This window comes from Lysinibacillus sp. FSL H8-0500, from assembly GCF_038051955.1.
Taxonomy (GTDB): domain Bacteria; phylum Bacillota; class Bacilli; order Bacillales_A; family Planococcaceae; genus Lysinibacillus; species Lysinibacillus macroides.
In genome coordinates this window covers 1,232,574-1,347,916 of record NZ_CP150292.1, presented here as the reverse complement: position 1 = coordinate 1,347,916, position 115,343 = coordinate 1,232,574, and the positions used below count along the sequence as shown (strand labels likewise).

General features: G+C 38.5%; 107 protein-coding genes and 2 pseudogenes (2 of these 109 cut by a window edge). 3 read left to right on the top strand and 106 right to left on the bottom strand.

Translation table 11 applies throughout. The annotated features are described in order from the left end of the window. From mutS to MHB44_RS06025, 40 genes are all read right to left on the bottom strand, one after another. Positions 1-2,148 carry the 5' portion of a DNA mismatch repair protein MutS gene (gene mutS / locus MHB44_RS06220; protein ID WP_341301996.1) on the bottom strand. The gene continues 423 nt to the left of window position 1, outside the view, so 2,148 of the gene's 2,571 nt are visible here — the first part of the coding sequence; the start codon lies at positions 2,146-2,148; its stop codon lies beyond the left edge, outside the window. Positions 2,149-2,276: 128 nt separating this feature from the next. Beyond that, positions 2,277-2,930 (bottom strand): outer spore coat protein CotE, encoded by a 654-nt coding sequence (gene cotE / locus MHB44_RS06215; protein WP_235473325.1) that lies wholly within the window; start codon positions 2,928-2,930, stop codon positions 2,277-2,279. Positions 2,931-3,052: 122 nt separating this feature from the next. Continuing rightward, on the bottom strand, positions 3,053-3,490 hold the full coding sequence (locus MHB44_RS06210; protein ID WP_053994006.1) for a RicAFT regulatory complex protein RicA family protein: 438 nt from the start codon (positions 3,488-3,490) through the stop codon (positions 3,053-3,055). Further along, complete coding sequence (gene miaB, locus MHB44_RS06205; protein ID WP_341301995.1) at positions 3,491-5,035, bottom strand: tRNA (N6-isopentenyl adenosine(37)-C2)-methylthiotransferase MiaB; 1,545 nt, start codon at positions 5,033-5,035, stop codon at positions 3,491-3,493. 260 nt (positions 5,036-5,295) lie between these two features. Further along, positions 5,296-5,673, bottom strand: coding sequence for a 2-oxoglutarate ferredoxin oxidoreductase subunit beta (locus tag MHB44_RS06200; RefSeq protein WP_235473323.1), 378 nt, complete (start codon positions 5,671-5,673; stop codon positions 5,296-5,298). 173 nt (positions 5,674-5,846) lie between these two features. Further along, entirely contained in the window at positions 5,847-9,263 is a 3,417-nt protein-coding gene (locus tag MHB44_RS06195) for a cadherin-like beta sandwich domain-containing protein (protein ID WP_341301994.1), read from the bottom strand. A 213-nt stretch (positions 9,264-9,476) separates the two neighbouring features. Continuing rightward, complete coding sequence (locus MHB44_RS06190; RefSeq protein WP_341301993.1) at positions 9,477-9,656, bottom strand: hypothetical protein; 180 nt, start codon at positions 9,654-9,656, stop codon at positions 9,477-9,479. Positions 9,657-10,239: 583 nt separating this feature from the next. Next, positions 10,240-10,848, bottom strand: a complete 609-nt coding sequence (locus tag MHB44_RS06185; protein ID WP_341301992.1) for a TetR/AcrR family transcriptional regulator — start codon at positions 10,846-10,848, stop codon at positions 10,240-10,242. A gap of 168 nt (positions 10,849-11,016) precedes the next feature. Further along, a complete protein-coding gene (locus MHB44_RS06180) occupies positions 11,017-14,787 on the bottom strand; it encodes a cadherin-like beta sandwich domain-containing protein (protein WP_341301991.1) in 3,771 nt (1,256 codons plus the stop codon). A 56-nt stretch (positions 14,788-14,843) separates the two neighbouring features. Beyond that, positions 14,844-15,821 carry a hypothetical protein gene (locus tag MHB44_RS06175; RefSeq protein ID WP_341301990.1) on the bottom strand — a complete coding sequence of 326 codons (978 nt, stop codon included), beginning with the start codon at positions 15,819-15,821 and terminating at the stop codon, positions 14,844-14,846. 286 nt (positions 15,822-16,107) lie between these two features. Continuing rightward, the gene (locus MHB44_RS06170; protein ID WP_341301989.1) at positions 16,108-17,106 is read right to left on the bottom strand and encodes a 1-acyl-sn-glycerol-3-phosphate acyltransferase; all 999 of its coding nucleotides are present in this window, start codon (positions 17,104-17,106) and stop codon (positions 16,108-16,110) included. 336 nt (positions 17,107-17,442) lie between these two features. Beyond that, a complete protein-coding gene (locus MHB44_RS06165; protein ID WP_341301988.1) occupies positions 17,443-17,610 on the bottom strand; it encodes a hypothetical protein in 168 nt (55 codons plus the stop codon). Between the two features lie 704 nt (positions 17,611-18,314). Continuing rightward, the gene (locus MHB44_RS06160; RefSeq protein WP_341301987.1) at positions 18,315-18,560 is read right to left on the bottom strand and encodes a DUF4351 domain-containing protein; all 246 of its coding nucleotides are present in this window, start codon (positions 18,558-18,560) and stop codon (positions 18,315-18,317) included. 150 nt (positions 18,561-18,710) lie between these two features. Continuing rightward, complete coding sequence (locus tag MHB44_RS06155; protein WP_341301986.1) at positions 18,711-19,727, bottom strand: Rpn family recombination-promoting nuclease/putative transposase; 1,017 nt, start codon at positions 19,725-19,727, stop codon at positions 18,711-18,713. Between the two features lie 248 nt (positions 19,728-19,975). Further along, a complete protein-coding gene (locus MHB44_RS06150; protein WP_341301985.1) occupies positions 19,976-20,842 on the bottom strand; it encodes a 2-oxoacid:ferredoxin oxidoreductase subunit beta in 867 nt (288 codons plus the stop codon). After that, a complete protein-coding gene (locus tag MHB44_RS06145) occupies positions 20,842-22,581 on the bottom strand; it encodes a 2-oxoacid:acceptor oxidoreductase subunit alpha (protein WP_341301984.1) in 1,740 nt (579 codons plus the stop codon). Before MHB44_RS06145 ends, MHB44_RS06150 begins: the two co-directional genes overlap by 1 nt. A gap of 263 nt (positions 22,582-22,844) precedes the next feature. Continuing rightward, positions 22,845-23,111 (bottom strand): stage V sporulation protein S, encoded by a 267-nt coding sequence (locus MHB44_RS06140; RefSeq protein WP_004224903.1) that lies wholly within the window; start codon positions 23,109-23,111, stop codon positions 22,845-22,847. A 167-nt stretch (positions 23,112-23,278) separates the two neighbouring features. Then, positions 23,279-24,076, bottom strand: a complete 798-nt coding sequence (locus MHB44_RS06135) for a TIGR00282 family metallophosphoesterase (protein WP_341301983.1) — start codon at positions 24,074-24,076, stop codon at positions 23,279-23,281. Between the two features lie 205 nt (positions 24,077-24,281). Beyond that, entirely contained in the window at positions 24,282-25,841 is a 1,560-nt protein-coding gene (gene rny / locus MHB44_RS06130) for a ribonuclease Y (RefSeq protein ID WP_053993993.1), read from the bottom strand. 677 nt (positions 25,842-26,518) lie between these two features. Next, positions 26,519-27,580: a recombinase RecA gene (gene recA / locus MHB44_RS06125; protein WP_341301982.1), complete on the bottom strand. Its 1,062-nt coding sequence runs from the start codon at positions 27,578-27,580 to the stop codon at positions 26,519-26,521. A 161-nt stretch (positions 27,581-27,741) separates the two neighbouring features. Further along, complete coding sequence (locus MHB44_RS06120) at positions 27,742-29,001, bottom strand: competence/damage-inducible protein A (protein WP_341301981.1); 1,260 nt, start codon at positions 28,999-29,001, stop codon at positions 27,742-27,744. A gap of 17 nt (positions 29,002-29,018) precedes the next feature. Next, entirely contained in the window at positions 29,019-29,597 is a 579-nt protein-coding gene (gene pgsA / locus MHB44_RS06115; RefSeq protein WP_341301980.1) for a CDP-diacylglycerol--glycerol-3-phosphate 3-phosphatidyltransferase, read from the bottom strand. A gap of 47 nt (positions 29,598-29,644) precedes the next feature. Continuing rightward, a complete protein-coding gene (locus MHB44_RS06110; RefSeq protein ID WP_341301979.1) occupies positions 29,645-30,565 on the bottom strand; it encodes a RodZ domain-containing protein in 921 nt (306 codons plus the stop codon). 16 nt (positions 30,566-30,581) lie between these two features. After that, positions 30,582-31,367 (bottom strand): DUF3388 domain-containing protein, encoded by a 786-nt coding sequence (locus MHB44_RS06105; protein WP_053993989.1) that lies wholly within the window; start codon positions 31,365-31,367, stop codon positions 30,582-30,584. A gap of 217 nt (positions 31,368-31,584) precedes the next feature. After that, complete coding sequence (locus MHB44_RS06100; RefSeq protein WP_053993988.1) at positions 31,585-31,842, bottom strand: DUF3243 domain-containing protein; 258 nt, start codon at positions 31,840-31,842, stop codon at positions 31,585-31,587. Between the two features lie 44 nt (positions 31,843-31,886). Beyond that, entirely contained in the window at positions 31,887-32,615 is a 729-nt protein-coding gene (locus MHB44_RS06095) for an SDR family oxidoreductase (RefSeq protein ID WP_341301978.1), read from the bottom strand. Continuing rightward, positions 32,612-33,913: a pitrilysin family protein gene (locus tag MHB44_RS06090; protein WP_341301977.1), complete on the bottom strand. Its 1,302-nt coding sequence runs from the start codon at positions 33,911-33,913 to the stop codon at positions 32,612-32,614. The genes MHB44_RS06095 and MHB44_RS06090 overlap by 4 nt, the downstream gene beginning before the upstream one ends. After that, the gene (locus MHB44_RS06085) at positions 33,910-35,181 is read right to left on the bottom strand and encodes a pitrilysin family protein (protein ID WP_341301976.1); all 1,272 of its coding nucleotides are present in this window, start codon (positions 35,179-35,181) and stop codon (positions 33,910-33,912) included. Before MHB44_RS06085 ends, MHB44_RS06090 begins: the two co-directional genes overlap by 4 nt. A 186-nt stretch (positions 35,182-35,367) precedes the next feature. Continuing rightward, the gene (locus MHB44_RS06080; RefSeq protein WP_341301975.1) at positions 35,368-36,327 is read right to left on the bottom strand and encodes an ABC transporter permease; all 960 of its coding nucleotides are present in this window, start codon (positions 36,325-36,327) and stop codon (positions 35,368-35,370) included. Between the two features lies 1 nt (position 36,328). Further along, entirely contained in the window at positions 36,329-37,375 is a 1,047-nt protein-coding gene (locus tag MHB44_RS06075) for an ABC transporter permease (protein WP_341301974.1), read from the bottom strand. Then, positions 37,375-38,922, bottom strand: coding sequence for an ABC transporter ATP-binding protein (locus MHB44_RS06070; protein ID WP_341301973.1), 1,548 nt, complete (start codon positions 38,920-38,922; stop codon positions 37,375-37,377). The genes MHB44_RS06075 and MHB44_RS06070 overlap by 1 nt, the downstream gene beginning before the upstream one ends. Before the next feature lie 413 nt (positions 38,923-39,335). After that, positions 39,336-40,421 carry a BMP family protein gene (locus MHB44_RS06065; protein ID WP_341301972.1) on the bottom strand — a complete coding sequence of 362 codons (1,086 nt, stop codon included), beginning with the start codon at positions 40,419-40,421 and terminating at the stop codon, positions 39,336-39,338. 52 nt (positions 40,422-40,473) lie between these two features. Continuing rightward, positions 40,474-41,202, bottom strand: a complete 729-nt coding sequence (locus MHB44_RS06060) for a GntR family transcriptional regulator (RefSeq protein ID WP_341301971.1) — start codon at positions 41,200-41,202, stop codon at positions 40,474-40,476. A 197-nt stretch (positions 41,203-41,399) separates the two neighbouring features. Further along, positions 41,400-43,694: a DNA translocase FtsK gene (locus tag MHB44_RS06055; RefSeq protein ID WP_341301970.1), complete on the bottom strand. Its 2,295-nt coding sequence runs from the start codon at positions 43,692-43,694 to the stop codon at positions 41,400-41,402. Between the two features lie 284 nt (positions 43,695-43,978). Further along, positions 43,979-45,646, bottom strand: coding sequence for a ribonuclease J (locus MHB44_RS06050; protein WP_341301969.1), 1,668 nt, complete (start codon positions 45,644-45,646; stop codon positions 43,979-43,981). A 402-nt stretch (positions 45,647-46,048) separates the two neighbouring features. Next, on the bottom strand, positions 46,049-46,948 hold the full coding sequence (gene dapA, locus MHB44_RS06045) for a 4-hydroxy-tetrahydrodipicolinate synthase (RefSeq protein ID WP_341301968.1): 900 nt from the start codon (positions 46,946-46,948) through the stop codon (positions 46,049-46,051). A gap of 13 nt (positions 46,949-46,961) precedes the next feature. Next, positions 46,962-47,999, bottom strand: coding sequence for an aspartate-semialdehyde dehydrogenase (locus tag MHB44_RS06040; RefSeq protein ID WP_341301967.1), 1,038 nt, complete (start codon positions 47,997-47,999; stop codon positions 46,962-46,964). An 82-nt stretch (positions 48,000-48,081) separates the two neighbouring features. After that, positions 48,082-48,672 carry a dipicolinate synthase subunit B gene (locus MHB44_RS06035; RefSeq protein WP_341301966.1) on the bottom strand — a complete coding sequence of 197 codons (591 nt, stop codon included), beginning with the start codon at positions 48,670-48,672 and terminating at the stop codon, positions 48,082-48,084. Then, on the bottom strand, positions 48,666-49,445 hold the full coding sequence (locus tag MHB44_RS06030) for a dipicolinate synthase (RefSeq protein ID WP_341301965.1): 780 nt from the start codon (positions 49,443-49,445) through the stop codon (positions 48,666-48,668). The genes MHB44_RS06035 and MHB44_RS06030 overlap by 7 nt, the downstream gene beginning before the upstream one ends. Positions 49,446-49,454: 9 nt before the next feature. Beyond that, entirely contained in the window at positions 49,455-49,718 is a 264-nt protein-coding gene (locus tag MHB44_RS06025; protein WP_053993973.1) for a sporulation protein, YlmC/YmxH family, read from the bottom strand. Between the two features lie 141 nt (positions 49,719-49,859). Here MHB44_RS06025 and MHB44_RS06020 point away from each other — a divergent pair, with 141 nt between their 5' ends. Genes MHB44_RS06020 through MHB44_RS06010 form a run of 3 tightly spaced genes read left to right on the top strand, consistent with a single transcriptional unit; the run spans position 49,860 to position 51,709 of the window. Continuing rightward, positions 49,860-50,237, top strand: a complete 378-nt coding sequence (locus tag MHB44_RS06020) for a GntR family transcriptional regulator (protein WP_341301964.1) — start codon at positions 49,860-49,862, stop codon at positions 50,235-50,237. Then, positions 50,238-51,080, top strand: a complete 843-nt coding sequence (locus MHB44_RS06015; RefSeq protein WP_341301963.1) for an ABC transporter ATP-binding protein — start codon at positions 50,238-50,240, stop codon at positions 51,078-51,080. Positions 51,081-51,082: 2 nt separating this feature from the next. Then, complete coding sequence (locus MHB44_RS06010; RefSeq protein WP_341301962.1) at positions 51,083-51,709, top strand: ABC-2 transporter permease; 627 nt, start codon at positions 51,083-51,085, stop codon at positions 51,707-51,709. Between the two features lie 95 nt (positions 51,710-51,804). Here MHB44_RS06010 and MHB44_RS06005 read toward each other — a convergent pair whose 3' ends face one another. The 66 genes and pseudogenes from MHB44_RS06005 to xerC form a co-directional block, all read right to left on the bottom strand. Beyond that, the gene (locus MHB44_RS06005; protein WP_341301961.1) at positions 51,805-52,113 is read right to left on the bottom strand and encodes a hypothetical protein; all 309 of its coding nucleotides are present in this window, start codon (positions 52,111-52,113) and stop codon (positions 51,805-51,807) included. A gap of 339 nt (positions 52,114-52,452) precedes the next feature. Beyond that, positions 52,453-52,656 (bottom strand): pyridoxamine 5'-phosphate oxidase family protein, encoded by a 204-nt coding sequence (locus MHB44_RS06000; RefSeq protein WP_341301960.1) that lies wholly within the window; start codon positions 52,654-52,656, stop codon positions 52,453-52,455. A gap of 20 nt (positions 52,657-52,676) precedes the next feature. Next, a complete protein-coding gene (locus MHB44_RS05995) occupies positions 52,677-53,900 on the bottom strand; it encodes a pitrilysin family protein (protein ID WP_341301959.1) in 1,224 nt (407 codons plus the stop codon). Between the two features lie 104 nt (positions 53,901-54,004). Beyond that, positions 54,005-56,119: a polyribonucleotide nucleotidyltransferase gene (gene pnp / locus MHB44_RS05990; RefSeq protein WP_341301958.1), complete on the bottom strand. Its 2,115-nt coding sequence runs from the start codon at positions 56,117-56,119 to the stop codon at positions 54,005-54,007. 461 nt (positions 56,120-56,580) lie between these two features. Then, positions 56,581-57,111, bottom strand: a complete 531-nt coding sequence (locus MHB44_RS05985; protein ID WP_341301957.1) for a DoxX family protein — start codon at positions 57,109-57,111, stop codon at positions 56,581-56,583. A 244-nt stretch (positions 57,112-57,355) separates the two neighbouring features. Beyond that, positions 57,356-57,625, bottom strand: coding sequence for a 30S ribosomal protein S15 (gene rpsO, locus MHB44_RS05980; protein ID WP_008178982.1), 270 nt, complete (start codon positions 57,623-57,625; stop codon positions 57,356-57,358). A 146-nt stretch (positions 57,626-57,771) separates the two neighbouring features. Further along, positions 57,772-58,719 (bottom strand): riboflavin biosynthesis protein RibF, encoded by a 948-nt coding sequence (gene ribF, locus MHB44_RS05975; RefSeq protein ID WP_341301956.1) that lies wholly within the window; start codon positions 58,717-58,719, stop codon positions 57,772-57,774. Between the two features lie 12 nt (positions 58,720-58,731). Continuing rightward, positions 58,732-59,643 carry a tRNA pseudouridine(55) synthase TruB gene (gene truB, locus MHB44_RS05970; RefSeq protein WP_341301955.1) on the bottom strand — a complete coding sequence of 304 codons (912 nt, stop codon included), beginning with the start codon at positions 59,641-59,643 and terminating at the stop codon, positions 58,732-58,734. Between the two features lie 77 nt (positions 59,644-59,720). Then, positions 59,721-60,062 carry a 30S ribosome-binding factor RbfA gene (gene rbfA / locus MHB44_RS05965; RefSeq protein WP_341301954.1) on the bottom strand — a complete coding sequence of 114 codons (342 nt, stop codon included), beginning with the start codon at positions 60,060-60,062 and terminating at the stop codon, positions 59,721-59,723. A gap of 77 nt (positions 60,063-60,139) precedes the next feature. Further along, positions 60,140-60,418, bottom strand: a complete 279-nt coding sequence (locus MHB44_RS05960) for a DUF503 domain-containing protein (RefSeq protein ID WP_341301953.1) — start codon at positions 60,416-60,418, stop codon at positions 60,140-60,142. Continuing rightward, positions 60,418-62,679, bottom strand: coding sequence for a translation initiation factor IF-2 (gene infB / locus MHB44_RS05955; RefSeq protein WP_341301952.1), 2,262 nt, complete (start codon positions 62,677-62,679; stop codon positions 60,418-60,420). Before infB ends, MHB44_RS05960 begins: the two co-directional genes overlap by 1 nt. 14 nt (positions 62,680-62,693) lie before the next feature. Continuing rightward, positions 62,694-63,002 (bottom strand): YlxQ family RNA-binding protein, encoded by a 309-nt coding sequence (locus MHB44_RS05950; protein ID WP_053993961.1) that lies wholly within the window; start codon positions 63,000-63,002, stop codon positions 62,694-62,696. Then, the gene (locus tag MHB44_RS05945; protein ID WP_053993960.1) at positions 62,999-63,277 is read right to left on the bottom strand and encodes a YlxR family protein; all 279 of its coding nucleotides are present in this window, start codon (positions 63,275-63,277) and stop codon (positions 62,999-63,001) included. The genes MHB44_RS05950 and MHB44_RS05945 overlap by 4 nt, the downstream gene beginning before the upstream one ends. Before the next feature lie 136 nt (positions 63,278-63,413). Next, positions 63,414-64,553 carry a transcription termination factor NusA gene (nusA, locus tag MHB44_RS05940; protein ID WP_341301951.1) on the bottom strand — a complete coding sequence of 380 codons (1,140 nt, stop codon included), beginning with the start codon at positions 64,551-64,553 and terminating at the stop codon, positions 63,414-63,416. Positions 64,554-64,577: 24 nt separating this feature from the next. Next, positions 64,578-65,054, bottom strand: coding sequence for a ribosome maturation factor RimP (gene rimP, locus MHB44_RS05935; protein WP_341301950.1), 477 nt, complete (start codon positions 65,052-65,054; stop codon positions 64,578-64,580). 583 nt (positions 65,055-65,637) lie between these two features. After that, a pseudogene (locus MHB44_RS05930) lies at positions 65,638-67,041 on the bottom strand (PolC-type DNA polymerase III); the annotation flags it as partial. Between the two features lie 109 nt (positions 67,042-67,150). Continuing rightward, on the bottom strand, positions 67,151-68,977 hold the full coding sequence (gene ltrA / locus MHB44_RS05925) for a group II intron reverse transcriptase/maturase (protein WP_341301949.1): 1,827 nt from the start codon (positions 68,975-68,977) through the stop codon (positions 67,151-67,153). A 718-nt stretch (positions 68,978-69,695) separates the two neighbouring features. Beyond that, a pseudogene (locus MHB44_RS05920) lies at positions 69,696-72,623 on the bottom strand (PolC-type DNA polymerase III); the annotation flags it as partial. A 256-nt stretch (positions 72,624-72,879) separates the two neighbouring features. Then, positions 72,880-74,586 (bottom strand): proline--tRNA ligase, encoded by a 1,707-nt coding sequence (locus MHB44_RS05915; protein ID WP_341301948.1) that lies wholly within the window; start codon positions 74,584-74,586, stop codon positions 72,880-72,882. 139 nt (positions 74,587-74,725) lie between these two features. Then, entirely contained in the window at positions 74,726-75,988 is a 1,263-nt protein-coding gene (gene rseP / locus MHB44_RS05910; RefSeq protein ID WP_341301947.1) for an RIP metalloprotease RseP, read from the bottom strand. Positions 75,989-76,034: 46 nt separating this feature from the next. Next, on the bottom strand, positions 76,035-77,180 hold the full coding sequence (dxr, locus tag MHB44_RS05905; RefSeq protein WP_341301946.1) for a 1-deoxy-D-xylulose-5-phosphate reductoisomerase: 1,146 nt from the start codon (positions 77,178-77,180) through the stop codon (positions 76,035-76,037). Positions 77,181-77,243: 63 nt separating this feature from the next. Next, on the bottom strand, positions 77,244-78,044 hold the full coding sequence (locus MHB44_RS05900) for a phosphatidate cytidylyltransferase (RefSeq protein WP_341301945.1): 801 nt from the start codon (positions 78,042-78,044) through the stop codon (positions 77,244-77,246). After that, positions 78,041-78,835 carry an isoprenyl transferase gene (locus MHB44_RS05895; RefSeq protein ID WP_341301944.1) on the bottom strand — a complete coding sequence of 265 codons (795 nt, stop codon included), beginning with the start codon at positions 78,833-78,835 and terminating at the stop codon, positions 78,041-78,043. The genes MHB44_RS05900 and MHB44_RS05895 overlap by 4 nt, the downstream gene beginning before the upstream one ends. A gap of 348 nt (positions 78,836-79,183) precedes the next feature. Next, complete coding sequence (gene frr / locus MHB44_RS05890; RefSeq protein ID WP_341301943.1) at positions 79,184-79,741, bottom strand: ribosome recycling factor; 558 nt, start codon at positions 79,739-79,741, stop codon at positions 79,184-79,186. Then, positions 79,741-80,466 carry a UMP kinase gene (gene pyrH / locus MHB44_RS05885; RefSeq protein WP_053993951.1) on the bottom strand — a complete coding sequence of 242 codons (726 nt, stop codon included), beginning with the start codon at positions 80,464-80,466 and terminating at the stop codon, positions 79,741-79,743. The genes frr and pyrH overlap by 1 nt, the downstream gene beginning before the upstream one ends. 214 nt (positions 80,467-80,680) lie before the next feature. Next, on the bottom strand, positions 80,681-81,568 hold the full coding sequence (gene tsf, locus MHB44_RS05880) for a translation elongation factor Ts (RefSeq protein ID WP_341301942.1): 888 nt from the start codon (positions 81,566-81,568) through the stop codon (positions 80,681-80,683). 101 nt (positions 81,569-81,669) lie between these two features. Continuing rightward, positions 81,670-82,392, bottom strand: coding sequence for a 30S ribosomal protein S2 (gene rpsB, locus MHB44_RS05875; RefSeq protein WP_053993949.1), 723 nt, complete (start codon positions 82,390-82,392; stop codon positions 81,670-81,672). A gap of 157 nt (positions 82,393-82,549) precedes the next feature. Beyond that, the gene (locus tag MHB44_RS05870; RefSeq protein ID WP_341301941.1) at positions 82,550-83,125 is read right to left on the bottom strand and encodes a hypothetical protein; all 576 of its coding nucleotides are present in this window, start codon (positions 83,123-83,125) and stop codon (positions 82,550-82,552) included. Between the two features lie 15 nt (positions 83,126-83,140). Next, positions 83,141-83,443, bottom strand: coding sequence for an RNA polymerase subunit sigma (locus tag MHB44_RS05865; RefSeq protein WP_341301940.1), 303 nt, complete (start codon positions 83,441-83,443; stop codon positions 83,141-83,143). Between the two features lie 23 nt (positions 83,444-83,466). Continuing rightward, the gene (locus MHB44_RS05860; RefSeq protein ID WP_341301939.1) at positions 83,467-84,237 is read right to left on the bottom strand and encodes a FliA/WhiG family RNA polymerase sigma factor; all 771 of its coding nucleotides are present in this window, start codon (positions 84,235-84,237) and stop codon (positions 83,467-83,469) included. 545 nt (positions 84,238-84,782) lie between these two features. After that, positions 84,783-85,151: a hypothetical protein gene (locus tag MHB44_RS05855; protein ID WP_341301938.1), complete on the bottom strand. Its 369-nt coding sequence runs from the start codon at positions 85,149-85,151 to the stop codon at positions 84,783-84,785. Beyond that, complete coding sequence (locus MHB44_RS05850) at positions 85,151-85,654, bottom strand: chemotaxis protein CheD (RefSeq protein ID WP_341301937.1); 504 nt, start codon at positions 85,652-85,654, stop codon at positions 85,151-85,153. Before MHB44_RS05850 ends, MHB44_RS05855 begins: the two co-directional genes overlap by 1 nt. Continuing rightward, positions 85,654-86,286 (bottom strand): chemotaxis protein CheC, encoded by a 633-nt coding sequence (locus MHB44_RS05845; RefSeq protein WP_053993943.1) that lies wholly within the window; start codon positions 86,284-86,286, stop codon positions 85,654-85,656. Before MHB44_RS05845 ends, MHB44_RS05850 begins: the two co-directional genes overlap by 1 nt. Before the next feature lie 9 nt (positions 86,287-86,295). Then, a complete protein-coding gene (locus MHB44_RS05840; RefSeq protein ID WP_341301936.1) occupies positions 86,296-86,742 on the bottom strand; it encodes a chemotaxis protein CheW in 447 nt (148 codons plus the stop codon). A gap of 26 nt (positions 86,743-86,768) precedes the next feature. Beyond that, the gene (locus MHB44_RS05835) at positions 86,769-88,832 is read right to left on the bottom strand and encodes a chemotaxis protein CheA (protein WP_341301935.1); all 2,064 of its coding nucleotides are present in this window, start codon (positions 88,830-88,832) and stop codon (positions 86,769-86,771) included. A gap of 15 nt (positions 88,833-88,847) precedes the next feature. After that, on the bottom strand, positions 88,848-90,002 hold the full coding sequence (locus MHB44_RS05830; RefSeq protein ID WP_341301934.1) for a chemotaxis response regulator protein-glutamate methylesterase: 1,155 nt from the start codon (positions 90,000-90,002) through the stop codon (positions 88,848-88,850). Beyond that, positions 90,003-90,878 (bottom strand): MinD/ParA family protein, encoded by an 876-nt coding sequence (locus tag MHB44_RS05825; RefSeq protein WP_341301933.1) that lies wholly within the window; start codon positions 90,876-90,878, stop codon positions 90,003-90,005. It abuts the gene before it with no gap. Then, positions 90,875-92,062, bottom strand: coding sequence for a flagellar biosynthesis protein FlhF (gene flhF, locus MHB44_RS05820; protein WP_341301932.1), 1,188 nt, complete (start codon positions 92,060-92,062; stop codon positions 90,875-90,877). The genes MHB44_RS05825 and flhF overlap by 4 nt, the downstream gene beginning before the upstream one ends. Then, positions 92,059-94,092, bottom strand: a complete 2,034-nt coding sequence (gene flhA / locus MHB44_RS05815; RefSeq protein WP_341301931.1) for a flagellar biosynthesis protein FlhA — start codon at positions 94,090-94,092, stop codon at positions 92,059-92,061. Before flhA ends, flhF begins: the two co-directional genes overlap by 4 nt. A gap of 25 nt (positions 94,093-94,117) precedes the next feature. Beyond that, positions 94,118-95,206, bottom strand: a complete 1,089-nt coding sequence (gene flhB / locus MHB44_RS05810) for a flagellar biosynthesis protein FlhB (protein WP_341301930.1) — start codon at positions 95,204-95,206, stop codon at positions 94,118-94,120. 1 nt (position 95,207) lies between these two features. After that, complete coding sequence (fliR, locus tag MHB44_RS05805; RefSeq protein WP_341301929.1) at positions 95,208-95,981, bottom strand: flagellar biosynthetic protein FliR; 774 nt, start codon at positions 95,979-95,981, stop codon at positions 95,208-95,210. Positions 95,982-95,985: 4 nt separating this feature from the next. Then, on the bottom strand, positions 95,986-96,255 hold the full coding sequence (gene fliQ / locus MHB44_RS05800; RefSeq protein ID WP_341301928.1) for a flagellar biosynthesis protein FliQ: 270 nt from the start codon (positions 96,253-96,255) through the stop codon (positions 95,986-95,988). Between the two features lie 13 nt (positions 96,256-96,268). Beyond that, the gene (fliP, locus tag MHB44_RS05795; protein WP_341301927.1) at positions 96,269-96,934 is read right to left on the bottom strand and encodes a flagellar type III secretion system pore protein FliP; all 666 of its coding nucleotides are present in this window, start codon (positions 96,932-96,934) and stop codon (positions 96,269-96,271) included. Next, positions 96,931-97,608: a flagellar biosynthetic protein FliO gene (locus tag MHB44_RS05790; protein ID WP_341301926.1), complete on the bottom strand. Its 678-nt coding sequence runs from the start codon at positions 97,606-97,608 to the stop codon at positions 96,931-96,933. The genes fliP and MHB44_RS05790 overlap by 4 nt, the downstream gene beginning before the upstream one ends. A 10-nt stretch (positions 97,609-97,618) precedes the next feature. Then, the gene (locus tag MHB44_RS05785; RefSeq protein WP_008180756.1) at positions 97,619-97,981 is read right to left on the bottom strand and encodes a response regulator; all 363 of its coding nucleotides are present in this window, start codon (positions 97,979-97,981) and stop codon (positions 97,619-97,621) included. Positions 97,982-98,002: 21 nt separating this feature from the next. After that, positions 98,003-99,211: a flagellar motor switch phosphatase FliY gene (gene fliY / locus MHB44_RS05780; protein ID WP_341301925.1), complete on the bottom strand. Its 1,209-nt coding sequence runs from the start codon at positions 99,209-99,211 to the stop codon at positions 98,003-98,005. Continuing rightward, positions 99,204-100,199 carry a flagellar motor switch protein FliM gene (gene fliM / locus MHB44_RS05775; RefSeq protein ID WP_341301924.1) on the bottom strand — a complete coding sequence of 332 codons (996 nt, stop codon included), beginning with the start codon at positions 100,197-100,199 and terminating at the stop codon, positions 99,204-99,206. Before fliM ends, fliY begins: the two co-directional genes overlap by 8 nt. A 31-nt stretch (positions 100,200-100,230) precedes the next feature. Then, positions 100,231-100,659, bottom strand: a complete 429-nt coding sequence (fliL, locus tag MHB44_RS05770) for a flagellar basal body-associated protein FliL (RefSeq protein WP_053993930.1) — start codon at positions 100,657-100,659, stop codon at positions 100,231-100,233. Beyond that, positions 100,649-100,870 carry a flagellar FlbD family protein gene (locus MHB44_RS05765; RefSeq protein ID WP_053994893.1) on the bottom strand — a complete coding sequence of 74 codons (222 nt, stop codon included), beginning with the start codon at positions 100,868-100,870 and terminating at the stop codon, positions 100,649-100,651. Before MHB44_RS05765 ends, fliL begins: the two co-directional genes overlap by 11 nt. Positions 100,871-100,969: 99 nt before the next feature. Further along, positions 100,970-101,938, bottom strand: coding sequence for a flagellar basal body rod protein FlgG (flgG, locus tag MHB44_RS05760; RefSeq protein WP_053993929.1), 969 nt, complete (start codon positions 101,936-101,938; stop codon positions 100,970-100,972). Between the two features lie 88 nt (positions 101,939-102,026). After that, a complete protein-coding gene (locus MHB44_RS05755; protein WP_053993928.1) occupies positions 102,027-102,401 on the bottom strand; it encodes a TIGR02530 family flagellar biosynthesis protein in 375 nt (124 codons plus the stop codon). Between the two features lie 15 nt (positions 102,402-102,416). After that, positions 102,417-103,097, bottom strand: coding sequence for a flagellar hook assembly protein FlgD (gene flgD / locus MHB44_RS05750; RefSeq protein WP_053993927.1), 681 nt, complete (start codon positions 103,095-103,097; stop codon positions 102,417-102,419). Between the two features lie 2 nt (positions 103,098-103,099). Further along, entirely contained in the window at positions 103,100-104,374 is a 1,275-nt protein-coding gene (locus MHB44_RS05745) for a flagellar hook-length control protein FliK (protein WP_053993926.1), read from the bottom strand. Between the two features lie 29 nt (positions 104,375-104,403). Beyond that, positions 104,404-105,036, bottom strand: a complete 633-nt coding sequence (locus tag MHB44_RS05740; RefSeq protein WP_053993925.1) for a hypothetical protein — start codon at positions 105,034-105,036, stop codon at positions 104,404-104,406. 4 nt (positions 105,037-105,040) lie between these two features. Continuing rightward, on the bottom strand, positions 105,041-105,490 hold the full coding sequence (gene fliJ, locus MHB44_RS05735) for a flagellar export protein FliJ (protein ID WP_053993924.1): 450 nt from the start codon (positions 105,488-105,490) through the stop codon (positions 105,041-105,043). Next, positions 105,491-106,816 carry a flagellar protein export ATPase FliI gene (fliI, locus tag MHB44_RS05730; protein WP_341302928.1) on the bottom strand — a complete coding sequence of 442 codons (1,326 nt, stop codon included), beginning with the start codon at positions 106,814-106,816 and terminating at the stop codon, positions 105,491-105,493. Positions 106,817-106,821: 5 nt separating this feature from the next. After that, a complete protein-coding gene (gene fliH / locus MHB44_RS05725; protein WP_053993923.1) occupies positions 106,822-107,610 on the bottom strand; it encodes a flagellar assembly protein FliH in 789 nt (262 codons plus the stop codon). Further along, on the bottom strand, positions 107,603-108,616 hold the full coding sequence (gene fliG / locus MHB44_RS05720) for a flagellar motor switch protein FliG (RefSeq protein WP_053993922.1): 1,014 nt from the start codon (positions 108,614-108,616) through the stop codon (positions 107,603-107,605). The genes fliH and fliG overlap by 8 nt, the downstream gene beginning before the upstream one ends. Before the next feature lie 15 nt (positions 108,617-108,631). After that, on the bottom strand, positions 108,632-110,224 hold the full coding sequence (gene fliF, locus MHB44_RS05715; protein WP_053993921.1) for a flagellar basal-body MS-ring/collar protein FliF: 1,593 nt from the start codon (positions 110,222-110,224) through the stop codon (positions 108,632-108,634). Positions 110,225-110,345: 121 nt separating this feature from the next. Next, positions 110,346-110,651, bottom strand: coding sequence for a flagellar hook-basal body complex protein FliE (gene fliE / locus MHB44_RS05710; protein ID WP_341301923.1), 306 nt, complete (start codon positions 110,649-110,651; stop codon positions 110,346-110,348). Positions 110,652-110,672: 21 nt separating this feature from the next. Next, the gene (gene flgC / locus MHB44_RS05705; protein WP_341301922.1) at positions 110,673-111,137 is read right to left on the bottom strand and encodes a flagellar basal body rod protein FlgC; all 465 of its coding nucleotides are present in this window, start codon (positions 111,135-111,137) and stop codon (positions 110,673-110,675) included. A gap of 3 nt (positions 111,138-111,140) precedes the next feature. Continuing rightward, on the bottom strand, positions 111,141-111,533 hold the full coding sequence (gene flgB / locus MHB44_RS05700; protein ID WP_341301921.1) for a flagellar basal body rod protein FlgB: 393 nt from the start codon (positions 111,531-111,533) through the stop codon (positions 111,141-111,143). Between the two features lie 561 nt (positions 111,534-112,094). Further along, positions 112,095-112,874 (bottom strand): GTP-sensing pleiotropic transcriptional regulator CodY, encoded by a 780-nt coding sequence (gene codY, locus MHB44_RS05695; protein ID WP_341301920.1) that lies wholly within the window; start codon positions 112,872-112,874, stop codon positions 112,095-112,097. An 87-nt stretch (positions 112,875-112,961) separates the two neighbouring features. After that, positions 112,962-114,362 (bottom strand): ATP-dependent protease ATPase subunit HslU, encoded by a 1,401-nt coding sequence (hslU, locus tag MHB44_RS05690; protein ID WP_341301919.1) that lies wholly within the window; start codon positions 114,360-114,362, stop codon positions 112,962-112,964. Beyond that, positions 114,359-114,907, bottom strand: coding sequence for an ATP-dependent protease subunit HslV (gene hslV, locus MHB44_RS05685; protein ID WP_341301918.1), 549 nt, complete (start codon positions 114,905-114,907; stop codon positions 114,359-114,361). Before hslV ends, hslU begins: the two co-directional genes overlap by 4 nt. 21 nt (positions 114,908-114,928) lie before the next feature. After that, on the bottom strand, positions 114,929-115,343 hold the 3' portion of the coding sequence (gene xerC, locus MHB44_RS05680) for a tyrosine recombinase XerC (protein WP_341301917.1). Its footprint extends 485 nt past the window's final position; the window shows 415 of its 900 coding nt (coding positions 486-900); its start codon lies beyond the right edge, outside the window; its stop codon occupies positions 114,929-114,931.

Genomic DNA, 115,343 nt, shown 5'->3' with positions numbered 1-115,343 from the left:
AAATAGTGTATTTGCGCCAATATTATGATGGATATATTCCATCATCGCCTGTGCAAGGCTCATGCCATCATAAGTGGAAGTGCCACGTCCTATTTCATCAAATAGCATTAGGCTGTTTTTCGTAGCATGTGTAATAGCATGCTGCGATTCGAGCATCTCCACCATGAATGTCGATTGTCCTGCTGCTAAATCGTCCGCTGCGCCAATACGTGTGAAAATTTGATCAGTAATCGGCAGCTTTGCCCTTTCAGCAGGCACATAACAGCCCATCTGTGCCATCACAACAATTAATGCCACCTGACGCATATAAGTACTTTTACCAGACATATTAGGCCCTGTAATGAGCATCATATTATTGGCTTCTTCGAGAACACAGTCGTTTGGCACATACATTTGTTTATTTAACATTTTTTCCACTACAGGATGTCGTCCCTCGATAATTTCAAGAGCACGTCCCTCGTGAAATTCAGGCTTTGTAAAACGATATTTTTCAGAAACACTTGCAAAGCTTAGTAATACATCTAACTCACTAATACTTGCTGCTAATGCTTGTACACGTGGAATAAATACCTTTAATGCATCACGAATTTCTACAAATAGGTTATATTCTAATGTTAAACTTTCTTCCTCTGCATTTAAAATTAATGCTTCCTTTTCTTTTAATTCCTGCGTAATATAACGTTCAGCATTTGCCAATGTTTGCTTACGCTCATAACGTGTTAAATCAGCCAAATGAATATTAGATTTTGTAATTTCAATATAATAACCAAAAATGCGGTTATAGCCAATTTTCAAATTTTTAATGCCTGTTTTTGCGCGCTCCTCCTGCTCCAGCTGAGCAATCCAATCCTTGCCATTGCGAGCAGCATAACGCAGCTCATCTAAGCGTTCATTATAGCCATCACGAATCACATCTCCCTCTTTAATGGTAATGGGGGGATTATCTGTAATGGCCTGTGCTAAGAATGCCTCGACATCTGCACAACTATCCAATTCTGTGCCTAATCGTTGAAGCGTCTCCTTATTAGCATCTAGTAGCTGTTGCTGGATCATCGGCACTTGTCGTAATGAATCGCGTAGCTGTGCTAAATCACGCCCACCTACATTGCCAAAAGCCACACGACCAGCTAAACGCTCTAAATCATATACTTGTTTTAAAGAGGCCTGTAGCTCTGTTCTAACGAAATATTCCTCCAATAAATCTGTCACAATGGCTAGTCTCATTTCGATAGCTGAACGTGTAGCAAGCGGCTGATGTAGCCATTGCTTTAATTTACGTCCTCCCATTGCTGTCACCGTATCATCCAGTAGCCATAATAGTGTTCCCTTTTGATCCCCACCGCGAATGGATTGAATGAGCTCTAAATTGCGTTTGGAGCTGGAATCAATGTGTAAATAATTTTTGATTTCATGAAATGTGAATGCCTGAATATGTGATAAGGAACGCATCTGTGTTTTATCGATATACGCGAGCAATCGAAGACATGGAATTTGTAATGCTTGTGGTACAGCCTCTAAATAGCTTATCGCTTGCTCCAATGTCATTTCATCTTCTTCAATAGAAAGAACAATTCCCACATTCACCGCATGCTCAGCCAATAACAACTGCAAACTTTCTGTAACAATAAGCTCACAAATACCATACGCCTGCATTTGCATTAACAGCGCCTTGCCATCGCCTTTAATCGAAGAAGCCACTGCTTCACCTGTAGATAAATCCAAATAAGCATAGCCAAATGTCTGATCATCCAGTTGCTCGGCTGCTCCAATAAAATGATTGGATTTCCCTTCAAGCGCCTTGCCTTCCATAATGGTTCCTGGTGTAATCAGCTGAACAACTTCACGCTTGACTACCCCTTTTGCTTGTTTCGGGTCCTCTGTTTGCTCACAGATCGCCACTTTATAGCCCTTTTGCACAAGTGTTTCAATATAGTTTTTAGCCGAATGATGCGGCACGCCACACATAGGAATGCGCTCTTTCGCGCCTGCATCTCGACTTGTTAATGTAATCTCTAAAATTTGCGAGGCATGAATGGCATCCTCAAAAAACATTTCATAAAAGTCGCCTAATCTAAAAAATAAAAAGGCATCTTTATAATCTTCTTTTACCTGTAGATACTGTTGCATCATTGGCGTATATATCGTCATCTTCAAAATCCCTCACTCTTGCCTAATAGATACTTTTATTATAACAAAAGATACATGCGAAACGCTTTTTTCACCTTTTTTTAAGATGCTAGCATTTCGCATGTATCAAAAAATGATGTTTGATAAACTTATCTTGGGCGTTCATCAGGAAACGATGACGACTCTAACACATACCTGCCTTCTCCATCAGAGCTTGAAGAGGAGCTTGAACTAGAGCTTGAAGAGGAGGAGGATGAACTCTCATCTTTAAAGCTCCAATCTTCTTCATAGTCTAGTGGATGCACACTGATACAAATCGTTGTTTCACCCATTACCTCGACAATGACTTCACGCTCTACAACAATTTCAAATTTCGTACCACATGGAGAAATGATGGCTTCAATACAATTTGGCTCCTGAAGAACACGTACTCGTACATCATCACCAACACTAATTTCGCCTTCTCGATAATGCAGCTTTACTTTGTCTTTATAATGAACCGTTTCGGAAAATACAGCTGTCTTCGAGTGATTACTATAGGCATACCACACATTGACATCAAACTTTCCTGTTACCTCCACAAACTTGCCGACTTTTTTCGCGGAGCAAGTATGATTAATCACCCAGCATCCTAAAATACTTGTCGGTTTATTTGTCGGTGATAATGTAACACGCTCTTCCGTTCTTTTCTTCCCCTTGGCAACTACTGCTTTCGTCACGATTTGTCGTAAACGTTTCAGCGCAATTCCTCCTTCGACTCTTTTCACTTCATCATATGCAGGTAGCGCCCATTGGGTGAACATATATTTTTAGAGAATGAAATGTATTGTCCAAATCTTTTTCGCTATAACAAGAGAATGCTTTAATAGAAGAAGACATAAAAAAGCTCGAATGCTGTCATTCGAGCTTTGATTGCTAGGATTTATTAAGAGCAGCTACCTGGCTGAGAGTTAGCTACTTGTGAACCTGTCTCACCGCGCAGTACATCACCGCCTGTTGAACGAACAATTTCATTTGTTACATTATTGGCAATTGTATTCGATACAAGTTGCAATAAATCATTCACATCACCTTGTGATTCTTTAAATTGCTGCACAACAGGAATATCATTAATTTCCTCTTCGATTTTAGCAATTTTATCTTCAATCATTTTTAATGCTTTTTCTTTCCCTAGGTGTTGGAAATTAACTGCTTGTTTTTGTAAGCTTTTTAAGCTTGCAATACGTTCACGTACTTGTTGATTTTCATTAATTTGTGCTTCTGCCTTTTTAAAAAATTCAACCTCTGGCGTATTGGCAATCATATGTGCAATTTCATGTGATTTTTTAATTAAATCCTCTTTTGTATATAAAACTTGTGTCATTTACGCTTCCACCTTTTCATTTTTTACGACTTCCACAAATTCACCTGTAAGTGAATAAGATGTAGCCTCTGTTATTTTAACTTTTACTAATTGACCAATCACTTCTGCTGGTGCTTTAAAGTTCACAAGACGATTTTTACGTGTATAGCCTGCTAAAACATCATCACGTTTTTTACTTATACCTTCTACTAAGACTTCGACAACCTCACCTTTTAAACGCTCTAATGCTTTGCGCGAATATTCACCCACCACTTCATTTAAACGTTGAAGACGCTCTTTTTTCACCTCTTCAGGGACATTATCAACCATTTTTGCAGCTGGTGTGCCTTCACGTGGAGAATAAATATACGTAAACGCTGCCTCAAAGCCGACTTCACGGTATAAGGACAATGTTTCCTCAAACTGCTCCTCTGTTTCATTTGGATAGCCAACGATAATATCGGTTGTTAACGTCACTTCAGGTATTGCGGCTTTAATCTTATCTACTAGCCCAAGGAAATGCTCACGTGTATATTTACGCGCCATAATTTTTAGCACATCATTTGAGCCAGACTGCACTGGTAAATGAATATGTTCCACTAAGTTGCCGCGTTTTGCAAGAACTTCGATTAAATGATCATCAAAGTCACGTGGATGACTCGTTGTAAAACGAATACGTGGAATATCAATCTTTCGTAATTCATCCATTAAATCGCCAAGACGATAATCGATATCCTCAAAATCTTTGCCGTAAGCGTTGACATTTTGCCCCAGCAACATAATTTCTTTGTAGCCCGCTGCCGCTAGCTCACGAACTTCAGCAATGATCTCCTCTGGGCGTCGACTTCGCTCCTTACCACGTGTATACGGAACGATACAATACGTACAGAATTTATCGCACCCATACATAATATTCACCCAAGCCTTAATGGAGCCCAGACGTTTTTTCGGCAGATTTTCAATGACATCGCCTTCTTTAGACCAAACCTCTATTACCATTTCTTTCGACATGTAGGCTTCTTTTAAAATATTTGGCAGACGGTGAATATTATGTGTGCCAAATACCATATCGACATGTGGATAGCTTCTTAAAATTTTATTAACAACGGATTCCTCTTGTGACATACAGCCACAAACGCCAATCAGCATTTCTGGATTTTTACGCTTATATTTTAACAGAAAGCCCAACTCTCCAAATACTTTGTTTTCTGCATTTTCACGAATGGCACATGTATTTAGTAGCACAACATCCGCTTCTTCAATCTTATCTGTTGGTGTATAGCCAAGCTGCATAAAAATCCCAGCCATTACTTCTGTGTCATGTTCATTCATTTGACAGCCATACGTACGAATATAGAAGGTACGCTCTTTACCCATCCCTGTGAATTCTTCTGCTATACTAAAATCTTTGTGGTACTTGACCTCTTCTTTACCACGCTTTTTAGCATCCTTTAACGAAGGAGCTATAAAAACCTTCTCAAAATATTTACTATAATCCTTTTCAGGCTTGTCTTCTTTTTTTGGTTGATTGACTTGCTGATTAGCTAAGCGTTGTTCCTCATTCATCGCAATCAGGTAACTCCTTTCAAACGAAATCCATGCACTTGAATTTCCATTTTACTATTATACTGAATAGTTGCTATATCCTACAAGGTTTGTGCATGAAATGTCGTGTTTTCGACTTAAATTAGCAAGCTTGAGCTTGGCTAGCTAGCTATCAATTATTTAGTTCTATCTGCCAAAGTCAGCATGCTATCTGTCAATTTTACCGTGTTATCCATCACTCCATATACAAAGAAAATCTAGGAATGCGCTATCTACCTAGATTATGTGGAAAGACCTAAAAATTGAGCATATGTATGTGGCTCATTTTCCTTTAGAATTGTTAAAAATGTAAACGCCAACTGAACTACTGACCACCATTTCATATTGTAGGACATTTCAAAGCGCGCAGGCTCTAACAGAAATACATCCTGAAAAATAGCGAGCGGCTCTATTTGCTCGTCCTTTAAAATGGATAAAAAGCCCAGAAATAATGAATGATCCTTGACCTCAATAAGCCTTTCCTCTACAAGCGCATCAATGTTTTCAGGCTGCTGAAAATTACAGCGCGTAGCTACATAGTGTTCCAAATCCTGAGCGCGCTGCCTTTCCTCACGTTCTCTTTTCTTTGCAATAAAATCAATGACGTTATTCACAGTCATCGCCTCTTTTTTTCTTTTATTGTAGCATAATGTATTATCTGATGTGATATACGAATACTCGCAGTTTACCAACCACTTATTCCTACGAAATAAAAAGAGACGCCATCGAATTCAGACGTCCCTTACTTTATGGCTCGATAAGGAAATCACTCCCTCTTCAAGCCCTTTATTGGTTATTCTTTTTCTATGATTCGATATAAAAATGCTACAAATTCTGCACGTGTGACAGGCACATTTGGATGGAATTTACCATGATCACCAAGCGCAATACCTTCACGCTCTAATACTGCAATATAGCCTGCTCCCCAATGATTGCTACTTACATCGCTAAATGAAGTTGTTCCTGCTGGCGTTAGTCCCATTACACCAACCAGTACCTTTGCTAGCTGGGCACGTGTCGTATTTTCTGTTGGTAGGAACATCCCCTCTGCGCCATCAATAATTCCAGCCTGCTGTAATGTACGTATTGCCTCATAATATGGATTCATTGGTGAAACATCTGAAAAATCATCTGTTGATCGCACCGATTCAAATGAAAAGGCTCTTGTTAATAGTGCGACAACATGCTGACGACTAATCGCTTCATTCGGACGGAAAGTGCCATCCTCATAGCCTTGAATAATATCACGTGTCACTAGTTCCTCAATCATCTCTTGTGCCCAATGGCGTTCAATATCTTCAAACCTCTCGACTGGCTTTGGTGGTTGCTGTGATTCTTGCAGTGGTTCTAGTTCTTCCACCGGCAATGCTATCCACTTGGCATAAAGTACTATATCCTCTCGCACAAGCATCTCCACAACCCATGGTGTTGTCAGCGATTCATCCTGATACCAGCCATCAAATTGGTAGCCCTCTCTTGTTGGCACTGGTAAATCACTAACTCTTGTATTATAGGTAATTTCAATTGGCTCTAGTACTGTACCATTATTTGCATACAATATAATTTTTACAGTTGATGGTGGAGAAAAATCATTATCGTTTATTGGCTGCTGTGTAGGTGTTGGGCTTGGTAGCGGCTCATTCCTAGTTGGAATTTCTTCCACTACTACTAGAGCTGTTGCTGTTTGACCACCATCCGCCGTTGTTACTACAATTTCTGTTTTTCCCGCCGATTTAGCTGTAACCATTCCGTATTCATCAACAGTGGCAATAACTGGGTTAGTACTTCTCCAACTAACACGCTGATTACTCGCATTGCTTGGATATATCGTTGCTGTCAATGCTACTGGATTACTACCTACCTGTAATTGGAACTTTTCTGGCTGTAATCGAACACTGGTCACAGGGATAGATGGTTCTTGTACAAGCAATGTGTAGACACTCTGCTCACCGCTTTGTGCGGTAACTACAATTGGAATGGTCATAGAATGTTCTGTTGTTAAAGTAACTGTATCTGCTGTAGTGGTTTTTCCATTAATCATCACACTTGCATCAACATTCGTTGGCAGTGCTGTCACTTGTAAGGTAGCAGCAGTAAGATCAGGCTGGACGGTATACATTGTTACAGATGAATTGAAGCTTGGATTTAATATACCATGTTCTACTATTAAACTTTGTAAGGTGGCATCATTTGATGGTGCTCGCATTACTATCATTGTGTAGGTCTTTTGCGTTTCTCCATCTTGGGCTGTTACAACTATCGGAACTTGAGTTGCTTGCCCTGCTATCAGTAGGATTATTTCCGATGTTTTTTGACGTCCATTAATAGTCACACTTGCTTGATTATCTAATGGGAGTGCGACAACATTTATTGCTGGAACGCTATGTTCTACCTGTAACGTATAGGTTTCTTCATTTGCCGTAAATGCTGGGCTTAACGTACCATGATCTACCGTTATGCTTTTTAAGGTCGCATCATCTGACAACGCTCGGGTTATTGCCAATGTGTAGGTTTTTTGTATCATGCCATTTTGGGCTGTTACTACAATCGGTATCGTTATGGTTTGACCTGCTACTAGCGCTATCGTTTCCGATGTTTTCTCACTGCCATTGATAGTCATACTTGCTCCATTATTTGTTGTTTCCGCTGTAATTTGAAGCGCTGCTACAGCATGCGCTACCTGTAACGTGTAGGTTTCTTCGCTTGCCATGAATGCTGGGCTTAACGTACCATGATCTACCATTATGCTTTTTAAGGTGGCATCATCTGATAACGCCCTTGTTACTGCCAATGTGTAGGTTTTTTGCGTCATGCCATTTTGGGCTGTTACTACAATCGGTATCGTTGTGGTTTGACCTGCTACCAGTGCTATCGTTTCCGATGTTTTCCGATTGCCATTGATGGTCATACGTGCTCCATTATTTGTTGTTTCTGCTGTAATTTGAAGCGCTGCTACAGCATGCTCTACTTGTAACGTGTAAGTTTCTTCATTTGCTGCAAACATTGGATTTAATGTACCATGATTGACTGTTAAGCTTTTTAAGGTGGCTTCATTTGATGGCAATCTCTTTATCGTAAGCGTGTACGTTTTTTTACTATACCCATCCTGAGCCGTCACAACAATTGGAATCACATTATCACCAACATTTAGATTTGCCTGATAACTCAATGTGCCAATAGATGGTGGCTGCCCTTCTATGTTAATTTTCGCAAGAGGATCTGATGATGTTGCTATAATGGTTTGCATCGAAACATCATTCCCTACCTCTACCTGATAATTCGGTGAAGGTGATAATGTGGCTTCTCCCACCTTTAGGCTAGCTAAGTTTGTATTAGATGGTAACGGAGTCATCTTTTGCACACGTTTATTATCCCTATCTGTCACATACAAATTCCCTGCTGTATCGCTTGCTATTTGAGTAGGATAAAGAAACTGACCATCCCCCTTCCCCTGAGCCCCCCATTGAGCTAAATGCGTTCCGTTTGCCGCGTATTTTTGTATGCAATGTCTCATTTTATCCACAACATAGATGTTATTATCTGCATCGGTAGCTATCCCATCTGGAAAGTTGAAACTCCCATTAAATTTCATTAAATATGTGCCATCTGCTTTATATTTTCGTAAAACGTCCAAATTCGTAGTATATATATTTCCCAATTTATCTACTGTAATATTATAGGGGGAGTACTCTATATCAAAATGCATTACATATACGCCATTCGATGTAAATTTTTGAATACGTTTATTATACGTATCTGCAATATAAAGATTGTCTGCTATATCTATGGCAATACTGCTAGGATTATTAAATTGACCAATAGCTGTTCCATAGCCTCCCCAATCCATTATATGCGTACCATCTGCCCTAAATTTTTGTATAGTTGAATTATTTGAGTTTGTGATATAAATATTCCCTGCAGCATCCACCGCAATTCCTTTTGGATAAGAAATTGACTGTCCACCTATTTGATTACACCATTTATTAAGAAATGAGTTATCCGATTTGAATTTCAAAATACAATTGTCACGTGCATCAATAACGTAAATATTACCGTCTTTATCTACCGCAATTCCTTCTGGCTGATTAAAACCTGTTAATACCGTTCTAAACTTCCCTGCCTCCGAAGCTTCCACAGAGGAGAAAACGACCAAAGAAAACTGCAGAACTATATATAACAGGACAAATAAACGTAGCTTTTTTCCACTCAACGCAATCACCTCCTAAAACATATATTATCAGAAAGTAATATATGTTTATATAAAATTTTTTCAAACTATATAAGTAATTTCAGTTATTTAGGTAATCCTTTAAATTGGAAAAATAGCCGTAACAAACCAATAATAACAAAAAAATGACATTAAAGCCTGAACATATAGAATTATATGAACGCCAGCGTAATATAAGAAATAATCCATTATGCCTCAGCGTAATTGTACCTGCGCTAATACTTTCGGTACATAAAATATCTGATGCTTCGCTTTCGATACAAAAGACATTTGCTGAACCAAGATAAAGTTTTCCTTTGTCAAGAGCAGACTGCTTGCTCCATTGTAAATTCCGCCACCTAAGGCTGTTGAATTTCCATTAAATTCAACATTCATTAGGTTTCAGTTTATGAAAGAGGGTCTATAGTATTATGGACAGCACCTCCATAGTCACCATCACTGCCTGCTGTTAATGCTTTATCTCCAATAAATTCAAGATATATTCGCACGCCCATCCGTAATTGTGACACCATTAAGAAGTGCTGTTTCATCTAATATATTTGACGGATTAAATAAATGATAGAATACACTATAAGCATTTGTTTCACGAAAAAAATCACCACTTAATATAGTTTTGTGTGTTTCGAAATTTCGGTGTGTGAATACTGTTTCATTCCCTTTAAACCCTCCCAAAATTTCTACACTCTTTTTCATACGGAAGGCTACGCTACGTGCATCTATTCTATCTGACCTTTTAGTTGGTTTATATATTCCTATTTGGTCGCCTACATTTTCCTTGTCTAATGCTTCCGACTATACAAAAAAGCTGGGACAAAAAGAAAAAATGTTAGACCAAGTTCCAAATAAGTCTGTCACTTTTTGATTTAGAGAGGAATATTCAACTTAATGAAATAAAAAAATTGTTATCCATTTTCGCTATTTTTCAAAATAATGGCGTTCTGTTCCAGCTTCTTTTAAGCTATTTTCTATTATTTTCTCTATCCAACATACCCTCTATTAATAAGTCTACAATATCATTGGCTATTTCTTCTGGCCCTTTTTTCTTAGGCAGTAATTGGATAAACGTTAATCGTTCAATCATACCGATTAAACACTCTGCAACCATTTGTGTATCCAGATTTTTACGAAAATAGCCTGCACTTACTTCAAAATCAAGATTTCCTTTAATTTGCTGAACAATTTGTGTCTTGATATCATTTGCCTTTGTAGACAAATAAAACCCGATGCGCGTTAAATTTGGGTTCTTGCAAAAGAATGTTAATAATTCCTTTAAATTATGGACAATACGCGCTTTAACTGTTGGTGGCTCTAGCTGAGGCTGTAAACGACTTTTCTTTGCATACTCCATTAGTCGTAGGTAAAATAAATTTTCTAGTTCTTCAAAAATAGCCTCTTTATTTTTAAAATATAAATAAAATGTAGGCTGACTTAATGATGCACCTTTTACAATCGAACTCACCTTTGTTCCGTGGTATCCATGCTGTGCAAATTCTTTTGCTGCTATTTCAAGTAGTAATGCCCGACTTTCTTCTCCAATTGCGCCTTTAGGTCTTCCTCTTTCTGCCATCACAGATACCCCCTTTAAAAATAAAAGCTATTAATAGGATACCATGAAAAACTTTACACAACCAATATGCTGAATAGAATGGATCAAATGAAAAGCTTGGAAGAAACTAGATACTTCCAAGCACTTTTGTTGTTCATGCAGAACGGAGGTGTTCTTTTGAAGCAAGCCCTACTGCATGTACATGATACGATATAAAAATGTGACGAACTGTGCACGGGTCACAGGTTTATTTGGATAGAAATAGCCATTGTCGCCAAGTGCAATGCCTTCACGCTCTAATGTAGCAATATAGCCTGCTCCCCAATGATCGCTACTTACATCGCTAAATGAAGTTGTTCCTTCTGGCGTTAGCTCCATCATCCCCACAAGCACCTTTGCTAGCTGAGCACGTGTCATTTTTTCGGTTGGTAGGAACATCCCCTCTTCTGTGCCATCTATCATTCCAGCCTGCTGTAATGTGCGGATTGCCTCATAATATGGATTCATTGGGGGAACATCTGAAAAATCATCTGTTGTTCGTACCGATTCAAATGAAAAGGCTCTAGTTATTAGCGCTGCCACATGCTGCCGACTGATCGACTCATTGGGGCGGAAGGTACCATCCTCATAGCCTTGAATAATTCCCTGCGTTGCTAATGCCTCAATCATTTCCTGTGCCCAGTGCTTCTCAATATCTCGGAAAGTTACAATTGATGGCTTGGGCTGCGATTCTTTTGGGGCTTCCAATTCCTCCGCTGGTAAGGCTATCCATTTTGCATAAAGTGCTAAATCTCCTCGAACAAGCACATCCTCTGCCCATGGAATTGTGAATGCTTCATCCTGATACCAGCCCTCAAATTGGTAGCCCTCTCTTGTAGGTACTGGTAAATCACTAATTTTCGTATGATAAGCCACCTTGATCGGCTCCAGCATTGTCCCTCCATTTGTATAAAATGTAATTGTCATAGAGGTTGGTGGAGAGGGATTATTGCCGCTTGTTGGCTCTTCCATCGGTGCTGGGCTTGGTGTCGATTCATTCCCAACTACAACCTGCTCCACGGTGATAAAAGCTGTGGCTGTTTGCCCCCCATCTACTGTTGTGACGTCAATTTCTGCTTGACCTGCCGATTTTGGTGTGACTCTGCCCTGTTCATCAACAGTGGCCACACTTGGGTTATTGCTTCGCCAGCTCACACGCTGATTACTCGCATTTATTGGATAGACTGTTGCTGTCAATGCAACTGGGTGCTCTCCTACTTGTAGCCGTAATTGTGTTGGTTGGATCATCACGCTTGCAACGGGAATGATCGTTTCCTGTACAAGCAATGTGTAAACACTCTGTTCCCCATTTTGCGCTGTCACAATGATGGGAATGGTCATCGGTTGGCTCATCGTTAACGTAATCGTATCGGCTGTCGTAGGATGCCCGTTAATCATCACGCTTGCATCCATGTTCGTTGGCAGCGCTGTCACTTGTAATGTAGAAGCAGCAATAGCTGGCTGCACGGTATAGATTGTGGTAGTTGGCTGGAAGCTTGGACTTAGGATGCCATTATCTACAACCAGACTTTGCAGGGTTGCATCGCTTGATGGTGCACGTGCTATCATCACTGTATAGGTCTTTTGGATTATACCATCTTGGGCTGTGACGACAAGTGGAATCGACACGGCTTGCCCTGCTACTAGTGTCACTGTTTCCGCTGTTGTATGTTTTCCATTTATAGTAAGACTTGCTTGGTTATCCGTTGTAATAGCGGCAACATCCACTGTCGTCACATGATGCTCTACCTGCACCGTATAGGTTTCTTCATTTGCCGTGAATGCTGGGCTTAACGTACCATTACTGACCGTTAAACTTTGCAACGTGGCATCGCTTGATGGCGCACGTGTGACTGTCAATGTATACGTTTTTGTTGTTTTCCCGTCCTGAGCTGTCACAACAATCGGGATGATTTTGGTTTGCCCTGCTGCTAGCGAGATGGTTTCTTCTATTGTTTGCTTGCCATTTATGGTAAAACTCGCTTGACTATCCATTGTAATCGCCGCAACATCCACTGTCGTGACGCTAGTGTCTACTTGCACCGTGTAGTTTTCTTCATTTGGTGTAAACAACGGGCTTACTGTTCCACTACTCGTCGTCAAACTTTTTAAGGTCGCATCACTTGATGGGGCTCTTGTTACTGTTAATGTATACGTTTTTGTTGTCTTGCCATCTTGAGCGGTCACAACAATTGGAATTATTTTGGTTTGCCCTGCTGCTAGCGAGATCGTTTCTTCTGTTGTTTGCTTACCATTTATGGTGAAACTGGCTTGACTATCTGTTGTAATAGCAGCAACATCTACTGTGGTGACGCTAGTGTCTACTTGCACCGTGTAGTTTTCTTCATTTGGTGTAAACAACGGGCTTACTGTTCCACTACTGGTCGTTAAACTCTTTAAAGTCGCATCCGTTGATATGGCTCTTGTTACTGTTAGTGTATAAGTCTTTTTTGTGTTGCCATCCTGAGCTGTGACGACAATTGGAATCGTCTTTGTTTGCCCTGCTACTAACGATACCGTTTCCGTTGTTTTCTTACTACCATTAATCGTCGTACTTGCCCCATTATTTGTGGTTAAAGCTGTAATTTGGAGGGCGGATACCGTATGTGCTACCTGCACGGTATAAGCCTCTCGACTCGCTGAGAAAGCTGGGCTTAATGTACCGTGGTCTAGCGTTAAGCTTTTTAAAGTCGCATCCGTTGATGGTGCTCGTTTTACAGTTAACGTATAGGTCTTTTTGCTATGACCATCTTGAGCCGTAACAATAATAGGAATAGTATTATTCCCCACCTCTAGATCGACTTGCTCGCTCAATGTGCCCGTAGCTGGCGTCTTTCCTTCTGCATTGATTTTTGCAAGCGCATCCTCAGCTTTTGCCGTAATGGTCAATGTGGATACATGATGAGCTACATTGATTGAATAGTTATCTCTTGTGGATGAAAAGGCTGGATTTAGGGTGCCTGTATTCACAGTTAGGCTGCTTAAAGTTGCTGTAGATGGTAAGGGCGTCATTTTTTGCACACGCTTGTTCCGTGTATCGGTTACATATATATTCCCTGCCGAATCCATTGCGAGATCAGTTGGATAGTTAAATTGACCATTGCCCGTACCAAATCCACCCCATTCCGTTAAATATTCACCATTTGATGTGAATTTTTTAATGCTATGATTACCAGCATCCGCCACATAAACATTGCCCTCTGCATCAATAACAATGCCAGCTACTTCCTTAAAATCCCCAGTCCACTGGGTCAAAAATGTGCCATCTGCTTTATATTTTTGCACCCATTGATTATCACTATAATAATCACGATTCGTCGTATACACATTGCCATCTTTATCTATTGCAACATAAAGAGGTTCCGAAAGCCCACCGAATTGCGTTATATATGTACCATCTGATGTAAATTTTTGGACGCGATTATTTCTAGCATCCGCCACATAAACATACCCTGCTGAATCGATTGTAATTCCCCAAGAGTAGTCAAATTGACCATTGCCCTTCCCATACTTTCCCCAGCTCTTTATCCAAGTATCATCTGATGCGAATTTTTGAATGCGATGATTGTCATAATCTGTAATATACATATTCCCTGCCGCATCTACGGCAATACAGGCAGGTCTATGAAATGGGTCAATATTCAAATTCGGATCAGCATTATACCAATCTTTTAGATAATTACCATCTGAATCAAATTTCCAAACTGTGTGTGTGTAGTGATCAACGACATAAATATTGCCATCTTTATCTATATCCATCCCCATGATGCCCCCAAAACTAGGTCCAAAAAAACCTGCCTGTAGTCGAATCGGGTTAAATTGACCTGCCTCTGAAGCCTCTACAGTTGGTGAAACGATAAGAGAAAACTGGATAACGACATACAGCATTATGAAAAAGCTAAGCTTCTTTAAGCTTATCATAATAATCCCACCTCCTTAGTTAATATTATTAAAAAGTAATATGTGGTTATACAATTTCAGTTACTTAGGTGAATTCTATACCGTAGTAGGATGGCTACCACAAAGCCACTTATAATGAAAAACGCAATCGCAGCCAGAATGTATGGAATCATATCAACTCCAGCAAAATGGGTAGCAATTGAAAGAAACAGTAGGACCACAGATGAAAGAACAACTGAATAACTAGATTGATTGTTATATAGGGACAGCACCCACTGTTTGTTTTCTGTCACAGCAAGATGGGTCACGAGTAATCGAGTAAATAAATAGAACAATCCATAGAAATATCCAATGACGATTCCCCAGCCCACCAAAAAGAAATAGGCATCAACTGGACGAAGCCATAGACAAAATATTTGGACAACCAATACAGAAGAAAGTATGACAAGCTTACGAGAGTATACCAAAACTTCCCGATGTGCCATGCTTTGTTTTATTTGAATTGTTCTTTTATTGATAATAACAGAAACAATCGCGGTCAAATTCATAATAGTCAATAATAAACCGCCTTGTACAATCGGGTGTTTAAGATGATAAAAATCCGTGACAATAAATATCGCATTGCTTGAAAATAATAGTGACCCTGTTGCAGTGCTGATGACATAAATAAGAAACAACCAGTCCTGATACTCCAGCTTGTGTCGTCTTTGATCTAACAGAACCCCTACAGTAGGAACCACAATAGACTGCTTATGCTGAAGCTGTTTCCACACGCCAAACGTAATAAAGCCCGTCAATACCATCATTAACAGGATATTCGGCCAGCCTATGTCAGCAAAAAAGGAAAAATATACTGGTGCAACTATCATACCAAGCAATTGCATCAAGGTAACACTGTTCGCATGCGCTTTAATTCCTGCTTCCGATGTAGACTGAACATAATGTTGATCCAGCCCGTTAACAAGCCATTGCGAAATCGCACGTGCCCAAATAAACGAACATATAAACCATGTAACATAGCCTGTCTCAAGTACAAGAATAAGCGCAAGAAGCAAGGTGACAAACCCTCCGATTGTGAAAATAGTTCGTCTTACTCCTAGCAAGTCACTGACGAAAAGGTGATGTTTATGAGAAATCCGCACAGCCCCGATACTTCCCAACGAGCCTGCCACAAGACAAATGGAAAGCCACAGTTCTTTGGAATCAGGATATGTCACTGAAAAGAAGGCTTGGGGGATTACGTTTTGCAGCCCCGTTCCAATAAAGGAAATAAAAAAATAAAGTAAACTGCGTCGATAATAGAAAGCTATCGTCCCCACCTCTTTCTTATCAATCGAAATTTCAGCCTCTATTTACCTGTATGTTATTGTCAAGATTCGTGTTTCCATACATCCAATGTGCAAACTGATTTAACCATTGTGCTACCTCATTTGCTGGATAATTCAACTTTCTTTGCTCCATTCCAGCAATCAGCGCCTTGCTTTCGGGCCCCACATCACTGTAGGTAGCAAGTGTATGCAGAAGAACCGCATAGGATTCTACAACCCCAGTTTCATTCATCCAACCCCTTACTTTTTTCGCAAAATCTTGGTCAGGAGCATAAGGAACTTCCTTTTCATTAGGAATGCCCAATTGATTGATACCTTGTAAAATAACTTTTTTTTGTTTTTCTATGGAAAGTAACCGCAATTTCTCGGGCAAAATAGGTGTACCGATGTAATAATCTTGGCATCCATAGCCGACAGGGAAATCAATGCGCTCTAATAAGGGCTCTACTGGCAACCCTCCCGTAAAACGGACTGGAACAATTGGCACATTAGCTTCTATGGCTAACTTTATAACATTCCTATTCATTTGTGTTGATGCTTCGCGACAGCTTATTGCTCTTGTACCATCAACATGAATCAATAGGGAAGTCTGTTCCTTCTGTAAAATAGTTGACATCTGTTTTAAAATTTTTAAAAATGTCCGAGGCTTCCTTCTGTCAAACAAAATCATACTACGATGGGGATGATAGCCTGGATATAACGAGCTATGCGAAATCAATTGACCTAACCAGCTTTGTTGATGTTCCATCTTCGCTAATGAGCAAATCGGCGTTTGGGTCAGACCCCCTACAATCATACAAAACAACATCGACTCAATAGCTGTCTGATGATTCGCTACATAAATAACAGGTTTTCCCTGAATAGTCGCAAAACCATCTGTATCGGCAGCAACAAGTCGATGTACAAATTTAGAATATAGACTAGTATAGATATCTTCTATCAACCAATTTGAAGTAGAATGCGTTGATCTCCAAAAAGTATGAATACTTGAAAAATCAATGTCAATCTCCATTGAACCACTTCCTTCACTTATTATATCTCACCTGACAATAACTTTTTTACAAATATTAGTTATATAGAATTCATGTACAAGAACAACTAAACAGTCTTCTTTAATTCTTTGCCCCATCAGAAATAGTATCATTATCTATTTCTGATTTTATATTACTATAAAATAATATAAAACAATATAAAAATTTTTCTCTATGATCATAATGATGTGAAGCTGTCAGATAGCCTCACTATTTATTGCTACATTACTCAGTATAAAACGCTACCAATTGGGTTCTTGTCATAGATGCTCCAGGGTGAAATTTCCTATTATCCCCCAATGTAATCCCTGCTCGCCCTAGTGCTGCAATATAGCTTGCACTCCAATGATAGCTACATCCTTAGCAGAACTTGTACCTTCAGTTATGAGCCAATTTGCTAAAATTTTCGCTAATTGTGCGTGTGTGATATTATCTGCTGGATGAAAGGCTCTATCAGAGAAAGCTGTTACAGAGCGGATTGCCACAATATTTTCTATCTTTATAATATATTATTTTTTAGTAATATTTAATTATAAAAATGAAAAAACTTATCTTTTTTAAAAAATACCCACAAAGCTGAAGCAAACATTTGCAAGCAGAGGCAATACTCGCGGAGTAAGAACCTATACTCGCGAATATAAAAATAGATATCAACACTAGAATCATTTAAACCCTTGTCAATTATCTGCCATGTTGTGCAGCATCTTATAAAATTTAATGCTAGTGTTATCTATGAAAATTGTTGTGACTTGTATTTCTACAGGATTTATTGCTATATAGCTACCTATTTATCGTCTTCATGATAGGCAATAACGGAGAAAAAAATGAAAAGACAAACAAAAAAGAGTAACAGCTACACTCACCTGTTACTCTTTGGTTTAATTTGTATATGATAATATGTATTTTTATGGAATATTTGTAGTACTTGTATCGTCTCATCTTTGCTTGTGTACTCAAAAATACGAATGCCCTATTGCTCAAATATTATAATAACCCATAATGAAAAGGCTCCATGTCTAATAACAATAATATTCTATCCAAAATTGTTATATAGCAATTTTCGATTCTGATTTTACACTATTCTTCTAAAAAGAAAAGAAGGGCTTTTCGCTTTTCACAAATTCTTCAAAAACATGCAATGGCGTTGTTATACTAAAAACAAGACGAGGTAACTACAACCTCGTCTTGTTTATTGAAATAAATAGCCCTTTACTTCATCCAAATCACTAAATGTAAAAATATTGGATACAATTTGATTGAGGGCTTCGATATTTGCTTGGCTAATTCTATGCTTTAGCTTCTCAGGTAGCTCACCGAATTTTTGTGTTAGTTGAATAATTGTCATTCTTGATAAAGCTTGCATTTCGCCTTCTTGTCTACCTTCTTGTCTGCCTTCTTCACGACCCTCATTTCTTAAAATCTCCGCCAATGTCATTGCTAGGTCACTTCCCTTCAATTCATGCTTTTCAAGACGTTTGATGATTTTGCTTATCTTGTCTTTTATTAAATTGTTGCCACAAATTATTATTTTTCAGCTTCTTTAAATAACAAAAGGCATATAACACAAATTCTTGACATCTACTTATTATGACAAGTACCGCTTCACTTCCTCCAAACTACTAATCGTGAAAATATTTGCTACGATTTGGTTGAGAGCTTCGATATTTGCTTGGCTAATTCTATGCTTTAGCTCCTCAGGTAGCTCACCGAATTTTTGTGTTAGTTGAATAATTGTCATTCTTGATAAAGCTTGCATTTCGCCTTCTTGTCTGCCTTCTTGTCTGCCTTCTTGTCTGCCTTCTTCACGACCCTCATTTCTTAAAATCTCCGCCAATGTCATTGCTAGGTCACTTCCCTTCAATTCATGGTTTTCAAGACGTTTGATGATTTTGCTCATATCTTCTTTTGTTAAATCGTTTCCGCCTTCATAAATATAGCGTAACATCGTTTCCACATAACCAACTGCCGATTGTTTGTCTTCTAGCTCCTCTAAATAACGAAAGGCGCGAAATACAGATAAAAGAACTGCTTCCCCGCTTTTAATTTTTATATCGCGGAATAAGGTCAATAAAATACGTGTTTGGACTTCCCCTCGTATTTCTTCATCTGTATAGTTAGATAAATCATAAAATAAATAGTTAAAATTTGGTACATAAGCCTTTACTGCCTCTGGCAATTCCTCATAGCCGTCAAGTAGTTCCCCCAAACTGGTTGGTGAATTCCATTGTCTTTCATCATGATAAATCACCAATGGAAGGACAATTGGGAGCTTCTTTGCACGTTCTTTTACGCGCTTGGCTTCCCAAATATCCAACATATACCGCAAGAGCTGCAAGGTTGTACCCTTATCTGGATAACTCTTATGTTCAAACAATAAATATAAATAGCCTTCTCGCTGACAAATATTCACCTTAAATAATAAATCTGAGAAGCTTTCCTCTAATTCAGGTGTTAAAAAGCTATCCTTCTGTGGTTCTAGTGTGCTTAAATCTAATACTTGCAATACTTCCTGTGGACAATAATTCAACAAAAAATCCCTCGCTACAGCGACATTTCCAAAGGATTCCTTAAAAAACTTATCATGTGGATTTCGCAATTTCACCTATGGTATCACCTCACTTATGAACAGTTGTTATTATCCTTATTATACAATTTTGCTTACTCAGGTGCGAATGATACCTTATGACATAAAAACGCTACAAATTGAACTTCTGTTACTAACTTCATTTGGGTGGAAATTATCGTTCTCATCAAGCACATGCTTCTACTATAAAAATAATTAGTTATTCTCGTTTAATTTACGAATACAAAAAGCATTTGAGATACAACTACCCCAAATGCTTTTTCTCTTTACATAAATTCTTTTATTAACGCATTAAAATCATTTTCGCTCATTTTAATGTCAATATCTGTTAATGGTAGCTCAGAGTAGCCAGGTACTTTTTCTTGATACGATGTTGTTTCTGTATCCTGATAAATAATGCCTGTTACTAAGCCCTCATGCTCCATTACTGTACGCATCGCCATGCCGCGGTCAGAGTTGTCATAGCCTTCAATATCAGCAAGCTTTGTTAAGTTCTCTTTAAACCAATCGTATGTGTTCACTTTGTTATAGGTCACACATGGTGAAAAGACATTGATAAACGAGAAGCCTTTATGATTAATGCCTGCTTCAATTAAAGCTGTTAATTCTTTAATATCTGTAGAGAAGCCTTGCGCCACAAATGTAGCACCACTTGTTAACGCTACCTCTAATGGTTTCAATGATGGCTCAATCGCGCCACCTGGTGTCGATTTTGTAATAAATCCAGCAGCCGAACGTGGCGAAGTTTGACCTTTTGTTAAGCCATAAATTTGGTTGTCCATCACAATGTACGTAATATCAATATTACGGCGGATTGCATGAATCGTATGCCCCATCCCAATCGCAAAACCGTCGCCATCACCGCCCGAAGCAATGACATGTAAATCACGATTAGCCATTTTTAAACCCTGTGCAATTGGCAATGCACGACCATGAATCCCGTGGAAACCGTAGGAATTAATATAGCCTGAGATACGACCTGAGCAGCCAATCCCTGAAATCACCGCAAGCTCATTTGGTTCAATGCCGACATTTGCAGCAGCACGTTGAATAGCTGCTTGTACTGAGAAGTCTCCACAGCCTGGGCACCAGTTTGGTTTCACTGTATTACGAAAATCCTTAAACGTTGCCATTAGCGAGTCAACTCCTTCACACGATTTTCTAATTCACCTGGCAAGAATGGTGTACCATTATATTTAGTGATTGTTGCGATCCTATCGTGCCCTCCAACATTCATCTTCATAATATTGGCTAGTTGGCCAGTATAGTTATTTTCCACAACAATAACTTTTTTCGCCTGTGCTATAAGAGGCGCCATTTCCGCAGATGGGAATGGATGAATTAAGCGAATATGGGCATGATTCACTTTTATTCCCTGTGCATTCAGTCGCTCTTGCACTTCCTCAATAGCCCCTCTTGTTGAGTTAAAGCCTACTAATAAAATATCGGCTTCCTCATGTGGCGTATTGACATGGACTGGGTTATCAAATTTCAAACTCTCTAATTTACGGAAGCGTTTATCCATTTGTGTTTGACGATTACCCGTTGCTTCAGATGGCTTCCCTGTTTCATCATGCTCCACACCTGTCACATGGTGAATGCCATGTAATGTACCAGGAAGCACACGAGGAGAAACCCCATCCTCTGTATCTTCATAACGCTTGAAATAAGCTTTATCTACCGCTTCTTCTAGCTCATCTGTCACAATTTTACCACGGCGAATGTCAATTTTACTGTAATCAAATGGCTCTACAGATTGTTTACCTAATGATAATTGTAAATCCGTCATTAAGATAACAGGCAATTGTAGCTCTTCTGCAATATTAAACGCTTGAATCGTATCAAAGAATGCTTCCTCCATTGTAGAGGGTGCAATGACCACTTTTGGAATTTCTCCGTGTGTGCCATACAGCATTGCCATTAAATCCGATTGCTCTTGCTTTGTTGGTAAGCCCGTTGAAGGACCTCCACGCTGTGTATCAACAATCACTAATGGCTGCTCTGTCATCCCCGAAAGACCGATCGCCTCCATCATCAATGATAGACCAGGACCTGCAGAAGCGGTAAAGGAACGAACACCACCGAAGTTAGCGCCAATCGCCATTGTTGCTGCGGCAATCTCATCTTCTGTTTGAATGACTGCACCACCGAATTTTGGTAATTTTTTAATTAAGTATTCCATAATTTCAGAGGCTGGCGTAATTGGATATGCTGCCATAAAGCGTGTACCAGCAGCTAATGCGCCAAGTGCCACTGCATCATTGCCAATCATAAACATACGGCGTTTGCCATCTGCTGGTGCAAGTGCCCATTCTCCAACACGATCCCCTAAAAGCTCATTCATAATCTGATGGCCGCGTGCAATCGCCTCCATATTTTTTTGAACAACCTCTTCACCTTTTCTACCAAAAATATCATCGACTACATTTTGGAACACTGCATCCTCTAAATTAAGCAATGAAGCCGTTGCTCCGATAGCCACCATGTTTTTCATTAACGATGTACCAAGTTCCGCTGCTATTTCTGTAAATGGCACAGCAAATAATGGGGCCTGTGAATCTTCTGGCTTCACAGGATCAAATTTTGCATCCGCTAAAATAATACCTGTGTTTGTTAGTTCTTGATAATTGACGTCAATTGTTTCTTGATCAAACGCCACTAAAATATCTAAATCATCCGCAATTGCACGCACTTCTGTTGGACGAACTGTAATCTTATTATTCGTATGGCCACCTTTAATTCGAGAAGAGAAGTGACGATAACCATATAGGAAATAACCTAAACGATTCATTGCCATTGAGAAAATTTCGCCTGTACTCTCAATCCCTTCACCCTGTTGCCCACCGACTTTCCATGAAAGCTGATGTAACATGTCAACAACTCCTTAAATCCAATGTATACTATTATTTTTCCTTCATAAGTTTAACACGAAGAAACCCTTCTGCACTATTGTTTCTCAACGATTTAGGCGAAAATCAGACCTTTGACTGAAAATCCTGTTCAAAAAGTTGTAATTTTCAAATCTAAGCAAAATCACGCCCCTATTTCAAGTGACATCTATCATATGTAAACAGGAAAACGAAAAAATGCCTCGCCACATTATTATGTGACAAGGCATTTTAGTTCATTACTTTTTTATCGAATACGTTTTTCCACTAGCAACTTCAAAGCTGTACGTTCTTCACCAGCAATTAAAATATCGGCAAACGCTGGCGCGCAAATTAAATCCGTGCCACTTGGCGCTACAAATCCGCGTGCAATGGCCACTGCTTTCACGGCTTGGTTAAGTGCACCTGCCCCAACTGCTTGCATTTCTGCTTGCCCTTTTTCTCTGATTACCGCGACTAATGCACCTGCAACTGAATTTGGATTAGAGCGTGATGATACTTTTAATGAATCCACAATTATTCCTCCCCGTTTCGCGAATAGTGTTTACGCTCAACAACTCACGTCCCCCTTTTTGGACCTCAAGTTATTGTCCGTAGCACATTTTATGCTCCACAAGAAGGAAATAGACTAGTTTGACAAAGAAACCTACCACACTCGTTCACAAACATATTTCGACTTCTCTACCCTTGAAATGGGTAATCTTCATTAATGTAAATGCGTTCACAATAAGTAGCCTTCCCTGTTTTATCATTGATCTCTACAAAGAAGCCACTTAATACCTCGCGTCCTTTTTTCGGCACTTCAAAGCGAGATGGCATATTGGTTTGGAATTTATAAATCACACTGTCCTTTGTCATGCCTAAGATTTCATCATATGGGCCTGTCATGCCTACATCCGTAATATACGCTGTACCATTTGGATAAATTCTTGCATCGGCTGTTTGCACATGTGTATGTGTGCCAACCACTGCGGAAGCCTTGCCATCTAAGTGCCAGCCAAGCGCAATCTTTTCACTTGTCGCTTCTGCATGAAAATCCACGAAGACAAGTGGTGATATTTGATGAGCCTCTTCAATTAATTGATCTGCCATCGCAAATGGATCTTCATGCGGAGGCAAAAAGACACGACCATGTAAATTAATTACCGATAATGTCACACCGTTTTTAGAAATTTGCACCATGCCTTTCCCTGGAGCCTCACTTGAAAAGTTGGCAGGACGTATTAAATAATCTGCGTCATCAATAAAATCAAAAATATCTTTATTATCCCATGTATGATTGCCCATTGTAATGACATCTACACCCATTTGTAAAAGACTGCTATAAATATTACGAGTAATGCCACGTCCAGCTGCCGCATTTTCACCATTTGCAATGACCACATCAGGATGGAATTTCTTTTTTAAGCGAGGTAAATATTTTTCTACTGCATCTCGACCAATCGAACCCACAATATCACCAATAAATAAAACCTTCATTTTTTCAACCACTCTTTCTTTCCATTACGCCTTTTCTTCTATCATAAGGCTAGGTCATAACGCTCCTAGAATAACATTACTAATTGTAACGCTAGGAGGATAATTAAGCAAAATATAATGGCCCCCTATTGTCAATAAGGCTTTCTACTCCAGTAAAAAAGAGGCTCTCCAGATATTTATCTAAAGAAACCTCTAACTTTCAATATTATTTCGCGTACTCCACAGCACGTGTTTCGCGAATGACTGTTACTTTAATATGACCTGGATAGTCTAGTTCTTCCTCAATACGTTTGCGAATATCACGTGCAAGACGATGGGAAGCTAAGTCATCAATTTTTTCAGGTTGTACAATAATACGAATTTCACGACCTGCTTGAATCGCATAAGATTTTTCTACGCCATCATAGCTTTCTGAAATTTCCTCTAGCTTTTCAAGTCTGCGGATATAGTTTTCCAGTGTTTCACTTCGTGCACCTGGACGAGCTGCTGACAAAGCATCAGCTGCAGCCACTAATACTGCGATCACAGAAGTTGCCTCTGTATCGCCATGATGCGAAGCAATACTATTAATAACGACAGGATGTTCCTTATATTTTGTTGCTAATTCCACGCCAATTTCAACGTGACTACCTTCAACTTCATGGTCAATTGCTTTACCAATATCATGTAATAAGCCTGCACGGCGAGCTAGTGCTACATCTTCACCAAGTTCAGCAGCAAGTAAACCTGCTAAATAGGCGACTTCAATTGAATGTTTTAAGACATTTTGCCCATAACTTGTACGATATTTCATGCGACCTAAAATTTTCATTAAATCAGGATGTAGATTATGAATACCAATTTCAAATGTTGTTTGCTCACCTGTTTCACGGATTTGTTCATCCACTTCACGACGAGCTTTTTCAACCATTTCCTCTATGCGAGCAGGGTGAATACGGCCGTCCTGTACAAGTTTTTCAAGTGCAAGTCGAGCTGTCTCACGACGAATTGGGTCAAAGCCTGATAAAATAACCGCCTCTGGCGTATCATCAATAATCAAATCAATGCCAGTCAATGTTTCCAATGTGCGTATATTACGGCCTTCACGACCTATAATACGGCCTTTCATTTCATCGTTTGGCAAGTTCACAACAGATACCGTTGTTTCTGCTACGTGATCCGCTGCAAAACGTTGTAATGCCAATGATAAAATTTCACGCGCTTTTTTATCGGAGTCTTCCTTCGCACGTGTTTCAGCTTCCTTCGTCATCACTGCAATATCCGTTGCTAGCTCTTTTTCTACTTCATTTAAGATAATTGTTTTTGCTTCATCTCTTGTTAAAGCAGAAATACGTTCTAGCTCTGTTTTTTGTGATGCAACGAGCTCGTCCACTTTGCTCTCCATCTGTTCAATATGCTGTTGTCTTTCAGCTAGAGCATGTTCTTTACGCTCTAAGCCTGCTTCTCTCTTATTTAGAGTATCATCCTTGCGGTCAAGATTCTCTTCTCTTTGCAATAAACGGTTCTCTTGTTTTTGAAGTTCTAAACGACGTTCACGAATGTCATTTTCTGCTTCAGTACGAAATTTGTGAGTTTCATCTTTGGCTTCAAGTAGTGCTTCTTTTTTCATTGCCTCCGCTTGTCGTTTTCCTTCTTCAACGATTGTTTCAGCAACATGTTTAGCACCAGTGATTTTTGAGTCATTCACTTTTTTCATGTAGATATAGCTAACAGCGGCACCAACGATGAGTCCAAGCAAAGCGGAGATGATAGTAATTCCATCCATATGAACACCTCCTCTTGCTATTTGGGTAATACAGTTTCAGTCGGCGCATACATCAATATTATCCTTCGTGAAAAAACGTAGGATTTTTGTTACGCTTACATAACATCCATTCTATCCACAAAGGCTGTATCTTCATCCAGTAGATATTTAGTAAGGAATCACAACGTTAGGCCCTTCATTAGGAAGCTCTGAAAGTTGTAATTTCTCTTTTATTAAAATAGTTATTTAATGAAGATATAATCAAATGTACTGCCTATTTAAAGTCATAATTCAGAAATTATACATATTTTATTGTATAGCTAGCCTCAAGCTCTGTCAAGGATAGTCGGGCGTCTGTTCGCCTTCATAAAGAAAAAAGTAAGTCCTATCCATTCGCTGAATATTTTTCCTATTACTTTTACACTAGAAAATATTTTATGCTTTCTAGTATTTATTTAAAACCAGTACATAAGAAATATTCCCAAGAGATATGGCGGCTATTTCATACAAAAGTATGTGTGAAGTCATTTTGGTGTTGCCCTTACTTTATTCTATACAAAAATTCAATAATATAGACAATATAGCTGGCGCATGAATCTTCATTCCATTTCTTTGCTTGTAACCTTGCGCACTGCTAGAAGCCCCTATAACTAAAAATGCATTGCTCTTACCTTTAGCGTAAGAGCAATGCATTAATCCTATTCTTCTTCGAGAAGTGACAGTAATTCTTCATCCATTTCTTCCTCTTCATGTGCAGCAATTGTATAAGAAGCAGCAGCAATACCATAGGAAGAGCGAATTTTGTTAGCGATTTCCTCCATTACGGCAGGATGTTCTTTTAAATATTGTTTCGCATTTTCTCGGCCTTGACCTAAACGCTCATCTCCATATGCGTACCAAGAACCACTTTTTTGCACAATATCTAATTCTACACCTAAATCGACTGTTTCGCCCTCTTTAGAAATCCCTTCTCCATACATAATATCTACCTCTGCTGTACGGAAAGGTGGAGCTACTTTATTTTTCACAATTTTTACCTTTGTGCGGTTACCCATAATATCATTGCCTTGCTTAATTGCCTCTGCACGACGCACCTCTAAACGCACAGAGCTGTAGAATTTAAGCGCACGTCCACCCGGTGTTGTCTCTGGATTACCAAACATCACACCAATTTTTTCACGAATTTGGTTAATAAAAATAGCAATTGTTTTCGATTTATTAATCGCTCCTGAAAGTTTACGTAAAGCTTGTGACATTAAACGAGCTTGTAAACCGACATGAGAATCACCCATATCTCCTTCAATTTCTGCTTTTGGCACTAATGCTGCGACAGAGTCAATAACAATAATGTCAATCGCTCCACTGCGTACTAGAGCTTCTGCGATTTCAAGTGCCTGTTCTCCTGTATCTGGCTGTGATAATAGTAGCTCATCAATATTAACCCCTAATTTTTGTGCATAAATTGGGTCCAGCGCATGCTCAGCATCGATAAATGCTGCTTGTCCACCTGACGCTTGCACTTCAGCAATCGCATGGAGCGCAACAGTTGTTTTACCTGATGATTCAGGACCATATACTTCGATAATACGTCCACGTGGATAACCACCTACGCCTAATGCTGCATCAAGTGCTAACGATCCGCTTGAAGATGTCGCAATTTCTAAATCGGTTTTTTCCCCAAGCTTCATGATGGAACCTTTCCCAAAATTCTTTTCAATTTGTTTTAGCGCCTGTTCTAAGGCTGCTTTACGATCACTCATTCATTTTCCTCCTTCGAAAACTGTTCATTGTTTTTCTCTATCTCTACTATACTTGCTTTTAAGAAATCACGCAAGAAAAAAGCGAACATTTATTCGTTTATTCTTCAAAATAAAAATTTGGATAGTTTTCTTCTACCCAAATTCCTACTTTTCATCTTATTTTAATAACGCTTTTTATAGCCACGCTCTTCTAACTGTTGCATTAAATAATGACAGGCAAATTTCACTGCGCGCAGTCGATTCGTATTCCGCATACCAGATAGGTGTAGTAAATATGTAAGAGGCTTTTCATCATTAATGGCAATACCAATCCAAACTGTACCTACTGGCTGATGATCATGTGCTGTGGGACCTGCTTCTCCTGTAAGACCAATCCCAATATTTGTAGCAAATTTTTCACGCACAGCACTTGCCATTGCCGCTGCACACTCGCTACTTACCACACCATGTGTATCAATTAGTTTTTGTGCAATGCCGAGCTGTTTTACTTTCGCATCAGCTGTATAGGTAACAACGCCTCCTATCAGCGCATTGCCTACCCCAGGAATTTCCGCAAGCTCAGATTGAAATAACCCAGCTGTTAAACTTTCCGCAGCAGCAATTGTTAGCTCATTATCCAGCAGCATTTCAACCGTTTTGGAGGCAAGCGAATCATCATTGACACCATATTGATAGTTACCCACAAGTGCCTGTATCTCTGCAACTTTGGCGTCAATCAGCTGCTGTGCTTGCTGCTCTGTTTGTGCCTTAGCTGTTACACGCAATGTTACCTCTCCATCTGAGGCGAGTGGTGCAACAGTTGGATTTGTTTGTCTATCTAAAATATCTTGAACACGAACTTCAAGCTCTGCTTCACCAATTCCATAAAAGCGCATAACATGAGAAGCAATCGTTCCCCCATCATTAAGCATGGCAGCGAGCTTTGGCTTTGCCTCAAATTGGAACATTGGCTCTAGCTCTTTTGGTGGTCCTGGCAATAAAATATAAGTGCGGTGATCCTTTTTAAAAATCATGCCAGGCGCCATTCCATGATGATTTGCTAACACTTCACTTCCTGTTAAAACCAATGCCTGTTTACGATTATTGTCCGTCATTGAACGGCCTCGTTTAGCAAAAAATTGCTCAATATACGTTAAGGCAACTTCGTCCATTTCAAGCTGGACACCAACATGACGAGCGATTGTTTCCTTTGTTAAATCATCCTTCGTAGGACCAAGCCCTCCCGAAAAAATAATTAAATCTGCACGGGACTCGGCCACTTCAATAGCCTGTTCTAAACGTTTAGCATTATCGCCCACTACAGTATGGTAAAAAACATTTATGCCTAGCTCAGAAAGCTGGCTCGAGATAAATTTTGCATTTGTATTCGTAATTTGACCTAATAATAGTTCAGAGCCAACTGCAAGAATTTCAGCATTCATGATACACAAGACCTTTCTTATTTAGACTCAAGTAACACACGTCGATTTAGATAGAAGTAATCCCATCCAGACCAAAGTGTAAAGAACAATGCAATATAAAGCATAATCATGTCAAAAGGAATACCAATAAGTGTAAAGATTGTATTGTGTAAAAGAGCTGCTGCAATCGCTACAATTTGTGCCCATGTTTTTATTTTTCCTAGCTGATTGGCAGCAACGACTTCTCCCCCACCTGCCAAAATTAGTCGCAAACCTGTTACGGCAAATTCACGGCTAATAATAAGAATGATGATCCAAGCTGGTGCCATCTTTAGTTCTACCATTAGAATAAAAGCTGCTGATACCAGCAATTTATCAGCAAGCGGATCTAAAAATTTCCCAAATGTTGTGACAAGATTATATTTACGTGCATAATAACCATCCACCCAATCCGTTGTGGAAGCTAGGATAAAAATAAGTGCTCCTACAAAATGATGAACTGGCATCACTGCACCAAACAATGTTAATGTTCCCCAACCAAAATCAAACATCATCACAATAACAAAAAAAGGAATAAGCAAGATTCGAGAGATGGTAATTTTATTTGGAATGTTCATTTTTCTAACACCTTTCATGATGAAAGAAAGTAGCCACCCCAGGATGACTACTGTTCTTTATTGAAATTGATGACGATATTTTGCGTGACAATTTGCTGTGCATACGTTAGAGGCTCGTCATTAATAAAGATTTTAGCCTGCGTTGAATTACCAAGGCGAATACGCACATAGCTTTCAGCAGTGGCATCAAACTCGACTACTTCTCCAGCATTATAGACATCTGTTCTCTCCAATAACTCCTGTTGCTGTTGGTTACGAATTCCAATAAATGTAGGACCTGAAACTTCAATGCGAATTTTGAGTGCATCTGTACCTGTTAACGTATAAGAAGTTGTTGCTCCGTCTGCTTCAACAGTACCCGCGGAAATTGTTTGCTTTGTTTCTTCATCTTCAGGTTGTTCTTCATCGGCTGATGTTTCTTCTGGAGTATTTGTATCCTGTTTATCACCTGTCTGAGCATCTTTATTGTCTTTTTTATCTTTCTCGCTATCAATTGGTTTGACTTGCGTATCGTATTCCATTTCAGGCGTTGAATTGTCAACCTCTGGCGAACCTGAGCTATTTCTGGATTGCCATAACACCCATATTGCCACAATAATCACAACAATAAATAAAGCGACAATAATTTTTGGCATAGCCTCCATTAATTTATTGGAAGGACCCTTTGTTACCTTGCGTCTGCTAGGACTATTTGTTATGGATTGGCTTACTTGATCGTTTGGTGTACTTGGCAGTTCATTTTTATAAGTCTCTAAAATTTCTTCTGCGTTTAAACCAACAGCCTCCGCATATTGTTTAATAAAAGCCCGTACATAAAACGAACCAGGCATAATGGAATAATTGCCCTCTTCAATTCCTACTAAATAACGTTTTTGAATTTTCGTTATTTCCTGTAAATCGTCTAAACTGTAGCCTTTAGACAGTCTCGCCTCTTTCAGTCGAGTCCCTAATTCTGCCACTAATAACACCTACTTTAACATCAAATTAAAAATTAAATCCTCCAAATGAATCAGATTCGGACATATGATTTTTTTCCATTATTTCATAAGTAATTTCTTCATCATTGTGATGACGTAGTTCAATAATATAGTCAAAATCTTCTATTTTATATTCTGAATGCTGAACAAACATATCAGGATGCTCTACTACTTTGATACACGGCATATTCATCATTTCACGCACTAACTGCATGTGACGCTCATCGGATGAACGACGTGTCACAATACCGTCTAATATAAAGATATTATTACTACTAAATTCATCTCCCACAAGCTTATTACGAACGGTTTGCTTAATCATTGTGGAGGATAAGAAAATCCACTTTTTATTGGCACAAACACTTGCTGCAACAACTGACTCCGTTTTTCCCACACGCGGCATGCCACGTATACCAATCAGCTTATGTCCCTCTTTTTTAAAGAGTTCAGCCATAAAATCGACTAAAATCCCAAGTTCGTCTCGTACAAAGTGGAAGGTGTTTTTTTCATCCGCATCTCGAGGAATATAATGACCATGTCTAAGTGCTAAACGGTCTCGAAGTTTCGGTTGTCGAAATTTGGTTACGTTAATATGTTCCATTGTCGAAACAATTGTCCGAAAACGTTCAATTGCTTCATCATTATCTGTATGCACTAACATACCACGTCGATCCTCATCAACGCCATTTATTGATATAATATTGACACGAAGCATCCCTAAAAGTGAAGCAATATCTCCTAATAATCCAGGGCGATTCACCTGAATTTCATATTCAAAGTACCAATCGCTCAAACACACTCGTTCCCTTCCTATTAGTTAACGTAAAAAATCCTTTATAAGTTCCATCATAGCTGATTTTTTATGTAATGGAAAGTTAGAATGCATGGAATTACAGCGTTATTTTAAAAAACATACTAATTTTTTTAGAGGCGTATTAGATAGGCTTACATACGTTCCCGTTTTTAGTGAAAATGTATAGAAAAAAGAGGAGATTGGCTCTCCTCTTTTTTTACTGTACATGTTTATTTTGTACAAGCTTTACGACACAATTCGCCAATGCATGCTTTTCATCTTCAGAGGCAACGCCCCATAAATCCGACAACACACGCTCTTGCTCATTTTTAGGATCGACATTTGCAGCTAAATATTCACCAATTTGTACAGCAGCTTGTTGAATCATTTGCTTTGGCATACCGCTTGATTCTGCCTGCATCACATTTTGTCCTAAAAACGATGTCCATTTTTGCCAGTTTTCTAAAATGGTCATATGCTCCTCCTCCTTTACACATGTAGTATGTGCAAAGGACAGTATTATATGTACCAACCACCATTTAATCGAAGAATTTGTCCTGTTACATAATCAGCCTTCCCTGACAAATAAAAACGTACCATTTCAGCTATGTCCTTTGTTTGTCCAATCTCGCCTAGTGGAATATCTTCTAAAATATAATCGAGTTCCTCTTGACTTAAATGGCTGTTCATAGATGTATTGATAAAACCTGGAGCAATTGCATTCACTCTGATACGAGATAATGCAGCCTCTTTTGCAAAGGATTTAACAAAGGCATGCTGTGCCCCTTTGACAGTCGCATAAAGTGCTTCTCCTGCTGAGCCTGCTTCTCCCCAAATAGAGCCAATAAATAGCACATAACTAACAGCATGTTTGCGAAGTTTGCCAGCAAGTAGAGCTGTTAGTCGCATGGGGTTTTGTACATGAACGCGCCATAAGGCATCCATATCCTCCACGGCTGTTTCCTCCAGCAATGCATAATGTGCTTGCCCATTTGCAAAAACAATAGCTTGCACATTAAAAATCTGCGCAGCTACCATGTCAGCACCAGTGGATGTTGAAAAATCTCCCTGTACAAGCATAAACTCTTGTGCAGGGAAATTATTCGACAGAAAATCGTATAAAGCCTGTGCTGCTGGAAGATTTTGCGAATAATGCATATAGAGGGACCAGCCATCTTCCGCTAAACTTCGACAAATAGCGTGACCAATCTCACCCGATGCACCTAATACAAGCGCAAACTTTTTCACTGTGCAGCCTGATTAGTTGGTAAAATTTTGAATATAGTTTGTTGAGATTCACCTTGAATCGAAGCAAAAGCCTTATGCAAATCATCAGTCGTTAATTCTTCGAGGACTGGGACTACATCAAATAAATTCATGTCATTAAATGAATAACGTGTAAATTGGTTTGCAATAAACTCAATCGAATTGAGTGCACGTAAGAAGAAGCCGATTTTTTTACGCTTTATTCGCTCTAAATCAGCACTTTCAAACTTAGCATCTCCCTCATATTTTGCTAATTCTGCTATAATGGCCTGTGCCAATTGATTCGGCTCTGTTGAATCAGATCCAATCATAGCAAAGCCAAAGCCCTTTTCTAATGTAAAATCAAAGGCATAGGTTTCGTCAATTAAGCCTGCTTCATAAACATGTTCATAAAAATTAGAGGTACGTCCAAAGATAAGCTCAAGTGCAATCTGAACAGCTAGCTCATGTTTCAACATGTCGCGACCTGATAAATTTGTTTCTTTTGCCTTTAGGCCAACATATACCTTAGGCTTTTGTACATCCATATTTAATGTACGTTCTTTAATGGCTACCTCTGAGGGCTCTTTGTCAAAGAAGCGTTGAATGGATGTAGGTTCAGAGAATTCTTTTTTCCCTTGATTTTCACGAATAAAGGTCATCATTTCCTCTGGATCTACTGCCCCAATTACAAATAGTAACATATTGGATGGATGGTAAAATGTATTGTAGCATGTATATAAATGGTCTGCTGTAATCCCATCAATGGATTCAATTGTCCCAGCGATATCAATTTTCACAGGATGCTGATGGTACATATTTTCGATTGTCCCAAAATATAAACGCCAATCAGGCTGGTCATCATACATGGTAATTTCTTGCCCAATAATACCCTTTTCCTTGTTAACAGTCGCCTCTGTAAAGTATGGCTTCTGGACAAAATTTAATAATGTCTCTGTACTTTTATAAATATGATCTGTGGATGAAAATAAATAAGCCGTACGTGTAAATGATGTAAAGGCATTGGCAGAAGCACCATATTCGCTAAATTTCTGAAAAACATCGCCGTCTTCTTTTTCAAACATTTTATGCTCTAAAAAATGAGCAATACCATCTGGTACTGTTACGCTTTCCGTTTCCCCAATTGGCACAAACGTACGATCAACAGAGCCATATTTAGTTGTAAATGTTACAAAGGTTTTTGAAAAACCTTTTTTCGGTAAAATATAAACGTCTAAGCCATTCGCTAGCTTTTCATAATAAAGTGTTTCATCTAATTGCTTAAATTCAATTGTCTTCATTGGGCGGCTTGCTCCTTTCCATATAAGAAATAGACCGCTTCAAGCTGCACTTGCTTTGCCATCTCCACAACATCTTCCTTTGTTACAGCTTTCCACTTATTCGCCCAAGCTTCCACAGAGAACTCCTCGGGTAAATTTTTATATTGATCAAAAATTTCAATTTGTCCACGTGCAGAATCTAAGGATTCCTTTAACTGATTCGTCAGCATTGCCTTTGTTTGCTCCAGCTCTAAATCTGAAATAGTTCCTGTCTGCATAGCAACTAATTGTTCTTTAATTAATGACAATGCTTTTTCTTCATTTTTAGCCTCAATACCAGAAACCACAAAAATTAAACCATAATGTGAGGCATAGGCACTTGAGGCATAATAAGCCAAGCTTTCTTTTTCACGGACATTCATAAATAATTTAGCATGTGGATAGCCGCCAAAAATACCATTAAAAATTTGCATTTTGGCAAAGTCTGGATCACCGAATTTAACGACTGTACTAAAGCCAATATGCAATTTCCCTTGCTTCATCTCATGCTGTTCTCTTACATAATCATTGTCAGGGTGCTGTTGTGGCAACACTGCTGGCACTTCCTCTGGTGTGCGGTCTTTAAATGGTAGCGCTTGCTGTAATTTTGCTACAATTTCTGCTTCATTAATATCGCCAGCGACATAAATATCTATTTTATCATCAGCAAGCATGGATTGATATGCTTTAAATAGCGAGTCAGGTGTAATTTTTCGAATTTCCTCTACACTACCATTTGCTGAAATAGAGGCCGGCTCATTCGGTCTTAAAATTTGTTGCAAACGAACCTGTGCAAAACGAGATTTATCATCAAAAATCGATTCAATACGTTGAATAACGGTCTGCTTCTCACGTTCTACAATGGATTCCTTAAAGACACCATTTTCTAAATTCGGCTCAAAAATTGCTGTGTGTAATAAATCAAGTACATGGTTTAACACACTTGTATTGGCTAAATAATGATCATTCACAGTCTCTATATTCATCAGCACTGTATGTTCATTGCCACGCTTTGATGTATCAAAATATAACACAGTGCCATACAAGTCGTCTAAAAAGCTTCGAAAAGCAGCCGTTGTCTTATATTTAGCATTACTGTGCTGTAGTACATTTGTTAATACTGTACGTTCTGATGCACTTTTAGCTGTTAATGCTCTTCTCCATTTAATTGAAAAATTTACAGTTTTAAATTGGGTTGTTTGTCGGATATGCAAATTGACACCTTTTGCAAAAGGTATTGTTTTAAACATATAAAACCCTCCTATCCTTCTTAATATAACGATGTACTACACATACTATACATGTCTATTGTCTATAATTGCAAAAAGAATCCAAAGTATGTATGGAAAAATTAAAAAATACACTGTACTAGCTAAGTTGACATAGCAAAAAGACTGAGCATCTTTCGCTCAGTCTTTTAAAGAGTGACCTTGTTCCTAGCGTTTCCCTTTAATATAAGGTTGTCCACTTGCTTTTGGTGCATTTGCTTTACCAATAAAGCCTGCTAATGCAAAAATCGTTAGCACATATGGTAAAATTTGCAGATAAACAGCTGGCACATTTTCAATAAATGGAATTTGACTTCCTGCAATACTTAATGTTTGGGCCAAACCAAAGAATAAAGCTGCACCTAATGCCCCAATTGGATGCCATTTCCCGAAAATCATTGCAGCAATGGCCATAAAGCCTTGGCCTGCAATTGTTGCATGTGAGAAATCACTTGTAATGGATTGAGCGTATACTGCACCACCGAGACCACCTAATGCCCCTGAAATAACAACAGCAATATAACGCATTCTATTAACATTAATCCCCATTGTGTCTGCTGCCATTGGATGCTCACCAACTGCGCGAAGACGTAAACCAAATGGTGTTTTATAGATGATAAACCATGCACCAATCGCTACTGCAAAGGCTAAAATGGATGTACTGTAAACATCACGGAATAATAACGGACCAAGGAATGGAATATCCTCTAAATAAGGGATCCCAAAACGGCCGATTGGTCGCGTAATCATATCTGTTTGACCTTTATCATAAATCATTTTTACTAAAAAGACAGAAACCGCTAAACCTAATAAGTTAATAGCTACCCCTGATACCGTTTGGTCGGCACGGAAGGAAATCGAAGCAACTGCATGGAAAAGAGAGAAAATCCCGCCAATTACAACAGCTGCTAACATTGCTACCCAAATCGTTGCTGCCCCTAATGATGAGGCAAATTCTAAATTGACATAAATCCCAACAAAAGCCCCAATAATCATTAAGCCTTCTAGCCCGATGTTGACAACACCAGAGCGTTCAGAGAATACACCGCCGATAGCTGTAAATATCAAAGGTGTTGCAAAAAAGATTGCCGAAGGGATGATGAAATATAACATTTCTAAAAAGCTCATGTTATTGTCCCTCCTTTTTCTTGCTCAGCTTCTGTAAGCCTACTCGAATAATGTAACCTGATGCAACGAAGAAAATAATTAATGCGATAATAATCGAGACAATTTCTTCTGGAATACCTGCAGCATTTGGCATATTAAGAGCGCCATATTTCAATGAACCGAACAGAGAAGCCCCAAATATTACCCCAAGTGGCGTATTTGCACCAAGTAGGGCAACAGCGATTCCATCAAAGCCAATTCCTGTAAAGCCTGGTTTAATCGATGCGTTTTGGAAAGTACCTAACGCCTCCATTGCACCCCCAAGACCTGCAAACATACCTGAAATCGTCATCGCTAAAATAATATTTTTATTGACACTCATCCCTGCATAATCAGCAGCATTTTTATTAAAACCTACCGCTTTTAACTCATACCCACGTGTTGTTTTTTCTAAAATAAACCACATCACGACTACCATTAAAATTGCAACAATGATCCCATAGTGAAGGCTTGAGTTGTCTGTAAGCTCCCTTAAAAATGGAGAACGTAATGAAGCCGACTCAAGAACACGTTCTGTTTTAAAGCCACCATCTGACAATTTTTTAATCACTGCATTCGCAATATATAGTGCCGTATAGTTCAGCATAATCGTCGCAATAACTTCATGAACTTTAAATTTCGCTTTTAAGAAACCTGCAATAAAGGCCCAAAACGCACCTGCAGCTGCTGCAGCAAGCAATGCTAATGGTAAGTGAATGACTTTAGGTAATTCAAAAGCATATCCTACCCAAGCTGCGGCTAGCCAACCTAAAATCAGCTGACCTTCAACACCGATATTGAACAGCCCAGTACGGAAGGCAAATGCTACTGCAAGACCTGCTAATATATACGGTGTAATTTGACGAATTGTGTTCCCGATTGAATATGAATCTCCAAAAATACCTGTCCAAAGAGCGATATAACCTTGTATTGGATCATAGCCACTCACTACCATAACGATAGCGCCTACAATTAAACCGATAATAATAGAGATGATAGGAACGAGGATATTAATGACACGATTTGGCATTAGTCGTTCCCCTCCTTCGCACCCTGCTTGTTATTTTTTTTACTTTGCCCTGCCATTAGTAAGCCAAGCTCTTGTTCTGTTGTTTCCTTTGGATTTAACTCATCGACAATTTGTCCATCATAAATAACAGCAATACGATCTGATACATTCATAACCTCATCTAATTCAAATGAGATTAACAGAACAGCTTTTCCTTTATCACGCTGCTCAATCAGACGAGAGTGAATAAATTCAATAGCCCCTACATCGAGACCACGCGTTGGTAAAGCCGCAATTAATAAATCTGGGTTTCGATCTATTTCGCGACCAATAATCGCCTTTTGTTGGTTACCACCAGATAGTGCGCGTGCTGGTGTCATTTCACCATTTCCTGTACGCACATCATATTCTTTAATGATTTGACGAGCTTTCTCTGATACTTTTTTATAATCTATCACAAAGCCTTTAGCGATTGGTGCCTGATAATATGTTTGCAACACAATATTATGACCAATCGGGAAATCTAATACCAAGCCATGCTTATGACGGTCTTGAGGAATATGGCCAATGCCTTCCTCTGTAATTTTACGAGGCTTCATGTTTGTAATATCTTGCCCGTTTAGCTTGACAGAACCACTTTTAATTTTACGTAGACCTGTAATGGCCTCAATTAACTCAGACTGACCATTCCCATCAATACCAGCAATACCTACGATTTCACCTTTGCGAACATTTAAATTAAGACCTTTTACTTTATCAATATTGCGGTAATCCGTTACAACTAAATTCTCAATGGCTAGCACTTCTTCCGCTGGGTTGGCATCTATTTTTTTCGTTTTAAATTCAACCTGACGCCCAACCATCATTTCAGCAAGCTGATTAGGATTTGTGTTAGCGGTTACAACTGTGCCGATGCCTTCACCTTTACGAATAATTGTGACACGATCAGATACTTCCATAATTTCCTTCAGCTTATGGGTAATTAAAATAATGGATTTCCCCTCTGCAATAAGGCGACGCATAATTTGAATTAACTCAGTAATTTCTTGCGGTGTTAAGGATGCTGTTGGTTCATCAAAAATTAAAATTTCAGCACCACGATATAATGTTTTCAAAATTTCAACACGTTGCTGCATCCCAACTGTAATATCTTCAATTTTGGCATATGGATCAACATCTAAGCCATATTTTTCCGAAAGAGCTTGTACCTTCTTTGCCGCATCCTTGATATTAACAATGCCCATTTTAGTAGGCTCAGAACCTAAAATAATATTCTCTGTTACTGTAAAGTTTTCTACCAACATAAAGTGTTGATGCACCATACCAATTCCTAAATCATTGGCAACATTCGGGTTTGTAATTTTAACAGCCTTCCCACGAACACGGATTTCGCCACCCTCTGGTTGATACAAACCAAAAAGGACGTTCATTAAAGTCGATTTACCTGCACCATTTTCACCTAGCAATGCATGGATTTCGCCTTGTTTCAGTTGGAGGGTGATGTTATCATTCGCCACGAACTGTCCGAATTCTTTACGGATGCCTAGCATTTCAATCACATATTCCAATTTTGTCACTCCCTTAATAGGCACTATAATAAGTAATTTTGCCTTAGCGCATACAATGACTGATGGTACAGATTAGCAATACATCCAGTGCTTGAAATGGATAAGGCTTCGCAAGTTTGTCGCTTATATGTAGCACTGGCTACCAAACACTTGCGCCTTCTTTCATTATCAGAGGCTATACTTTATTCACTGATTTAACCCCACCTATAGAGGTAGGTGTTTTGCTAAATTAATACAGGAAAAGTCATCGTTGAAACCTTTCTTCTATTAATTTGTTCCCATCAATATTTTTTATTATGACTACCTCTATACGGTCAGCAGATAGAGAATTGCAAATAATCTAAATATAACGATAGATTGAAAAATCATCATAAGGTCCTCCAAGAAGTCCCCTATGATGATCAAAAGATGAATTATTTTTCCACTTTTTCTGGAACGACAATTTCACCCTTAGCAATTTTTTCTTTATATTCATCGATTACTTTTTGTACATCTTCTGGAATCGCACCACGAGAATCTGCAAGCTTAACGCCATCTTCAGCTAAGCCGTATACAAGTGTTTCTCCACCTGGGAATTCACCATTTTTTGCTTTATTTGAAATATCAACTACTGCTGTATTAACACCTTTTAACATAGAAGTTAATGTAACGTTTGTTTGGTCATCCACTTTACCTTCTTCGTATTGGTCAGCATCTACACCGATTACCCAAATATTTGCATTAGGATCTTTTTTCTTACGTTCTTTTGCTTCAGAGAACACACCATTACCAGTTGCACCAGCAGCGTGGAAGATTACATCAACACCTGAAGAATACATGCTGTTTGCTGTAATTTTACCAACATCCGCTTTATCGAATGCACCTGTGTATTTATCTTCGATCACGATATCAGGGTTTACAGCTTTTGCCCCTTCGATAAACCCAGCTTCAAAGCGATTAATAACGGGAATATCTACGCCACCTACAAAACCAATTTTACCTGATTGTGACATTTTAGCAGCTGCTACACCTGCTAAGAACGCACCCTCTTGCTCTTTGAATAGTACTGATACAACGTTATCTGCCGGTACTTCCGCATCAATAATCGCAAATTGACCATCTGGATTTTCATCCGCAATAGCAGCCATAGCGTCTTCCATCATATAACCAATACCGAAAATTAAATTAAAGTCACGACGTAATAATGCATTTAAGTTTGCATCATAATCTGCATCTGATTTTGATTGTAAGTAGTCAAAACCACCGTCACCTTTTGATAAACCGTGTTCTTTACCGTAAGCTTGAACACCTTCCCATGCAGATTGGTTGAATGATTTGTCATCCACGCCACCTACGTCCGTAACCATTGCTACTGAGAAAGCCTCTTCTGTATTGTTATTACCTGAAGCATTATCATTGTCTTTTGCAGGTTTTTCGTCGTCTTTTGCACCACATGCACCTAAAATAGCACTTGCCGCTAATACTGATGTTAATACTAAACCAAATTTACGTTTTTTCATGTTTTAACCCCCCAAAGGTATTGTAATTAGCAGGAAAAAATTTAGAAATGTTCTACACCCGTTTACGAACTACATGGAAGCTGAATTTATCAGCTCGGAAATAATTTTTTGAATAAAGCACTACTTGATCATGCTCATCGTAATGCAATTGTTTTAATACTAAAAGCGCTGTTTCACGTCCACAGTCTAAAATCGGTGAAGCTTGCTCATGATAGCCAACTGGATCAATATAGGTAATTGCATAGGCAACATGAATTTTCCCAGATTGTTCGAGAGCAGAGAACAGTGAAACTTCTTTTTTGTCAACAAAGTCAGTAGGCAAGAAGCGTGCTGGTAGTCTATCTATACAGTAAACTACTGGCTCACCATCCGCTGTTCTGACACGTTCAATTGTGAGTATTTTATCTTCGTCATCACATTGGAAGCGTTTTAAATCTTCCTCAGAAGGAATGTGCTCAGCCGCCTTTAAAAAACGCGAACCCGGCTCCATACCCGCTGCCTCGATCATAGAAGAAATGCTTGATAACTGCTCAATGCCTGATGTAAACAACGGCTTAGGATTGACAAAAGTCCCAACCCCGTGTCGGCGCACAATTACATTTTCTTCTTCCAACAGTCGAAGTGCTTCTCTAAGTGTTGCTCGACTGACTCCTAGTGATTTCGATAATTCAAATTCTGAAGGCAGCTTTTCATTTTCCTTAAAAATGCCAGCCTCAATATCAGATTTTAAACGATCGATTACTTGAAGATAGAGATGACGATGATCTGCTTTAATAGTCACATATATCACCACCAAAATCAGAGATCAGACATCTGATGTACAACATTCCTACTAATCGTTCATAAATATAACACTTTTACATCATGAAATAAATAGTTTTGCATAAAATCTGTTATAGAATTCATTCATTTTTAATTTCTATTACAAATAAATGGACAAAAAGTAAGAAGCAGCCTTTTTAATAACCTATTTTTTGTTTAGCTTTCATATTGATGGATAAGGACCTGGCGAGGCTTACTGCCCTCAGGTGGCCCAACAATTCCACGTTGCTCCATTTGATCGACAATGCGCGCAGCCCTTGAATAGCCGATGCGGAAGCGGCGCTGAAGCATTGAAACAGAGGCGGTTTGCATATTGACCACTAATTGGACAGCTTCATCATATAATTCATCTGTTTCCTCTAAAATTGTTTCCTCTTCAGTAGGAATCATTTCCTCCTGGTACTGCGCCTTTTGCTGTTCTATAACAAAATTAACCACTGATTCAACCTCTTGATCGGATAAAAAAGCACCTTGCACCCTTTTTGGCTTAGAAGCACCAGCAGGTAAAAATAGCATATCGCCACGACCAAGTAAGCGCTCGGCCCCACCCATATCTAGGATCGTTCTTGAATCAATGGCTGAGGACACAGCAAAGGCAATTCTCGAAGGAATATTCGCTTTAATTACACCTGTTAAAACATCAACGCTTGGTCTTTGCGTGGCAATAATCAAATGAATCCCTGCCGCTCGTGCCATTTGTGCTAATCGTGTAATGGAATCCTCCACATCATTGGACGCAACCATCATGAGGTCTGCTAACTCATCCACAATCACTACAATATATGGTAATTTCGGATGCTTTTCATCTGTTTGGTCATTCATTCTTTGGACATGTGCATTATAGCCTTCAATATTTCGCGTCCCTGTATGAGAAAATAGATCATAACGACGTTCCATTTCAGCAACTGCTTTTTTTAGTGCTTGCGAAGCTTTACGAGCATCCGTCACAACAGGTGCTAATAAATGAGGTATCCCATTATAGACATTTAATTCCACCATTTTTGGGTCAATCATCATTAATTTTACTTCATGTGGTTTGGTACGCATTAGTATAGAGACAATAATGCCATTTATACAGACACTTTTCCCACTCCCTGTTGACCCTGCTACAAGTAAATGAGGCATTTTATTAAGCTCTGCTAAAACAGCTTGTCCTGTAATATCACGACCTAACGCTACTTGCAATAAAGCTTCTGGCTTCGCGCCATCCTTCGATTCTAATACCTCGCGCAATGTCACAATGGCGACCTCACTGTTCGGTACTTCAATCCCAATAGCTGATTTTCCCGGAATGGGTGCCTCCATCCGAATATCTTTTGCAGCAAGCGCTAGAGCAAGATCATCTTGTAAATTAACGATTTTACTTACTTTTACACCTATATCAGGTAAAATTTCATATTTTGTGACAGCTGGCCCTAAATGAACCTGTGTCACCTTTGCCTTGACCCCAAAGCTTTGCAATGTCTGTTCAAGTTTTTTAGCATTTGCTTGAATGACCGAATATTCTCCACTTTGATCATGTTGAGGTGGTAATTGTAATAAATGATAAGATGGCAATTGATAATCTGCATTTTCTACAGCATCCGTACCTTGAATATGAACATCCTCCACTGCTTCTTCTAGTTCATTTTCCACCATAGGGGGAATATCAAACCCATCTCTCTCCTGTGACACGTTTTGTGTAAAGGCGGAAATAATAGGCTCATGTGAAGGCTCTTCCTCCTCATATACTGGATGATCAGTGGTTTGCTCCTCAGCAGCTATTTCATCTGTATGTTCTGCTCTCGAGCGACGATTATTTGGCTTTTTAGGTGTATTTTTCTTCTTTTCGTGGTGCCTTTTTCTCCATTTCCCAAATAAATCAGGCATTTTTTCCGCTAAATAAGGCACTAACGCTTTTCCTGTAACAAGGATTAAGCCAATAAAGAAAATAACCCATGCTACAACTTTTGCGCCTGTTGCTTCAAATAAAACATGCAAGCCACTATATAAAAGCGCTCCAAGCATTCCACCACCTAAAGCATTACTACGGTGAATAATACCCTCTGTATTGATTAAAATTCGCCATGATTCACGTAGCACAGAATCAGATAATAAACCACCTGATTTTGATAATTGCTCAAATAAGATCCCATGACTAAAAATGGTTAAGCTCATAATAATCAGCAGCATCCCCAGTATTAAGCGATCCTTCATCCCTACTTTTTTACGACCAATCATCAATAATAGTGCAATAAATACAAGCATAAATGGCACAGCAAAATACAGATTGCCTAAAAAAAACATAGCAATCGTTTGTAGCGTACGCCCAATCACACCATATTCAAAAATCATAATGATCGCTAACGCAATGAAGAGTAAACCTAGAATTTCATACATAAGCGGATGCATTTCTTTTTTCTCAGTTGTTGCTTTGCTTTTAGTCGCTTTTTTTTTCTTACTTACTGCCATCTATTTCACCTTCTTCTGCAATCCATTTTATTCCGAAAGCGTAGCGTCAAATACAGGCTGGAAGACCTCTTCTTCAAAGTAAGTGAGGACGGGCAGCCTGTAAAAAGCCGATTAGTAAAGCTAACAATCACTGGGGATGTCCGGAAGCCACCATTGATTGAAGGTTCACTTTATATATGCAGCATATCATAGCATGTAGAACCTGTTAATTTCAAAAAAAGGATTTTCCACCGTAATTGGGAGAAAATCCTTTCTTTTGCAAAGCTTTAATGATTACCTAATTCTTAATATTCCATAATAATTGGGATAATCATTGGACGACGCTTTGTTTTTTGGAATAAATACGTATTTAATGTGTCTCGAATTTCCTGCTTAATGTTTGTCCATTCAAATGTATCTTTGCCAACATATTTTTCAATGACATTTTTAGCAATATCAGATGCCTCAATCATTAATTCCTCTGATTCACGTACATAGACAAAGCCTCGTGATAATATTTCTGGACCAGAGGCAATTTTCTTTTGTGCTCGATTTAATGTCACAACGACAATGAAAATACCATCCTGCGATAATAATTTACGGTCACGCAGCACAATATTGCCTACATCACCTACACCGATCCCGTCAATTAAGACATTACCAGCTTGTACACGGCCACTCATACGCATTTTATTATTTTTATATTCTACGATATCCCCTTTATCGGCGATAAATATTTGTGATTTTTGCATACCCAGCTGCTGGGCTAGCTTAGAGTGAGCAATTAACATACGGTACTCGCCTTGCACAGGGATAAAATACTTAGGCTGCATTAAATTGAGCATAAGCTTTAAATCTTCCTGACTACCATGCCCTGATACATGGACATTTTTGCTGGAAGTCAAAATTTCAGCGCCTGCTTTTGACAGAGCGTTCATCGTATTCGCTATTTGCACCTCCATGCTAGGAGAAGGTGTAAATGTAATTAATACTGTATCGCCCTGCCTAATTTTAATATCACGGTGATGCTTACGAACAATTTTTTCTAAAGCATCCAGCGGCTCTCCTCTATTTCCTGTTGTAATAATAATAATTTCATCATCTTGATATTTTTGCATTTCTGAAATTGGAATAATTGTCTCTTCATCAACCGTTAAATGGCCTAGTTGAACACCTAAATCTACAGCTTTTTCTAAAGGTTTACCAACGATTACTACTTTACGGAATGACTTTTGAGCCTGAGCAAACACTTGTTGGATACGAATAAAGTTTGATGCATAGACAGCTACTAAAATACGACCTGGTGCTGAGTGGAATGTTTTTGATAATTGTTCTTCGATCACAATCTCCGATGTCGTGTAGCCTGGTCGCTCTGCTTCACACGACTCAGATAACAAAATAAAGACGCCTTCTTCCCCTAATTGGGCCATTTTTGCTAAATCAGGTTTAAATTTCCCTGTCGCGGATTGATCGAATTTAAACTCACCTGTATGAACAATCGCACCTTCAGATGTATGGAACACTACCCCTAAAGAATCGGGAATACTATGTGTTGTGTGGAAGAATGTTACATACGTTGAGTTAAAATTCATACGACTACGGTTGGTTACTTCAAAAAACTTTACCTGATAGGGTGCAGGTAATTCTTTTAAATGTTCTTTTGCTAGAGCAATGGTTAATTTCGATCCGTACACAGGTGCCTTTACTTTTTGTAACACATAGGCAATGGAGCCAATAGCATCTTCATGACCATGTGTTAAGAAAATACCTTTTACACGTTCTTTGTTTTCTTCTAAGTACGTAATATCAGGAATGACGATATCAATACCAAGCATTTCGTCTTCTGGGAACATTAAACCACTATCCACCACAAATAGCTCTTCGTCAATTTCTACTACGTACATTGCTTTCCCAATCTCGCCCACGCCCCCTAGAGGGATGATGCGGATTAATTCATTTTTCTTTTTTGTCAATTTATTTCCTCCTAAAAATATCCCGAACAGCAACCACTTAACATTTATTATACGGTTTGCACAGCTTTTGCACAAATTAAAAATACATGTTTCACAGTGAAAATAGATTTTCCTGTCATTTTAGACTGCTAGTAGCTGGAAAAACACAAACTGAAGGGCTTTTATTTAGTATCATCAAAGCCATTGATTGAAACAAGGAATAGGGTTGGCAATTACACTCTCTATCAATGCTCTTCATATATAGATGCTTATGAACGAGACTTGCACGCCGTAAAAATACTAAAAGACATTAAGCTTTAATGTCTCAATGCCTTTTGTTGAAATCTAAATTTGTTCATTATAAAAAGCTAGCAGAGAATCAGAGATAGGATCTGATTTTCCTGCTAGCCTTATTTCGTGCTGTTATCTAAAATTTTTCGCTTTTTCTTGATACGTATCCCAAATTCGGTCAAAGTTCGCCTTTTCTTCATTCGTCATTTCCATCATTGGCAGACGAACATTGAGTGTATCAAAGCCTAATTTAGTCATCGCATATTTAACTGGCGATGGGTTTGGTTGAGCAAATAGCGCACGTACTAGCGGTAATAATGCTCGATGAATTTTAGCGGCTAACTCATGGTTGCCTTCCTCAAACGCTTTAATCATTAACTGCATATCATTGCCTACAACATGGGCTGCTACTGAAATAATACCAGCTCCGCCAATTGCCATTAGCGGCAATGTTAAACCATCATCCCCACTATACACTAGGAAATCATCAGCAGGATCAACATTTTCAATAATATCGCCCATCTGATCTAAATTGCCACTTGCTTCCTTGATCCAAGCAATGTTAGGAATCTTGCTTAGGGCAACAGAAGTTTCATAGGAAACATTAACGCCTGTTCGCCCAGGAACATTATAGAGCATAACCGGTAATTTTGTTTGTTTCGCAATTGTTTCAAAGTGGGCAAAAATACCTCGTTGATTTGGCTTATTATAGTATGGTGCTACTAGCATAATACCATCTGCACCATTTTCCTCTGCCTTATGTGTCATCATAATTGAGTAAGCTGTTTCATTATCTCCTGTACCTGCAATAACAGGTACTCGACCTGCTGCTTTCTCGACAGTAAAGCGTACAACCTCAATTTTTTCCTCAGTTGACATTGTTGGATTTTCAGAAGTTGTACCGCAAGCAACAATACAATCTGTACCATTGTTGATTAAATGATTAATAATACGTTCTAATTCTGGATAATTAATTGTGCCATCATCTTTAAATGGCGTAATCATTGCTGTTCCAATTCGACCTAAATTCATCCTTACACCCCTCTTATAGTAAGTTATCCTCAAGCATTGCCTCTGCAATTTGAATAGAGTTTAATGCCGCGCCTTTTAATAGATTGTCAGAAACGATCCATAGATGGAATCCTTTTTTATTATCTAAATCTTGACGGATACGTCCTACAAAAGTAGCGTCCTCCCCTTCTGCATAAATCGGCATTGGGTAAGTTTGCGTTGTAATATCATCCTGCAATACCACACCTGGTGCATTGCGTAACACGTCAAAAATCTCTTCGACTGATACTTCTTTCTCTACCTCAATATAAACAGATTCAGAGTGACCTGAAACGACTGGCACACGAACGCAAGTAGCAGCTACTTTTAGTGCTGGTGCATGCATGATTTTTTTTGTCTCATTAATCATTTTCATTTCTTCGTATGTAAATCCGTTATCTGTGAATTTATCAATTTGTGGGATAACATTACGAGCGATTGGGTAATGACGTTTATCGCTAGCAGCTGGTAAAATATTCGCTTCTACATCTTTACCAGCTTCCCAGTTTGTACTTTGTGTTTTTAATTCCTGAACAGCAGAAATACCTGCACCTGAAACTGCTTGATAGGTTGAAACGATGACTTTCGTTAAACCAAATGCATGGCGAATTGGTTCAAGCGTAGCTACCATTTGAATCGTTGAACAGTTTGGATTAGCGATAATGCCTTTATGTTTGGCAAGGTCACCACGATTCACTTCAGGTACAACAAGCGGTACCTCTGGATCCATACGGAAATGACTTGTATTATCAATCACAACTGCTCCTCGCTTAGCTGCCTCTGGTGCAAGTACAGCCGATACCGAACCACCAGCGGAGAATAAAGCGACATTGACGCCTTCAAAAGCTTCAGGTGTCGCTTCTTCAATTGTATATGTTTGACCATTAAATTCGATTGGTTTGCCTGCTGAACGCGCAGAAGCTAAAAATTTAATTGATCCTATTGGAAATTTACGTTTAATTAATTGCTCCATCATTTTTGAGCCTACTGCCCCCGTTGCCCCAACAACCGCAACTGTTAACTGCTTTGTCATCTATCATCTCTCCTTGAATACAAGTTCCATAATGTGTGCTATTGTATCATAAAAATACTGAAAATTGTGTGTAATCTATAATTTATTTAAAATATTGTATCAATAGTGGTTGTAATTGTTTTTTTTGCGTAATTGCTGCATGAACAGTTGCCACCATTTGATCAAAATCAGCAATTAATGAATTTGGTTTTGTCTGGGGAGCATCCTGACCAAATGGGATAAAATAAATATTTTTAGCATTTAACAACTTCATAATATTAATGCCATTTAAACCAAGTGCATCATTTGTGGAAATTCCTAAAACAACAGGTGAACCATTACGCAATGTTGCCTTTGCAGCCATTAATACAGGGCTATCTGTTGCCGCATTGGCAAATTTGCTAATGCTATTACCTGTCATTGGTGCAATGACCATTGCATCTAATGGATTGGATGGTCCAAATGGCTCTGCCTCTTTAATAGAAGAAATCACTTTTTCACCTGTTAATGCCTCTATTTTTGCCACCCACTCTTCTCCCGTACCAAAGCGTGTTGCAGCATGTAGGACTGAATGGGTAATAATCGGAATAACAGTTGCACCTACATCAATAAAATTTTGAATTTTAGGTACAACATCTTCATACGTACAATGGGAGGCTGTAATACCTAGCCCAATTCGTTTCCCCGTTAACAATTTTCTTCCTCCTCTATAGCTTTGCACAATATTTTTGCTGCATCATGTGCAAAGTATTTCCCAGGCAATGAAGGCAATAATACATAAGTTTGCAATTGCTCTGCATCTATATCTAAACAACCAGGCTCTGAAGCTAAATCATATAAAGTGGCTGGAATATGCTCCCTAAATGACTCTGTAATCCATTTAGCTGGAATGGTATTAATAAAAATACTCTCATGAATCGACCATTGACGATCATCTAAATTTGTTGCTTTATAGCCATATGCTTTAGCTTCACTTACTTGCACAACAGAGCGTGCCACAATATGCACATCAGCACCCATCTTAACAAGTAAAGAGGCGAGCATTTTGGCGATGCGTCCAAAACCTGCGATTGTAAATTTTTGTCCGTAAATACATTTTTGCTCGAGTCCGTAAAACGTGGCGATAAATCCCTCCGCTGTTAATCGAGCATTTTGCCAAATAAAAGATTCTTGCTGCAAATAGCAAATAGATTTATTCTTTGCTAATAATTGCTTCCAATGCATGGTTAAACGACCTGTATAAAATTTAACTTGTGAAATGCCATATAACTGTTCTACTTCTATTTTCAATGGAAGAATAGGTAATACAATTTTATTAGGTTGAAATTCTAAAACAAGTTTATTTAACTCCTCATTCCAAACGGATGTTCTTTTATAAAACACTGTTCTCGATGGACTTCTAAGCATGGCTGCTAATTCCTTTAACCTGGAGTCTTCACCAATAACAAGCCACTTTTCGTTTTCCAAAAGCTCACCTCACTGTAAATATTCTGATTGTACGGTCGATGTCTTATTAAATAAAATACGATCTTCACCGATTAAAATAATTTCATGCCAAGGTATCATTTCACTAACCTTCATTTTCTTTTTTTGGAATGGTAATTTATCTTTCACAATTTCAAAACCATGTATTTTACCTGTTTGTACATCCAATAGACATTCTGTATGTGCCAAAATGCCAAAATGGACACCACCTTCAACTTGAATTAACTCCTTATCCACCATTTCAGATAGTAACATGCCTCATCTCCCTCCTTGAGCCGTTATCCCAATATATGCCGAGTTTTTGCAAATCGTGCCCCTACCTAAAGGAGGAATATATTGCATTTTTAACGGCAACTGTGTATTGTGTATATATACAATTGTAAGAGGTGAAGATTTGTGCATATCCATTTAAGCAATGCCAGTGATAAACCTATTTATGAGCAAATTACCATACAGCTCAAAGAAGCTATTCTGGCCAATAAACTACAGGCAGGTGATGCACTGCCATCAATACGTGCGCTGGCAAAGGATTTAAAAATAAGTGTGATGACGACCAAGCGCGCTTATGCCGATTTAGAACGAGACGGCTTCATCGAAACAGTTGCTGGGAAAGGCAGCTTTGTCACTGAACGCAATCAGGATTTTTTACGTGAGGAGTTACTTCGGCAGGTGGAGGAGCATTTGCAGAAGGCTGTAAGAATTGCTAAAACAGCCAGCCTATCAAAAGAGGAATTGCAGGAGCTACTATCGTTAATATTAGAGGGGGACACTTAAATGAATGCTATTGAAATTCATAATTTACACAAAGACTTTGAGAGCTTTTCTTTAAAAGATATAAGCTTTGCAGTACCTCAGGGAACTATCATGGGCTTTGTTGGTGAAAATGGCGCTGGGAAATCAACAACGATTAAATGCATGCTGAATTTACTAAAAAAAGAATATGGCGAAATCTTGCTTTTTGGCAAAGATATTGTCGAACATGAATTATCGATAAAAAACGACATTGGTGTCGTTTTTGACGATTTATATGTACCCGACACACTCAATGCGACACAGCTCGACAAAATGATGAAAAAGGTTTTTAAAGCATGGGATTCAGACTATTATTTTGAACGATTAATCCAATTTAACGTACCAAAGAGGAAGAAGATTAAAGAGCTATCGAGAGGAATGAGGATGAAGTTATCGATTGCCTTGGCACTGGCCCATCATCCAAAGCTTTTAATTTTAGATGAGCCAACAAGTGGACTCGACCCAATTATTCGCGATGAAATTTTAGATTTATTTTTAGAATTTATGCAGGATGAAACCCACAGCATTTTATTTTCTTCTCATATTACAAGCGATTTAGAAAAAATTGCAGATTATATTACGCTGATTCATAATGGTGAAATTTTATTGAGCGAAAGCAAGGATGTTCTTTTATACGAATACGGTATTTTCAAAGGCTCAAATGAGGAAGTAAACGACTTGCCAGAGCACGCTATTATACGAACACGCAATGGCACATTTGGTACGGAAGCCTTAGTGCTGAAAAATGAAGTGAATCAGGCATTTAAGCTTGAAAAGCCTTCTGTTGAAGATATTATATTATTTTATGTGAAAGGTTGTGTTTGATAATGGCAGGTCTTATTTTCAAAGATTTAATCATAATTCAGCGTCAAATCAAATCACAGGCATTTATTGTACTGTTTCTTCTTATAATGGCAATTGTTACACAACAAAGTGCCATCCTATTAACACTTGTTGTCTTTATTGTGACAATGCAAGCGATGATTGCCCTTACCTATGATGAACAAAGCAAATGGGATCGCTATGCCAATACACTCCCTCTTACAAAGGGGGATATTGTGCTTAGTAAATATATTCTTAGCTTTTTATTGCTGATGATTGGTCTAATTATTGCCTTACCTCTTGTTTTGCTTATTCATTTTTTCACACAGCAAGAAATAATCACAGACCTATTCCTCAACTTTTCACTAATTGCAACACTCGCACTTTGTCTATTAGCTGTATTATTACCGATTTATATTCACTTTGGCTCTATAAAAGGCCGCTTTGTCCTGATGGCTTTTTGTTTTATGCCTGGTGCTCTAGTAAGCTTATTTAAAGAGTACTTACCAAATATAACGATAACACTAGCAAATTTAAAGCAGTTTGTTTACATAACACCTTTTGCTGGTTTATTTATACTTTGGCTATCCTCTTTACTTGCAACAACTATCTACCAGCGAAAAGAATTTTAGGGGGCGATCCCAGACAGGCTTTATTATTTTTCGAAAATGCTCTTATTATATGGAAAGAGAAATTGCATAAAAATAGGCTGCCTTCACTAGGCAACCTATTTTTTATCAATCACAATATGGGTTAATGTATCCGTGATAGGGTCAATCGTAAAGGCTTTACCAAACCCAATAATATAGCGACCTTCAAGTGGTGTTAGTTCGAATGGAGAAAAATCGAGAGAGCGCAATATCACCAGCAAATTTGCATGGAATTTTTGATCAAAGGCTACAAATATTTCCTCATAACCTGTATTTCCTAAATATTGAGGCTGACATTGCCAGCGTGCTCTTTCTATTGCAAATGGATTTGCTGTTGCTGCCTCATCTGCGACACATAGTACCTCCACTGCCGTTGAGTGCTTCATTCATGGATAATGCTCAGCAATATGACTCATATACACTTGAACTACCCCCACTTGTAGAAGTGTGGGATTCCTGTGAACACTAGGCCAACGTCTAGTTATAGTGAAAAACTTGCAAGGATTGTACGTTGGACTCCGCTGTCTAGCGTACTGCTTGGTTTTCGCTTTTCGGCTAGATAGAGCGATAGAACGTTAAAGATTTTATATAACAGACGAACTTTCCTGTTACAACCTCCTATCTTCAGTTTTCAAAGAGCAATCTGTACAGGTTCATTAGAGCACATACGTTCTAATTGTGTGACAATTTAGGCTAACGCCTACCGACATTTATCTCCCATTTACTCACAGGGTGTCCCCTTCACGTTCCTTAAAGTGGGAGTCTTTTGTCGGAAAATGATAAAAATTACCATTTAGATAAACAGATGGTGTAGGGCTACTAAAAGGCTTTCCTTCCCCATCAACAAAGCTTAATACACATGTTTTTTTACGTTGGAGAAATGCTTTATAGTTTTGTATGATTTGTTGCATATCAAGCGGCTTTGACATACGATTTCTCCTTTAACGTTTTATTCACTCGGTCCAATAATTGAAATCGCTGGTTCGGCTTTTAAAATTTTCGCAATTAAGCGATCTACTGACTCCATGGAGATCGCATCAATGGACGCTAGTACCTCATCCACTGTACGATGCTTGCGATGCACAAGCTCACTTGTCCCATTGCGATTCATGCGTGCACCTGTGCCCTCTAAGCCAAGCACAAAGCTTCCTTTTAGCTGCTCCTTCGCATTGTCCAGCTCTTCCTCTGTTACACCAGCAGCAACAATATCCAATAAAGTAGCATCAATGGTATGCTGAAGCTGTCCTAGTTGCTGACGACTTGTGCTACCATAAATCGTAAAAGCACCAACGTCTGCATAGCAGGATTGGTAAGAGAAAATAGAATAAGCTAGCCCTCGTTCCTCACGTACTTCTTGAAACAATCGGGAGCTCATATTGCCACCGATAATACTATTTAGTGCAATAAAGCTATACATATCAGGGTCCTTGACACCAATTGCTGGATAGGAAATAGCTAGATGTGCTTGCTCTGTATCGCGTATTTTCATAATTTCCCCTGCATGAAACGTTGGATACGTTAAGACAGGCTCAATAGCAAACGGTGAAGGCTCGTATTGCCCAAAGAACTGTTCAATCGTTGTAAGAAGCTGTGGTGAGATATTACCTGCAACAGAAATAACAACGGACTTAGGACCATAATGCTTTGCCATATATTGTCGTATTGTTGCTGCTGTAAACGTTTTTAATGTAGTGGCTGTACCTAATATTGGGCGACCAAGGGCATCATTTGGATACATCACACTCCATAGCTTTTCATGGACATCATCATCAGGCGCATCTTCACTCATTAATATTTCCTCTAATACGACTTGTCGTTCTTTTTCCAATTCTTCTTCGGCAAATGTAGAGTTAAAAAACATATCTGCCAATATAGTAACAGCAAGTTCTGCATGATGGTCTAAAACCTTAGCATAATAACATGTATTTTCTTTGGATGTAAAAGCATTAAGCTCTCCACCAATTCGATCAAATTCCTCGGCAATTTGACGCGCTGAGCGAGTTGTTGTTCCTTTAAACAGCATATGTTCGATAAAATGTGTCATACCATTCTCTTCAGGCAACTCGTAGCGAGAGCCTGCATTGACAAAAATGCCTAAAGCTACAGACCTTACATAATCAATTTGCTCTGATACGATACGCACACCATTTTGGCATGTATGTACTTGAACCAATAAAATCTCCCCCACTTCTATCTGTCTCTCATCCTAGTAACAGTGCTCGCCTTTTTATGACTATTTAAAAAGACTGCGCATGAGACGCAGCCTTTGAATAATCATTATTTACCTTGTGTAGCGCGCTCTTTTTCTTCTTGTATCACTACTTTACGAGATAAATTCACACGACCTTGCTTATCGATTTCAATTACTTTCACAAGTAATTCATCACCAAGTTTTAAAACATCCTCTACTTGCTTCGTACGTTCCTCTTGAATTTCGGAAATGTGTAACAAGCCATCTTTACCCGGGAAGATTTCACAAAACGCACCGAATTTTTCAATACGCTTTACTGTTGCTAGGTAATATTCGCCTGCTTTTGCTTCGCGTACGATATCTTCAATAATTTGTTTTGCGCGTGCATTCATTGCTTCATCAGCAGAAGAAATATAGATTGTGCCATCTTGCTCTGTATCAATCTTAACGCCTGTTTCTTCAATAATTTTATTAATTTGTTTACCACCAGGTCCAATAACATCGCGAATTTTATCTGGATTAATTTTTACAATGACAATTTTTGGTGCAAATTCAGATAATTTTTGACGTGGTTCTGATAGTGTGGCAAGCATAGATTCTAAAATATGCATACGTCCTACTTTAGCCTGTGTCAGTGCCTCTTCTAAAATATTGCGAGATAAGCCATCGATTTTAATATCCATTTGTAAGGCTGTTACACCTTTAGCAGTACCAGCAACCTTAAAGTCCATATCACCTAGATGATCTTCCATGCCTTGAATATCCGTTAAAATAGAATAGTGCTCGCCTTTTTTGATAAGACCCATTGCAATACCTGCTACTGGTGCTTTTAATGGCACACCTGCATCCATCATTGCTAATGTTGATGCACAAATAGAGGCCTGAGATGTTGAACCATTTGATTCAAGTACCTCTGATACACAGCGGATTGTATAAGGGAACACAGATTCATCTGGAATAACTGCTTCAAGTGCACGCTCCCCTAAAGCACCATGACCAATTTCACGACGACCTGGTCCACGAATCGGGCCTGTTTCTCCTACAGAAAATTGTGGGAAGTTATAGTGGTGCATAAAGCGTTTTGATTCTTCCACACCCAAACCATCAATAATTTGTACATCACCAAGTGCTCCTAGTGTACAAATAGATAGTGCTTGTGTTTGTCCACGTGTAAATAGACCAGATCCATGTGTACGCTGCAATAAGCCTGTTTCAGAAGAAAGTGGTCGAATTTCATCGAGCTTGCGACCATCTGGACGAATCTTATCTTCTGTAATTTGACGGCGTACTTCTTCTTTTACCATCTTGTCAAGAATTGTATATACTTGTTTCATTGTTTCGTCATCTGCTTCTTGCTCTTCATAGGAAGCGATAACTCGATCTTTAACAGCTTGAATTGCCTCATCACGTGCGTGTTTCTCTATAGTTTGAATTGCATCATGCATATCAGTCTCACAAGTTGCTTTTATATCGGCTTTAATGGCTTCATCAATTTCAAACAGTGTCACTGGTAACTTTTCCTTACCAACCTCTGCCACAATCTGCTCTTGGAAGGCAATGATTTTTTTGATTTCCTCATGACCGAACATAATTGCTTCTAACATGATTTCCTCTGGTACTTCAAGTGCACCCGCTTCAACCATGTTGATAGCATCTTTGTTCCCTGCTACAGATAAATGAATTGTTGAGTGATTTGATTGCTCTACTGTCGGGTTTACAATGAATTCTCCATCAATATAACCAACTTGTACACCTGCTATTGGCCCATCAAATGGAATATCAGAGATCGCTAATGCTAATGATGAACCAACCATTGCTGCCATTTCAGATGTACAGTCAGGATCATTTGACATAACCATAGAAATAACTTGTACTTCATTACGGAAACCATCAGGGAACATCGGACGAATCGGACGGTCGATTAAACGGCTCGCTAAAATAGCTTTTTCAGATGGACGTCCTTCACGCTTAATAAAGCCGCCAGGAATTTTACCTGCAGCATATAGACGCTCTTCATAGTTAACTGTTAATGGGAAGAAATCAAGTGGTTTTGGTGATTTTGACATTGTTGCTGTAGCAAGTACAGAAGTATCGCCATAGCGTACTAATACGGCTCCGTTTGCTTGTTTTGCTAACTGTCCTACTTCAATTACAAGTGGACGGCCAGCCCATTCATAGGAATAGACTTTCTTTTCGTTCATTTAATGAACCCCTCTCTATTATAAAACACTTACTTCGTCTGTATGTACTAATAGTAAGTGTACCAAAAATGCTTGTTCTATGCTAAAAATATTTCCTAAAATCATCATACATGTAAATTCAGTTATTGCCAATTTATTTAAGATTTATTTCGATATTTTATTGAAAAAGCATTTTTATCCTTGTATACTGTAGATTTTTCTTTCATAGCGTTCTTCTTGATTAGTCATAACTGCTCCTTAGCACAATGTTTTTCAGGGGCAGATTTATCCAATAGATTTATTATAACATGTATAGTATCCTAATCGACTAAAGAATGTTTACACGAAAGGAAACGATCAGCAAACTCCTTATGCTATATAAGATTGTTAGCTATTTATTGGAGGAAATTCGCTCTCTATGAATCAGAAAATTTATGATCAGCCTCGTTTTATTGAAAGATTGTGACTAGAAGATCAGTCTACTATGTATTTTTAGATATAGTGTTTGTTGAATTACCACTTGTATTCGTTATTTTTAATTCTTCTCTAAACAATGGTATCACAAAGCGATCTAGTCCAAATTTACCCGCATTATAACCTGCAACAGCAATAAAGATGGATAGTAAAATATCCCAAGGATTACTGGATATCGTACCTGCTAATAAAAAAGCAAAATTCATTACCATGCCGAAAAATGCTGCATAGGTTGTTAAACAGCCAAGAAATAGTCCAAGCCCTACTAAAACTTCTCCCCAAGGAATCAGGATATTAATAAGCGGGGCATTTGGTAAAGCAAATGCTTCCACAAATTTCACATATAATGGATACATTATTTCTCCGTCACTACCACTTGTCACTGGATTTGCTACTGCATTTGCTAAAAAGCCAGTGGCATCAAAGTCATTTACTACTTTTCCCCAGCCTGCTGTCAGCCAATGCCATCCTAAGTAAATGCGAATAACGGTTAGGATACCAGCAACAATCGAATTTTCTCGTAATAGTTTATTAAACACTCAACTCACCCTTCTTTGTAAAACAATAGTATTAAATCATCTTTTATTTGTTCACAGTCTCCACGATGTTTGAATGAACGATAATAGATGCCTAGAATCTAACAATCTTGCATTCGGTATAAATCCTTCTTGGTTATCGTCTATTGCTCTATAAAAAGTTATGACTTTTCTAATGAACAAAATTATATGATAAAAAAGACTGTAGACAGTCTTAATATGTCTACAGTCTAAAACTTGCTATTAATTAGCGACGTAAGCCTAAACGGTTGATTAGTTCACGATAACGTTGTACGTCAGTTTCACGAAGATATTTTAATAAGTGACGACGGCGACCTACCATTTTAAGAAGACCACGCTCAGAGTGGAAATCTTTTTTGTGTGTACGTAAGTGTGTGTTTAACGCATTAATTTCTGCTGTTAATACTGCAACTTGTACTTCTGGTGAACCAGTGTCACTTTCATGAGTACGGTACTCAGCGATAATTTCGTTTTTACGTTCTTTTGTAATAGCCATTTATATGGACCTCCTAAATAATAATGTATCCCCATTAGCACAGTAAACGTTGGAGTCATCGATCTACCGAGCTAAGGTTAAGCAGTTATGCACTTATGAATATTACCATAAAATAATTGCTCAAGCAAGTGAAAACATTGCCCTCACTAAAGTTCATTGAAGTAGTGAATCGTTTCTTGTTTATCCTTTTCAATTTGGGTCTTTAGTGCCTCAATACCCTCAAATTTCCGCTCACTTCGAATACGTTTATACCAAGTGACATGCACTTCTTCCCCATAGATATTTTTATTGAAGTTTAAAATATGAACTTCAATGGATAACTGTTTATCGTTCGGATCTTTAAAAGTCGGTTTATAGCCTACATTACAAACAGCATCATACCAGGTATTTTGAACAAGCAAACGCACCGCATAGACACCGCTTGCTGGAATATACGTTCCCTCTAATGCTTGAATATTTGCTGTGGGGAAGCCTATTGTACGACCACGTTTATCACCATGGACAACAATACCACTGATCTCAAAGGGTCTTCCTAATAATGCTTTTGCAGCTTCCATCTCACCTTCTTGTAAAAGCTTACGAATACGGGTAGAGCTAATTTTCTCAACGTTATCGTTTTGTTTCTCAACAACTGTCACACCATAATCGCCATTACTCAATACACGCATCTCTTCCATTGTACCTTTACCAAATGCACCAAATGAAAAATCAAACCCAGCTGTCACATGTTGAATATTTAATGCACGAATAAATGTATCAATAAATGCGGCTGGTGAAAGCTTAGCAAAATCAGATGTAAAATGAACAACAAATACAGCATCCACCCCTAGCTCTTTGAAAAGCTGTAATTTCTGCTGTAAAAGTGTAATATAAAAAACTTTTTCATTGCGTCCACCAAGGACTAGTGAAGGATGTGGATCAAATGTCATCACTGCAGTTTGAATGTGCCGCTTGTCTCCCTCTTCCTTCGCTGCCTTAATTACTGCTTGATGGCCTCTATGTACACCATCGAAAAAGCCTAGCGCTAATGAATACGGCTGCATGCTTTCCCGTTGCTGTAATTGATGTGGGTATTTTAAATGAATGACCTCCATTGAAAAATCCTCCTACTCTATCATCGGAAACATTTTATGTGGCTTCATCAGCCCTTCCTTTGTAGGATGAGCTTGATAAACTGCCACTGCTTTGCCATTGATTCCAAACACAATTTTATCATGTCTCTTTAATAATGCATCTGCTGGCAGCACTTGTCCATTGAAAATTTCTTTTTCAAGAGCAGCAGTTATCTCTATATATGGATAGTCTGTTAATGCATACTCGACAGGTAAGATACAGGTTGCTATCTGCTCTGCCGCCATCAGCTCTGCAACCTGTGCTAATGTAAAGCAATTATCCTGTGTAAAGGTACCCGAGGCAGTGCGTACAAGCTCTTTCATATGTGCTGGATAACCGAGAGCCTCACCAATTTGTACAGCTAATGTGCGAATATACGTCCCTTTACTACAGGCGATGCGGACAGGAAATGTAATCTCTTGTCCCTCGTATCGTTCTAAATTATCTAAAAGCTCTAAAGCATAAATAGTGACCTGACGAGTGGGCCTTTCAATTGTTTCCCCTTTGCGGGCGTATTCATAAAGACGTTTACCATTGACCTTTACTGCTGAAAACATAGGAGGAGTTTGTTCAATAACCCCTGTTAATGAAGCTAACACCTCTAACAACTGCTCACGAGAAAACTTTTTTATTGTATGATTTTGCTCCACGGTTTCGCCTTCTGCATCCTCCGTTGTTGTAGTACGCCCAATTGAAATGATCGCCTCATAGGTCTTACCTGCATCTGTTAAATATTCTGCTATGCGGGTTGCTTGTCCAATACAAATTGGTAAAACACCCTCAACGCCTGGATCTAATGTCCCTGTGTGTCCAACTTTTTTCGTTCGCAAAATTTTTCGTAGCTTAAAGACACAATCATGGCTTGTCATACCCCGTTCTTTCCAAAGCGGTAAAATACCGTTCATATAGCTCCTCCCACTTGCTTGCTCTACAAGAAAAAGCCTGCCTGCATGACGATGCATGTGGCAGACTTTTTATTAGCTTATTCTTTGTGTAAACCTCTTAACAATGAATCAATACGGTTGCCATATTCAATCGATGAATCAAATTCAAAGATTAGTTCTGGTGTGCGTCGTAAACGAATGCGTGAGCCGATTTCTGAGCGAATAAAGCCAGAAGCTTTCACTAAAGCTTTTAGCGTTTCCTCTCGTTCACGTTCATTGCCTAAAGATGTAATATAAATTGTCGCTTGCTGTAAATCACCTGTTACCTCAACGCCTGTAACAGTCACAAAGCCAACACGCGGGTCTTTGATTTTACGGCCAAGAATATCACCAAGCTCCTTTTTCATTTGCTCAGCAACACGATTTGAACGTAGAGACATAATTTGTCACCTCTATTTCGATGTACGGATAGTTGTATACTCATTCCTCTATCGCTACCACAACTATCTACTATTACTTATAAATAGTCTCGCCACACATTTAGCTGTTCCCAAGATGGATTAGACTGTAAATAATGAAGCGCATGATTAATTTCCCGTTCGGCTGCCTCCTTTGATGAGGAAACAGCTACAAGGGCTAATTTTGTGCGCTGCCATACATTTTGATGGTCAATTTCCGCAATGGATATATTAAACTTTTGCTTTGTGCGTGTAATCATACGCTGTAAGACAGCTCGTTTTTCCTTTAACGAATGGGCAGTTTGAATCATGAATTCAACCTCTGCGTAAACAATCATTATACGCGTTTAATCTCTTCCATAATATAGGCTTCAATAATGTCGCCCTCTTTAATATCATTGAAGTTTGTAATCGTAATACCACATTCGTATCCTTTTGCTACCTCTTTTACTTCATCTTTAAAGCGTTTCAGTGTATCTAACTCGCCTTCAAAAATAACAACATTATCACGAATTACACGTACGCCAGAATCACGTGTTACTTTTCCTTCTATAACATATGAACCCGCAATCGTCCCAACTTTTGATACTTTAATTGTTTGGCGAACTTCTGCTTGACCGATGATTTTTTCTTCAAATTCAGGATCAAGCATACCTTTCATCGCTTGTTCAATTTCTTCGATTACTTTATAAATAATGCGGTGTAAACGAATATCCACGCCTTCCTCTTCTGCTGCACGTTTGGCGTTTATATCTGGACGTACGTTGAAGCCAATAACAATCGCATTAGAAGCGGCAGCAAGTGAAATATCAGATTCTGTAATTGCCCCAGCACCTGTGTGAATAATTTTCACATTAACGCCTTCCACATCGATTTTCATTAATGAAGCAGCCATTGCTTCTACAGTACCCTGAACGTCTGCTTTTACAATTAAGTTAAGCTCTTTCATTTCACCTTGGCTCATTTGTTCGAATAAATTATCAAGCGTTACGCGTTGTTTCTCTGAACGTTGGGCTTGAATGACTGTCATTGCGCGCGTTTCCCCAACTTGACGTGCTGTTTTTTCATCTTCAAAGACAACGAAACGGTCACCTGCTTGTGGTACATCATTTAAGCCTGTAATTTCCACTGGTGTTGATGGTCCAGCTTCTTTGACACGGCGTCCTTTATCATTGACCATTGCACGCACACGACCATGTGCATGACCAACAACGATTGGATCTCCTACTTTTAACGTACCATCTTGCACTAATAAGGTAGCCACTGAGCCACGCCCTTTATCAAGTTGAGCCTCAATCACTGTACCGATTGCTAAACGATCTGGATTCGCTTTAAGCTCGCCAACTTCCGCAACAAGTAGAATCATTTCTAATAGTGTATCAATGCCCTCACCTTTTAAAGCAGAAATTGGTACAAAAATTGTGTCGCCGCCCCAAGCCTCAGGCACTAGGCCATGTTCTGTTAATTCTTGCATCACACGGTCTGGGTTTGCTGATGGTTTATCCATTTTATTCACAGCCACAATAATTGGTACTTCAGCTGCTTTGGCATGATTAATAGCTTCTACTGTTTGTGGCATAACCCCATCATCAGCAGCTACTACTAAAATTGTTAAATCGGTTACTTTTGCACCGCGTGCACGCATCGTTGTAAACGCAGCGTGTCCTGGTGTATCAAGGAATGTGATTTTTTTATCACCTTCTGTTACTTGGTAAGCACCAATATGTTGCGTAATACCTCCAGCTTCGCCTGCTGTTACTTTTGTATGACGAATAGAGTCTAATAATGTTGTTTTACCATGGTCAACGTGTCCCATAATTGTGACAACTGGCGGACGTTCTGATAAAACTGCCTCGTTTACTTCTTCTGTCTGCTCGAAGTGTGTTTCTAAATCCGTAATATCCACACGAATTTCTTCTTCCACTTCTACACCATAGTCTGCGCAAATTAATTCAATTGCATCCTTATCTAATTCTTGGTTAATAGTTGCCATTACGCCAAGCATAAATAATTTTTTAATAATTTCAGATGGTTCACGGTGTAATTTTTTTGCTAGCTCTGCTACTGATAAAGATTCCACAAACGTAATTTTTTCTGGAAGTTCCTTTTGTTTTACTGGTATAGATGGTTGATGTGTTTTTGGATGGCGACGTTTGCCTCCGTGAATTCCTGGTTTTGGACGTTGGTTGTAGCCGCCGCCTCTGCGATTATTATTATTGTTATTTTGTGTCATATTTCTATTTTGATTACCTTTTGTATTCTTAGATTTTTCGTTAGACGAATTTGAATGTTGCTGATTATTTGCTTTCGGCTTAGACGTAGCAGATTGCTGTCTTTGCCCTTCTTGTTTTTTCGCTGAATGTTGCGTTTTTGCCTGACCATTTGCTTGAGGTTTTTGTGAGATATTTTGCGTTTGCTGTTTTGCTACATTTTTCACAGGTGTTGCTTTAAATGATTTGTCTAACTTTGCCACAGCGTCCTTTTCTAACATGGACATATGGTTTGTTACACTCACATTTAGTTTAGTTAGTGCTTCAATAACCTCTTTACTCGTTTTATTCACTTGTTTCGCATATTCATGAACTCTGATTTTGGTCATCTGCTCACCCCCGATTAGTTTTCGTTGAGTAGACTAGACAATTTACTTGCAAAACCTTTATCGGTAATCGCTAAAGCCACTCGGGCCTCCTTACCTGTAGCATGTCCTAGATCATATCGATCGCCAATTACATGATACTCAACGTTGTAGTACGTGCACTTATCTTGAATTTTCTTACTAGAGTTTTTAGAAGCATCGTTTGCAAGCAGCACTAGCTTTGCATTGCCATTGCGGACTTCCTTGACAACTAACTCTTCTCCTGAAATCACTTTACGGGCTCTTGCCGCAATCCCAAGCAAATTAAATATTGCTTGATTCTTCATAAAATTGACTCCCTACGAATCAGCAAAATAAGTTCCTCATAGATTTCTTCAGGAATTTTCACATCAAGCTGATGGCCTAATACATTTTTTTTACGCGCAATGTTAACCGCTTCCTCTGATTTAGAGACATAGGCACCACGCCCGGGCTTTTTTCCTGAGACATCTACACTTACTTCGCCCTCTTTTGAGCGAACAACACGTATCATCTCTTTCTTTGGTAGCATTTCTCCAGTTGCTACACATTTCCGTAGCGGTACTTTTCTATTTACAACCATAAGAATCACCATTCCTCTCTGAAGCTTGTCGTAAGAGGTGGACAAGTCGTGCTCTACTTGACGCTCTGACAGTATTCAGTCGGCGTAGGGGGCCCACTGAATACTGCCAGTTAACTTGTCACACGGGCTTTTTTATTTATTCTTCATCATCTCGATATAAGTCAACTGCTACTTCATCAAAATCACTATCTTCATCCTCAGCAGGTATGAACGTACTTGTAGCAGAAGGATAAATACCTAATTCACGAGCATCTGTTTCACTCTTAATATCAATTTTCCAGCCAGTCAGCTTTGCAGCGAGACGTGCATTTTGTCCACGCTTACCAATTGCTAGTGATAATTGATAATCTGGTACAACAACGGTTGTCGATTTTTCTTCCTCATCTACTTGCACATCTAATACTTTCGATGGGCTTAGTGCATTTGCGACAAAGACAACTGGGTCCTCAGACCATTCTACAATATCAATTTTTTCACCATTTAACTCATTAACAATTGTTTGTACACGTGCACCCTTTGCACCTACACATGAACCAACTGGATCAACTTCTTCATTATGTGCGTAAACTGAAATTTTAGAGCGATCACCTGCTTCACGAGCAATTGACTTAATCTCGACAATTCCCTCATAAATTTCAGGTACTTCCATTTCAAATAAGCGACGTAATAAACCTGGATGTGTACGAGATACAATCACTTGTGGTCCACGTGTCGTACGCTCAACTTTCGTAATATATACTTTAATACGATCATGCGGCTGATAAGATTCACCTTGGATTTGTTCATTGATCGGCAATGCTGCCTCTACTTTACCTAAGCCAACATAAATATTGCGAGCATCTAGACGTTCTACAACACCTGTTACGATATCATCTTCACGATCTACATATTGTTCATAGATTAAGCCTCGCTCCGCCTCGCGTACACGCTGTGTTACCACTTGTTTTGCCGTTTGTGCCGCAATACGTCCAAAGTTGCGTGGTGTTACTTCTTGCTCCACGATATCTTCTAATTGATAAGCAGGATTGATAATCTTTGCATCTTCTAAAGAAATTTGCAAACGCTCATCCTCTACCTCTTCTACAACATCCTTGCGTGAAAATACACGAATAGAGCCTTTATCTAAGTTTAAGTCAACTCGAACATTTTGTGCTTGGTTAAAGTTGCGTTTGTAAGCTGTAACTAATGCTGCTTCAATAGCTTCAATTAATACATCTCTCGAAATTCCCTTTTGCTCTTCTAGCGCATTTAGCGCATCTAACAAATCACTACTCATTTTGTTTTCACTCCTAAATATGCATTATGCTGAAAAATCAATGGCTAATCGTGCCAATGCGATTTTTTCTTGTTCAATTGTTACGGTTATTTTACGTGTTTTAATGCGCACTTCCATCACCAATGTATGCTCATCATATGATGTTAAGTAGCCTAGGAATTCCTTCATGTCCTTAATGGGCTCATAGGTTTTTACATAAATAAATTTGCCAATTGCTTTTTCAAAATCAGCATCTTTTTTTAGTGGACGCTCTGCTCCAGGTGAAGAAACTTCTAAATAATAGTTTTGTGTAATGGGGTCTTTTTCATCCAATAGTAAACTGAGTCGCTCACTGACTTGAGCACATTGATCAATATCAATGCCACCTTCAGGCGTATCAATATAGACACGTAAGAACCAGTTACGTCCTTCTTTTATGAACTCAATATCGACTAGTTCAAGGTTTAACTCATCCACAATTGGTTTAGCGAGCTCTTCAATTAAAGCTGGTACTTTGCTCATTATTTCCTCCTGTATCTATCAAATTCTAATGAACCATAATTAATTACGCCCCAGCGTAATTGTGTCTGGATTTTTTCGAGCTCGCTCGAAAAAGCTCCTCTTCAAAATCTATGACATCCGCCGGGGCTTTTATCTTGATTCAGTGGGCGTTTGGACACCTACTGAACAGAGGTAAAATAGGCATTCCTCTCCTTCCTCCTATAGAGGGAAGAGGGCTTCTGTATGTGCCGCTGACGCTTCGCTTTCGCGCAAAAAAGATGTGCTGCTGACGCTTCGCTTTCGCGCAAAAAAGATGTGCTGCTGACGCTTCGCTTTCGATACAAAAAGAATTTGCTGAATCAAGATAAAACAGAAATTCCACCAGTTGCTTTGGTGAAATTTTACGGTCTTACCTGCTGTTAGTCAAAATTTGCTTTGCTACGGTATAACAACAGAAAAGAGCGGGAAGGTCCCACTCTTTTGCTGGAAAAATATCAACAAATTATTACCATTAGGATAGCACAATTCATTACACAATGCAAACTCCTTCATTAGTAAGGCAATAATTTTTTAGAAGCAACGAACGTTAGCAAGTCTATTCCCCTTAGAACAGGGATAGCTGATTGGCATCAGGCATACCTTCTAAACAGCCGAGTTGATCCATATATTCAATCAATGTTTTCGAGACACGGCCTCGTTGCTGTAAATCTTCCTTCGATAAAAATTCCCCATCTGCACGAGCAGCTACAATCATTTTCGCAACGTTTGTCCCAAGCCCTGGGATGGCATCAAAAGGTGGAATCAAAGAATTGCCATCAATGACAAACTCACTTGCTTGCGAACGATATAAATCAACTTTTTGGAAGCTCATCCCACGTTCACACATTTCTAGTGCAAGCTCCAGCACAGTTAATAAGTTTTTCTCTTTTGTCGATGCATCCAAGCCCTTCATATTGATTTCATCAATACGCGCACGAAGCATCTGTGAGCCTTGAACCATTGCAATTAAATCAAAGTCATCTGCACGTACTGTAAAATAAGCTGCGTAATAAAGAATTGGAAAATGCACCTTAAACCAAGCAATCCGTACCGCCATTAATACATAGGCAGCTGCGTGAGCCTTAGGGAACATATATTTTATCTTTTTACAGGATTCGATATACCAACCTGGGACATTTTTAGCGAGCATCTCCACTTCAAATTCCTCAGTTAAGCCTTTCCCTTTTCGTACAGATTCCATTATTTTAAATGCTAGTGACGGTTCTAGCCCTTGGTATATTAGATATACCATAATATCGTCACGACAGCCAATTACTTCTTTTAGTACACATGTACCACTATGAATAAGCTCCTGCGCATTACCAAGCCATACATCTGTACCGTGTGATAATCCTGAAATTTGCACAAGCTCTGAGAATGTGGACGGCTTTGTATCCTCAAGCATTTGACGTACAAAACGTGTACCAAATTCCGGGATACCTAATGTACCTGTTTTACAGCCAATTTGCTTTTCTGTAACCCCTAAAGATTCAGGGGAGCTAAAAATTTTCATGACCACAGGATCATCTGTTGGGATGGTTTTTGGATCAATACCTGATAAATCTTGTAACATCCTGATCACGGTCGGATCATCGTGTCCTAGTATATCAAGCTTTAAAATATTATCGTGAATGGAATGGAAGTCGAAATGAGTTGTCCGCCATTCAGCATCCTGTGCATCCGCAGGGTACTGCACTGGAGAGAAATCATAAATATCCATATAATCAGGCACAACAATAATGCCTCCTGGATGTTGCCCTGTTGTTCGTTTTACTCCCGTGCAGCCTTGCACTAATCGATCTACCTCTGCACCACGAAAATGTAGATTATGATCACCTGCATAGCCCTTTACATAACCATATGCTGTTTTCTCTGCAACAGTACCGATTGTGCCAGCACGATACACATACTCCTCTCCAAAAAGCACCTTTGTATAGTTATGAGCCTGTGGTTGATACTCACCAGAAAAATATGACGATAGGTAAGCCTTTGAAATTATCACCAGCTTTTCCCCCGTCCCACACCGTGCATGAGGCTTTCACACTCACACGGCGTTCCATCGTTAGTTTTGTTGAATGTTATAGACTAAGCTTTGGATTTCCTACTTCCGTTCTTAGTCCGTTTAATTTGTTAACTGCTTTTGCTTCGAATTTACTTAATAACTTTTGATACTCTTTATTCCTTAAAGGGTCTGAATTGTGAATGAGCATATGATACTTTCTATTGATAATAATCAAATTATCGTATTCATCTGTACCACCTTGTGCTGTTGGTTTTATATGATGACACAGTGCCTGATGAGGTGTTAATCTCTCACCCGTAATTCCACAGCAGCCTTTTTGTGCTACATATTTGCTCAATCGGTTATTCTCATACAGAACACTTTTTGATTTATATATTCCTTTACGAAACATTTCGATCTCTCGAATGGACACTTGTTTTAAATCTCTATGAATTACTTTCCTATCAGCTTCATTGTAAATTGTGAATTCAGGCTTTCGCTGTCCTCGTATATCATGTCGAACAGCTTCAATAGGATATACCAGCAATCCATTGCTTTTGAAACGTGGATAATTGTAATCTCCGTAAAATTTATCAATCACTCCGTTTGTTTCTTTTGTTTTCACAAAGATATTTCTTATCAGGAGTGATTTAATATTTGGATGAATGTTGTGCCTTATCTCATTAAAATCCTGAGCGATCCGAGTTGCAATCTTATAATAGTTTTGCAGCCCTAAAATATTCGCATTAAAATTCATCACTTTTTGTGGAGTAGGACTTTTTCTTAGTTTTACTAACTGATGCCTTATAACGCCTTGTACCTTTTCTTTTGCTCTTGGGTCCATCTTAGAATTGACGATGTATCCTGTTTTCGCATTGCCTTTTTGTACCGCTCTAAAGCGAACTCCTAAAAAGTCTGTACCATTCTTACGCAAATTCGTGATTTTACTTTTTTCTTCACTAATTTCTAGCCCTAATCGTTCTTTTAACCATTTTTTAACAGCTACTTTAATCTTTCGAGCATTTTCATATGAGTTCGTGAATATTTTAAAATCATCTGCGTATCGAACTAGATACATTGGTTTTAACCTTGTCTTTTTAAGTGCGTCCGTTTTATTGCGTTTTAGCTTATAAGGTACTCGTGTCGGTTTCGTTTCCCATTGATTTGAAATCCACCAATCCAACTCGTTTAATACTACATTGGCAAGTAGCGGAGATAAAATTCCTCCTTGGGGCGTTCCTTTCGTTGGTACTCCTTCACCTGTAATTTCAGCTTTCAGCATCTTTTTGATGATTACTAATACCTTTTTATCCCTAATACCAATCGTCCATAATTGTCTCATTAGCTTTTTATGATTTACATTATCAAAGAAACCTTTAATATCGATATCAACGACAAAGTGTTGATGACTATGATTCACCATATGATAGCATCTTGCGAGTGCATCATGTGTGCTTCGTTTCGGTCTAAACCCATAACTTTGCGGATGAAATTTCGCCTCTGTAATCGGTTCTAATACTTGCAAAAACATTTGCTGTATTAATCTATCCTCAATAGTTGGGATACCAAGAGGTCGCATCTTTCCATTCGGTTTTGGTATGAATAACCTTCTTACTGCATGTGGTGAATAATTTTCCAGTCTTCTTCGAACAAGCTTGATTAGTTTATCAGCATTCATTTTGTTTAAATGTTTAATTGTGTGTCCATTAGTACCTTTCGTTTTACTACCTGTATTACTTTTAAGGTTACGAAAGGCGAGCATGATATTTTCTTCGGAAATAATCACATCATAAAGGTCTGTATAATAACGACCACTTTTACTTTCGTTATAAAGATCATCAAAGGTTGTTTGCAATCCAAAATACTCATTGTTTCTTAACTTTTGAATCATTAAGTCAGCCAACTAATCACTCCCTTTGAGCTTTCGTTCTCTTTAGTCATACTAGAATCTGACTTGTGTAGGTTTAATTTCAACACTAACGACTCGTGCCCTTCCCTCTGAAATGTTTTGTCCTCCGACCTATTGGTTATTCAGTCATCACAGGCATTTCTTCAACGGTACTACGGCACTACTGCCACTCCTTCAAAGTACGTTATAACTTATTCAGCATTTCCGTACACCGTCGTCATCGACATGCAACTGTCTCTTACGTTAGGAGCTTCACACGTTCCACTATTTCTATCTGTACATCTTCCCTTAGGTTCCCCCTAAATTCCGCTAGGCTTGCATGTGCCTGTAACACAAGATGGATTTTCATAATCAAACGCTTACTCATCCACACCTAGAAGCCCTAATTTGGACCCCGCAGCATTTCTACTACGTGACATTCACGAAAAGTCAATCGAGGGTTCGTCCCAGTGATTCTACTGATTCTAACCATAGAAAGTTTATAGACGCCAGACCTATCATTCACAGGGTTACTCCTTTTCCACAGCCGTACTGTTTGGGTGAACTTCAGTCTACTTTAACGAGCTTCATACAAGTTTCAGTTTTGCAGTCATCCACTTGCATGTCGTAGCTTCAGCGAGTGTGTTTCGGGACGTTACTCCTTCATTCCACACTTCGAAATAGCAGTTCTACCAATAATGGTGGCTAGTCTTTTCAACTAGCAACGTGTCGCACTTAAATCAATATCAGGTACCTTGTCCCCTTTAAAGCCAAGGAAGGTTTCAAATGGTATATCTTGTCCATCCTTTTTATAGGGCGTTCCACATTCCGTGCAATCTTTATTTGGCAAGTCAAAACCTGAGCTAACTGAGCCATCATCAAAAAATTCAGAGTGCTTACAGCTTGGGCAAATATAGTGAGGTGGTAATGGATTTACCTCGGTAATTTCCATAAAGGTTGCGACTAATGAGGAACCAACAGAGCCACGCGAACCGACTAAATAACCGTCCGCTAATGATTTTTTCACCAGCTTGGCGGAAATCAAGTAAATTACCCCAAAGCCATGCCCTAAAATCGACTTTAACTCTTTTTCAATGCGGGCTTTGACGATTTCAGGCAATTCCTCGCCATAAATGCGATGTGCCATTTCATAGGTTAAGTTTGTTACCTCATCATCTGAGCCTTCGATTTTTGGTGTATACAAATCATCTTTAATCGGCTTTACATCACCAATGCTGTCAGCAATTTTTTGTGCATTAGTTACAACCACTTCTTTGGCAAGATCAGGACCTAGAAAATCAAACTCCTTAAGCATTTCATCCGTTGTTCTAAAATGAACCTCTGGTAGCTTTGATCGATTTAAAATATTTGCGCCACCTTGAGAGCCGATAAGTATTTGTCTAAACATAGCATCTGTCGGATCTAAATAATGGACATTGCCAGTAGCCACCACAGGTTTATCGATTTTTTTTCCTAGCTTGACAAGCTTTCGAATAATATCCTCTAATGTCCATTCATCACGTACGACATTGCGCTCAATTAATGGAGCATAGACCGCTTTTGGCTGCACCTCAATATAATCGTAAAATCGGGCAACTTGCTCCGCTTCCTCAGGAGATTTATTCATCATTGTTTCAAATAATTCGCCATTGCTACAGCCTGAGCCGACCAATAGCCCTTCCCGATATTGCTCTAGCACAGCTCTGGTTACCCGAGGAACACGATAAAATGTTTTCGTATGAGCATGTGAAACAATTTTAAATAAATTTTTCAAGCCTGCATTATTTATGGCTAAAATTGTGCAATGCATAGGTCTGCTTTTTTTGTAGGCATCGCCACCACCAATGTGCTTATTAAAATCATCGTGGTATTTAATGGCGAGTTGCTCTGCATCTTTTAACAGTTGTAAAAGTAGATAGCCTGTTGCCTCTGTATCATAAATAGCTCGGTGATGCTGTGTTAATTCAATATTAAATTTCTTACATAATGTATTTAAACGATGGTTTTTCATTGTTGGATAAAGCAATCTGGCAAGCTCCAGAGTATCAATAACTGGATGTCTGGTTCCTTCAAGCCCATATTTTTTATAGCCTGTATATAAGAAACCTATATCAAATGATGCATTATGGGCAACAACAATACCATCCCCAATAAATGCATGGAACTCTTTAATGACCTGCTCAACCTCTGGTGCATTTCGTACCATATCATCCGTAATACCTGTTAGCTCAATAGTTGTTGCTGACAGTGGATGATGTGGATTGGCAAAGCTTTCATATTTATCGATGACATGTCCATCTTTAATTTTGACAGCGGCAAGTTCAATAATGGTATCGTAGGCTGTTGATAACCCTGTTGTTTCTACGTCAAAGACAACATAGGTTGTATCCGCTAATAAACGATGCTCTGGAGCATATGCAATTGGAACACCATCATCCACTAAATTAGCTTCCATCCCATAAATAATCTTGATGCCGTGTTTTTTCCCCGCTGCGTACGCTTCAGGGAATGCCTGCACAACAGCATGGTCGGTAATGGCAACTGCTGGATGGCCCCACTTTGCAGCCTGAGCAACGAGCCTGTCAACAGGTGTTACAGCATCCATTTGACTCATTGGTGTATGCAAATGCAATTCTACCCGCTTCTCACCCTCTGGCGCTAAATCCTGTCGTGTTTCCTTTTTAATTTCATTAATATCATTTGCCATCACAATTAAATCACGGATAAATGTATCTGTTTGGACAGAGCCTCGAACCTTTACCCACATGCCTTTTTTCAGATGCTGCATTAATTCTGCATCATCATTGTCACGTGAGAACATTTTGACAATGATTGAATCTGTGTAGTCGGTAATTTTAATTTGCAATAAGGAGCGACCACTTTTTAGTTCTTTAATTTCCGTATCGAAAACAAATCCTTCAATAATAACACGGCGCTCTTCCTCGACAATACGTTTAATCTCCATGATTTCATCGTCTTTAATATGCATACCAAGCTGGAATGGTCGATCACCTAGGCTAGCCGCTGCTGGATTGTCTTTTTTCTCTTTCTCACGTTTTTGATAATCCTCCATTGCTTGCTGTGCGAGAGCTACTTCCTCCATACGCTTCTGTTCAACAAATGCTTCCTGTGCCGCAAGCATTTCTTCTGATTGCTCTTGGAGGACAAAATCAAATGCCATATGAGGAAAGCCAAATTGACAATAGCTTTCTGCCAGCTTGTCAGTATATTTTGTTTTTAGCATCATATATTCCATTTCCTGCATACAGGATAAGGTGATTTTTTGGCCATTCCACATAGGAACTTGGGAGATAAGGCAGCTTTTCAGCGTTGGTGCCATCTCATCAATTTGCTCAACAACATTTAACCAGTAAGCTTGAACAAGTTCCTCTGTTACATTTTTCTCGATTGTTTCAAACGTTGTATAAATTTGAGCAATCGCTGAAAATTTCTCTGTTAAACGTGTACGGAAAAGCTGGTATAACGAAAATGGCAGTATATCCTGCAATATAATGGTGAAATGCCAAAGCCGATCCTTTTTACGGACGGTTAAACGTGATAATTCACCTGCTTCAAAAAATGACATATAGACATCATCTGTTAATTCTAGTTGCTGCAAGAGCATTCGAAATCTCGATCTTGCCTCTTGTTGCTGTTCCAATCGATCAACACCTACTTTCAGAAAAGGGTTATTATGCTAAGTTCTCTGTTCTTTATTCATCTTAAAGCTATGACAAGCATTCAAGAAAAAAATTCGCTTCCTCACTGTGGGCGCTCTTCAAGCTTAACAGAAACAACCTGTTGTTTCTTGCTTGACTCACGGCTCCACAGAAGTATCGCGAATTCTTTACCACTATCTTATCAAAATTTAAGAAAAGCCTCTATTAGAAACATTGCTCTTTCTGGAAGCTTACTTATTAGTTTTTACGGAAAAATTCATTTAAGCGATCAATAACTTCTTCTTTTTTCCATTCAAACGTTTCACTTGTTTGTCGGAATTTCACTTCCACAATGCCTTCTGTTGCTTTTTTACCAACTGTCACACGAACAGGTAAGCCAATTAAATCAGCATCTGCAAATTTAACACCTGCACGTTCAGCACGATCATCCAATAAAACATCATAACGGTATGATTTTAATAAACCATACAGCTCATCCGCTAACGCAACTTGCGCTTCATCCTTTGTATTCACGGGCACAACGTGAATATCATATGGCGCTAATTGTATTGGCCAAGTAAATCCATTATCATCCTGGAATTGCTCTGCCACGGCAGCTAAAATACGAGAAACACCAATACCATAGCAACCCATAATAAACGGTTGAGCTTTCCCTTGCTCATCTAAGAAAGTACCATTCATTTTTTCAGAGTAAGTTGTCCCCAATTTGAAAATATGACCAACCTCAATACCCTCAGCGAACTTAATCAAACCTTGTCCATCTGGAGAAGGATCTCCCTCTCGAATAAAGCGAATATCTAAATAATCATTCACAGCAAAATCACGCTCTGGGTTAACATTAACTAGATGGAATCCGTCTTCATTTGCACCAGCAACACCATTACGGATCGCTTTAACAGCATGGTCTGCTACCACTTTTACGTCTACTGGTAATTTTACTGGACCAATCGAACCAACACCACAGCCTAATAAATCACGAATTGCTGCTTCACTAGCAAGCTCCACAGAACCTGCATCAAGTGCATTTTTCAATTTGATATCATTAATTTCATGATCTCCACGTGCAAGGACAACCACAAGCTCTCCATCTACATCAAAAACTAGAGATTTGATGACAGCAGCAGGCTCTACATTTAAAAATGCTGAGACAGCTTCAATTGTTTTTTGCTCTGGTGTTGCTACTTTTTCAACTTCTTTTAAAGCGGCATCGGATAGTTGATAGTCGACGATTACTTCAGCCATTTCGATATTTGCTGCATAATCTGAAGTATCAGAGTAAGCAATTGTATCTTCCCCGATCTCTGAAAGCACCATAAATTCATGTGTACCCTTTCCGCCAATAGATCCTGCATCTGCTATAACAGCACGATAGTTTAAGCCAAGGCGTGTGAAAATATTTGAATACGCACGATACATATCCTCATATGTTTCATCTAGGCTTTCTCGTGAAGCATGGAAGGAATAAGCATCCTTCATAATAAATTCTCTGCCTCGTAATAGACCAAAGCGAGGTCGCTTTTCATCGCGGAACTTCGTTTGAATTTGATACAATGTGAGCGGTAATTTTTTATAGGATTTAATTTCATCGCGTACTAATGTTGTAATCACTTCTTCATGTGTTGGGCCTAAGGCAAAATCACGTTCATGACGGTCTTTCAAGCGCATTAATTCTGGACCGTATTTTTCCCAGCGCCCTGATTCCTGCCAAAGCTCAGCAGATTGTAAGGATGGCATTAATAGCTCAATCGAATTAATCGCTTCCATTTCCTCACGAATAATGGTTTCAATCTTTGTTAATACACGTTTGGCAAGTGGTAAATAAGAGTATACCCCACTTGTGTTTTGACGAATAAATCCTGCACGTAGTAATTGCTTATGTGATTTTACCTCAGCATCGGCAGGTACTTCACGTAATGTTGGGATAAATGTTTTACTTTGCTTCATTCAGTGTTCCACCTTTTTTAAATAAATAAGTTATACTCTCAATAGCATAAACAAATTTAGCTTTGAGCGCAATGTTTCATCGAAAATGCACTCAAAGCTAGAAAATATAACTTCATTGTATTCCAAAAATATCTAGTTATTAAAAGAAAAATCGCTGTATATCATTCCATGTTACAACAACCATTAGAATCATTAGTAGCACGATGCCAACAAAATGCACAAGCCCTTCTTTTTGACGGTCGATTGGTTTGCCACGTAAAGCTTCAAAGCCAAAGAATAATAGGCGACCACCATCAAGTGCTGGTAATGGAAGGAGGTTCATAATCCCTAGGTTAATACTTAGCATTGCCGCCCAATTCATTAAGTTCATAATGCCATACTGGGCTACTTGCTCTGTTGCTTTATAAATACCAACAGGACCCGACAATGCATCTATTGTAAACTTACCTGTAATCAGCATACCTAGAAGCTCAAATATTTTTACCGTCATATTATAGGTTTCTTGTGCTCCGTAGACAACAGCCTTTAATGGATTAAATTCTCTTGGGCTCTCATAGCGTACACCAATTTGACCATATTTTTCACCATCCTGTTGAATTTCCTTGACAGTCATATCCAGATTAACCGATTGGCCATCTCGTTCAACAGTGACGCTAATATTTTCGTTTGGATGATCTTGCACGATAGCGGCTAGATCCTGCCATTTTTCAACGGCTTGTCCATCAATTGCAGTCACTTTATCCCCTGCAAGCATCCCAGCCTGTGCAGCGGGATCATTTTCTACAACTTCTGTAATAATAGGCTCATAAGTTGGGACACCATGGATTAAACCAATTACTAAATAAATGACAAACGCAAGAATAAAGTTAAACAATGGTCCTGCAAAAATCGTCATAGCACGTTGTCCAACTGTTTTCGCATTGAATTGACGATCCTGTGGTGCAATAACAAGCTCGCGACCATTTTCCACAAGCACACAATCTCTTGCTACTTGATAACGTACTAAGCGCTCTTCTTCATCATAGCCCTCTACAAACAAATCCTTCTCTAAATCAGCACGTTCAACTTCTAAAAATAATAAATCTGGTAATTGCTTATTATTTTGATTGAAAATAATTTTTTGAACAATATTATCTTCATTGACAATTAACCCTATTCGATAGCCTGGCTGTAACTCTGTGCCATCCATGTCCTCGCCTGCCATACGCACATACCCACCGATAGGCAATAAACGAATGGTATACATAGTTTCCCCATGTGTTTTCCCATAAATTTTAGGACCCATTCCAATGGCAAATTCACGCACTAAAATACCTGCACGTTTGGCAAATAAAAAGTGCCCCAGTTCATGAAAGAAGACAAGCATACCAAATATTAATATAAATGCAATGGCTGTTTGCATAATACCCCACCTTTAAAAGCGTTTAGTTAACGATGTCTTGCTTTCGTTATTTTACCATGTCTAACACTATTTTTCTTGTTTCACTGTCTACATGTAATATCGTTTGTAAATCTGGCACTGCAATGTTTTGATGTGCTTGCATGACACGTTCAATTGTTTCATCAATTTCAAGGAAGGTGATTTTCCCTTGTAAAAAGGCTGCAACTGCCGCTTCATTGGCTGCATTCATGGCTGTTAAAATCGTGCCACCTGTGCGTCCTGCCTCATACGCTAAGCGCAATGCTGGGTAACGCTCAAAGTCCATTTCTGTAAAATGAAGCTGGCCGATTTGTGCTAAATTTAGTCGCTGACCATTTTGTAATGGTATACGGTCTGGATAGCTTAAAGCATATTGGATTGGTACACGCATATCGGGTGTGCCTAGCTGTGCAATCACACTAGTATCATGATACTCAACTAAAGAGTGAATAATACTTTCTCGATGCAAAAGTACATCTATTTTATCATATGGCATACCAAATAATACATGTGCTTCAATGACTTCTAGCCCTTTATTCATCATGGTAGCTGAATCAATCGTAATCTTTGCGCCCATCGACCAATTTGGATGATTCAGTGCATCTGCTACCGTTACATGTTTTAATTGTTCACGTGTTTGATCACGGAAGCTACCACCTGAAGCAGTAATAATGAGACGCTCAATATTTTTAGGGTTTTCACCATTCATGGATTGGAATATAGCAGAGTGCTCACTATCAACAGGCAAAATCGTTGTATTGTATTTTTTTGCCTCTGCCATCACTAAATGTCCAGCCGTTACCAGTGTTTCTTTATTGGCAATCGCAATTGTTTTTCCCATACGAATTGCTGCTAATGTTGATTCAAGTCCAACACTGCCAAGCACAGCATTAACAAGCACCGTTGAATCAGGATGTGTAGCTACCTCAACAAGCCCTTTTGCACCAAATGTAAATTGGATGGCTGGATAATCTTTCGCAAGCATTCGTGCATCTTCTTCTAGTTGCACTGATACAAGCTCAGGCTGCAATGTGTCAATCATTTCTCGCGTTTTCTCAATATTTTTTCCTGAAGAAAAAGCGACTAATTGAAAAGCCTCACGTTGCTCTTTTAAAATATCGTAGGTTTGCCAACCGATTGAACCTGTTGCGCCCAATAAACTAATTTTTTTCACAACATATTATCCCCTTTTTTCTATCTAAGCAATGATGTAGCAAGATATCTTTTAGTTTATGCGTTAATTACCAAAGAGATGTAAAAAATGCAAGAGAGGCACAACGAATAATAAACTATCAAAACGATCTAAAATACCACCATGCCCTGGTAAAATATTACCTGAATCTTTTACATCAAAATGACGTTTAATAGCGGATTCGACCAAATCCCCCATTTGACCAATAATTGAAGCAAAAATTGTAACAAAAATAAGTGAGATCATACCATTTGCAAACGGATAAATAAGCTGCATCACAATGGCAAAAATAACAGCAATGACAATTCCACCTACAAAGCCTTCAATCGTTTTCTTTGGTGAAATTTCTGGCCATAGCTTATGCTTCCCTATTTTTCTTCCTACAAAGTATGCGCCTGAATCGGTTGTCCAAACGACTAATAAACAATAAACAACATATTCTAATCCCACATTTCTTGTTTCAATTAAATAATGGAATCCTAATCCTACATAAAATGCGCCTAATAAAATAAAGGCAACCTCATCAAAAGTTATTTTATTTTTGACAAGGACCACATAAATAAGTAATAACATCACAAGACCATAGACGATCATTAAATTAGAGGAATAGCCTATGGGCGCTACCATCTTCTCATTCCAGCTCTGTGGTATAACAAGCAAAGTTAAGGTGATCAGCCCTAAGAAGCCGGGCACAGAAAAAATCGAAATGCCTTTCATTTTGAGTATTTCATAAAAACCGACAATAGCCATTGCAAGCACAAGTATGGTAAATGGTACTTTTCCATAAATTACGAACGGAATAAAAAGTGCTGCTGCGATGATTGCCGTGATAATTCGTTGTTTCAAGTTGTTTCTTCTCCCTTCAACCCACCGTAACGGCGATTACGTTTCTGATAGTTTTCCACCGCTTCCAGTAAGGTTTCCTCACTAAAATCTGGCCACAATGTATCTGTAAACCAAAATTCTGTATAGGCGAGCTGCCATAGCATAAAGTTACTTAATCGCACTTCACCACTTGTGCGAATTAAAAGATCTGGCTCAGGTAAATGGGCCGTCATTAAATGAGATGTTAAGCAATCTTCTGTTATGTCCTGCATTGTTAATTGACCGTCCTGTACTTTTTGAAGCATTATCTTCATGGCATTGACCATTTCAGAACGACTGCCATAATTCAATGCAAAATTTAAAACAAGCCCTGTATTATGCTTCGTTTCTTCCATTGCCTCAAACAACGCTTTTTGCGTATGGGCAGGTAATAAAGATGGGTCCCCAATCATTTCAACACGTACATTACGCTCCATCATTTCAGGTAAAAAAGAACCTAAAAATTCAACAGGCAGGCGCATCAAAAAATCGACCTCAGGTTTTGGTCGCTTCCAGTTCTCTGTAGAAAAGGCATACACTGTTAATACTTTAATACCTAAGTCTGATGCAAATCTTGTGACCTTACGTACGGTCTTCATTCCTTCATGATGACCAGCAACACGTGGCATAGCTCTTTTCTTTGCCCAACGTCCATTTCCGTCCATAATAATCGCTACATGGGCAGGAATCGGCTCGCTTTTAGTAAGAGCCACACGCTCCTCCAATGATAGTGTATCCATATTTATTTGTTTACCTAATAGCTTTTTAAACATGCTAACTCCCCCACTACAACTAATCGGACGTATACTAATCTATCATAACAAACAAAAGTGCTCTTTGTCTTTTTTTTCCCTCTAAATTGACTATGTATAAACTAGCTTATTTTAGAACTATACACACAATGAATTTTTCATATAGACTTTTAGAAATGAAAACCTACCAGCATCTTTAATGGAGATGATGTATTATGTCCATCCACTCTCTTCATAAAGAGTATGACTGAATATTACCCTTTTCCCTATTCTTAGCTTACTAGATCGTAAAGAGAAAAGACGTCCTGTTAAGTATAGGACGCCTTTATCTCATCAAAAAGTTCCATCATAGACATGTAAAACGTCTGTTTACACCTCTAAAATTTCTTTTTCTTTATCTTTCATTACTTGATCTACTTTTACAATGAAGTCATCTGTTAATTTTTGAATATCTTCACCATAGCCGCGTAGATCATCTTCTGTGATTTCGCCAGCTTTTTCAAGTTTTTTTAGATCATCATTGGCATCACGACGAACATTACGAACAGCAATTTTTGCGTCTTCTGCTTCTTTTTTCACTTGCTTCACTAAATCCTTACGGCGCTCTTCTGTTAGAGCAGGGATTGTTAAACGAATAACAGAGCCATCATTTGTTGGTGTGATACCAATATCTGATTTCATAATTGCCTTTTCGATATCTCCTAGAATCGTTTTATCATAAGGTGTAATTACTAATAAGCGAGCTTCTGGCACAGAAACCCCCGCAAGCTGATTAATGGGTGTTGGCGCGCCATAATAATCAACTGTAATACGATCTAGTAACGATGCGTTGGCACGACCTGCACGAATTGATGATAATTCACGTGTAAAAGCTGCAATTGTTTTATTCATTTTTTCTTTTGCTTGTTCTAATACTTGTTTAGCCATTATGCATTCCTCCTAACAACCGTTCCGATTTTTTCGCCTTGTACAGCACGTTTAATATTACCTGGTTCCGTAATTGAGAAAACAATTAGCGGAATATCATTATCCATACATAACGTAGAAGCTGTCGAATCCATTACTTGTAAGCCTTGTTGGATAACATCTAAGTATGTGAGTGTATCATATTTAATAGCTGTCGCATCCAATTTTGGATCTGCTGAATAAACGCCATCAACATTATTTTTCGCCATTAAAATCGCATCTGCGTCAATTTCTGCTGCGCGTAATGCGGCAGTTGTATCTGTTGAGAAGAATGGGTTACCTGTTCCTGCTGCAAAGATCACAACACGTTTTTTTTCTAAATGACGGACTGCCTTGCGACGAATGTATGGCTCTGCCACTTGTGTCATCACAATAGAAGATTGAACGCGTGTTTCAATGCCTAGCTTTTCAAGGGCATCTTGTAAAGCAAGGGAATTCATCACTGTAGCAAGCATACCCATATAGTCAGCTGCTGCGCGATCCATACCCATTTCGCTACCAATTTTCCCACGCCAAATATTACCGCCACCTACAACAACAGCAACTTCTACATCAAGATCTACTACTTCTTTTACTTCTTCTGCAACAGCCTTGATTATTTTGGGTGATAAACCGAAGCCCGCTTCTCCTGCTAACGCTTCACCACTTAATTTAATAACAACTCGTTTATATTGCGGCACACTCATTGTAAACCTCCGTAAGACTTTATTTAAAACTACTCTATTCCCTTTACCATTATAGTATATAGTACAATAATTGCTAGCTGTGAATAAGGCAGAATAGAAAATTATCTTATTTTTTCTTTTATTTCGGAAAAATAGGGAACACGCTATGTTGTGTTCCCCATTTTTCGCCTAGAAAATCTAGTGATTATTTGATTAGGATCAAATGCAAGCTAAATTAGTTACCTTTAACTTGGCTCATTACTTCCTCTGCAAAGTTATCTTCACGTTTTTCGATACCTTCACCAACAGCGTAACGTACAAAGCTGTTTACAGAACCACCAGTTGAAGCTACAAAATCACGTACTTTTTGATCTGAATTTTTAACAAAAGTTTGATCAAGTAAGCAAACATCTTCGAAATATTTACCAAGACGACCTTCAACCATTTTCGCAACGATGTTTTCTGGTTTACCTTCGTTAAGCGCTTGCTCTGTCAATACTTTACGCTCACGTTCAACCTCTTCAGCAGAAACTTCATCGCGAGAAACGTAAGTTGGGTTAATAGCTGCAATGTGCATTGCAACATCTTTAGCAGCTGCTGCATCAGTAGAACCTTCTAAAGTTACTAATACACCGATACGGCCGCCCATGTGTAAATAAGAACCGAATGCATCTGCATCCGTTTTTGTTTTAATTTCGAAACGACGAAGTGTAATTTTTTCACCAATTGTTGCAACAGCCGTTGAAATTTGGTCAGCAATTTTTACACCTTCTGCATTTGCAAGCTCTAATGCATCTTCCACTGATGCTGGTTTAGCAGTAAGTAATTGCTCTGCTAAAGAAGCAACTAGTACTTGGAATTTATCGTTTTTTGCAACGAAGTCAGTTTCAGCGTTTACTTCTAAGATAATTGCTTCATTACCTTGTTCTAAAATATAAGTTGTCCCTTCTGCAGCAACACGGTCAGCCTTTTTAGCAGCTGAAGAAAGACCTTTTTCACGTAGGAAGTCGATTGCAGCTTCTAGGTTACCTTCAGTTTGTACTAACGCTTTTTTACAATCCATCATACCAGCGCCAGTTTTTTCGCGTAATTCTTTTACTAATTGTGCAGTAATGTTTGCCATTTAGTGTTTCCTCCTCAAATTGGTTGAACAAAATTTATTGCTAGGTTCTAAAAAAGGTGATAAGAGGTTTGAGCCACTTATCACCTTTTTGTAAACGTGAATTACTCAGCAGCAACAGCTTCAGCAGCTGGAGCTTCCTCTTCACCTTGTTTTGACTCGATTAAAGCGTCAGCCATTTTAGCAGTTAAAAGTTTAACAGCACGAATAGCATCATCGTTAGCAGGGATTACGTAGTCGATTTCATCTGGATCACAGTTTGTATCAACAATACCTACTAGAGGGATGTTTAATTTACGAGCTTCAGCAACTGCAATGCGTTCTTTACGTGGGTCAACCACGAACATTACGTCTGGAAGCTCATGCATATCACGGATACCGCCTAAGAATTTAGTTAGACGTTCGTGTTCTTTTTTTAGTTGGATTACTTCTTTTTTAGGTAGAACTTCGAAAGTTCCTTCTTCTTCCATTTTTTCGATTTGTTTCAGACGTGCAACACGTTTTTGAATTGTACCGAAGTTTGTAAGAGTACCACCTAACCAACGTTGGTTGATATAGTAGTTGCCTGAACGTTCAGCTTCATCTTTGATCGCTTCTTGTGCTTGTTTTTTCGTACCAACGAAAAGAACTTTACCACCATCTTGACCAACTTGACGCATGAAGTCATAAGCTTCCTCTAATTTTTTAACAGTTTTTTGTAAGTCGATGATATAGATGCCGTTACGCTCAACAAAGATATATTTCTTCATTTTTGGGTTCCAACGACGAGTTTGGTGACCGAAATGTACACCAGCTTCAAGTAATTGTTTCATAGAAATTACTGACATTTGAATTTCCTCCTAATATGTTTGGTTTTGATCCTCCGCATCTATCATTTGCAACAAGCTACCCTTAACATAAGAGCACCACTTACTACATCAAAATGCGTGTGTAGTAATAACACCATTTGCAACTATATCATAGCTTAAAGCTATTCGCAACAATTTAGTGCTGAAATTTCAGTAAAAGCTCAATTTCTGTTTTGCCCTTTTGCAGTTGTTTTGCTATTTCTTCTGATGTTTTTCCTTGTTTCATCAATTCTAGCACTTGTTGCTCCAATGTTAATGTCTGTTCTTTCTTTTGCTCGTGATTGGCTGTCGTCGTTGGAACTACAGGACTATTATTAGCGCTAGCCTGCTGCTGACGCGAATAGGCATTGGCTACTATATTTTTAGGTACATAAACCCGAGTATCCGCTTCTAGTGTTGTAGAGCTATCCTCTTTTTTCTGTTGTACTGTTGACAAAGAAGAATGCTTTTGTTCCATTACTGGTGCTGTGTGCTGAATGCTCGTTGATGCTAGTGCTGGCTGTGAAACATTTTGTAGCTCTTGAATAAAGCGGTCATTCTCATCTTTCATTTCCGTTAAATACATACTAATCGTATCATCCATTTCGCGCATTAAGCGCTCTTGCTTTTTCTCTAACTCCTTAAATTTCGCTAGCTTTGTGTTTAAAATAATCAGGAAATAAAACGATAGTAGCTGTAAAAAGAATAGTACCGCTATTAGTATGGTTGTCATTGTTAACGTAAACTCCTATCCACTAAAATCCACAAAATTCCCTTTAAATGGATGTTTCGCCTGTTTTTTATGCTTTTTCTTGTTCTTTTTTTTATAATTTCCGTTTATATATTCGCCACCAGCTTCTTCTTCCTCACTAATTTCATCCATACCCTCTGATGTATTAACGATTTTTTGTTTGCGTTCCACTTCTTTTTTGTGCGCTTCATTTGCATGTGCTTGCTGAGCCAATGCTTGTTGCTGTGCCTGATCCGCCATTTTACCAGCTTCAAATGTTTTAGGAATAGCTATTTGCAATTCAACACCTTTTAAACTCATTGGAATCTCTCCCTTAAGAATATTTACGCATTAATCATTTCGGTAGATAATAGCTTTCGTAGCTTTAATAACGCTTTTGAATGGATTTGGGAAATACGCGATGTTGATAATTCCAGCATTTCACCAATTTCAGTCAACGTCAATTCTTCTGTGTAAAATAAACTAAGGACAAGCTGTTCTTTGTCATTAAGCTTTTGAATATTTTCGGCTAAATCATCCAATAGCTCTGATTTGATCATCACTTGCTCAGGTGTTTGCATTGTATCATCTCGAATGACAAATGATTTACCATCCGTTTCTTCTTGGTCTTGCTGTTCGTTAATCGACAACACATTTGAAAAAAAATGCTCCTGTACTGTTTGATAAACATCTTCAACAGGTAGTTTCATATGCTCCGCAAGTTCCTCAGGCGTTACATGACGCATATATTTTTGCTCAAGCTGTTCAATCTGAGCATCTAATTTTTTCGCCCTTTCACGCGCTGAACGCGGTAACCAATCTTCTTTGCGTAAGCCATCTATAATGGCTCCCCTTACCCTGAATGAAGCATATGTATCAAATTTTAAATCTCTGTTAATATCAAACTTATTTAACGCATCAAATAAGCCTACCATTCCTAGGCTTGTTAAATCATCACGTGATACGCTCTTTGGTAAACCTGCAGCGATGCGTTGGACATGATAAGATACTAAAGAAATATATTTTTTTATTAGTAAATCACCTGCATCTGGATCACGCTTATTAATCCAGCGATTCCATAGTTTTTGCTCATCATTTGAAATTGGTTGTGTCATGAAATCCACCTCTCTCATAAACGCCTTTACATGCCTATTTACTACGAACTACTCACGTTTATAACACTTCTCGTTCATAAGAATTTATTGGTTGTTATTTTTTTATATGTATGAAAGCGTCCTCGTCAAACAAAAAGTTGATTTCTGCTACTAAATGCTGAGTCTCTATGTTTAACAAAGATCTCATTAAGATCATTTTAGTTATTACTATTAGAATTGGTAAAAAATCACAAGATATTGTTACCTTTCCTATATTATAACAAGAATCCATTGTAATTTCATTTGTTTCTCCTCGTCTCTCTGATATTCCTCTGTTTTATTTGTCTATTATCAGACATGTCTATGGTACAAATAGCGGTAAAATTTTTATAAGCCATTGTCAGTTAGCTAGCATGAAGGTGGCTCAGTTGACGCATAGCTTTTGCGATAAAAGCAACATGACAAAAGCATACGCTAAAAATTCATTTGTTTTAGCATCAACTATATGGGGATTCTGATTTATTTCCAAATCACTAAAAAAGAGCCGCTCTAGGCGACTCTCTATTTTACACATTTACCTGTTCCTCTTCTTCTCGATTCATCATTGTGCGTACGACTTGTGCAATTTCTTCTGAATTCTCATCTTGAAATTCCACCGTAGACTGAGCTACTGGTGCTTCTTGATTTTGCTCTTCAAGACGTTCTTTTTCTTCATCTTGCTCACCCTCAATTATTTCCTCATTATCCTCAGGTGTATACAGGATATAGGCTATTAAAAAACGTACGATATACATAACGATAAACGCAATGATGGCTGCAACAAAGGAGCTGATAATAATACGAAGAGGTGCATCTGGTTTTTGAAAGGTACTGAAAAAATAAACAGAAAAGGCAATTAGCGCTCCCCAAAGGTTATAGAATATAGAACCAAACATTAGATTTCGCTCACTCCTTGGTTAACCGTTCGAATGTGTAAGATGGATGTTTCAGGATTAAATTCAATCGTTCGGCCACTATTTCCACCAGTATCCTCAGCCACTAAAGGAATACCATGTCGTTTCAACTCATTCTTGACAGCTTCCACATTGCGAGGGCCAATACGCATTGTATCCTTATCTGAAGTAAACTGGAACATCTGCGCGCCCCCCGCAATTTTTGCCTTTAATTTAAATTTTTGAACACCTTCTAATTTTAATAGGTCTATCATTGCTACGATACTTGTATCGGCAAATTTTGCTACATTCAGTGACTCCGTTCTTCCTAAACTAGAATCTGGTAACATTACATGGATCAAACCAGCAATTTTCTTTGACTCATCATATAAAATAACGCCAACACAGGAGCCAAGACCTGACGTTCGAATTGTGTTTGGCAGCTTTACTACATCCATTTGTGCAATTCCCACTTTAATCACTTGCCCACTACTATTTAGCATCATTATGAAACTCCTAATGCTTTAAAAATAGCATCAAAAGAATCTGGATCTGGTAGCAAGAAGAAATGACCTCTTACTGTTTCGTGGTCCTCAACACCTTCTTCAAAAATGGATGTATTTATGACAATAACATTATCACTCACATGTGATAATTCGATTAAGCCGATACTAATAATCGCACCAAACATATCAACACTTAACCCGGGCACAGTCGGGTAAATTTTTAAATTAGTAAAATCAGATAAGGCAGATAAATAGGAGCCTGATAAAATATTCCCCATCTCCTGCATAGCCGACAGGCCTAGCTCAGAAACAGGTCGTTTTTTAAAATCAAATGTTTCATCATAAAGCAGGCGACGAATAAAACGGTTCGCTTGCTCAATAGGTAGGATAAAAAACATGCTCCCTTCTGCATCTCCTTCAATGCGAAGGTAGATACCAACAACAACATTTTCCGATCCGCCAGCAAGCTCCATCATATCATGAAAAGAGACCATCTCTACCTTTGGGACACGCATATCAATTTTTTTCCCTAGTAAATTGGAAAGTGCTGTCGCGGCATGTGCAGCACCGATATTTCCAATTTCCTTCAATACATCTAAATGTAGTGATGTAATTTTTTGATTAAATGTCATTATCGATCCCTACTTTAGTGGATTTAATACTTTCTCTAAATGCAATAAAATTAATAACCGCTTCCCTACTTTTGCCACGCCTGAAATAAATTCCTCCTCCAATGAACCAACAACCTCTGGCTGTGGTTCAATAGCATTTGCAGGAATATCAATTACATCATTGGCAGAATCTACAACAAAGCCTACTTCCATATCTTCTAATGAAATAATAATAATGCGTGTTGCTTCCTCATGTTTAGAAATCGGTAATTCAAAGCGTTCACGTAAATCAACAATTGGCGTTACGACACCGCGTAGATTAATGACACCCTTCACATAATTCACTGTTTTTGGTACACGTGTAATATGCATTAATTTTTCGATTCCTTGTACATGAGAGACAGGAATTGCATATTCTTTATCTGCTAATTGAAAAACAATAACTTTAATACTTTCTTGTTCCACTGCATTTGTCATACTTTACACCTCTCTATTCATTCACCTTATTTAATTAGTGCGTTGCAATCGACAATTAAGGCTACTTTTCCGTTACCTAAAATTGTTGCACCTGAAATAGCAAAGATATTTGTTAAGTAATTCCCTAGTGATTTCAAGACAATTTCTTGTTGCCCAATGAAGGAATCTACCACTAAACCAGCAAGTTTTTCACCTTTTCGAACGATTACTACCGAATGGAATTCCTCATCTTGCTGCTCTTTGCGAGGCACTTCAAAAATTTCCTCTAAGAATACCAATGGCACAACCTTACCACGGAAGTCGATTACTTTTTGATTATGTGCATTCATAATCTCAGATGAACGGATAATAGATGTTTCAATAATAGATGATAGTGGAATTGCATAAATCTCCTTTTCAATCTCCACAAGCATTACTGAAATAATCGATAATGTCAGTGGTAATTGAATAGAGAATTTTGAGCCTACATCTTGGGTAGATTCAATGGAAATATTACCACCAAGTGATTCAATTGTTGTTTTTACAACGTCTAACCCTACACCTCGACCTGATACATCAGAAATAACATCTGCTGTCGAGAAGCCTGAAGCTAAAATTAGCTCATTAATTTGCCTATCAGACATTGCATAGGATTGCTCTAGTGTGACAACGCCTTTAGCAATAGCTTTTGCTAATACCTTTTCACGGTTAATACCCGCACCATCATCCTCAATTTCAATAAAGACATAGTTTCCACTATGATAAGCACGCAGCACAACTGTTCCTTCTTCAGGTTTACCTTTTGCACGACGAGCAGTTGGGTTCTCAATACCATGATCCACAGAATTACGGATTAAGTGGACAAGTGGGTCGCCAATCTCATCGATAACTGTACGATCAAGCTCTGTTTCAGCACCAATAATTTCAAGATTAATTTTCTTATTCAAGTCACGTGATAACTGACGAATCATTTTCGGGAAACGATTAAACACTGTTTCAACAGGAACCATTCGCATTGTTAATATGATTGTTTGTAGATCACCCATGACACGACTCATACGCTCTACCGTTTCATTAAGCTCACCATGGTTTACTTCTGTTGAGATAGATTGTAATCGACCACGATCAATTACTAATTCCTCAAATAAGTTCATTAAAATATCGAGACGTTCAATATTGACACGAATCGTTTTATTGCCAACAGGCGCATGTTGATTTTTATCAGTCTTGGTAGCTTTTTTAGGTTTCGCTACAGGTTCAGCTTGTGCTGGCACAACAGGAGCTGGTGCAGCCACCTCCTCTACGGTCACGGCTACTTCTTTCTGTGGTTCATACTCTTTTTCACTAAATGCCTTTTGATTAATCGATGTTACAGCTACTTCGTCAACCTCAGAAACTTTCATTAACTTTTTCTGCATATCTTCAGCTGATTCTTTTGTAACAAATGCTACATAAAACTGTTGGTCAAATTGTTCATCCTCAAGCTTTTCAACAGATGGACTTGCTTTAATAACATCCCCATCTTTTTCTAAAATCTCAAATACCATAAATACTCGTGCAGCCTTCAGTAGACAATCATCACGTAATTTTACTGAAATCTCATATGCGTGGAACCCTTGTTCAGAAGATTGGCTAATCACGGTTTGTTCAAAGCTATCATACTCCAACGTGCTTTCTGCTGCTGGCTCAACAACTTCTGTTGTCGCCACTTCAGGCACCGCTATGGCTTCTTCACCTAGTTCTATCCGTTTAAGCTGAGCAACCGTTGAAGATACGTCTCGCTTGCCATCTCCACCGCTTGCAATATCCATCACCATTTCTTCTAAATGATCCACAGATTCAAAGACAACATCTAAAATTTCAGGCGTTACATGAATTTTCTCATTACGAATAGCATCTAAAACATTTTCCATTTTATGTGTTAAATCTGCTAAATCTTCGAAGCCCATTGTAGCGGACATACCTTTTAATGTATGTGCCGAACGGAAGATTTCTCCTACAATTGCCAAATCGTCTGGACTTTTTTCTAATTCTAATAAATGCTCACTACATGCTTGTAAATGCTCTTTACTTTCTTCAATAAACATCTCTAAATATTGATTGACTTCCATAAGAGGACACCCCTTTTAAGGCAAATATTTCATTATCGTTTGTGCAATATCATCTACATCTGCAACTTCATCAACAAGCTGCGTTTCTACTGCTGCTTTTGGCATACCATATACAATGCAAGTTCCTGCTGATTCTGCAATAGCTATGACATTTCCAGTATTTTTTAACACTTTTAGTCCGTTAGAGCCATCATGCCCCATCCCTGTCATGATTACCGCTATTTTATCAAAATCACCATATTGACTAACATCTTCAAACATAACATCTACAGAAGGCCGATGACCAGCTCTAGGGGCTTCCTGATTATCAAGGACAATGCAAAATGTCGTCCCTACTTTTCTAAGTTTTAAATGATAGCCACCAGGTGCAATATAGGCTATGCCATTTTGCAAAATATCGCCCTGTTCAGCCTCTTTTACAACAATTTCACTTAGCTGATCGAGACGAGTAGCAAGTGATTTAGTAAATCCTGCTGGCATATGTTGAACAATTAAAATGGGCGCTTGAATAGACTTTGGAATTTTAGTGATAACCTCCTGAAGTGCACGAGGTCCTCCTGTCGATGTGCCAATTAACACGATTTTCTTTCCTGCTTTACTCCATTCTCCCTGTGGCCTGGCTGCTTCTACTTTACCAGCTATTGTATTCACAGGAGTTGGAATTCGTTGATGCTGCTGTGATTCTTTCATTACGGTACTCGCTCTTGTCACTGTTTCTTGTTGGTGTTTACTATTAGAAGGGTTTTTCAATTTAGAAATTGGCACCATCGCTGCTTGCTCTACTTTATACACAAGTTCACTTTGAATTTTATGTAAATCAAGAGAGATTGTTCCGCTTGGCTTAGCGACAAAATCGACTGCTCCATTTTCAATTGCTACTATGGCGTTTTCTGTTCCATGTTGTGTGGTGCTAGAGAGCATTACTACAGGAACTGGGCATTTTTTCATAATTTCTTTCAAAGCGTCTAGCCCGTTCATTTCAGGCATCTCAATATCCATTGTTACTACTGTTGGTTTCAAGGATTGAATTTTTTTAATTGCATCTTTTCCATTTCGAGCTGTACCAACTACTTCCACCTTTGAGCTACCTACAAAAAAGTCGCTAATTAGCTTTCTCATAAAAGCAGAATCATCCACAACTAATAGCTTGCTTTTATGTAAAAAGTCCAATTAATCACGCCCTTTCGAAAAAATACTTCTTAATTTTGTTAAAAATTTCTTTGTTGTCTGGTCATGTGCATGTATTTCTTCTGCACGATATTCCATGAAACGAACGACTATCAGCTGTAATGTTTTTGAAATTAGTGCGTCTGGATGAGCAAGTGAAAACGGTACTTGCTCACGTACAGCCTTACGCACAACCGGATCTTCAGGTAAAGAGCCTAGAATGGTAACGTCTTTATCCAAAAAACGCTTCATCGTAAGCTTTAAACGTTCATTTGTTTCGATGCCTTCTTCTTTGCTAAAAACACGGTTACAGAGAATATAAAATTGCTTCTCTGTATCTCTTACATGAATATATTTCATCATGGAGTACGCATCTGTTATAGAAGTTGGCTCTGCAGTTGAAATGACGATAATTTCATCAATTGATGTAAGTACATCTAACGACCAATTTGTTGCACCAGCTCCCATATCAAATAAAATATAATCATAGTTCTTTTGAAGCTGTTCAAAGGCATGGATAAGTCGCTCAAACATCACTTCTGACCAATCCAGGACACTCGTCATGCCAGATCCACCTGAAATATACCTTAATTCTTTGGGCCCTTCAAATATTACCTCATCTAGCAACTTATTTCCTTCTAAGTAATCTTTTAAACTATAAGAAGCATTTTTTCCAATTAAAATATTGATATTGCCCATGCCAATATCCATATCTACAATGGCAACTTTTTTTCCTTTTTGAGCCAGGGTTATAGCAAAATTCATCGTGAAGTTACTCTTACCAACTCCACCTTTACCACTTACAACTGCAATTGCTCTTCCTAATTCGCCTTGCCGTCTCATCATTTTCAAGCGTAATGTTTCAGCTTGGTCTCTCATTTTTCTTCACCTTGAAAAAACAAATTAAGTACTGCTTCTAAATCAGCTTCTTCAATATCCTCTGGTACTTCTTGACCATTTGTATAGTAAGCAAGTCCTTTAGTATATTTAATCATTAAATTGATCATTGTGCCAATAGAATTTGTTTCATCAATTTTTGTAAAAATGAATTTTTCAATTGGTAACTGCTTAAATTGATCTACAATGTTCGCCATATCCTTTTCTTTCGTAGTCATGGCAAGCACTAAAAAGGATTCTGCTTGATCATCAAATTTAATAAGACGTTGGAGATCATCTACATATTTTGTTTCTTTATAATTTCGACCTGCTGTATCAATAAACACTAAATCTAAATACGATAGCTTTTGAATGGCTTGTTCAAAGTCTGTTGCATTATAAGCAATTTCAACAGGGGCCTGTAACAGTCCTGCATATGTTTTTAGTTGCTCAATGGCAGCAATTCGGTAAGTATCTGTTGTTATAAAGCCTATTTTTTTCTTTTTTTCTAATACAGCTCTCGCTGCCATTTTGGCGATAGTCGTTGTCTTGCCAACGCCTGTTGGACCTAAAACATTAATATATTTCCGTTCATAGGACAACCCTCCAATTGGAAGGTTCTCTAACTTTTTACGCAATAAATTTTTTGTGATCAATTTGCATTGTGAAAAATTTATTTCTGATGCTTCTTTGAAATACATAAAAAGCTCATCACCAATCGTTGTGATGAGCTCTTCACTTAGCTCTTGCTGTTTTAAGTATTCAATGAAGGGTAAGAGTTCATCGGGATATTGAGCTTTGGTAGTCTTTTTATGCATCGATTGCATTAAAGATTTTAAATCTGCAATTTCCTTCCTCAATTCTTCAGAAATACCAGTGTCCTCATTTATAGTATTTGGCTGTGGTTGATCCTGATGAATTTTGGCTTGAATAGCATTGGTAATCTCTTGTAACCTTGCATTGTCTTTTGTTGTTGCAGGTAATATTGCAGGTGGTGGCATCAGATGATTTGGTTCTATTGTATCGACACCTGCAACTACTTCAAAGCTTTTCTTTTTAATCATTCCGAAAAATTTCTTTGTTATGACTACTTTTGAGTTTAATATAACAGCGTCCTCACCTAATTCTGCCCGCACTTGCTTCATCGCTTCTGGTATGGAAGATGCATAGTATTTTTTCATTTTCATTGAACATTCACCACCCCAACACTTTGAATTTCAACCGAAGCATCCAATTCATTATAAGAGAGAACTGGAATTTGCGGGAAATAACGTTCTGTTAACTGTCGTAAGTACATGCGCACTGCTGGCGAGCATAAAATAATGGCAGATTGTTCCATAAAGGAAACGCGTTCTACTTCCCCAGCAATCGTTTCTAATATTGTTTGTGAATCTTGAGGGTCCATTGCTAAGTAATTACCATGATCTGTTTGTTGAATACTATCCGCAATCATTTTTTCTACTTTTCCTGACACTGTAATAACCTTTAGGGCTGGACTATCACCAACATACTGCGCTGTTATTTGACGTGCCAGCGACTGACGCACATATTCTGTTAAAATATCTGTATCACTTGTTAGCTTAGCATAGTCTGCCAATGTTTCAAAAATAATTGGTAAGTTACGTACCGAAACATTTTCTCGTAGCAGTTTGCCAAGTACCTTTTGGATTTCTCCTATAGATAAAGGTGTAGGTGTTAATTCTTCGACTAAAATGGAATGTGTTTGGCGTAAATGATCGATTAATTGCTTTGTTTCTTGACGCCCTAGCAATTCGTGCGCATTTGCCCGAATCACTTCTGTTAAGTGTGTAGAAACTACACTTGGTGGGTCTACAACTGTATAGCCAAACATTTCTGCCTCTTCTTTTACTTGCTCTGTAATCCATTTAGCAGGTAATCCAAATGAAGGCTCAACTGTATCAATGCCTTCAATCGAATCATCGTCTCCTGGACTCATTGCTAGATAATGATCCAGTAATAGTTCGCCTCGTGCCATTTCATTTCCTTTAATTTTAATGCGGTATTCATTTGGCTGAAGCTGAATATTATCACGAATACGGACAACTGGAATTACTATCCCTAATTCTAATGCTAGCTGCCGACGAATCATAATAACACGGTCTAATAAATCTCCACCTTGTGCGGCATCTACTAAAGGAATTAATCCATAGCCAAATTCAAATTCGATAGGGTCCACATTTAATAAATTCACAACGTTCTCAGGGCTTTTCATACCATCTGTTGCCACTTCTTCCTCAATCTCAAGTAATTCCTCTTCATCCTCAGGCTTCTTACGATCCATCATATAGGCACCAGCTATCAATGAACCACCGATTGGGAGCGTCACCCAGTTAGGAATTGGCGTAAATAACCCTAATAATGTAATTGTACCACCAGCTACATAAAGCAATTTTGCTTGGGCAAATAGCTGTCCTGTGATATCCTCTCCAAGACTTCCTTTAGAGGAAGCACGTGTTACGACAATCCCTGTTGCCGTTGAAATCAGCAGTGCAGGAATTTGAGAAACAATACCATCTCCTACTGTTAGCTTCGAAAAATGAGTCGCTGCCTCGGCAAATGGTAAACCCATTTGCACTACACCGATGATAATACCAAATAGTAAATTGATAATAACCATTACCATTGAGGCAATGGCATCTCCCTTTACAAATTTTGTAGCACCATCCATCGCCCCATAGAAATCTGCTTCTCCTGCTACTTTTTCACGTCGTTCACGTGCCTCTTTTTCGGAAATAATTCCTGCATTTAAGTCAGCATCAATACTCATTTGTTTACCAGGCATCGCATCAAGCGTGAAACGAGCTGCTACCTCAGCCACACGCTCCGAGCCCTTTGTAATAACAATAAACTGAATGAGCACAAGAATTAAGAAGACAACTAAACCAACAAGAATATTTCCTCCAACTACGAAGTCACCAAAGGTTTCAACTACAGCCCCTGCATCCCCATTCGCTAAGATCGCACGGGTTGTCGAAACGCTTAAGCCTAATCGGAACAAGGTTAACAGTAAAATCACTGAAGGGAAAATTGAAAAATCCAATGCCTCCTTCATACTCATTGCTGTTAGCAGTACAATTATGCCAAATGTAATATTAATGACAATTAAGAAACTTAACATCCACGGAGGAAGAGGGATGATGAGCATCGCAACGATTAAAATAACCGCACCTAAAACCCCAATATCGCGAACCTTCATTTGTGTCCCTCCTACTTAAAAAGCTTTAAATTTTTCGCTTCATGCGATAAACATAAGCGAGTACCTCTGCTACTGCTTTGAAAAATTCTTCCGGTACCTGATCGCCGATTTCTACCTGATCGTACATAGCACGTGCTAATGGTCTATTTTCAACCATAATAACATCATGCTCTTTTGCAATCAGTTTAATTTTTTGAGCGATAAAGTCAGTACCCTTTGCAACAACACGAGGAGCATCCATACTGCCCTCCTCGTATTTAAGAGCAATCGCATAGTGAGTAGGATTGGTAATAACAACATCTGCATTTGGCACCTCTGACATCATTCGACGCATTGCCATCTCACGTTGACGTTGCTTGATTTTCGATTTAATCAGTGGGTCGCCCTCACTATTTTTATATTCATCTTTAATATCTTGCTTAGACATTTTAAGATTTTTTTCATATTCATGTTTTTGGTACATCCAGTCTAAAATGGAGACACACAGTAACACTAAAGAGGCCGCTATCCCCATAATGCCAACTAGTTTACCTACCGTAATTAAGGTCATCCACGGGCTTTTAAAGGACAATGCTAAAACCTCTGGCAAGTTTGTCCAAACAATAATGGTTGTGACACCACCAATAAAGCCAATTTTTAATACTGATTTTAACAGCTCAACAATGGCCTTAACCGAAAAAATTTTTTTTAGCCCTTTAATAGGGTCCATTTTTTTTAAATCGAATTTCATTGGCTCCAGTGTAAAGAGAAAGCCAAATTGCATAAAGTTACCTGCAAGTGCTCCAACAACAGCAATCGCCATGATTGGAACAACAATAAAAGCCATTTGTACCAATGTTTCTGAAAATAAATGCATCACACTATCAATTGTTAGTGTTTCAATGCGTATGTTATGAATAAAGGTTTGCCTAAAAAAAGCTAATAGATCATCACGCAAAGAGCCTGCAAAGAAAAATAAAAAGATAAACACCATCAGCATCACAATGGCACTCGTAATATCCTGACTTTTAACAACCTGCCCTTTTTTTCGAGCATCCTGACGCTTTTTTGGCGTTGCCTTTTCGGTTTTTTCACCTGCGAAAAACTGGATATCTAAATTTAGTAGTAGCTTCATACTATCCACCACCTAAAACAGCCATTAAATCACGTATACCATAAATCATAATAGTAATTAGCTTTTGAATGACTTGTATCATAACAGCTATCATTGTAAACATCACTAAAAAACTAACACCAATTTTAATCGGAAAACCAACCACAAAAATATTTAACTGTGGTACTGTTTTTGCAGTAATTCCTAAAGCCAAATCAACTAAAAACAAGGTTGCGACAACAGGAGCAGCCATTTGGAAAGCGATAGCGAAAACAGCTGTAAATGTTGTAATAATAAACTGTATATAGCTTTCCTTTGCAAATTGCGGAAATTGATCCATGGGTAAAAGTTGATAGCTATAATAAATGCCATTGAGAATCATATGATGCCCATCAATGGCTAACAGTAAAAGAAATGCTAGCATATTAAAAAATTGACCAATTAACGGGCTTTGAGCTCCTGTTTGCGGATCAATAATATTGGCAATAGCAAAGCCCATTTGAAAGTCGATAAAGCTTCCCGCAATCTGAATGGCGGACATGATGATGTAGCCAACAAGACCAAGTAATAGTCCCACAAGCGCTTCTTTCATCACTAGTAATATGTACTCATCATTAAATACAAATGGCTCAACATCTAACGTATAGTACATCATCCAAGCTAAAACGAGTGCGAGTGTAATTTTAACTTGTGCTGGAATGGTTCTATACGAAAAAAAAGGAACCGTCACAAAAAATGCGGAGACACGCACAAGCACTAATAAGAAAACCGTTAAATGCGGAATTAATTCATTCATACACTCACCCTATATAACGCGTCAGGTTCTCAAAAATATCTCTCGCATAACTTGTAACTTGAGATAACATCCATGGGCCAAAAAATACAATAGCCACTAAGACAGCAACAATTTTTGGGACGAATGCTAACGTTTGCTCTTGAATCGAAGTTGTTGCTTGAAAGATACTTACCGCCAAACCAGTAATTAAAGCAACTAATAGTAGCGGGCCGCTTGTTAGAAGGATAATCATAATGGCACGCTCTGCAACGGAAATAATCAATTCACCTGTCATACTGTATCATCCCCTAAAAACTTTGTAGTAATGATTTCATTACGAGATACCATCCGTCCACAAGTACAAATAATAGAATCTTGAATGGTAGTGAAATCATAACTGGCGGTAGCATCATCATTCCCATCGACATTAATGTACTCGCAACAATCATATCGATCACTAAAAATGGTATAAAAATCATAAAACCAATTTGAAATGCTGTTTTAATTTCGCTTAGCGCAAATGCAGGTACAAGCATGGTTAGGGGAATTTCTTCCACAGATGCTGGTCTTTCTGCTTGATTATACGATAAAAATAACTCAAGATCCTTTTGTCTTGTATGTTTACTCATAAATTCTTTAAATGGCACACTTGCACGATCATAGGCTTCCTCCAGCCCAATTTCTTCTGCAAATAACGGCTGTAATGCCTCTTTATTAACCTCTTGAAAGGTCGGTGCCATAATAAAGAACGTTAAAAATAATGCTAGGCCAATAATCACCTGATTAGGCGGCATTTGCTGTGTGGCCAATGCTGTACGCACAAAGGATAACACTATGACAATTCGTGCAAAGGATGTCATTAAAATTAATATACTGGGTGCCAGTGATAACACCGTTAAGAGTAGTAAGAGTTTAACAGATGTGGAGACGTTTGTTGGATCGCTATTGGAAAAAATATTGATTAGATCATTCATTTATCATCATCCTTCTCCTTTTGCTTCCATCGCTCGATCTCTTCACTGCGCTCCTGTTTAATTTCAGATATCTTTTTTTCAAATAGTTGACCAAATGAATCCTGTTGTTGCTCATTTTGTATGCTCTTTTTATTTTTCTTTGTAAACTTAGCTAATAATTCTGCAATATAAGGTGATGTTGCTGCAAGTTCTTGCTTTTCGTTATATAGCGCTAAAAGGGCTTCTATTTCTTCTGGATCAGTAATTTCACGCAATAGCTGAACGTCTTCACCAACACCTACTAAATACAATGTTTGACCGACCTGTAAAAGCTGAACTGACTTTTGCGCCCCTAACGATAAACCGCCTAAATTTTGTACCATTTGATTACGTTGGAAGCTTAAATTTCGTTTATTTAAAAACTTCATCAACCCATAAAATAGCATAACAACAAAAATAAGCGCTAAAACCATTTTTATGTATTCCCATGCAGATATATCTCCAGCTGCTGATACATCTGATTCCTGTGTAGCAGCTGGATTAGTAGTATCTTCATTACAAGCTTCTGGATTATTTATGCAATCTGTGACACTATGTTTATCAGGGGCTGCATAGACAGAAGTTGTGGTTGGGTACAAAAACAGAAAAGCTACAAGAAATGCAAAAATCATCGTTAAACGAAATGATTTTAACATTTGCATGCAATCATCCTAAAGCTTTTTGAATCGCTTCAATTACACGATCTGCCTGGAAAGGTTTGACGATAAAATCTTTTGCCCCAGCTTGAATGGCATCAATTACCATCGCCTGTTGCCCCATTGCTGAACACATAATAACCGTAGCACTTGGATCAGACCCTTTAATAGCTTTAAGAGCAGCAATACCATCCATCTCGGGCATTGTAATATCCATTGTTACTAAATCTGGCTTTAATTCATTGTACTTTTCAACAGCCTGTAAACCATCAGCTGCCTCTCCAACAACTTCGAATCCATTTTTTGATAAAATATCCTTGATCATCATGCGCATAAATGCAGCGTCATCTACAATCAAAATTCTTTTAGACATGGTTAACTCCTCCAATTAAAACTATCTTAAATTATTTAAACGCTCTGCTTGACTTAAAACATCTGTAATACGTACACCAAAGTTTTCATCAATAACAACAACTTCCCCTTTAGCAATTAAACGACTATTGACTAAAATATCGACAGGTTCCCCCGCTAATTTATCTAGTTCAATAATCGAGCCACTTGATAGTTCTAAAATCTCTTTTACAGAACGTTTCGTACGTCCTAACTCTACAGTAACTTGCAATGGAATATCAAGTAGCATATTTAAATTTCTAGCTTCAGATTGCGAGATTACATTCGTATCAAAGCTAGCAAACTGTGCTTGTTGTACATTCACAGGCTGGGCTGGTCGCTGTGGTTGCGTAAACTGCTGTGGCTCCTGATAAACCGGTTGTTGCATTGGTGCTGCCTGCTGCTGACTAACTGGCGGCGCAGGTGGTGGTTCAGGTGCTTGTTGTTGTACAGGCGGTGGCGTAACTGGTATTTCAGGTGCACTTGTTGCAGCTACAGGAGCCTCTGGTACATCTGTCTCTCCTAACAATGATTTTACAATGTTTTGACTAAATTTAAGTGGCAATAATTGCATAAGATTTGAATCAATTAAATTGCCAATTCTTAATCTAAAGGATACTTTTACTAGTAAATCGTCTTCTGGAATATTTTCTCGACCTTCATCTTTAGAAATATTCATCAAATCAATTGTTGGTGGAGAAATATCCACTTTTTTATTAAATACTGTCGACATTGATGTGGCTGCTGAACCCATCATTTGATTCATGGCCTCTTGAACAGCACTTAATTGAATTTCACCTAAATCAGGCTTTGGATTTAATCCATCGCCCCCCAACATTAAATCAGCAATAATAGCCGCATCTGATTGCTTGATAACAAGTAAATTCATACCTGTTAAACCAATTGTATACTCTACTTGCACGGCTACATATGGATGAGGAAACTCCTCTTCTAATTTATTGCGATTAATCATGGAAATACTTGGGGTAGTAATATCTACTTTTTGACCTAGTAACGCCGAAAGAGCTGTGGCAGAGCTACCAAAGGAAATGTTCCCTACCTCACCTAGTGCATCTTGTGCAAATGAATCAAGGTAATCCTCAACCCTTATCTCATCATTTGCAGAAGCTCCAGTGTCGCTGTTTTTATCTTCCAACGTCTCGCCCCTTAATAATGCTTCAATTTCTTCTTGGGAGAGCATTTCATCACTCATCTTCGTCTCCTCCTTTCAAAGGGTCGATAATCTGGATTGCTAATTTTTTACCTTGCTTTCCTGGTTGAACTGTGAATTTTGGCAATGTCCCAACTTTGAGGACAAGTGGGCTATCAATTTTTTGCTCTAATTGTATAACATCCCCGACTTGCATTGTTAAAAAGTCTTCAATGGTGATATCAGTCACGCCTAATTCAACGGAAAGAGGTAATTGTGCTTGTTTTACACGCTTTTCAAGCATTTTTGTTTGCTCTGGAGACATTTCTTTTGTATTGGTTTGCATCCAATAGCGAACAGAGAGATTAGGAACAATTGGCTCCAATACAACATGTGGAATACAAATATTAATCATCCCACTTGTTTCTCCTATTATCGTATTCAATGAAATAACGACAACCGTTTCATTTGGTGATATCATTTGTAAAAATTGTGGATTTACTTCAAGCTCCACTAATATCGGATCAATTTCCGCTACATTTTCCCATGCCTCACGTAAATTGTCGAATGAGCGTTCGAAAAGGTTTGTCATGATTTTTGTTTCAATTTCAGTTAAATTATCCACATTACTATGACTTGCCCCACTCCCCCCCATTAAACGATCTAACATCGAGTAAGCAATGTTCGGATTGATTTCCATCAATATGTTACCATCTAATGGCGGCACTTCAAATACATTTATGAGTGTCATATTTGGAATGGAACGGACAAACTCCTCAAATGGTATTTGGTCTACTGATGCAACTGTTATTTGCACATAGCTTCTAAGCTGTGCAGAGAAGAAGGTTGTTAATAGTCGTGCAAAATTTTCATGTATTCGGGTCAAACTTCGGATTTGATCTTTTGAGAAGCGAAGTGCTCGTTTAAAGTCATATACTTTAACTTTGCGTATCTCATCTTCCTTTTTCATGTCATCTGCTGACATTTCCCCAGTTGATATTGCGGAAAGCAGCGCATCTATCTCAGATTGAGATAACACCTCTCCTGCCATTTGCCCACCTCCATTTCAAGCAGTTTCTGTTTTATTGAGTGATGAAGGAGGTAAAATATACTTCCTGAACTTCTCCCTCTTGCATCAATTCATTTATTCTCGTTTTTAATGAACTTTGGAAAATTTGTTTCCCTTGTTTGCCTTCAAGATCCTTTTTCTCCATTTCGGAAAGCTCTTGAATTGCAATGTTTTGCACTTGGAAAATGCGTTTTGTTAATTCATCAGCAGCATCTTTATTTGTCGTTTGAATTTTTAATGACATGCGCACAACCCGATTATCTGCAAGATTGGTCGTGATTTCAGGAACCTCGATCGTCGCTTCTACAATTTCATCAATCGAAGGCTCCACAACGCCTGTCGGTTTATTAAACTGTGTTAACAAGACAAATACAACAACTCCGATTAATATAACTGCTACTAGCACAATAATAATCATCGTTAACATTTTATTATTCTTCATCTTCTTCACCTCGTAGATGCGGGTTTGATAGTACTTGGATATTTCGATAAAAGGCTGTTACCTTTTGTCGCACCTCATCTTCACTCTCTAAAACAATTATTTTTGTCCCAGTTGTTAGTGTAATTGTCGTATCTGGAAAAGATTCGACTATTTCTATGTATAAAGCATTTAACGAAAATGCTTTGCCATTTAGACGTGTTAGTTCAATCATTGAATTAGGGCCGGGTCTAGCTTGAGAGCCGGCCCGACCCTCCCTCATATGAAATTATGTTAGTTGAAACGTCCATTATTATTTAAAAATTAATGATTCTTAACGTTTTAAGTTTACTAGCTCTTGTAAAATTTCATCAGAAGTTGTGATGATACGTGTATTGGCTTGGAAACCACGCTGTGCCACAATCATCTCTGTAAACTCTTCTGACAAGTCAACATTTGACATTTCTACAGCCCCAGGAACTACTTGCCCCATCCCTGCTACAGTGGCAACTTGCCCATAAGCAACACCAGAACTCGCTGATTGTTGGTAGTAATTCCCACCAGTCTTAGAAAGACCACCAGCATTCGGGAATTTAGCCATAATAAGCTGTCCTGCCCACTTTCGTTCACCATTCATATCTACATACTCAATGACACCATTTGATCCTATGTTAATTTCTTTCGCATTTGTTGGAATACGAATTGGTCCTACATCTCCAGCAGCAGGGTCTAATTCCCCATCATCATCAAATAGGTTTTCTCCAGCACCTCCGGAAACATTTGGTGCAGCATCGGGATCAATACCAGCATCAGTAGCTTCCATGACAATGTCGTCACCAGCCGTTACACCAACCAAATATTTACCATCACCATTGACTAAATAGCCATTCGGATCCATATAAAAAATACCATTTCGAGTAAACAAAATATTATTGAAGCCTTCATCATCAATAAAGCCGCTATCAGGGTCTGGAGCACCGTTAGCATCACCTACCATAAAGAAGCCGTCCCCATCAATTGCTAAATCCAAGATGCGCCCTGTAGTTTGTGTAGAGCCACCCCCATGGATAGTATCAATCGCCGCTAATTGAGACCCTAAACCAACTTGTTTTGGGTTCACCCCTCCTCGTGTAGCCGTTGGAGCAGATGCACCTGCTTGCGTTTGAGACATTAAATCTTTAAAGTTTACGCGACCCTTTTTAAAGCCCACTGTATTAACATTTGCGATATTATTCCCAATAACATCTAGTTTCGTTTGAAAATTTTTAAGACCTGAAATACCTGAATACATAGCACGTATCATAATTTGTTGTTCTCCCTTCATTTCCTAGCTGTGTGTGCTTCTCTCAATCAGCAACACCAAGGCTTCCTTACTTAAGAAGGTCCAGCCCTTAAAGCACAATCGTGCCATCAATATTGGTAAATAACTGCTGTTTTGCTTCCGTGCGATCCATTGCTGTAATGACAGTCGCATTTTTAGCGCTGACAATTAAAGCAGCTTGATCCATCAAGACTAACGGTTGTTTGACACCTTTTGAGTGTGCTTCAAATACCTTATCTGATACAGCCTGCCATTCTTGCTCCGAAATAGTAATATTACGTTGAATAATACGTTCATGCGCATGTTTACTGACCTTCAACTCTTGCTTGGTTGCTTCCTCTAAATGCGCTAGAAAGGTCTTCTGCGTTTGAATTGGCTTATTATTAGGCTGTGTTGTGCGAATAGATGGATGCAAGGGCACACGATGAATTGAAAACTTATCCATCACCATTCCCCACCTTTATTCGCTAATCACGGTAAAATCTTTATCTGTTAATTTTTTATCATTATCTAATAAATAATAAATAACCCCATCTTTATTGGAAACAGAAACAACACGACCTTGTAGCTCCTGTTCATCTTCCATATAAGTTACATGTTTACCAATTAGTTTACTAGCCTGTACAAGGGGCGATTCTGGTATAGTATTATTACCACCTGAAGTTGCTCCAGAGCTACCTAAAATCCCTGAAATATTACCAGGTGTGATTTCTTTTCCATCTGTCAATAGGAAAACTACACTGCCATCTACAAATTTTAGTGACTCAATTACACCTGTACCTTCAGTGATTACAGGCTCATCATCCTCATTTTCGCCTACTTTCATTTCATGCCATTTAATTTCCTTGCCAATAAAGTTTGTATAGCTCATCATTTGCGTTTGTTGCTGTGATGCTAACAATGACTCCATTGCCTTTGTCATATTTTGCATTTGCTCTAAAGAAGAAAATTGTGCCATTTGAGAAATAAATTCTCGGTCATCCATTGGATTTGTTGGGTCCTGATGTTGTAATTGGGTAATTAATAGCTTAAGGAAGGCATCTTTGCCAAGCTCGCTATTCCCTGTTTGTTTTGTTGGTGGTTTATAGTTTGAATAGTATAAATCATTCGTTACTGGTCCACTTACTGCTTCGTTTGCCATACTCACACCTCCTCATTTATTAAATAGTCACTAAAGGACTTGCTGTCCTCGTCTTCGTCATCTTGTTGATCTTGTGCTTGCTCCTCTTGCTGTTGTTTAAAGAAATTATTAAAGAAATTTTGGTCACGTTGCTGACGATCTGCATCTTGTAAAGATTGTGCAATATCAAGTCGATCTACCTGAATATTCTGCTGGACAAATGCTTGTTTTAACTGATGGACTTGACTATCTAGTAACTCACGTCCATGCGCTGTAGAAGCTAATAAACGCGCCGTTAGAACACCATCATTTTGAACAAGCTCAATACGAATTGTTCCTAAATTTTCAGGATATAATTTTAATGTTAAACGTGTGATTCCTTGTGCATTGGAAATTTGCGCTTTATTGATAATTGCTTGCATTTCTTTTAATAAAGCCTCTGACTGAGCAGGTTTAGCAGCGGGAAGTGTAACTTGGAATGTGTCTGCCTTTGTTTGCACTGTTTGTGGTGTCACCATTTCATTTGTCGTTGTCTCGCTTTGCTTCGTCACTTGGACTTGCTGCACAACTTGTTGGAAACCTTGTTGGAAACCTTGTAATGGTAATGCAACAGTTGTCTTTGTTGTTAGTTGCTGAGCATTGTGCAACGTTTCCACCTGCGTCTGCACGGTTGTTAATAGATTTTTAATATTGGCTAAAACATTTTCTTGTGGAGCTGTTAGATCTGTTTTTTGTCCTACTAATTGTGCAAACTTTAATACTTCAAGTAATGGTGTTGCTTCTTTTACTGTTAGCTGACCTTCACCTTGTAGCAATGTGCTAATTTGCGCTTGTAGTATTGGCGCCTGACCATCCACTAAAGCTAGTAGCTCCCACACATCACTAGCAACTTTATCTTCACCCAAAAATTGCTGTACTAATTTTTGCAGTTGTTCTTCATCAATGTCTAATACCTTTAGGATGTTTTCTAGCGTAAGCATTTCATCCATTGCAATAACCTGACCATCTTCGCCAACTTGTAGCATCAATAAGCCATCATCATGCGGAATACCTAGTACATCGAGCAATTCCTCCACAGACTCTGCATTTAATACTGCCTGTAAATCAGTAATATCACTTGTTGCTGTTGCTTGTGAAGGTTGATTAGGTTGACTTGAAGCTGAAATCACCTGACCAAATACAGCACCAAATTTTGATAATGCATCTTTATTTGCCATCCCAGTTGTTTTGCTCTCTAAACCACCTGTTGCTTTCGTAGGAGCTGTCTTTGTCATCGTTTGTATCATTGCGATATCCATTCTTTTTCACCTCCTTTCAATATTTATTTTTATTGTTGAGCCTGAGCTTGGGGTTGCGTCTGCGCCATTAATTGTGCATATTTCGCTGCATCAACAGCTTCCATTTTTTCTAAAATAGCCGCTAACTTATCAGGCTTTAAATTGGTTAAAATTCGCAATGTCTCCGTATCACTCATATTGGTAAGGATAGCTGCTGCTTTTTTAGGTGTCATTTTATCAAATGTTGTTAAAATTTCATTAAAATCACGCTTAACCTCATCCTGCTCTTGCATTAATTTTTCAACTTCAAGTTGAAGCTGTTCCTTTTCTATTAGTAACTGCTCATTTTCTGCTGTAGCTGTATCAAGCTTTTTTTGAAGCTGCGTCATTTCTGCTTCTTTTTCTTGTATTTCTGCCTTTAAATTAACCATTTTAGAGTCGTTATTAACAACAGCATCTTTCGCCTGCTGCTCTGCTGATGGTGTAAAAGGTAAATAATCTATTGCCTTTTTCCCTAAATCAAAAACATTCGTATTCATTAATGTTGCCACAACAAGCAAAACTGCTACAACAAACATAATCGGTAGTACAATCCATGTGAAAAGCTTTAGAAAGCCACCTTTTTTTCTCTTCGGTTGCTCTTCCACTAGTTCTGCTGTCAACCGATTATCTTTTTTTGCCATGAAATCACCTGATTTCTCTCTTGTTATACGTTTGCAATGAAATTTCATCTAAAAAAAGGCTTTCGATCCGATCCTGTTCTTGCTGAAATAGCTTAAAATCCTTTTCTTTCATTTTTTCAAATTTACGTACTTCCAAGTTTTTTTCTAATAGTTTTTCTTCGTGCCAATTCATCTTTGCACGAGCCTGTATCACTTTCTGCTGTACATCTATAATTGTTTTTTCAAGACTATCAATAAAACGGCTATAGTGGTGAATTTCATCTATTGATGAGCCTACAGTTAAGCGCTCCTGTTGAAAAATCATTAAATTTTCTTTCTTTTTTAGCAATTCATATAGTTTTTCGGCAATCTCTTCGAAGGAACGGACAGATTCTTTATAAGCCATTTCGGTTTCATTTTTTTCTTGCTCACGAATGGTTAACACTTTTTCAAAACGATACATATAATTAACCATCTATTTAGCACCACCGTTCGATATTGTTATTAACTCAGCTACGCTTTCTTCTAACGTCACTTTATCTAAATAGCCCTGTTTAAGATATGCCGTAATAATCGGTTCATAATGAATCGCCTCATCAATTTCTTGTGATGTTCCTCGTTTATAGGCACCGATATTGATTAGATCCTCAGATTTATCATATGTGTAATAAAGCTCTCTTAATCGTTCAGCAGCTTTTTTATGCGCTGGCTCTGCCACATGATTCATCAAACGACTCACACTCTTTAAAACATTAATCGCTGGATACTGCCCTTTGTTGGCAAGGTTGCGATCTAGCACAATATGACCATCCAGAATGCCTCGCACTGTATCAGCAATTGGTTCATTCATATCATCACCATCTACTAAAACCGTGTAAAATGCCGTTATGGAGCCTTTTTCATTCGTTCCTGTACGCTCAAGCAACTTCGGCAAAATCGCAAATACGGATGGTGTATAACCTTTTTGTGCTGGCGGCTCACCCGTAGCAAGACCAATTTCACGCTGTGCCATCGCAACCCTTGTTACTGAGTCCATCATAAGCATGACATTTAAACCACGATTTCTAAAATACTCGGCTATCGCAGTTGCTGTAAATGCGCCTTTTATCCGCATTAAGGCTGGTTGGTCAGAGGTTGCAGCAACAACAACAGATCGACTTAAACCTTCAGCACCTAAATCACGTTCGATAAACTCTCGCACCTCACGGCCACGCTCTCCTATAAGTGCAATGACATTCAAATCTGCTCGTGTATTTCTAGCAATCATACCTAGCAATGTACTTTTCCCAACCCCTGAACCAGCAAAAATACCTACACGCTGTCCATTCCCAACCGTTAACATACCATCAATCGCTTTCACGCCTACCTCAAGTCTTTCATTAATCGGTGGACGAGTAAGTGGATTTGGTGGATCTTGCTCAGTAGGAACGGCTGTTAATCCCTTTGGCAATAATGTACCATCAATTGGATTGCCCATGGAATCTAATACTTTTCCAACTAACTCAGGGCCTACTTTGATTTCGAGAGGAGCTCCTGTTCCTTCAACAAGACAGCCAATTGATATTTCACGTAGGGAGGTAAAGGGCATTAATACAACAATTTCATCTTTAAAGCCAACAACCTCTGCTAAAATAATTTGATGCCCATTGTTTACTGTTTCTACATGAATTTTACAAACATCGCCAATGGAACTATCTGGACCTTGCGACTCAATCATTAAGCCGACAACTCTCGTTACTCTACCAAACTTTTTAAACGTTGGTACATGAGGAATATGTTCGATTAACTGAGCCGTTTTCATCTCCATCATTCCTTACTTTCTAATATTTCATGTAGCTTTAAACGCAGTTCATTTAATTGCTCATCAATACTTACAACAATACGTCCATGATTCGTTTCGATATAGCAATCTGTATCATTGTCAAAATCTTCATTCACAAATATCATCAATGGGACATCAACTGGAAACATTTCTGCTAATTCATCCCGATTGGCAGTGATTAAAGCATGGTAAGCAGGTGAAACATAGATTTTAATTTCTTTCATTTCCCGTGCTTCCTTTAATCCTCTACGCACAATTGAAACAAATAGTTCCTGATTATGCGCTAAAGAAGTAGCCATAATACGCTCTGCCGCCGTTAAACCTAGCTCTAAAATAACTGCTTCCTGATCCTCTATATATTTTTGTGCATTTTCTTGCGCTTGAATAATAACTTCATTCGCCGTTTGAAGAGATTGTGCCATCGCTTCATTGGCTTTGTTTATGCCATCTTCATAGCCTTGCCCAAAGCCTTCATCATAAGCCTCCTGCACCCGATTAGGTCTTTCCTCTTCCCAACTTTGCTTCAAATGCTCAATTTCCTGTAAAAACCTATGCTTTTCTTGCTCAAACAGCTCATGCTCTGCTTGCAAAGTAGCTCTCGCTTCTGCCAGCAATTGGTCACGCTCTGCTAGTATTTCTGCCATCGTTATCTGAGGCTGAGGGGTGTTTTCCTCTTCTTCTCCAGTTATCGTTTCAAACATATCACGAATTTCAATCTTTTTTACACTATCGTTACTGGACTGTGTATAAATTGAACGGATGATCCTAGACAATGACGTCATCTCCTCCACCACGTGCAATAATAATTTCACCAGCATCCTCTAAACGACGAATAACACCCACAATTCGAGATTGTGCCTCTTCTACATCACGCAAACGTACAGGACCCATAATTTCCATTTCCTCTTTAAATGTTTCAGCCATACGCTGTGACATATTGCGGAAAATAATATCCTTTACTTCATCACTTGATACTTTCATTGAAAGCAGTAAGTCTTCATTTTCACAATCACGAATAACACGCTGAATTGAACGGTTATCAAGCGTAACAATATCTTCGAACACGAACATACGCTTTTTGATTTCTTCTGCAAGCTCTGGATCTTGGATTTCAAGCGCATCGAGAATCGTTTTTTCTGTTTGTCGATCTACACCATTCAGTACTTCAACGACTGCATCAATACCACCTGTTTCCGTGTAATCCTGTGTCACTGTAGATGATAATTTACGTTCTAACACCGATTCAATTTCACTAATTACCTCTGGTGACGTTGATTCCATCATAGCGATACGTTTGGCAATATCAGCCTGCACCTCTTGTGGTAATGACGATAAAATAACGCCTGCTTGCCCTGCCTCTAAATAAGAAAGAATCAGGGCAATCGTTTGTGGATGCTCATTTTGTATAAAGTTAAAAATTTGCGCTGGATCAGCTCTGCGTGCAAAATCAAACGGTCGTACTTGTAACGAGGATGTTAGACGATTAATAATCGTTTGTGCTTGCTCGACACCAAGCGCTTTCTCTAACACTGTTTTCGCGTAGCCAATACCACCTTGTGTAATATAATCCTGCGCAATGGCGATATTATGAAATTCTTCTATAATTTCCTCTTTTACGTTTGACTCTACCTTTTTAACACTAGAAATTTCTAATGTTAAACGTTCAATTTCTTCCTCTGATAAATGTTTATAGACAGAAGCCGAAACTTCAGGACCTAATGAAATTAACAAGAGAGCAGCTTTTTGTTTCCCTGTTAATTCCTTATCTTTCTTGGACACAGCCGAACCTCCTCGTTAATCCTCAGCAATCCAACTACGCAGTAACTTCGCAAAATCGTCTGGCTTTTCTTTTGCCATTTTTTCAAGTTGCTTACGACGCATTGTAGCTTCTGTTTCAATTTCTTCATTAATATCATCAATGATTAATTCTTCTTGTTCTTCCAAGATGCTTTGCTCTTCTTCTGCTTTCGCACGTTTACGAGAGCGGATAATAAAGAATGCTAATAGTAAAATAACAGCTAATAAAATACCACCAATTACCCAAACCCACCACGGAATAACAGGTGTTTCCTCTGCAACATCTGTTACTTTACCATATAAAGGTTGTACAGATACAGCTACTTTTTCATCAATTTGCTCTTGTGTTAGCTCATCTACTACATCTTTAGAAATTGTTGTACGAACAACCGTGCCTAAAATTCTCTCAATATCTTCACGAACACCATCAGGTAATGAAGCAGCATCTTCTGCTGTTGGTGGCTCAACAATTACTTGAATGCCAATATCTTGAATTTTATAAGGCGCTTCTTGAATATCTCTGTTGATACGGTTAACCTCATTATTAATGGTTTCCTCGGTACGCTCATAATCACCATCACCCATCGCACCTTCGTTGTAGGTAGTGAAATTATCCGTAGGCGCTTCAGCTTCGGGTTCTCCCGCAGCAGCCGCACCTGCACCAGTATATTGCTCCGTAATACGCTGTGCACTAATGGCGATACCTTCCATGTTTTCTTCATCAACAGGTGTTACAGTGTTTTCAATACGCGTTTCTTTTTTGAAATCAACATCTGTTGTGACAGAAACCATTACTTTATCTTGCCCCATCAATGTACCAAGCATCTTTTGTATTTGACGTTGTAAATCACGTTCTACTAATTTTTTCATTTGCAACTGACCCTCAGCTGTCGCTGTAGAAATCCCGTCCATTGCTACTTCATTCAAATCAAAGAACTCTGAATATTGATTGGAGATCACGATATTCTCAGTTTTTAATTTTGGAATACTCTTAGAAGCTAAATTATACATTGTTCTAATTTGTTGCTCTGTAAATTTATAGCCTGGGTCTGTGTTTAATATAATTGATGCAGTTGGCTCATCCTGAACATCTGTTAGAAAAATTCCTTCTTCAGGTACAGTAATTTGGACACTTGCATCTTTTATGCCTTCCAAACTTTTAAAAAGTTTCGCAATTTCAGTTTCAGTCGCTGCCTTTTTCAGTAGATTAAACTCATTATCTGTCATCCCAAATCCTGAACTATTAGCAAATGAGTAATCAATTGTACCTGTTTGTGGATATCCCTCTGAAGCTAATTGCACCAATAAGGAATCAGCCTGTTCCTCAGGCACTAAAATAGCCGTTCCACCTGGAGCAATTTCATATTTCACACCTTGGGCATCCAACGCTTCCTTTACTTGTCCGATTTCTCTTGTTGATAAATCTTTGTAAAGTGGTACATATGTAGTTTTAGAAGCAAAAAATGTTATAACTGCTGCAAGTACAAGCACACTTACTACGGAGCCAATCATAACTATTTTTTGCTTTTTACTTCGACTTTTCCAAAATTGACTGGTGTCATTTTTTATTTTCGTCAATCTTTCATTCATTATGAATCCTCCGGTTATAGTGAATAACCTAGCAATCAATAATTTGCGAAAACAACGAGCCCACCAAATCGGTGGTTGTTAAGCTATATCGACAGTGAATTTTCTCACATTCTCAATAAAGTTAAACACTCATTCGCATTATTTCTTGGTAAGCTTCAATCACCTTATTGCGAACTTCAAGTGTGGCATTTAATGTAATGCTAGCCTTTTGTGATGCAATCATTACTTCATGTAATTCCACATTCTCACCTTTGATGAGCTTTTGTGTAAATGTATCAGAAGTAATTTGTTGGTCATTCACTTTAGCAATGGCTTCTTTTAACGAGTTCGCAAAGCTTTGTTGTGCTTCATAAGGTGTTGTATTGAGCTTATTTGTTTCGTTTACAACTTGAGTGGGTGTCATTAGTGAAACGGATGAAATTGTCATTTATGTATCTTCCCTTCTCTATTATTTACCAATTTCTAAAGCTTTTGTAAGCATTGATTTATTCGCATTAAATACCGTCACATTTGCCTCGTAGGAACGAGTTGCTGACATTAAATCGACCATTTCTTTCAACGGATCTACATTTGGCATATTAACATAGCCTTCTGCATTTGCATCTGGGTGCGTTGGGTCATAAACAAGCTTAAAGGGTGTTTCTCGATCCTCTGCTATACGTGTAATTTTAACACCATTACCAACACCACTTTTAGCATTTTTATGAAGTGCTGTATTAAAAAACTTTGAAAACTTCCCTTCTTCTTGTGCAGCCAATGTGACAGACTTACGTCGATACGGTTCCCATTCACCGTTTACTTGGCGCGCACGTGTTGTATCCACATTTGCCATATTTGAAGAAATAACATCCATTCGCAGTCGCTGCGCTGTTAAAGCTGAAGCAGTGGTATTCATTCCATGAAAGATAGACATATATTACTTACCTCCTTTAACAACAGTATTTAATGTGTTTAATTTTCCATTCATACGATCAATCAAAGCATTATAATAAATTTGATTTTCTGCCAACTTCGCCTGCTCAGCATCCATATCGACAGCATTTCCATTATTTCGATAGCGTAAATTGTCCATATTATGAACACCAGGAATTGCTTGCTGAATGGTGAAATCATAATGTCTATTATCAGTGCGATATGCTGAAATCGCTATACTTTTTTCTTTTTCCAACATATCTTTAAAACTAACATTTTTCGCTTTATAATTAGGTGTATCGACATTCGCAATATTATTTGCGATCGCTTTATGATTCAAAGTGGCGTAGGAAAGTCCGTGTTCCAGGCTACTAATCGTTCCTCCAAATAAATTCAAACCTGTTCACCTCATTTTATTTCAATTTATGTACTTGTTATTTTATCCAATAATACAATTGTAATTAAGATGATACCTAGTGTCTATTGTCTTTTGTCACTTTTTAATAGTCTATACGCCCTATTTTTTTCTCTATTCAACCGGGACAAAACTTCCTTATCCCTTCTGTCACTAGGGTTTATTTGAGGTTATTAAATATCTAGTTATTTTAAACTATATCTACAGTGTTTATGTTTTTAGTATAAAATCTAGCTTTTTTCGCGCTCTATCGCCTACAGAAAAATAATTTTCACAAGGTTCCTTTTTACTAGTTATTTCGTTATTCGCATATTAAGTGAATGAAAATAGAATGGTTTTCTGCTCCAATACTAAAGTAATAAAGAGATGGTTATATCATCATCTATATACGAAAAGTAGTGACAACTTTTTGAACACAGCTAGTAAAAAGGTTATAAATATAGCATTTTTTAAATGTAATAAATTTTTATAGCATTATCAAGAAAAAAGCGCCTAGATATAACACCTAGACGCCTGCATTTCTTACCTTCTTACAAAAAGCATTTATTTCATTTTAATTTCTGCTAAAGCATTTAAAAATTTATCGTTTAGCACTTTAATATAAGTACCTTTCATACCTAAAGAGCGAGACTCAATGACACCCGCAGATTCAAGTTTACGTAATGCATTGACGATCACCGAACGTGTAATGCCTACTCGATCAGCGATTTTAGAAGCAACTAGTAGTCCTTCATTGCCATCAAGTTCTTCAAAAATATGCTCAATCGCTTCTAACTCACTGTATGAAAGTGAATTAATAGCCATTTGGACAACAGCTTTGCTACGAGCTTCTTCTTCAATTTCCTCAGATTTTTCACGTAAAATCTCCATACCAACTACTGTTGCACCATACTCAGCTAAAATTAAATCATCATCTTCAAACTGTGAAGATAAACGAGCAAGGATTAATGTACCTAGTCGTTCGCCACCACCAACGATTGGGACAATTGTTGTTAAGGCATTTTGGAATAACTCTTTGTTCTCCACCGGGAAGGCTGTGTGCTCATCATGAATATCTAAGTTCGATGATGTTTCAGAAATTGTAAACAAGCTATGTGTATATTCTTCTGGAAATTGTCTTTCTTCAAACATTTTTTTCATACGCTCATTCTCAATTTGTTGGTGAATGGAAATACCTAATAGCTTTCCTTTGCGGCTCACAATATAAATATTGCTATCAATAATATCTCCTAATGTATCAGCCATTTCCTTAAAGTTTACTGGCTTACCAGCAGAGGCTTGAAGCATCGAGTTAATTCTACGTGTTTTTTCTAATAAATTCATGTTATGTTCCTCCTATAAATAATCCGAAACGTATTCACTTAATATTCTAAAGTTTTTTACTACTTAATGATACTATTCAGCTTTATCTTACAATATAAACTGTGACAAATCTTTGTTTTTTACTATACCTGCAAGTTTTTGATCAACATATGCAGCATTGATTAGAATATTAGCTGGAGCAATCTCAGCGGCCTCAAATGACAGCTCCTCTAGTAAACGCTCTAAAATTGTGTGTAGGCGTCGTGCACCAATATTATCTGTCTCCTGATTAACTTCTGTTGCAATTTCAGCAATTCGTTCAATGGCATCTGCTGTGAAGTTGATTTCCACACCCTCTGTTTCTAACAGTGCCTTATATTGCAAAATAAGCGATTGATCTGGCTCTTGTAAAATTCGTACAAAATCCTGTTTTGTTAACTTTTCGAGCTCGACACGAATTGGGAATCGACCTTGTAGCTCAGGTATTAAATCTGAAGGCTTTGACATATGGAATGCACCAGCAGCCACAAATAGCATATAATCTGTTTTTACCGCTCCGTACTTTGTCGTAACCGTAGAACCCTCTACAATTGGCAAGATATCTCGTTGTACACCCTCACGTGATACATTTGCGGAAGTATTCCCTTCCTTACTAGCAATTTTATCGATTTCATCAATAAAAATAATGCCTGATTGCTCAGCTCTAATAATTGCCTCTTGTGCAACCTCATCCGCATCTATTAACTTATTCGCTTCCTCTATTATTAAAATCCGACGTGCATCCTTTACCTGCACACGACGTTTTTTCTGTTTTTTAGGCATTAAACTAGATAGCATATCCTGCATACCACCATTGGCAGACATATCCATACCAGTTCCTTGCAATGCATCAAAAATAGATGGTGTTTGTTCTGTGACCTCTACAGTAACCCATTCATTTTCCAATTTACCGCTACGTAGATCAATGGCAAGTTGTGCACGTTTAGAGCGTACTTCAACCTCATCTGTCGATGAATCATCAGTTGATGGTTGCTCTTTTCCACCAAATAACATTTCAAATGGATTTTGCATCGCCTGTTTTTTGCGTAAGGAAGGAACCAATAGTTTCACAATCGCTTCATTTGCTAATTCTTCGGCTTGCTCCTTAACAGATTCCATCATTTCTTCTTTTACAAGTCGGTGTGAAGCTTCTACTAAGTCACGCACCATTGATTCAACATCACGCCCTACGTAACCTACCTCTGTAAACTTTGTGGCTTCTACTTTTACAAATGGAGCATTTGTTAGCTTCGCAATTCTTCTGGCAATTTCTGTTTTCCCAACACCCGTTGGTCCAATCATTAAAATATTTTTCGGAATCACTTCAGCCTTCATCTCATCATTTAATAATGAACGACGATAGCGGTTTCGTAATGCAACGGCTACAGCTCGCTTAGCTTCATTCTGCCCAACAATGTAACGATCTAAATGCTCAGTAATTTGTCTTGGCGTTAAATTTTTTTGTGTCATTCGTCCAGCGCCTCCACGATAATATTATGATTTGTAAATACACAGATTTCAGCAGCAGTTTTTAATGCTGCTTCAGCAATTTCACGAGCAGTCATTGTGTCACCCGCATATTTTTTTAATGCTCTGCCTGCTGATAATGCATAATTACCACCAGAGCCGATTGCTAAAATGCCATCATCTGGTTCAATCACTTCACCTGTACCTGAAACAAGCAGCAATGTTGTTTTATCCATAACGAGCAGCATGGCCTCTAGTTGACGAAGCATTTTATCACCGCGCCATTGCTTTGCTACCTCTACGGCTGCACGTTGTAAATTGCCGTTATATTCATTTAATTTGCCTTCAAACATCTCAAATAGTGTAAAAGCATCAGCAACAGAGCCTGCAAAGCCCGCAAGAACCTGACCATTAAACAGACGTCTGACCTTACGTGCTGTTCCCTTCATCACAACAGCATTGCCTAATGTGACTTGGCCATCACCTGCCATGGCACAGCCTCCATTATGATGAACTGCGAATATTGTTGTTGCATGAATTTGTCCCATCTGCCTTCCTCCTTAGCTCTATTATGCTCGTGGATGAGCATTCATATATGTGTGACGAAGATGCTCCTTTGTTACATGTGTATAAACCTGTGTAGAAGATAAATGCGCATGACCTAATAATTCCTGCACTGTTCGCAAATCCGCGCCATTATTTAACAAATGTGTCGCAAATGTATGACGAAGCATGTGGGGATAAATTTTTGTATGAAGTGAAGCTTTATCCATCATTTCATTTAAAACATGACGCACCCCTCGAGGTGTAAGTTCCCCACCACGCATATTCACAAACAACTGCTGATGCTGTGTTTTTTTCATCAATCGTGGACGAGCTTGCTCTATGTAGTCCTGTATAGCTAAACTCGCAAATTGACCGAATGGAATGATTCGTTCTTTTCGACCTTTGCCCATCACACGTATAATGGAATAATGAAAATCG

Excerpts from the sequence above, each read along its gene's own strand:
- MHB44_RS06075 (WP_341301974.1), bottom strand. The coding sequence starts at position 37,375 with ATGCCAAATCGTGTCATTAATATCCTCGTTCCTATCATCTCTATTATT.
- hslU (WP_341301919.1), bottom strand. The coding sequence starts at position 114,362 with ATGACACAAAAAAATTTAACGCCAAGACAAATTACTGAGCATTTAGAT.
- tsf (WP_341301942.1), bottom strand. The coding sequence starts at position 81,568 with ATGGCAAACATTACTGCACAATTAGTAAAAGAATTACGCGAAAAAACT.
- MHB44_RS05785 (WP_008180756.1), bottom strand. The coding sequence starts at position 97,981 with ATGTCTAAAAGAATTTTGATTGTAGATGACGCTGCATTTATGCGCATG.
- MHB44_RS06160 (WP_341301987.1), bottom strand. The coding sequence starts at position 18,560 with ATGACATTGGCGGAGATTTTAAGAAATGAGGGTCGTGAAGAAGGCAGA.
- MHB44_RS06085 (WP_341301976.1), bottom strand. The coding sequence starts at position 35,181 with ATGTTTAAAACAATACCTTTTGCAAAAGGTGTCAATTTGCATATCCGA.
- MHB44_RS06065 (WP_341301972.1), bottom strand. The coding sequence starts at position 40,421 with ATGAAAAAACGTAAATTTGGTTTAGTATTAACATCAGTATTAGCGGCA.
- fliQ (WP_341301928.1), bottom strand. The coding sequence starts at position 96,255 with ATGACAGGTGAATTGATTATTTCCGTTGCAGAGCGTGCCATTATGATT.
- infB (WP_341301952.1), bottom strand. The coding sequence starts at position 62,679 with ATGACCAAAATCAGAGTTCATGAATATGCGAAACAAGTGAATAAAACG.
- fliP (WP_341301927.1), bottom strand. The coding sequence starts at position 96,934 with ATGAATGATCTAATCAATATTTTTTCCAATAGCGATCCAACAAACGTC.
- MHB44_RS06015 (WP_341301963.1), top strand. The coding sequence starts at position 50,238 with ATGAATGCTATTGAAATTCATAATTTACACAAAGACTTTGAGAGCTTT.
- MHB44_RS06170 (WP_341301989.1), bottom strand. The coding sequence starts at position 17,106 with ATGGAGATTGACATTGATTTTTCAAGTATTCATACTTTTTGGAGATCA.
- MHB44_RS06120 (WP_341301981.1), bottom strand. The coding sequence starts at position 29,001 with ATGAATGCTGAAATTCTTGCAGTTGGCTCTGAACTATTATTAGGTCAA.
- frr (WP_341301943.1), bottom strand. The coding sequence starts at position 79,741 with ATGGCTAAACAAGTATTAGAACAAGCAAAAGAAAAAATGAATAAAACA.
- rimP (WP_341301950.1), bottom strand. The coding sequence starts at position 65,054 with ATGAGCAAAGTACCAGCTTTAATTGAAGAGCTCGCTAAACCAATTGTG.
- MHB44_RS06145 (WP_341301984.1), bottom strand. The coding sequence starts at position 22,581 with ATGTTACATCAGCTTTCATGGAAAGTCGGTGGGCAACAGGGTGAAGGG.
- MHB44_RS05945 (WP_053993960.1), bottom strand. The coding sequence starts at position 63,277 with ATGGTTGTAAATAGAAAAGTACCGCTACGGAAATGTGTAGCAACTGGA.
- MHB44_RS06000 (WP_341301960.1), bottom strand. The coding sequence starts at position 52,656 with ATGTCAAAGCCGCTTGATATGCAACAAATCATACAAAACTATAAAGCA.
- MHB44_RS06200 (WP_235473323.1), bottom strand. The coding sequence starts at position 5,673 with ATGACTGTGAATAACGTCATTGATTTTATTGCAAAGAAAAGAGAACGT.
- dapA (WP_341301968.1), bottom strand. The coding sequence starts at position 46,948 with ATGAATTTAGGTCGAATTGGAACAGCAATGATTACGCCATTTAAAGAT.
- MHB44_RS05855 (WP_341301938.1), bottom strand. The coding sequence starts at position 85,151 with ATGTTTGGTTCTATATTCTATAACCTTTGGGGAGCGCTAATTGCCTTT.
- miaB (WP_341301995.1), bottom strand. The coding sequence starts at position 5,035 with ATGAATGAGGAACAACGCTTAGCTAATCAGCAAGTCAATCAACCAAAA.
- fliR (WP_341301929.1), bottom strand. The coding sequence starts at position 95,981 with ATGAATGAATTAATTCCGCATTTAACGGTTTTCTTATTAGTGCTTGTG.
- MHB44_RS05865 (WP_341301940.1), bottom strand. The coding sequence starts at position 83,443 with ATGAGTTTAAAAGGTGTTGAATTGCAAATAGCTATTCCTAAAACATTT.
- flhB (WP_341301930.1), bottom strand. The coding sequence starts at position 95,206 with ATGAAGCTACTACTAAATTTAGATATCCAGTTTTTCGCAGGTGAAAAA.
- MHB44_RS06150 (WP_341301985.1), bottom strand. The coding sequence starts at position 20,842 with ATGGCAACGTTTAAGGATTTTCGTAATACAGTGAAACCAAACTGGTGC.
- pgsA (WP_341301980.1), bottom strand. The coding sequence starts at position 29,597 with ATGAACATTCCAAATAAAATTACCATCTCTCGAATCTTGCTTATTCCT.
- MHB44_RS06135 (WP_341301983.1), bottom strand. The coding sequence starts at position 24,076 with ATGAAGGTTTTATTTATTGGTGATATTGTGGGTTCGATTGGTCGAGAT.
- MHB44_RS05860 (WP_341301939.1), bottom strand. The coding sequence starts at position 84,237 with ATGACACAACCAATTTCAAATGATGAGCAAAAACTATGGAATCGCTGG.
- rseP (WP_341301947.1), bottom strand. The coding sequence starts at position 75,988 with ATGCAAACAGCCATTGCATTTATATTAATATTTGGTATGCTTGTCTTC.
- MHB44_RS06040 (WP_341301967.1), bottom strand. The coding sequence starts at position 47,999 with ATGACAAAGCAGTTAACAGTTGCGGTTGTTGGGGCAACGGGGGCAGTA.
- MHB44_RS05825 (WP_341301933.1), bottom strand. The coding sequence starts at position 90,878 with ATGAGAGACCAAGCTGAAACATTACGCTTGAAAATGATGAGACGGCAA.
- MHB44_RS06010 (WP_341301962.1), top strand. The coding sequence starts at position 51,083 with ATGGCAGGTCTTATTTTCAAAGATTTAATCATAATTCAGCGTCAAATC.
- MHB44_RS06210 (WP_053994006.1), bottom strand. The coding sequence starts at position 3,490 with ATGACACAAGTTTTATATACAAAAGAGGATTTAATTAAAAAATCACAT.
- fliY (WP_341301925.1), bottom strand. The coding sequence starts at position 99,211 with ATGAGTGATGAAATGCTCTCCCAAGAAGAAATTGAAGCATTATTAAGG.
- truB (WP_341301955.1), bottom strand. The coding sequence starts at position 59,643 with ATGAACGGTATTTTACCGCTTTGGAAAGAACGGGGTATGACAAGCCAT.
- hslV (WP_341301918.1), bottom strand. The coding sequence starts at position 114,907 with ATGGGACAAATTCATGCAACAACAATATTCGCAGTTCATCATAATGGA.
- fliE (WP_341301923.1), bottom strand. The coding sequence starts at position 110,651 with ATGACAATTTCATCCGTTTCACTAATGACACCCACTCAAGTTGTAAAC.
- MHB44_RS05765 (WP_053994893.1), bottom strand. The coding sequence starts at position 100,870 with ATGATTGAACTAACACGTCTAAATGGCAAAGCATTTTCGTTAAATGCT.
- MHB44_RS06190 (WP_341301993.1), bottom strand. The coding sequence starts at position 9,656 with ATGAATGTTGAATTTAATGGAAATTCAACAGCCTTAGGTGGCGGAATT.
- cotE (WP_235473325.1), bottom strand. The coding sequence starts at position 2,930 with ATGTTCACCCAATGGGCGCTACCTGCATATGATGAAGTGAAAAGAGTC.
- flgG (WP_053993929.1), bottom strand. The coding sequence starts at position 101,938 with ATGATACGTGCTATGTATTCAGGTATTTCAGGTCTTAAAAATTTTCAA.
- MHB44_RS05915 (WP_341301948.1), bottom strand. The coding sequence starts at position 74,586 with ATGAAGCAAAGTAAAACATTTATCCCAACATTACGTGAAGTACCTGCC.
- recA (WP_341301982.1), bottom strand. The coding sequence starts at position 27,580 with ATGAGTGATCGTAAAGCAGCCTTAGAACAGGCGCTAAAACAAATTGAA.
- MHB44_RS06180 (WP_341301991.1), bottom strand. The coding sequence starts at position 14,787 with ATGATAAGCTTAAAGAAGCTTAGCTTTTTCATAATGCTGTATGTCGTT.
- MHB44_RS06100 (WP_053993988.1), bottom strand. The coding sequence starts at position 31,842 with ATGACCATTTTAGAAAACTGGCAAAAATGGACATCGTTTTTAGGACAA.
- rny (WP_053993993.1), bottom strand. The coding sequence starts at position 25,841 with ATGGATGGAATTACTATCATCTCCGCTTTGCTTGGACTCATCGTTGGT.
- rpsB (WP_053993949.1), bottom strand. The coding sequence starts at position 82,392 with ATGTCAGTAATTTCTATGAAACAATTACTTGAAGCTGGTGTACATTTC.
- pnp (WP_341301958.1), bottom strand. The coding sequence starts at position 56,119 with ATGAACGAAAAGAAAGTCTATTCCTATGAATGGGCTGGCCGTCCACTT.
- MHB44_RS05740 (WP_053993925.1), bottom strand. The coding sequence starts at position 105,036 with ATGGCAAAAAAAGATAATCGGTTGACAGCAGAACTAGTGGAAGAGCAA.
- MHB44_RS06090 (WP_341301977.1), bottom strand. The coding sequence starts at position 33,913 with ATGAAGACAATTGAATTTAAGCAATTAGATGAAACACTTTATTATGAA.
- MHB44_RS05950 (WP_053993961.1), bottom strand. The coding sequence starts at position 63,002 with ATGAAGAATCAAGCAATATTTAATTTGCTTGGGATTGCGGCAAGAGCC.
- flhF (WP_341301932.1), bottom strand. The coding sequence starts at position 92,062 with ATGAAAATGAAAAAATACTATGCATCTTCCATACCAGAAGCGATGAAG.
- fliJ (WP_053993924.1), bottom strand. The coding sequence starts at position 105,490 with ATGGTTAATTATATGTATCGTTTTGAAAAAGTGTTAACCATTCGTGAG.
- rbfA (WP_341301954.1), bottom strand. The coding sequence starts at position 60,062 with ATGTCTCTACGTTCAAATCGTGTTGCTGAGCAAATGAAAAAGGAGCTT.
- MHB44_RS06055 (WP_341301970.1), bottom strand. The coding sequence starts at position 43,694 with ATGGCAGTAAGTAAGAAAAAAAAAGCGACTAAAAGCAAAGCAACAACT.
- flhA (WP_341301931.1), bottom strand. The coding sequence starts at position 94,092 with ATGAAGGTTCGCGATATTGGGGTTTTAGGTGCGGTTATTTTAATCGTT.
- MHB44_RS05960 (WP_341301953.1), bottom strand. The coding sequence starts at position 60,418 with ATGATTGTTTACGCAGAGGTTGAATTCATGATTCAAACTGCCCATTCG.
- MHB44_RS06025 (WP_053993973.1), bottom strand. The coding sequence starts at position 49,718 with ATGTTACTATCTGAAATGGTGGATAAGGAGTTAATTCAAGTTGAAGGT.
- MHB44_RS05840 (WP_341301936.1), bottom strand. The coding sequence starts at position 86,742 with ATGACAAATGCAGTGGAACAAGAAAGTATTAAAGTTATTGTTTTTCAA.
- fliM (WP_341301924.1), bottom strand. The coding sequence starts at position 100,199 with ATGGCAGGAGAGGTGTTATCTCAATCTGAGATAGATGCGCTGCTTTCC.
- fliL (WP_053993930.1), bottom strand. The coding sequence starts at position 100,659 with ATGAAGAATAATAAAATGTTAACGATGATTATTATTGTGCTAGTAGCA.
- MHB44_RS05755 (WP_053993928.1), bottom strand. The coding sequence starts at position 102,401 with ATGGATAAGTTTTCAATTCATCGTGTGCCCTTGCATCCATCTATTCGC.
- MHB44_RS05870 (WP_341301941.1), bottom strand. The coding sequence starts at position 83,125 with ATGACAACCATACTAATAGCGGTACTATTCTTTTTACAGCTACTATCG.
- flgC (WP_341301922.1), bottom strand. The coding sequence starts at position 111,137 with ATGTCTATCTTTCATGGAATGAATACCACTGCTTCAGCTTTAACAGCG.
- flgD (WP_053993927.1), bottom strand. The coding sequence starts at position 103,097 with ATGGCAAACGAAGCAGTAAGTGGACCAGTAACGAATGATTTATACTAT.
- MHB44_RS05835 (WP_341301935.1), bottom strand. The coding sequence starts at position 88,832 with ATGGAAGTCAATCAATATTTAGAGATGTTTATTGAAGAAAGTAAAGAG.
- MHB44_RS06080 (WP_341301975.1), bottom strand. The coding sequence starts at position 36,327 with ATGAGCTTTTTAGAAATGTTATATTTCATCATCCCTTCGGCAATCTTT.
- MHB44_RS06005 (WP_341301961.1), bottom strand. The coding sequence starts at position 52,113 with ATGAAGCACTCAACGGCAGTGGAGGTACTATGTGTCGCAGATGAGGCA.
- MHB44_RS06185 (WP_341301992.1), bottom strand. The coding sequence starts at position 10,848 with ATGGCAGAAAGAGGAAGACCTAAAGGCGCAATTGGAGAAGAAAGTCGG.
- MHB44_RS05790 (WP_341301926.1), bottom strand. The coding sequence starts at position 97,608 with ATGTTAAAATCATTTCGTTTAACGATGATTTTTGCATTTCTTGTAGCT.
- MHB44_RS05845 (WP_053993943.1), bottom strand. The coding sequence starts at position 86,286 with ATGACATTTAATCAAAAAATTACATCACTACATTTAGATGTATTGAAG.
- nusA (WP_341301951.1), bottom strand. The coding sequence starts at position 64,553 with ATGAGTAGTGATTTGTTAGATGCGCTAAATGCGCTAGAAGAGCAAAAG.
- MHB44_RS05745 (WP_053993926.1), bottom strand. The coding sequence starts at position 104,374 with ATGGATATCGCAATGATACAAACGATGACAAAGACAGCTCCTACGAAA.
- codY (WP_341301920.1), bottom strand. The coding sequence starts at position 112,874 with ATGAATTTATTAGAAAAAACACGTAGAATTAACTCGATGCTTCAAGCC.
- fliI (WP_341302928.1), bottom strand. The coding sequence starts at position 106,816 with ATGAAAACGGCTCAGTTAATCGAACATATTCCTCATGTACCAACGTTT.
- fliF (WP_053993921.1), bottom strand. The coding sequence starts at position 110,224 with ATGAATGAAAGATTGACGAAAATAAAAAATGACACCAGTCAATTTTGG.
- MHB44_RS05850 (WP_341301937.1), bottom strand. The coding sequence starts at position 85,654 with ATGATGCTAAATAGTAGTGGGCAAGTGATTAAAGTGGGAATTGCACAA.
- MHB44_RS05895 (WP_341301944.1), bottom strand. The coding sequence starts at position 78,835 with ATGTTTAAAAAGCTATTAGGTAAACAAATAAATATGGATACACTATCA.
- ribF (WP_341301956.1), bottom strand. The coding sequence starts at position 58,719 with ATGGAGGTCATTCATTTAAAATACCCACATCAATTACAGCAACGGGAA.
- rpsO (WP_008178982.1), bottom strand. The coding sequence starts at position 57,625 with ATGGCTATTACAAAAGAACGTAAAAACGAAATTATCGCTGAGTACCGT.
- pyrH (WP_053993951.1), bottom strand. The coding sequence starts at position 80,466 with ATGAGTGTGCCGCAATATAAACGAGTTGTTATTAAATTAAGTGGTGAA.